We start from the raw sequence: 115,343 nt of genomic DNA on the forward strand, positions 1-115,343 counted from the left end.
AAGACCGCATTACAGAGCCACAGTTGCCGATTTATGCCAGCTTTTATCCAGATAACACGCATCCTGTTGCTGGCATCTATTTTGGCATGGTGAAAACTGCTGATCATGAATTTTCTGGCGTGGGTGAGGATAACTTCGAGACTGAGCAAGCCAAACGTAAACCAACTTTCACACAAAATTTTGTAGATTGGCCGCATTTGTTAAACCATTGGAAAACGTCTATTGAAGAAATTGCACTCGAACTGAGATCTGGCGAGGCTGCTACACGTTTCAATGATGAGGCAGACTTGATGTACTGCGAAGTGACGACTTTACTTAGGTTGCCTGAGCGACAATTACAATTTGAGCGGTTTCAGGGTAATGATACACAAGGTGTCATTGTATGAGTGACAAAGTGAATCACATGGCGTCAGATGCTTTAGCTGATGATGCACAAAACCGTTTACGCGCACTCGACTTAACTTCATTTATTGTAGAAGCACCTGCTGGGGCAGGTAAAACAGAGTTGCTCACCCAGCGATATTTAAAATTATTGCAAACCGTCAAGGCACCAGAAGAGATTATTGCCATTACTTTTACCAATAAAGCCGCGGCAGAAATGCGCTTGCGGATATTGGATAGTTTATTGAGGGCTGCTAGCCAAGATAAGCCTGCTGAGCCACATAAGCAAATTACCTACCAGTTGAGTTTGAAGGCGTTGCAGCAGTCTGAACAACACAATTGGCAATTGATTGAAAACCCCTCTCGCTTACGTATTTTTACCATTGATAGTTTATGTGCGCATTTAGCAAGGCAAATGCCGTTGATGAGCCGCTTTGGCGCACAGCCTGGGGTAACGGTTGATGCTGGTGTTTTGTATGCACAAGCAGCAGAGCAGGCGCTTGCTTTGGTGGATAGCAGTGAGCATAGTGAGTTGGTAAAAACAGCGTTACGCTATGTCGATAATGATGCAAATCAGCTTAAAAATCTGCTAGTTAAAATGCTGGAAAAACGCGACCAATGGCTGCATCACGCGCAGCATGAGGTCGATGCAGAGGCATTGCAGCAAACTTTGCGTTATTTGGTAGAGCAGGAGCTTGAAGCAGCTGCGCTTGCCATGCCATTTAGATTACAGCATTTGTTAATGCCGATCGCACGTTTTGCCGCATCTAACTTGCCATGTGACCATGCCATTGCTTTATTGATAGACTGGGAAACGCCAATCGTACAAAAGCAAGAGGCGCTACCTATGTGGTGCGCTGTGGCAGAGTTGTTATTAACTGCTAAAGGTGAGGCACGTAAAGAGGGCGGCCTTAATGTGAAAGTTGGTTTTCCCGCTACCGATGAAGGCCGCGCCCAGAAGAGCGCATTGGTAGAAATTATCAATGCGATTGAAGATGTTGATGCTCTGCATCGTGTGCGTTCATTACCTAATTTAAGTCATGAAAACACTGGTTGGCAAATCATTACGACGCTTTCTAAGCTGCTGACGCTTGCAGTTGCTGAGTTGTGGTTGGTGTTTCAACGTGCAGGCGAAGTGGATTTTGTTGAAATTGCACAGCGTGCGACCCATGCATTGACTGACCATTTTGGTGAGCCTACAGAATTAGCGCTAAAGCTTGATTATCAAATTCAGCATTTGTTGGTAGATGAGTTTCAAGATACTAGCCCTAGCCAAGTAGCGTTGATTGAACAGCTAACGCTTGGCTGGCAGGCCGATGATGGGCGCACCTTATTTGCGGTAGGTGACCCGATGCAGTCCATCTACCGTTTCCGTAAGGCAAATGTAGGGTTGTTTATCGATGCGTCTGTCAATGGTATAGGCAGTATCTATTTGGAACGCTTACAGCTTTATCGTAATAATCGCTCATGTCCTGAAATTGTAAACTGGATTAACCAGACCTTTGCCCCGATATTTCCACAGCATGATGAAGTGATGCAAGGGGCGATTCATTACCGGCCATTTATCGCGACAAAACAAGCGCTACCAGATGCGGGTGTGGAAGTGCACCCTATCATTAAACAAGCCGATGAAAGCTATGACACAGCTGCGCAACGCGAAGCCGAAGCGGTGATTCGTATTATTCAAAAAGAGCGAACAGCTAATCCTAATCAAAAAATAGCGGTGCTCGTGCGCTCTAAAAAACACTTGGCAAACTTGGTGAGCCAACTGCGCCGCGATTATAAAGAGATTCCTTTTCAGGCGGTAGAGATTGAAGCGCTTGAAGGCCGCCAGATTGTGCAAGACTTATTATCACTGATGCATGCATTGCATCACCGTGCGGACCGTGTGCATTGGCTGGCGATTCTGCGCGCCCCTTGGTGCGGCTTAACCTTGCATGATTTATATGCTTTGGCTGGGCACGACCATCTTCAGACGATTTGGTCACTCATGCAGGATAGTGAGGTGGTTGGTCGCCTCTCTACTGATGGGCAGGCGCGTTTACTTCACTTGCGTGAAGTGTTACTAGAAGCTTATGCAAACCAAGGCCGTATGAATGTAAGCAGATGGATTCGCGGCGTGTGGTTAATGCTAAACGGCCCAGATTGCTTATGGGAGCAGGCTGATGTGGTTGATGTGCAAGCATTTTTTGCTTGTTTAGATAATCTCGACCGTAGTAACCAATTTTCACCAGAGCGCATGCAAAGTGAAATCACTAAATTGTTTGCCGCACCTGATAGCCACGGTGAGCATCTGCAAATGATGACCATCCATAAATCTAAAGGCTTAGAGTTTGATACGGTGATTTTATTAGGGCTAGGGGCATCAACAGGTGGTAATAATAGCGATCAGCCTTTAGTGCTATGGGAAGAAGTTAAAACACCACATAGCCATGAATTGCTTGCTGCGCCGTATATTCCTAAAGGTGCGCGCGATAAAGAGTCGGTCAGCCCTTATGATTATTTGGCATCGCGTGAGAAAGCGCGGGATGCTAATGAATCTGCACGGGTGCTTTACGTGGCAGCAACGCGCGTAGAGCGTAAACTGCATTTGGTCGGTATTGCTAATCAAACTGCGAAGGGTGAGATTAGCCCCACCAAGAATACTTATTTAGATTTATTATGGCCTACGGTTGCCCCGATATTTGAAGCTGATTTGCAATTGGAGTCTGCTCATCAAGAGCAAGAAGACATTACTAGCTTTACACCACAACTGGTCAGGCTTGTTCAGCCTGCTGTGCCGTCAATTCTACAGACGAACAAGGCGACAGCACTATATTCAAAACCTAACACAAAACCCAGTTACCAGAGTAGCCTAGAGGCCGATATTGGTACATTGGCTCACCGATATATGGAGATGATTGCGCAACAGGCGTTATCTCACTGGACTGTAGCTCACATTGAAACACTTAAGCCAGCTATGCAACATTGGTTACGTCAGCAGGGTCATACTGAGCAATTGGCTAACGATGCGGCGGCTACCGTGCAGCGGATACTAATACAAACCCTTAATAGCGCTGATGGACAGTGGGTGTTAAAAACAAGAGCCGATGCTGGGGTTGAGTTAGGTATTACTCGCTGTCATCATGATGTAGTGAAAAGTTATGTGATAGACCGTACGTTTATTGAAGATGGCATTCGTTGGATTATTGATTACAAATCGGTGAGTTTAGAGAGTAATCTGGCCGATAGTGAACTGAAGATCATTGCAGAACAATATCATACTCAGTTAGAGGACTATGCAACGCTATTTGCAGATCAGGCAACCCCTATACAAAAGGCGATTTTATTTTTAAGTTTAGGGAAACTAGTCATCCTCTAAATGACTGTTAATAAATATCAGTGCATTAAACACCGTGTAATAAACAACAGTGCAATTAGGTTGAGCAAAGTTTAGCCAGTGCTAGCGGTGCTGGTACTGTACCAAATCACTGTAACCACGCTCTGTAACCCAAAAATGATGAAGGAGTATTTGCTCATGCTCATTGGTGTGCCTAAAGAAATAAAAGTACAAGAATATCGAGTAGGCCTAGTACCTGAAAACGTACGTGAGCTAGTATCACGAGGTCATGAAGTGTTGGTAGAGACGGGTGCTGGTGTTGGCATTAGTGCAACAGATGAACACTATCTGGCGGCTGGCGCAACCATTGTTCATTCTGCACAAGCGCTATTTAAAACCGCGGAATTGATTGTTAAAGTCAAAGAACCACAAGTTGTGGAGAGGCAGTGGTTACAATCAGGCCAGATGCTATTTACTTATTTGCATTTGGCACCAGACCCGCAACAAGCGATTGACCTCATTGATTCGGGTGCAAGCTGTATTGCTTATGAGACAGTAACGGGTCGCGGTGGTTTGCCACTATTAGCGCCTATGTCTGAGGTGGCGGGTAGGCTTGCTGTGCAGGCAGGAGCGTATTTTCTTGAAAAAGCACATGGTGGTTTAGGCATATTGCTGGGCGGTATACCAGGTGTGGAACCTGCCATGGTTACCGTGATAGGTGGCGGTGTAGTAGGTGTGCATGCAATTGATGTTGCACTGGGTATGGGGGCTAATGTCACCGTGTTAGACCGCAATATAGATGTATTGCATAAGCTTCAAAAGCAGTTTGGTCATCGACTGCATACCGTTAGCTCAACAGCCGATGCGATTGAACAATACTGCGTGATGGCTGATTTAGTGATTGGTGCGGTTTTGATTCCTGGCGCATCTGCTCCTAAGCTGATTACCCGTGAAATAGTGTCGCGTATGAAATCTGGCAGTGTGATTGTCGATGTGGCGATAGATCAGGGCGGGTGCTGTGAAACCGCGCATCCCACCACGCATGATGCCCCGACTTATCTTGTGGATGGCGTGATTCATTACTGCGTCGCAAACATGCCTGGCTCTGTACCCCGCACTTCTACGTATGCGCTCAATAATGCCACACTGCCTTATGTAATTGCGCTGGCGGATAAGGGTTTACAAGCGTTACGAGATGATGAGGATCTGAGAAATGGCTTAAATATTCATCAAGGGAAAGTGACTAATCTACCTGTAGCCACTGCTTTGGGGTTTGCTTTTCATGCGCCAGCAGAAGTATTAGGTATACTGTAAATGCCCGATGGAAAATGTGTTTAATCGCTATGTTTAGTGCATGATTTTTAGCGCTTAACTTAAATAATGCCATTCAATTTTTGAAACTCAATAAGGCTATATTGCACTTTTCAGGTACTATTTGACCTCAACAAATTAAGACATAAAGTACCTAATGCAAAAAGAAGTTAAAGAGCGTTCAAATCTCGCGCTGGTCGCGGCTGTTCAATTGCCTAACGTCAGTGATGCCGAGTTTGAAGCCTCGCTCACCGAGCTACGCGAGCTAGCAAAAACCTTAGGTTACGATGTGGTAAAGACCTTTGTGCAGAAACGTGCAGGGTTTGATATCAAAGCTTATCTCGGTGAAGGTAAGCGTGAAGAGATTCGTGCTTTTGTTAATCATGAATCATATGAAGTTGAGTTTGATAAAGCGCCACCCAATATCAACGATTGGGAAATAGATACTGTACTAGTCGACCATGAAATCTCGCCATCACAAGCGCGTAATCTTGAAAAAGAGGTGGGCTGCGAGGTGATGGACCGCACCATGGTGATTTTGGAGATTTTTCACCGTAATGCCCGTTCTCGCGCAGCACGCGCACAAGTTGAAATCGCACGTTTAGGCTATATGGCGCCACGTCTGCGTGAAGCTGCAAAACTAGCTGGCCCTCAAGGCAGGCAGCGTAGTGGTGAAGGTGGGCGAGGTGCGGGTGAGTCACATACTGAGTTGGATAGACGTAAAATCCGTGATCGCATTGCTGAATTGCAGCAAGATATTCTCGCGATGGAAGCAGAACGTAAAACACAACGTGCGCGCAGGCAAGAGCGTCAGGGCTTGGCGGGTGTTGCACTGGTTGGCTACACCAACGCAGGTAAATCTACTTTAATGCGAGCACTGACAGGTAGTGAAGTACTAGTGGCCAATAAATTATTTGCCACACTCGATACCACTGTGCGTGCGCTTTACCCAGAGAGTATTCCACGTATTCTGGTAAGTGACACAGTTGGCTTTATTAAGAACTTACCGCACGGTCTTGTCGCTTCGTTTAAATCAACGTTAGATGAAGCATTGGATGCGTCGCTATTGCTACATGTGATTGATGCTAGCGACCCTGGATTTGAGCGTCAGCTTGAAGTGACCAATGAGGTGTTGAGCGAGATTGGTGCAGATGAGGTGCCGCGTATTCGTGTGTTCAATAAAATTGACTTTGTGGGAGACGCAACAGCACAGGCTGAGCTAGAAATCACCTTGCAGAGCCGTTATCCTGATTGTGTGGTGATGAGCGCTAGACGGCCTGAAGATGTAGCGATGCTACATAAAAAAATAGTCGAATTTTATCAGCAGGATCAAGTTGAGGCGGAACTGTTCTTACCTTGGGAAGCACAGCAGTTACGTAAAGATATTTATGCGACTTGCCAAGTGTTAGCCGAAACTTCTGACCATGAAGGCGCGTTTTTTAAAGTACGGGGAGAACCCAGTGCCATTAATAAGCTCACTGAAAGCGTTAAGTTAAGCCAAGGTATTAAATCAGTCTAATGAAAAATTTGATTGCGTAGCGTCCAGAAGGCTTTCGAATTGGTCGATAGTCACTGGTTTAGAGTATAAATAGCCTTGTGCAAAGTCACAGCCAGCGCTACGTAACAAATCGCGTTGCTCATTAGTTTCTACGCCCTCAGCAATCACTTTCATGCCAAGTTTGTGTGACATCTCGATAATCGCTTCGCACAATACCATATCACTAGAGTTGGGAGCGATATTAGAGGTGAATGAGCGGTCAATCTTAACGAAATCAATATCGAACTTTCGTAGGTAAGCTAGTGATGAATATCCAGTTCCAAAATCGTCAATCGCGATTTTCATCCCAGCCTCTCTGAATGCATTCAGTTGGTTAATCACAGAATCCCTAGCATCCAGTAACAGACCCTCTGTAATCTCGACAATAAAACTTTCACCAGATAAACCTAGTTGTTTTAACTGTTCTATCCAATTAGTGCAATTATCGTGCACACTTCTAAATTGCACAGGTGATTTATTGACGCTTACTTGCAGATTAGGATAACGTTGTTTCCATTTTGCAGTTTGGCTGGCAACTTCATTAAAAAGCCAATCACCAATATCTACAATTAAACCAGTATCTTCAGCCACTGGAATAAACTCATTGGGGCTGACTAAGCCTCGCGTTGGGTGTTGCCAGCGTATGAGTGCTTCTGCTTTAAAAACAGCACCTGTTGCAAGATCCACAATGGGTTGATAGTACACTCTAAACTGGTTGTCATTTAAAGCACCCCATAAATCGCTGATTAGGCGCATACGTTTTAATGCTTCTTCTTGCATAATCGGTGTGAAATACTGAAAACGGTTCCTTCCTTGCTCCTTAGCTGCATACATGGCTTGGTCTGCATTTTTGAGTAGCAGTTCTACCTCGTCTCCATCTTTAGGATAATTGCTAATGCCAATGCTGGTTGAAACGTGGATGACTTCATCGCCAAGATGAAAGGGTGTAGTCATCTTTTCTAAAATATCTTGAGCAATACGCTCTATATTGATTTGGCTATTGATATCACTCAGAATAATTGTAAACTCATCTCCGCCCATCCGTGCCACAGTATCAGATTCACGTACACAACTTTCTAAGCGTCGCGCAACACCTTTTAACAGCATGTCGCCGATATCGTGCCCAAGTGAATCGTTTACTTCTTTGAACTTATCTAAGTCTAAGAACATGAGCGTCACGCTTTGTCCAGTTCGTTGTGCTTTTTTAATATCTTGTCTTAAGCGGTCAAGAAACAGCACGCGGTTTGGTAGACCGGTTAATTGATCATAGTGTGCTAAATGCGTCACTTGAGCTTCTGATGTTTTGCGGTTTGTAATGTCGGTATGAGTGCCAATCATCCTAATCGGTTTTCCGTCTTCAGACCTAGTGACGACCATGCCACGGCTTAATGTCCATTTCCATGAGCCATCTTTGCAGCGTAGACGGAACTCTGAAACATAGATGTCTTTGTCCCCAGTAAAGTAGTCTTGTACATCACTTACTAATGTGTTCAAGTCGTCTGGATGTACCAATTCTCTACCAGCAGTAGCTGTAGGCGCTATTTCATTTTCAGTGTAGCCATAAATTTCATGCCACCGCGCAGAGCGAAAAACGTGGTCAGAAGGAATATCCCAATCCCACACACCATCGCCAGAACCTTCCAGCGCAAATTTCCAGCGCTCTTCACTTGCTTGTAGTGACTGTTCAACCAGTTTTTGTTGCTGTAGGGTTCTACGGAATAAAGAATATAGGATTACTGCTGTGACCAAAATAAAGGCGACACCTTTATAGGTGTTAAACAGTGAGAGTTCTTCATGATTAGCAATGAGCTTAAATAGCGCTGAGTCAGAAACAAATATCCAAAGCAGGCCTAACGCAAGGTAGATGCCTACGATGCGCAAGACGATTAAATCTAGCTTAGATATTATTTTGTTGAACAGCTGATTCACTACTGAGCCTTTTTAGACATATATACTGCATTGTAGATTGATTTTATATTGTGACAAGGTTTGGTTTTACGCAGTGATATTAAAGTAGTTGCAATGTTTGGTAGCGTACAGATTAAATATTGAGATGTAGATAAATTATGATAAGGATTGGTAGCCTACACACATTGCACTTAAGCGATTGATGATACCAACAGTATTAAAGCTGTGCTTTTAATTTCAATGTGAATCACTACATTTATAGAGAATGCTATCACATTCATCGGAAATAATGATGACGGTTGTCATTTTGGCTAAGTTGTTGATATGTCTTAAATAATATCTAATCTCCAAAAAACCATAGGCAATCACTGAGTAATAGCACTGAGGAGTAGCATATGAAAACCAGAATAGAATTTATGATGCCAAATTTGGAAACATCTATTCAAGTCAGAAGTGCATTGCTTGCTGGGTTGGTCGAGAATAAAGACATTCATTTCTTAGCAAACCAAGAGACTAATTTAGCTGATTTAAATAAGGCAAATGCAGCCGAGGGTAGTAACTTTCTTCATGAGGGTGAAAAAGGAATACTGTATGGCATGGGGTTTGGTTTGTTAGCCGGTTTATATGTCTTGTTTGTGCCAAGTTGGCTGACCTCTTCACCCACTTGGTATAGCCAATCACCTTGGTATATTGTGTTAATGGTCACTATATCGTTAGGTGCTATATTGACTGCGATAGGTGCGGCATTCTTGGGGGTTAATATTTTTAATACAGATCTTAGCAAATATAAAAATAGAATCGCAAAAGGTGAGATATTGATGATTGTGTCAACTGACTTGTATACGATTGCTAAAATTCGTAAGATCGTGAAAGACAGTCTAAAAATGCAGACGCTAATAAAACTAGAAAAAGGCCTAAGCTGAATTAAGCCGTCTTGTAGTTTACTCATGTTGAATTGCAGTGACTATCTCAGCGGGTGTCATGCAGCGATCTTTAAACAAACTCCTTTAGTAAGCTTTTTACAAAGTCTGCACGCAGATTAATTGCTTCAAATTCTACTGAAACTCTGAGCTTATCTGGCCCATTCATGCGGCATCTTCTGTCACGTTGTAAAAGATTAATTAACTTGAGCGGGTCTATATCGGCTTTAGGGTTAAATTGTAGTTGAATCGCTGCATCCGAGGCGTCAATCTTAATGATACCTAATGGCTTTGCGGCAATACGCAGGCGGTGGCAAGCGATTAATGCTTCGCCCTGCTCAGGCAGTAAGCCAAAGCGATCAATCAGCTCTTCTTGCAAGTTATCTAAACTATCGTCGTCGTTGCAGTTAGCCAAGCGTTTATAGATGACCAAACGTTCATGCACGTCTGGACAGTACTCGTTGGTGAGCAGTGCAGGGGTATGTAGATTGATTTCTGTGGTCACGCCTAATGGTGCGTTTAGGTCTGGTTCTTTGCCAGCTTTCAGTTGTTTCACAGCGTGGTTCAACATATCAGCATATAAATTAAAGCCGATTTCTTGCATCTCACCGCTTTGTGAGTCGCCAAGCAATTCACCTGCGCCACGAATCTCTAAGTCGTGCATCGCAAGGTGGAACCCCGCGCCAAGGTCTTCCATCAATTGAATCGCATCTAGGCGTTTTTGTGCCTGTACTGTGATTTTACGGCCAGCTTCCGTGAGCAGGTAGGCGTAGGCTTGATGATGCGAGCGTCCTACACGGCCACGCAGTTGATGCATTTGCGCTAGGCCAAACATATCTGCTTTGTTCATGATGATGGTATTAGCCGTTGGCACATCAATACCAGTTTCGATAATGGTGGTGCAAAGCAATAGATTGTAGCGTTGGTGATAAAAGTCACGCATCACATGCTCTAGCTCACGTTCGCGTAACTGTCCGTGGGCAACGGCAATGCGTGCATCTGGCAGAATACGCTCAAGTTTTTCGCGCATAGAGTGTATGGTATCCACTTCATTATGCAGGAAGTAAACCTGACCGCCACGTTTAAACTCACGGGTCACCGCTTCGCGGATGATGCCTTCTGAATATTCGGTATGGAATGTTTTGATGCTTAGGCGTTTTTGCGGTGGTGTGGCAATCACACTAAACTCACGCAAGCCTTCCATTGCCATGCTTAATGTACGCGGAATAGGGGTTGCTGTCAGTGTCAGTACATCAACCTCTGCACGTAATGCCTTGAGTTGTTCTTTTTGGCGCACGCCAAAACGGTGCTCTTCATCCAGAATCGCTAAACCCAGATTTTTGAACTTGACGTCTTTTTGAATTAAACGATGAGTGCCGATAATAATATCAATTTCACCAGCCTCTAGCCCACGTAAAGCTTCAGCCTGTTCTTTTGCTGTTCTAAAACGTGATATTTCTGCGATTTTAATCGGCCACTCGGCAAAGCGGTCACTGAAGTTATTGAAATGCTGTTCTGCCAGCAGGGTGGTCGGTACGAGCACCGCAACTTGACGGCCACCCATCACGGCAACAAATGCTGCGCGTAGTGCAACTTCGGTTTTACCAAAACCAACATCGCCACATACCAACCTATCCATCGGACGGCCTGATTGCATGTCTTTAATGACGTTTTCAATCGCTTCCAGTTGGTCTGGCGTTTCTTCAAACGGAAAGCCCTCGCTGAATGCTTCGTAATCTTGCAGGCTTAAAGTGAAAGCATGGCCACGTCTTGCAGCACGTTGCGCATAAAGATTCAGTAACTCAGCCGCAGTGTCGCGGATTTGTTTCAGTGCTTTTTTCTTAGCTTTTTCCCAACTGCCACTGCCTAAACGGTGTAATGGGGCGGATTCTGGGGGTCCACCAGAGTAACGTGAGATGATAAATAACTGTGATACTGGCACATATAGCTTATCGTCACCGTAATACTCTAACAGTAAGAACTCAGTTTCACCTTCGCCTAGGTCTAGGTTAATTAAGCCTTTATAACGACCTACGCCATGTTGCTCGTGCACGACAGGGTCGTTGATACGCAACTCAGATAAGTCTTTGAGCATGCCTTCTGTACTGCGGGCTTTTTCTTTCTCTCGACGACGCTGTTGGCGCACGGTGGCAGCATATAATTCTGCCTCAGTAATGATAGCAATCGATTGTGCGTGGTTATCTTTAAAAGCGACACCACTGTGTAGTGCGCTAACACCCAACATCACATGTGCATCACTGGCTTGAAACTCAGCCCAGGTTTCGCAGATGGCAACTTTTAAGCCATGTTCTGCAAATAACTGGCTCATGGTTTCACGACGACCAAGGCTTTCAGCCACAATGAGGATGCGGCCTTTAAATTCAGTGATAAACGTGGTTAATTTATGTATTGGTTGCTCTGCACGGCGCTCAATATCAAGTGCTGGCAACGTGCTAGTGGTTTTTCCGGCTTCCAAAGTACCACTAGTGAGTACCACTCTGGCAAAGGTATGTGTTGCACTGAAAAAATCTTCAGTTTTAATCAGCAGTTTTTCTGGCGGTAGTAATGGACGCTCAGCATCATGGGCCAATGTACGGTAGCGAGATTGTGCCTCTCGCCAAAACTGCTGCGCACTTGAGTCTAGGTCGCCATGCAGGCATAGCAGACTGTCAGTTGCCAAATAATCAAGCAGTGTGGCGGTTTGTTCAAAAAATAGGGGTAAATACCACTCAATACCACCAGAGGCGATACCTTTGCTCACATCTTTATAGATTTTTGCGCGTTGCGGGTCGCCTTCAAATGTTTCGCGAAATTGGCTACGGAACAGCGCAATCCCCGTTTCATCTAGTGGAAACTCACGTGCTGGCAGTAAACGTATTTCTGGCACAGGGTAAAGGCTGCGCTGTGTGTCTACGTCAAAAGTGCGGATGGATTCAATTTCATCGTCAAACAGATCAATCCGGTATGGCAGTGCAGAACCCATCGGGAATAAATCCACTAAACCACCGCGCACACTGAACTCACCGTGAGAGATTACCTGCGTAACATGGTGATAACCCGCTTCTGCACATTGCATACGTAGTGCTTCAATATCTAGTGTCTGCCCTTTTTTGAGCATAAACGTATTGGCACTTAGATAAGCCTTAGGGCTTAAGCGAATGAGCGCTGTTGCCAACGGCACAATGACGACATCACATGCGTTTTGCGCGATATGGTAGAGCGTGGTGAGGCGATCTGAAATTAAGTCTGGATGCGGTGAAAACTGGTCATAAGGTAATGTTTCCCAATCCGGTAGTAAATGCACGGATAAGCTTGGTGCAAAGTAAGGGATTTCCTCTAATAGCCTCTGCGCATCAAATCCGCCCGCAGTGATTATCACTAAGGGTTGATTAGGTTTCTGCGTTTTAGATTGCATGGCCAACATAGCTAGTGCAAAAGCATCTTCGCCACTGTTTTTGAGTGTTAGCCGATTTGCTTGGCCTTTATTAGGGATTGGCAGGGTGTTCTGCGTCATGGGGTTATGATTTTGTTGCGATGAGAAAGGGCAGATTATAACGGCTGTTAGGGAATCTCCGTTATAAATTCTGCGTTATAAATTCTATGTTAATTTAAGCAGTGCCACCTACCGTTAAGCCGTCAATCTTCAAGGTTGGTTGCCCAACACCTACTGGCACACTTTGTCCTTCTTTGCCGCAAGTGCCCACGCCCGAGTCAAGTGACATGTCGTTACCAATCATGGAAACACGTTTCAGTACATCAGGGCCATTGCCAATGAGTGTAGCGCCTTTTACTGGGTAGGTAATTTTACCGTCTTCGATCATATAAGCTTCTGCGGCACTAAATACAAACTTGCCGCTAGTAATATCGACCTGACCACCACCAAAATTAGCCGCATATAAGCCTTTTTTGACAGATTTGATGATTTCTTCAGGCGGTAGCGTGCCATTAAGCATGTAGGTATTGGTCATGCGCGGCATTGGAATATGCGCATAACTTTCGCGGCGTGCATTGCCTGTAAGTGGCATGTTCATCAGGCGTGCATTTAAGGTGTCTTGAATATAACCACGCAAGATACCATCTTCAATCAATACAGTTCTGTTAGTAGGGTTGCCTTCGTCATCCATGCTAAGTGAACCACGACGGTCTGCAATCGTACCATCATCTACAATGGTAATGCCTTTTGCAGCGACTTGCTGCCCAATCATATTGCTAAAGGCAGAACTGCCTTTGCGATTAAAGTCACCTTCTAAACCGTGACCAATTGCCTCATGTAATAAAATGCCAGGCCAGCCAGCCCCTAAAACCACTGTCATGCTACCAGCTGGGGCAGGGCGCGCATCTAAATTAACCAGTGCTTGATGCACTGCTTTTTGTGCGTATTCGTGTAGGACTTCATCCGTGAAATAACTGTAATCAAAACGACCACCACCACCAGCTGAACCTTGCTCGCGACGACCGTTGCTTTCAGCAATGACGTTAATGCCAACGCGGACTAGTGGCCGAATGTCTGCAGCCATTACACCGTCATGACGTGCCACCATGACCACTTCATACTCACCAGCAATCGATGCAGTGACTTGCGTGATACGTGGATCTAGTTTTCTCGCAATTGACTCTAAATGCTCTAAAAGTTTCACTTTTGCATCTGCTGATAGAGAAGCAATCGGATCTTGCGGAAGATATAACTGTGGTGCTTGTGGCTTAATAATTGAGCTGGCCGTTTGTTCATTACCCAAGCTGGAAATCGATTTCGTCGCTTTAGCTGCTTCTACTAATGCTTTTAAATTAATATCATCCGAGTAGGCGAAGGCTGTTTTCTCACCGCTCACTGCACGGACACCAACACCTTGGTCGATTGAGAAATTACCAGATTTCACCTGACCTTCTTCTAGCCCCCAGCTTTCACTGCGGCTATATTGAAAATATAGGTCAGCATAGTCAATTTGATGAGACATCATGTCTGCGAGTACATTTTGTAATTTCGCTACATCTAAGTTTGCTGGTGCAAGCAACGCTTCTGTCGCGGCATCAAAATGCGAACCTTTGATAAGGTTGGAGTGCTGTAGTGATGATTCAGTTTTCATGAGTTCATTTTCAAAAAATATTCGGTAAGCAAAAGTAATGAGTTGAACTGTTTTATAACAAGCGTTTACTTTTAGTAAGCACTTTTTTATCAACACATCTAGGCAAAAAATCTACTCAGCTATTTAATATACACTAGTACACAGCGTACAGCATTCAAGCAGGGCTGCACGTGATTCAGATATTTAGCTAGATGAAATTTGAGTGTAACGTCGCCAGCAATATTCACGCGTCAGTATCGCTAGCGCAACAATCACGCCTAAAATATTGATGCGTACCGTTATCCGACAACCTTAATGGTGCGATGTTTCAATGCAGGCAAACTTTTTCTTAAACTTTCCTGATATTTCGGGTTCATGGTTGCCATGACAACGCCTGAGCCGCGTGGTAAACGATCAAGCACAACACCCCATGGGTCTACAATCATACTGTTGCCGTGTGTTTCACGTCCTGATATGTGGTAACCACCTTGTGCAGGTGCAATCACATAGCTTAGATTTTCTATCGCACGTGCACGAATCAGGCTTTCCCAGTGGGCCTTACCTGTCGTATCGGTAAAAGCAGAAGGTACGACGATGATGTTGACCTCGCCCATTGCCCTGTATAGTTCAGGGAAGCGCAAATCATAGCAAATCGATAAGCCAATTTTACCGAACGGACTGTCGATCACTTTGATTGTGTCGCCAGCTTCAATCGTTTTTTCTTCGGTGTAATGTTCATTGCCAAGCTTTAGACCAAACAGATGAATTTTATCGTAGCGCGCAACTTGCTTACCTTTGTCATCAAACACCAAGCAGCTGTTGCGCACTTTGTTTGGAAAGTTACTGACTAAGGGCACAGAGCCGCCAATTAACCAGACTTTATGTTTTTTTGCAGTTTTGCTTAAAAAATCCTGAATCGGACCTTTACCTTCTTCTTCACGGGCAGCCACTTTGTCAGATTCTTTTAAGCCCATAATGGCAAAGTATTCCGGCAGTACAATCAGCTTTGCGCCTTGGTTTGCTGCAATTTCAATCAGGCGCTCTGCTTCACTTAGATTGGCACTGACATAAGGACCCGATGCCATTTGAATGCCAGCCATTTTAATAATACCTTTAGTGGTATTTTGGCTGCTGAGTTTAGCTTTGGTAGTTGTTACGCGAGAAGTAATGGCCATGTCATATCCAAACAGTTTTTTAAATTCTTTTTATAGCTAATAAGCACTTATTTTTTAATTGATTAGTGGGTTATCCTGATTACTTTTAGGCTCGTTTTCAGGTTTTACCTCTTGAGGATTGTCCCAAGAGCCTATGATTTCATAATCAGTTGATACAATTTTGTTTAAAGGGTCTTTTAGCACTTTTTGGGCTAAAAATGCCACAGCACCAGCTAATGGACCACCAGCCAAAGCGGCAAGCGAAATGCTATCACTAATCCTAGGCGAAACGTTAACAAAAAGATGTTGCGTCTCTTTTTGGAGATTGGTTTCACCTTTAATGCTGACATCAGCCGCAGGACCTGCCATTTTAAAGTTGTCGCTACGCATGATGCCCCGATCAATTTTAACGGTTGCATTGATTTTGTCAAAAGCAAAGCCATTGCTAAACAAATCTTTAAAATCTAATGACAGACGTCTTGGTAAGCTTTGCAGGCTGAGTAAGCCCAGCAGTCTACCTACGCCTGGTTGTACTTGTAAAATCTGGCCTTTACGCACGTCAAACTTCAGCTCGCCACTGAGGCGTGTTGTATCAAATTGATGGGGGCTGCCAGGCCAATGCAGTTGTCCGCTGAGTTTACCTTCGCCATCTTTAATCGTATCGGCATAGCCTAACCTGCTCAGCGTTTTACCTAGATCTTTGATATCCCATCTAATATTAAGATAGGTGTTTGGATTTCTTACCCAGTTATTCCATTGTCCTTCCGCACTAATAGTACCTTCAGGGGTAATGAATTTTATTTTCTGGATATCCCAGTTGTCATTTTCTGGATAAGCAATCACCTCTAAGCTTCCAAGGTTCTTTTTATGAAACTCAAAGTTATCCGCAATAATGTCGAGAGCAGGATAGTCTTGCTCCAGTTTGGTAAATTGTTTTACATTAGTCATGTCTGCAACATCACTAGGCACTGATAGCTGGTCTGGTGCAGTTTCTGGAATGGTGAAGTTGCTTAAACGAGCGATCAACTTGCCATTTTTCTGATCTATCCATTGCAAGTTACCCGTAATCTCTTTACTTTGAATAGTAATTCGCAAATTGTTTGTATTGCTAAGTTCAGTAATATTGACTTGGTTAAGACGTCGATTAAAGATGTCGAGTGCCTTAATCGATAGCGCTACTTTTTGAATGGGGAGTTTAGGCTGTTGTTTTGTAGTGTCTGATAAGTTTTTTACGACATAACGCCATGCATCTGCGTTTAGGTAATCTAAGTTGCCTGTTAAGGAAATGCCTGTTGGCTTGCCTGATTCATTAGAGACTGAAGGCTCAACTTTAATATCACCCCCTAATTGAATGTTGGCATTATTCAACTCAAACTTGCCGTCATTTAATACGCTGGTGATTTTTGCACCAGCTTTATTGCCAATGTTGATAAAAGTGTTGCTCACATTAGGTTCTTGTCTTTTATCAACACGCAGGCTTAGGGCTTGGCTTGCAGATTTATCGAATGGCGCGGGTAGGCGAGAAGTAATACCTGTTAAATCTGAGCGGATGCTAATACTAATGCGTGGTTTCTGAATCAGAATGTCGCCAATCCAATCTGTGCCACCGCTAATGTAGTCGCTCGCTTTTGCTAGCGACTGTTCTTTTAGCATTTGTTTGATACTGCTGTCGCTCAGCTTGCCTCTTGCCAGTATACGTATGGATTTGTCTTTAGCTGTACTTAAGTTAAAGGCAAGTGGAGAACCAAACGCTAATGCTTTAATATTTTTGGCACTTAAGCTATTTTCTGTGAACTCCAGATTACCGTTAATTTGGGTGAGCGTTGGGATATCTTCACTTTCCATTTTTCCGTTAGTAATCTGATATAGCCCTTTATATTTAGAGGCGTCTAAATCTTCTAATGGAATACTTAACCCTAAGCTAAGCTTGCCTGTACCACTTGTTTTGAGATTGTCAGTAAACCCCTCTGTGAGTGTATGTACTGGGCTTTTATTCACAAAAACAATACCTTCGCTGACGGGGCCTTGTAGCTCAGATTGGATGCTCAGGATAGGGTAGTCCGCATCTAATTGAGCGATGGTTGTTTTACTTTTAATGATTTGATTGCCAAATATATGCCCAGTATGCGCATTGAGCTCCATGCGGTTACCCTCAAATAAGAGATCTAGGCCTAATTTCTCGATGACAGGCCAGTCTGTACCATACTCTAAAAGAGCATCACTGACCTTCGCCGTTACCCTGAACAAGCCTTGTTTGGTATCTAGATTATTTTTGCTATCTACAAATGGAAAGTCAGCTAATCGGCCTTTTACGATTAAATTAACATCGTTAGCGGTGCCTTCTAATATTGAGGTGTCCAACCAATTGAGAGTGGTTTCACCCAGCATGGTTGGATAGTAAAACTTGGCATACTTCGCATTGCCATGATTAAATTTACCTTTTAAATCAAGGAATCCACCTTTTTTTCCATCCATCAGATAACTTGCATCAACAGTGCCAGATAAATGCGGACTATTCATCTTTAATGAATTGACATTGATTTCTGTTTGGTGGTCATCAATGTTCCAAGTGACTTTACCCTCAAGCGTATTGAAAGGGATCGGCCAACGTAATATGCCTTTCATTTCTAAATTTGCTTGATGTGTATCTAGTCGTAAAGAGCCTGATTTTTGGTTTGCACTAAGCTCGCCAGATAGGTTGTTAAAGCCAGGGATATTTTCGTATGCAGTTAAATTTAAACGATTAAACTTGGTATTTAATTGGTAGGTTTTTGTGACATTGTTTTGTGCTTCCCATACGATATTCAGGTCTTCTAACTCACCTTGCGGATTTGCCGCATTGATAAATGCCAGAAGCTTTTCAGGAATTGGTAGTTGGGATAAGGTTGTTTGAATGTTAGTCAACCCTAAGCCTGGCATGCTCAGGTTGAAGTTTTGTTCACCTTTAATCGTTTGGCTGTAGTTCGCTGAAAGCGCTTTGATGTTAAAGCCGTTGGCGGTGCTTGCATTAAGCGCATTCACACTTAAAGAATGACCAAACTTGCTTGCAGTGCCTAGTAGCTTACTTTTGTTTAGGTTTTTCCAGGCAATGTTTCCAGATAGCTTGTCTAACATTAATGGTGCAAGATCTGGTTTTGTTTGTAGTTGTATATTTTCTAATGCAACATGACTGTTGATTGATTGTAATTGGTGATTGGAGAAATTAATCGTTACATCTGTACTGCCTGTGCCTGCACTTAAATTGATTGGGTAATCTACCCATGTTTTGTATGCGGCTAGATCAGCATTTTTAAGTTGCAGACGCACTTTACCATCCCAGTCTTGGGTTTTGCTGACGTCGCTTCCATAAAAGCTACCACTGAGCAGAATTGGCTGTATGCTGCCGACTGATGGTGAAGCGCTAGCGCTGAAGCTGTGATTTCTTATGAGGCTTCTCCAAGGTGGGCTTAAAATCTCCAAATTGAGGTTATTTAAACTTAGTTCAGGCGCGTTTCTGAGTTCGTCTAACCAGAGCACTTTAGCATTGGTGATGGCTAGTTTGTTTTGCCTTAACAACCAATTGGCTAAGTCAGGTTTTGATTCTCCGGCGGTACTAATGCCTGCGACAAAAATTTCGCCCTTGGTATTGCGGCGTATGGTGAGCTCTGGGTCATGAATAATGAGCTCGGCTAAATGTGGCTCTAGCAGCGGAACGCTTAGCCATGACACCGCAACCTCAATATTTTTTAACTGTAGCGCTGAGCGATCTTGCGCATCGAATATATCGATATTACTTAACACTAAATGAGGATTAATTCCTTGCCAGTTGGCTTTGATGTCACCAATGACGACTTTTTGATTTGCAGATTTGCTGGCAAAACGGGCAATTTCATCTTTATGTTGGCCAATATTCGGCATTAGCCAGAAATGAATAGTGAGTGCGATAGCAAGCACGATGATCGCTGAAACGCCAGCTACCCATAACATTGCTCGATAAACCCAAAGTAGAGATTTTTTAACCATTGATAATGTGGGTTTTATTTTTAATATATTAGTCCTGCATTTTACTTGAATATTGTGTATATAGATTGATAATCACGGTGCTGCGACTGTAAAACTGCGTAAATTTTCACAAATCTATCCTAAAAGTAAAAGAGTGTTTAAGCGTATGCATAGTAATCATTTAGAATAACAAACTTGTCAGCTTGGTGATAAGTAATAGTTGCGCTTTCATTATGCTAACAATGACTGAGTGAAGCTTATGTAATTCACCAGTTTTGTTCAATTTAATTCATATGGTTATCTCTTGATTCAATTTAAACAACTTACTTTAACGCGCGGCCTTAAAATTTTAATCCAAGGCGCATCCATGCAGTTTCATCCTGGCCATAAAGTTGGCTTAACAGGCGCTAATGGGGCGGGTAAATCTTCTCTTTTTGCCATGTTGCGAGGTGAAGTGCACCCTGAGCAAGGCGATTTGGAAATGCCAGTAAGCTGGGTGGTGGCACACGTTGCACAAGAAACCCCCGCTTTAGCCATGCCTGCTATTGAGTTTGTGCTGGATGGCGATGCAGAATTACGTGAAATTGAAGCAGGATTAGTGGCTGCGGAGGCGAATCATCAAGGTGAACTCATTGCAGAGTTGCACCAGCGTTTAACCGATATTGATGGCTACAGTGCAAAGGCACGAGCGTCTGAGTTATTGAATGGTCTAGGTTTTAGTCAAGTCGCGCTACAGCAGCCTGTCTCAACTTTTTCAGGTGGCTGGCGCGTTCGCTTGAATTTAGCACGTGCTTTGATGTGTCGTTCCGATTTATTACTGCTTGATGAACCAACCAACCATTTAGACTTAGACGCAGTCATTTGGCTTGAAGGCTGGTTGCAGAGTTACCGCGGCACGTTGTTATTAATTTCGCATGATAGAGACTTCCTAGATGCAATTGTGAACCACATTGCGCACATTGAGCAGCAAACATTAACGCTTTATCGCGGTGGTTACTCTGATTTTGAGCGCCAACGTGCTGAAAAACTGGCATTACAGCAAGCCATGTTTGAAAAGCAACAACGCAAAGTTGCCCATTTACAGAGCTATATTGATCGCTTTCGTGTACAGGCTACTAAAGCGCGCCAGGCGCAAAGCAGAATTAAAGCGCTTGAGCGTATGGAGATGATTTCTGCAGCACACGTAGATTCACAATTCGGATTTGAATTTAGAGCGCCAATTGCAGCGCCTGACCCTTTGCTAGTGCTGGATGGCATGAGCGTGGGCTACCAGCACAAACCATTGATTAGCAATATTGAACTAGCCATTAGGCCAGGTGAACGCATTGGATTACTAGGAAAAAATGGCGCAGGTAAAACCACGCTCATTAAATTATTAGCGCATGAGCTTGCACCACTTGGCGGCAAACGGGTAGAAGGCAAAGACCTTAATATTGGCTACTTTGCACAGCATCAGCTTGAGCAACTGCGTCCTGACGACTCGCCGTTGCAACACATGATGAAGCTGGACCCACTCACCCGCGAGCAAGAGCACCTTAATTATTTAGGTGGTTTTGACTTTAAAGGGGAGATGGCTAGGGCTCCTTGTGCTAACTTCTCAGGCGGTGAGAAGTCACGCTTGGCATTGGCTTTATTAATTTGGACTCGGCCTAATTTGTTATTGCTAGATGAGCCAACTAACCATTTAGATTTGGAAATGCGTCATGCGCTGACGCTTGCTTTACAAGACTTTGAAGGTGGCGTTATCTTGGTGTCGCATGATAGAGCCTTGCTGCGAGCCACCTGTGATGAATTTATTTTGGTGGCAGATGGTAAAGCCGTGCAGTTTGATGGCGACTTGGAAGATTATAGCCAATGGCTAAATGAACAGCGTATCAAAGAAAAGCAGCTGAACCAGGCAGTTGCAACAGATGACCCAAATAAAAATGCTAATAAAAATAATCGTGCAGCCAATAAAGCGGAGCGTCAGGCTAGAATTGTAGAGCGCCGCCCGCTGTTAAAAGAGCTTGAGCAAATTGAACGCAATATGGCACAGTGGCAAACGGATAAAAAACTGTGTGACGAGCAGTTGAATGATGCAGACCTTTATACCAGCGCTGATAAGTCGGTACTGCAACAGCTTTTAAAAACACAAGCGACACTGACCACTCAATTGGAAACCGCAGAAGAGCGCTGGTTAACCTTACATGAGATGTTAGAGGCAATCCCTGCATTGGACTAATGAATGACTCAATTAGTAATGAGTTAGTTGCCGGATTAATACCCGTTATATTTAAGATAATTAAGGACTTCAAAAATGGAAATGACGTATTCACAACGTTTAAAGCTTATGCATGCTTTATGTTTAGCGGCAACACATCGTGATGATGAAACCCCTAATACTAATTTAGATGAATATGATGCATTGAATGCAGCTGACTATTTAAGCTGTTATGTCACCTTTAAGGCGATTCAGTCTGCAGACCAATCACCACTGGCTGAGCGTAGTGAAAACTTTGATATGTTGAGCGTTTATCAAGCATTTGCCTTGCTTACTTATGCGTTTTTTACCTCACCATTAGTGCAAGAAGATATCAAACCTGAGTTACAAACCGCACAAATTACCATTGCGAAAACGCTATTTGCAGGCTTGCCAGATGCTGAGTTAATTGAAATCGTAGAGTCTGGCTTAAGTAAATTTCAATTAATTGCGGATGCAGAAGCAGAGCATTGGACCCAGTTTAGAGAGAATGTGGATAAGCTTGTGATTGCACTGCTTGTTGCTAGTACGGACGACGATAGCCCGCATACGATGGAAGAAGTGTTACCAATTTTTGGTCAGTTGTTAAGCCAATTATGTGAGGCGTTTGAAAGTGCTTAGTAAACAGTACGCAATCTCATGGTATTTTAATGCTGGGATTGCGCTAGGTTTTCAGCACTGACTATTTTTCCTTCTAGGGTTTTGTGAATTTGCTCCATTAAGAAACTTGCAGATTCACGCCCCAGTTTGGATTCACGCATTGCCATGTGCCAGCTTGAAATCGTTTGCCTTAAATTATTCTCGTTATCGCAGCTTTCAATTTTGGCTTTAATACCTCGCCCCATAATGCCAAGGTAATCATCAGCAGCCTCGATTAAAATAGCCTTCACTGTCGCCATTTTTGTTGGGCAGATTGGCTCTGTTTTGGTGGGGGTGTCCTGTAAAGAAAGCTGATTATGCAGTGAGCTTGCAAACTCTGGCGGCCTTTGTTGCCCTTGTGGCAATTGAATATAGCCTTCCGTTTCAAGTTTTTTAATGGTGTCTAGTAATAAGTCCTTTTTAAAGAACTTATTCAATTCATCTAAATTACGTACACCATTCACCAGTAGCAAAACCTGACGTTCACGCACACCTAAGGTACGATTGTTATTGGTAAACTCATTAAAACCGAGCGTGGATTTTTCATATACCATGGTCGTTGTCTCATCTGGGCTCAATGATTTTTAACAAAATCTTATCTGAGCGTGATGAAAGCAATACTACTTAATCAATATGAAGTTAACGTGACGGTTTTATGACGAGTGACCTCATGATGACAGCCTAATGAATCCTGTTGAAACTTAAATTCAGTTAGCGAAAACTATTTTAGGGCTAATATGTTAATAGTGTGCATGATAGTTTAAAGCGTTTAAATGATAAGCTTTGTTAGCGCACTAACTATCGTGATGATGTATACCATAGTCTATAGCACCCCAAGCTAAAACCTCATAAAATAAGATGCGACTTGTAAATATTTGATATTCATCAAAATAATAACTTTTGTGAAGTAATGATAAAGCCTTATGCAAACCTCAATCCAGTTAAAAGAAATTTGCACGATTAATCCAATGTGCGTATCGCAAACTGCGATTTTGGCAGATGTGTTAGAAATGATGGCTAATCATCGTATCAGCTCGATAGTGGTGGTTGAGGGTAAACGCCCAGTTGGTATTTTTACGGAACGTGATGCTTTACGTATTATTCCTGAGTTATTGAATACTAAAACCACCTTCATCGGTAGTGTGATGAGCGATGTTCCTGTGGTCGCACCAATGCATTTAGATTTATTTGAGGCATATCACCTTTGCGCACAAGAAAACCTACGCCACTTAATCGTGGTGGACAGCACAGGCGACTTGTACGGCATTGCAACAGATAATGACTTCATGAAGCTGCTGGGCTTTGATGTTCTTTCTGGGCAGGAAGTCGTTGAAAATATCATGCATAAGAATATTCATACCTTAGCCAAGCATGACACACTGCATGATGCAATTACTTTGATGATGAAATCTAACTCAAGCGGAGTGGTGATTACTGAGGCTGATAAGCCAATTGGCATTGTCACTGAGCGAGATTTGGTGAGATTAGGGCGAGATCATGCAAATGGCAATATGGCGTTAGCAGAGGTGATGTCATCCCCTGTTATTTGTGTTAATAGCCAACGTTCAATTTACTTTGCGATAGAACACATGCGTGAGCAAAAAGTGCGCACTTTGGTCGTTGTGAATAATCAAGGCTTGTTAGATGGCCTGATGACTGAGCATGACATAGTGAAGAAAATTGAGAGTCACTACGTACATATGCTTAATAAGATTATTAAAAGGCAGGCGGATGATATTGTCCGTATCCGTAAAGAACTGGATGAGCGACATGTACTATCTGCCGTGTTGCATGAGTCACTTGGGGTAAGTTTGATTATTGCTGACCCTGATAAAAAGGTACGATATTTAAATCCTGCCGCTTCACTGTTATTTGGTATCGCGCATGAGAATATCGATGGTGAACAACTGGAGCTGTTATTTAACAAGGCGAACATGCCCGTTGATCACTTACTGATTGCCTTAGATAAAGTGGAAGCAGGGGAAAGTTATGAGTATGATTTAGCACATCAGATGAAAGACGAAATATTTGAACTACACGTGCGCATGGCACCGATTCAAGATCAAGACAATCACTTATTAGGTTTTGTACAAACCATACAGGATGAAACCGACAAGAAACATTCTGAGCGTAAGTTAAAGCAGGCGGCATCTATTTTTGACAATACAATAGAGGGCATCATCATCACAGATGCTAACGCTAATATTTTGTCAGTAAACCCTGCATTTATGAAAATTACCGGTTATGAGGAAGATGAGGTTCGTGGTAGAAATCCAAAAGTGCTGAGTTCTGGTCGGCAAGATAAAGCTTTTTATGGCCGTATGTGGGATTCACTAAACGCCAGTGGATATTGGCAAGGTGAGTTGTGGAATCGGCGAAAAAGTGGTGAAACTTATGCCGAGTGGCTGACAATTAGTGCTATTTTAGATGCTAAAAAGCAGGTGAAAAATTACATTGCGGTGTTTGCTGATATTACTTCTTCTAAATTAGCACATGACGAATTTGAGTTTTTAGCGCACCATGATCCTTTAACGAAGTTACCAAACCGACTTTTGTTTAATGCGAGGTTGAGTCACTCTTTATCTCGTACAAAGCGCACTGGAGATTTAGTTGCTGTCCTAATGATCGATCTTGATGGATTCAAGTTAATCAACGACCATTATGGACATCAGGCCGGTGATCGTGTGCTTGAAGTAGTGGCTGAACGTTTAATGGCTCATACACGTGGTGAAGATACTGTTGCTCGCTTGGGGGGAGATGAGTTTGTTGTTGTGCTAGAAGATATGACAGACTATCAAGGGGCGATGGATGTCGCCAATAAGTTGATCGCATCTATTTCGCAACCTATTATGCTGATAGAGAGTACAGTATCTGTGACAGCGAGTGTAGGCATTGCATTATCATTTAATGCAGGAGATAACCCAAAAATACTGGTGGCTAGTGCAGATGATGCTTTATATCAAGCTAAGAGTGCCGGTAAAAATACAGCGATTTGTGCGCAACTTCAATCTTAAATAAAAACGCTTATACACTGGTCGCAAATGCATAAATCTTTATTTGGTATGGTCATTAAAAAAACGCGCTTGGATCTTGGACTTACACAGGAAATGTTAGCTTCACTTTCTGGTTTAGAGCGTACTTTTATTTCTATGTTAGAGCGTGGTGTTAAACAGCCCAGCTTAAAAACTGTAAGTAGTATTGCGCATGCATTGCAGTTGAAAAGTTATGAGCTACTACATATGGTTGAACAGCAGATTCATGCGGATAATCCGCAAAATCAACTCAGTACAGACCTTGAAGTAGAGCAGCGCCGTTTAGATGCGCTGGAGTCTGAGCGTGAGAAATCACGTATTGGTGAGATTGTGAACACGATTCCAGTCATCTTTTTTGCCAGAACACCGATGCCAGAATATGCGATGACTTTCGTAAGCAAAAATATTAGCCAGTTATTGGGTTATGACAAAGATAAATTCATGGCCCATAGTGGGTTTTGGCATGCGCATATTCATCAAGATGATCTGCCAAAGGTGATGGAGCGCTTGCAAAATATAAGCGCAAGTGATTTGTTAAGACACGAGTATAGGTTTTTAACTGCTAGTGGGGCATGGTTACTGGTAAGAGAAGAGCTTAAATTAGTGGTGAACGAATCTGGTCTAGCAAAAGAAGTGATAGGGTCAATTGTTGGTGTTAGTCGATATGTTGGCGAGTAGCATGGCGATTTCTCTGTGAAATACTGCTTGTCTAAACTTACTTAGGTTGCACACTAATTGAGTAAGCATCTTAAACAAGCGTCACTTTAATCGAAAATGAAGCATCGCTAGACTCAATAAACAAGCTCAAATCACTTTTGCGGTTTGAGTTTTTTAAGGCATGGGCTAAATGGTAATGAGCGGGCGGTTTATCGCTGGGTTGCGTTGTGTTATGTGCTATTTTAGCTATTACTGATGATCACCGTTTAAGTAATACCAGTTTGCGTGAATACGTTCAAACTGGCTAGTTTCATGAAGTCTTTCAGCTCGGCCACTTAGGTTGTCGGCATGCTTATAACGCGCAACAAACTCAACTACTGCGTGATTCTCATCAATTTTTTTGTACTTTTTTACCTGTAAACCTAACCATTTAAGTGGATCTTGGTTCAAGTTTAGGTCGGCAGGGCGCGTGTCTGGATGCCAAGTCGTAAGTAAATATGCCTCAAGTTTCAATACATATGCACTGTAACGCGAGCGCATCAACGCCTCAGCATTAGGTGCGGCAATACCTAGATGATATTGTTCACAGCAAGCTTGGTATGCGTTGCCACTTCCACATGGACATTCAGACATTTTTTGCTACCAAGTACCAGCAAGGTCAGTAATGGCTTGCTGGGCTATGTGGCTTGATAAGTTATGCAATTTCACGCGTTTCTAAAAATTGAATATCTGGGTATCGCTCTTGTGCCATTTGTAAGTTAACGCGGTTAGGCGCTAGGTACACATAGTCATCTGCGCCATCTAACGCCACGTTAAAGCCGTATTTATCTGCAATGGTTTTTAAGTCCGCATCCGAGCCGCGTAACCAGCGTGCGGTATAGCAATCGTATGGCTCAAACACCATATCTACGCTGTATTCATGCTCTAATCGATGGGCGACTACCTCAAACTGCAACATACCAACTGCACCTAAAATCAAGTCGTTTGAAAGTAGAGGGCGGAACAATTGTGCAGCACCTTCTTCTGCCAATTGTTTTAGGCCAATTTGTAGTTGCTTCATTTTCATCGGGTTTTTAATGCGCGCACGGCGGAAAAATTCAGGCGCAAATGATGGAATACCAGTGAATTTAAGGTTCTCGCCTTCACTAAAGGTATCGCCCAATTTCACTGTGCCATGGTTAGGAATACCGATAATGTCACCCGAGTAGGCCTCATCCATGGTGGTACGGTCTTGCGCCATAAAGGTAATGGCGTTGTTCACGCTTAATGTTTTGCCAGTAGCAACTTGCTTCACCTTCATGCCTCGCTCAAAACGGCCTGAACACACACGCAAGAACGCGATGCGGTCACGGTGTTTTGGGTCCATATTCGCTTGAATTTTAAACACAAAGCCTGAGAACTTACCCTCATTAGCTTCTACGGGGCGGCTTGCCGTGTTGCGAGATTGTGGTGGTGGAGATAAGTCTACCACGGCATCTAGCAGTGATTGCACGCCAAAGTTGTTGATGGCAGAGCCAAAGAACACAGGTGTTTGTTTACCATTTAGATAGCGCTCTTTATTAAACTCATGGGATGCACCACGCACCAGCTCAATATCAATACGCAATTCTTCAGCTTGGCGGCCTAATAACTCATCTACACGTGGGTTATCCAAACCTTTAATGGTTTCTGATGTACCTTTTTCTGCACGTGGATCAAAGAACGAGATTTCATCATTATACAAATGATAAACGCCACGGAAGCCTTTGCCCATGCCGATTGGCCATGTCATTGGCGCACATTCCATCCCCAGCGTGGTTTCAATCTCATCTAGCAACTCAATTGGTGGGCGGCTTTCACGGTCTAGTTTATTAATGAACGTAATAATGGGTGTGTCGCGCATGCGGCACACGTTTAATAGTTTAATAGTTTGTGCTTCTACACCGTTAACAGAGTCAATCACCATCACCGCAGAGTCTACTGCTGTTAATGTACGATATGTATCTTCAGAAAAGTCATCATGGCCTGGGGTATCTAGCAGGTTAATCATGTGTTCGCGGTAAGGGAACTGCATCACAGATGAGGTCACGGAAATGCCGCGTTGTTTCTCAAGTTCCATCCAGTCTGACGTTGCATGACGTGCTGCTTTACGGCCACGTACTTCACCAGCTACCTGAATTGCACCACCAAACCAGAGCAGCTTTTCGGTCAGTGTCGTTTTACCAGCATCGGGGTGGGAAATAATAGCAAAAGTGCGGCGGCGGGAAATTTCGTCTTGAAGCGATGACATGTTTTGATAGATTGGATTTAAAAGCGCTATTTTACCTGAAATATGGCTTAACTCGTAAAAACGGATATTGGCTGAGCAGGCTTTGCTGTCTGCTCATGACACATGCTTTATATTTGTGATGGCTAGCTTAGAACCTACCTTGGCCTTAACGTCTTGATGACGCCTCATTTTTAAGTTCGCGCGACACCAGTTTTGATAATGAGCCAATCTCGTTGGAGAGCAGTATTAATAAATCATCCAGCGTTACAATACCAGTTAGCATGCCATGCTCGTCCACAACTGGCAGCCTTCTGACGCCTTTTGATGTCATGATTTTAATTGTTTCAAATACCCCTGCATTTTCTGTCACTACCGATAAATGCCTGACCATGATGTCACTCACCGTCATGACTTTGCAATCCAACTCGGTTGCCACAACTTCTATGACTAAATCACGGTCTGTCACAATACCTAAAGGTATGGGTTTGCCTTGACTCTCATTGATGACTACAACATCGCCAACATGGTGGCTGCGCATTAACTTAGCCGCTTCAAAAATGGTGGCATCAGCTTTCACTGTGATGACTTCGTGATTACAAATTGCACTGATCGTCATGATACTTTCCTTTTTTATTGGTAAACAATCATGTTATAAATTTGATGAGTTAACTTACTATCTATTCAATGAGATGTTTTCACTAAAAGCACTGGCACATGGCTTTGTTTTACCACCATATCCGCATCACTGCCCATCATGAATCGTGCAAATCCACGTAATCCATGGGTACCCATGACAATCAAATCTGCTGGCCATTCTTCAGCTTGTTTAATAATTAGTTTGGAGACGCGCTCACCAATACTTTCTACGATTGTGCATTCGGTTAATACACCAGATTGACGTGCTTTTTCTTCAGCAGACTCTAGTATTTTTTTACCTTGGCTACGTTGAATATCTGCCAGATACAAAACATTAAGTTCACCATTTGCGTCTAAAATTGGAAAGTAGGTGTCTACTACATGTAAGAATCTAAGTTTTGCGTGTAGTGTTTTAGCTAGATTAATGGCTTCTAACATGCCACAGTTTGAGGTGCTGCTACCGTCTATCGGACAGAGAATTTGTTTGTACATTTTTATTAAACTCCCATCAAAAAATATAAGCCAATTGGACTGCAAACTAATCACGCATTAGTGGCTGTAGTTAACTTCTCCTATTGGTATGCTCGACAGAATACGAGGATGTTTGCGCGAAGTAGGCGTTGGTGTGTCATCAGGATAACCAATAACAATAGGTGCAACTACCGTAAACTCATGAGGAATACCTAACTTAATTTTCGTTTCTGCTAAATTTAAAATAGGAAGTGCACAGCCAATAATGCAGGACCCTAACCCCATTGCACAGGCGGCTAAAATGAGGTTTTCAGTGGCTAGCCAACAGTCAGCCTCAGAGGAGTATATTTTTGTATTACCGCAGATTAAGATGAGTGTCCCTGCATTATAAAAAATATTGAAATTTTGATTTCCAGGTAATTCAAACAGTTTAAATGCTTGCTGATGCTGATGATGCATCATCCTAAGTAGCATAGGTTTTGCTTGGTCTGATAGATTTCTTAGCAATTGCTTATCCTCTATGATCACAAATGCCCAAGGCTCACCATGCATAGCAGTAGGTGCACGTATTGCAGCTTCCAGCAGGCTGGAAATGATCCCTTTTTCTAATGGTTGTGTTGTATAGCTGCGCACAGAGCGCCTAGCTAATATGGCTTCGTAAAGGCTCATTTCCACTTCGAGTAGTGCCATTTTATGCGCTCCCACAATGCTAAAACTGTATATTGATCATCATTGTTAAGGGCACAATAGCAAGAATAAAAATATTAGTTAATCCGCGCGAACACGTATAAGTTAACGAGTAGGGTTCTAATTGAAAGAAATTGATTAGCTAAGAAATGCCTACTGATTTAGCTTGGGAGCCAAGTACTTGAGATCATTTAGCTCATTGCAGTAGCCAGAATAATGGTGATGTTTGCGTTACAACCCAACAACAAGCTTACTCTTTCAAACCACTTTTATGCGCGATACGTGCTAAATCGAGCACGTGGTTTGCGCCAGTTTTATGCATGATGTTAGATTTATGAATTTCTACAGTACGATGGCTAATGCCAAGCTTTCGCGCGATATCTTTATTATGATGTCCTTGTATTGCTAAAAGCATGACATCGTATTCTCGCTCTGTTAGACTGGCGATACATTTTTCAGCTTCTTTACAGCTTGCGCTTTCAGTGAGTGTTTTTTCAGACTCTATCATCGCATTAGTGACAACACTAATGAGTTTTTCACGGCGCACTGGTTTGGTTAAAAAGTCTATCGCACCAGCTTTCATTGCTTTTACGCTGGTTGGAATATTACCGTGACCAGTTAAAAAAATGATAGGTAATGAAATGTTGCGTTTTGCGAGTTCTTCTTGAAGTTGTAAGCCATCCATTTCTGGCATGCGGTAATCGATGATTGCACACCCATAGCATTCTTGTGGGCAAACCGCTAAAAATGCCTGAGCACTCTCAAATGCCATGACAGGAATGTTTTCTTGGGCAATCATTAGTGCTAATGAGTCCCTAATCGCATGCTCATCATCAATAATATATACAGTAGGTGGCGTGGTTTTCATTTTGCAAATGGCAGTGTGAAATGGAAGGTAGCGCCTACTTTGATATCGGGGTCTAGCCATAGTTGGCCACCATTAGCTTCTGCTAATGTGCGGCTGATGGCAAGCCCCATACCGATACCTCTGGGCTTGGTCGTAAAAAAAGGCTCAAAAATACGTTTAGCAATTGCATCACTTAGGCCAGGACCAACGTCTTGCACAGTGACATGTGCCATGCTGATATTTGCGTTAGTACGAACGGTAATACTAATGGCCGAAGATGATATTCCGGCGCCACGCATTGCTTCAACGCCATTTCTTAATAAGTTCACGAGTATCTTAAGCACTTGTGTTTTATTAGCGAGTACAGGTCTGATATTACTTTCTAACTGTAATAGCGGATAAAAGTCGTAGTAACCATAGTTTTTAGCAATCACTAAAGCCTCTTTGACAACTTCGTTGATATCTAAGAGATCTTTGATGAGCTCACCTTTTTGTAGGAAAGCGAGTAACTCATGCAGGCTACCACCTGCGCGCTGTGCTTGAGTGACACATCCTTCCAGTGCTCGTTTCAGGCTGGTTGAGTCAATTTTGTCCTGTTCAAGTGCATGCAGGGCAACCTCACTGTAAGCAGAAATTGCTGTGAGTGGCTGATTAATTTCATGTGCAATCGCTGAAGCTGTCTGTGTCGCCACCTCTTTTGCAAAGAGCATTTCAGTTTCGACATGTTGATCTTGAAGTTTTTTCTCAAGTATTTTTTGTTCAGTAATGTCTCTTGCTACACCTAATAATCTGGTGGCGTGGCCTTCTTTAAAATGCGCTTTGCCTACTGCTGATACCCAATGGATTGAATTGTCCAATTGATTAACGACACGATACTCAACGTTAAACTCACCATCACCTGTTGGGTCTGTAGCTTGGCGCATTGCTGATTCTCTAGTCGCCTTATCTTTTGGGTGAATGATGGAGATTTTAGCATCATGATGATTTATATTTGTGGGGTCAGCTCCCCAGAATGCGAGTAGCTGATCACTCTCGTTGCGCATTTTTAGATTTGCATCAAAGTCAAAAACGTTTAAGCCAGCAGCTTTTTTTGCAAGCCTTAAACGTTCTTCGCTAATGCGTAATGCTTGTTCAACTTCTTGACGTTTATAGACAGTGTAAAAGGTAACTAGTATATAAAGTTGCCCTTCATTGTGAATTGGGCTTAGACCAATATCTACAGCAAGTTCTTTTCCACTTTTCGTGATGACTGACAGTTCGTTACCAGAACCCATCGGTCGTTTTTCTGGATTTTGTATAAAAGCCATTCGATACCGGCGGTGAGGCTCTCTATAGCGATCCGGGATTAATGCTTCAACTTCAAGCCCAACGATTTCTTGGGCTGTATAGCCCAATAATTGCTGAGATGCTGCGTTTGCTTGCGCAACTAGGCCACTGTCGCTAATCAGTAGCATGGCATCAGCAACTGCATCAAACAAAGTCTGAAAGCTTAAGTTTTGCAATGGATAAGCCAAAGAACATCCTTATCAAATAACGAAGTACATGTAAGGCCGCTTGTTAATTAATTATAGATTAAAAATTAATGCATGTGTGCGTGATCCAGTAGCCCATAAAGGCTACGGGTTCGCTCGTATATTAGTGCTTGATTGATTGCAGTATGCCACCTGGGCAAGCAAAAAAATGGAGTAGAGGCCAGCCACTTCCTAGAGACGTAGTGTTTTACGATCTTCCACCTCGACTAGTGGTCGAGCTAGGGGTTCCTCCGGCTGGGCACAAGTATGTGCGGGTAGCAGCTGATATCTTACTAATTGCTGTTGGTACCAGTATCGTGGTTGATGCGATTGAAGATCTCGGCAATATCTAAGCTTTCAATCTTACAGGTAAGTATATAAGGGCTATCCCTTACGTGCTTACCCGAATGTACCTAATCAATCAACAGAGGTAAATTACTATCTCAATGTAGTCGGGCTCAATTTAACAGCCAATACCAACGTGACTGTTTAAGTGGTGCCCCTAATTTTTTAATCTATTGATTGGGAGGTTTCATGATACTTTCAACAGTCAGCACTAAAGATGTTAAGTCAAAAGATTCAATCAAAAAATCAAGTAAGCCCAATGGGGCGGATAACGCTCAGTTAAATAACCCAGAAGCACATGATAAATTGCTCAATATTGCAGTCAGTGCATATAACAAAGCAGAGTCTCGTGGTTTCGAACCAGGGCATGAAATACAAGATTGGTTGGAAGCTGAAGCAGAGGTGATGAAATGAACGCTTCATCAATAGCACATCAAGCTAAAGGCATGCATGCCAGCAATTTATTAAATAATCACCATCATCATGAAAATGCTGGTTTAAATCTTCCAGTGTTAACTATCTATGATAACGGCATGATTCGAAGTTGCAGTAAAGCAGCTATAGAGTTGCTAGGTTGCTCATTAGATAAACTCAGATGGCGTCACATCTCCACATTTCTGCCGCAATTAGCCGACATGGCAATCATACAAAGTGGGCAAATCAACCCTAATCTGCGATTTTTGTCGCGTATAGGTTATAGCTTTGATTTGATTAATATACGTGGTGCACACATCGCATGTGCATTGTTTTTTAGAGAAGTAGAGCATTTTGATCGGCATTACTTAAGAGTAATTTTTCGTCCAGTAGAGCATCAATATTTATCACTTTAATTCAACTAACTTTGGAGGTTGCAATGGATACTGAAAATAAAACAAATGTTCCAGTGACAGATAATAAGTCATTGGCAAAGTCATCATGGTCAGGTATGCACCCAATAGCAGAAATGGAGCGTGCTTTTGATAGAGTTTTTGGTCGAAGGTTTTCATCTTTATGGCATCGAGATGCTAGTCCAATGTTTGATAATTTTTTTGAAGTTGAAAATAGACGTCTACCAAGCCTAGATGTGATTGATCGTGATAACGAAGTATTTGTACGTGCTGAGATACCTGGTATTGATAAGAAAGACCTCAATATCTCACTGACAGATAATTTACTTACTATTAAAGGGCAATCCAGTAGTGAGAAAAAAGAGGAAAAAGGCGATTATTACAGGCATGAAATATCAAGTTCCTCATTTGCCCGTTCTGTCACAATACCAGCGATGGTTGATTCCTCAAAAACGATTGCCAGTCTGAAGGATGGTGTTTTAGAAATTACCTTACCTAAGGCAGAAGCATCAAAACGACGCAATATCGCTATTCAGTAACTATCTTTTTTACATAGTAATTGAATATAAATAAATACCATAGAGGAAGGAGGAAATCTTGGACTTTACTCAATTTGGAAATAAAACCTGCCTCTATCAAACTGCACAACTGGAAGCTGTCATTAGTCATATGGCATGGCAGGCGGCTGGTCTTTTAATAGGTAAAGAGCATATCATGATCGTCGGCATTCTGCGTCGTGGTGCACCACTTGCCGAAATGTTACATACTAAGCTTAAGCAAAATTTTAATTTGACAAATATAAGCTTAATGAATTTACAGATAAAGCGTTATGCCGATGATCTCACGCTACTCCATCCTGAAACTTTGCTAGTAGAAGATAAAAAGTACGACTTGCTTGATCTTACTGGTACAACTGTACTAGTGGTCGATGATGTAATTTTTCGGGGGCATTCAATGTTACGTGCAGTCGAGTATTTAGCAAGAAAACAAGCAGCCGAAATTAGAACAGCGGTACTTGTGGATAGAGGGGCTAATAAGCTACCAGTGCGTATCGACATCTCTGGCGTCAGGCTTGATGTAGCCCCCACTGATATTATCGAATGTAACGTACCGCCTTATGAGCCAGTTTTTAAAATAGATATTCACCAACCAGCAATTAAATAAAATAAGCCAATATCATGTTTTATGACCGTAATGAGGCTGCAATAAAACTAGCAAATAAACTGCTTCCTTACAAGGGACGGCATCCACTTGTACTTGGCATACCACGGGGTGCTGTACCAATGGCAAAAGTCATTGCAGAACAACTTAATGGTGATTGTGATGTTGTATTAGTGCGTAAGTTACGAGCGCCATACTCTCCCGAGTTGGCGATTGGCTCAATTGATGAAAATGGCTGGACTTATATAGCAAGTATCGCTAGTGCAGTAGGTGCTGATGATGCATATATTGCACATGAGAAAAAAATCCAAATGGAGACCATTCAGCAACGCCGTAAACAATACACACCAGTTAATACACCACTAAACCCAACAGGGCGCATCGTCATCGTCGTAGATGATGGATTAGCCACTGGCGCTACCATGATTGCTGCTCTATATAGCCTTCTTAAGAAAGACCCTGCCAAACTAATTTGTGCTGTACCAGTTGCACCAGCAGATACTTTAAATAAGATTAATCGATTAGTGGATCAAGTAGTTTGTCTTGAGGTACCAGAAAACTTTCAATCAGTAGGGCAGTTTTATGAACACTTTCCGCAAGTGGAGGATGCCGAAGTCAAGGCTATTTTACAGAGCAAACACGTGACTGGAAAAACAGACAATTACGATACATACGTGATATAACACACTATAAGTTTTTAGTGGTTAAACAAAATCAAGGAGAACACCATGAAACATCTAAAGCAAATCGTCACAGCTACAACCCTTGCGCTAGGGCTATCCCTCTCGATGGCAGCATTAGCATACACAGACATCCCTGAAGAAATGATCCCCGAAGATTCAGCAGAGCCAGACATGAGCGCAGTCACTCCTGTTACTGTTGGAGAAGTTACCTACTTATCAGGTGGCATTGGCAGGGCAGAGTCTGTCGCCATGCGCCAGAATGCTAAAAATTATCCACTAGAAATCGTCTTCGTAGAGAAAGCTGGCACCTTAGAAGAATACCTCTCAGAAGTAACGCTACAGATTCAAGATGTGAGTAAAAACAATGTGTTAGAAATTGCTACAGAAGGCCCGTACTTTTTAGCCAACCTACCACAAGGCAAATATTTCGTCAGTGCAGAATATAAAGGTGAAGTTAAAACACAGTGGGTTAACGTGAGTAAAAAGAAACACGCAAAATTAGTGTTCTGGTGGCGTACTCAGTAGATACTTATTTTAGACTAAGTATTGTTCTAGAATAAGTTAAGCATTAAGACTTAACTCACCATATCAACCTGCCGTAGAGTTGAATGAAACCACCAGCGCAGTTTGTGGGTTTCATTCAGCTACATTTTATTGAAGTAATTGGCTGAGCGCGCCACAAGTCCTCTTTAATTCAATCTTGTTACTAATTAAATATCATCCTCTTATACGGATTGACTTTTAGGGCAGGGAGTCACAGCGTTGTGTGAGCATGTTTTGTGTCACCAGCGCCAAATGTAAAAGCCAGCAGTGATAATCATCATTAAACACAAAAATATAATGCTTGCCCATCCTGGGCGCAAAAGTAGACTCTTGCGCGGGCACTTAGGGTTGTAGTGAACGATAACCTTTCCAAAAGCGTCTACCTGGACTTGCTTTGGCAATAAATACGCTACATTCTTGAGCATACCAGAGGCCGACATCTTCCAAACCGAGATATCCTGACCCTCGTAATAGTTCCCGTTTACCTGATACTCGTATAGCGCAGCAGGAACAAAGTCTTGGTGATTCGTTTGCAAATCTGGGGTACCCAGTGGACGAATACCAATCTGAAGTAATTGACCCTCTGTGCTTGGCCATGTTCGTACCCGTAGCAAGTGCCACAGAGAACCGATTAGCACGAAGAGCACATAGAGTGTGGCCCAGAAGTGAATTCCTTGAAGCTCCTTACGAAGCACTAACTCGAGCATGCTTTGAAGATATTCAATCATGGTGGATATTCCGTTTTGTGGCGCTAACGTTTTAATTAAAAACAGGTTTTAGGTATCCCGCTTGAATGTTGAATGAGCCATGCGCCGAAGAGTGCGAACTATGATCAATATAAAAGCGATGAGTAAAAAACCAATTGCTGGAAAGCACCATACAAAACCAGCATCTGTGTAGATAATCTGATTTTCCGCATCGTAGTAGCGGCCTAGTTCGTTGAACTCGAAGCGTAGATACTGCTCATACCAAAGCCAAAAGAAAAACGCGGATGCGGCCACCAAAATGATTACGCTGGTTGATATGATGCGCTTCATGCGGCTAACGTTTGAATTAAGGGCTGACTTTAGCGTGTCCCGCTTGAGTTATGGGTTAGAACTTACCAAGTTAATTATCATTTAAAAGAGGTCTCTTAATTAGTTTTTTAAGCAAATAAACAAGCAGTCCAAATAGTCCAATATACCCAAAATAAAATAACAGTCCATGATTATCAGGGTTAAGTACTTCCACTTGTCCAATCAAAGGTAGTGCATCGATGAAGAAAATAATAGTGCAAATTAAGATTGTTGGAGTAAATAATACTTTAGCGAACGTTTTTTGCCATCTACTAGGTCGAAAAATAAAGAACAGTCCAATAATTAAATTGGATAAGATTAAAAGTGGGAGTGCTATAAATAGAGAAGCAAAACCACTAAAGTTTGATGCATATGCTGTGAGTGAAAAGGTAAGCGTTATTAGCAGAGTTAAGAGTTGTGTCATAGTTTCTAACGTTCGAATTAAGATACCGTCTTACCTGTCAAGCATTCTTAACAGCATAATTAGCATCAAAGGGTTTGCCTGACTTCAGCACCCCATAAATAATATGCAGTAACTTACGCATTACCGCGCCAATAATCAGCATATTCGATTTACCTGCTTTCTTCAATCGTTGCGCAAACGCTTTAATGGTTGGGTTATAACGTCTTGCCACAACCGCAGGCATATACAACGCCTTTCTGATGGTGGCGTTGCCTTTCTTGGATAAGCGTGACTTACCTCTCACCGAACTGCCAGACTGATGTACGGTAGGATTCAAACCCACAAATGCAGCCAATGCCTTCGCATCATTAAAGCGATGTACATCTCCCACAAAAGCCAATAAGCGCGAAATGGTCGCGATTCCGATGCCTGGAATGCTGTCCAACAGATTAGATTGATCCTTCAAATCAGGATGCCGGTCGATATGGTCGCGAATCATGCGTTCAACAGCCTTAATCTCAACTTTAATTGTAGCTAACACCGCCTTGATGGAAGGCTGAATCACAGGCGCAGCGGTACCGAAACGATTCTGTTCCTGACGTTCCATTTGTAGCAAAGCTGAAAGTCGCTGTACCAAAGCTTGTAATTCACGTACATGCATAGGTGGCGGCATCCAAGCCGTTGGGTGCATACTGGCACAGAATTGTGCAATGAGTTTTGCATCGGCTTTATCTGTTTTGGCACGATTTAACTGCGCACCACTAAAGCTCTTAATCTGCGCAGGATTCACCACGCTGACTTCAAAGCCTTGGTCATACAAATAAGTGGCCAATTCGTCACCGTAAGTGCCTGTGGCTTCCATACAGGCTTGCAGATGTGTGATGTCTTGCTTAACTAACCAGAGTGATAAGGCTTTAAAACCAACAAGGTTGTTCTCAAATACCCGTGACTTCTTCACTTTGCCATATACAAGCAATGCCACATCAAACTTCGCTTTGGAAATATCAATGCCGAGTATCGGCAATTCAATGAAGGCCATGATTGAGCTCCTTACCAACAAGTGAAATAAACACCCTAAGCGAACAACACATCCCAATTCAGATCAACCTTGTGCATGCAGGATCATGACGTTATGTCAGTCCTAAGATACCGTCCGATCTTGATGAATGTAGGTTGGGAGAAGGCCACTAATCTTAATTACTGGCTCTAAGGCCTTGGGGCGCGCTCAGCATCCCTTCTCCCGGCTCTTCGCGTCAGAGCAATTTAACTCATTTCTGAGTTGTTGGTAAGATACAAGGGGCGCCGTTAGGCGTCCCGCTTGAATGATGGGTTAGGCACGTTATTAAAGGGTGCAATATGCATAAGTGACTTTTGCACCATTATCTTTCTCGCAGACCATCTTTTCTGGGTTTGACTGAGTGTCACATAACATTTCTGCCCATCTTTTGTGGCTTTCACATCCATCAAGGTCTTTGAATCGTGCGGCAACAAAGCAGTTAGATTCGCCAGCGCCACAAATAACAACTTTTACAGGTGTTTCTCCCTCAGCTTCTTTTACACCTTCTGTTTTGTGGCTACTGCAACTGACGAGAAGAGTCATAAGAGAAAGTAGCAAAATTATCTTTTTCATCTTAGTGCCTAACGTAAAGTAGGCATCCTATTTGACGGTTTTAAATGCGTCATTTGTGAATCCTAATAAAATTTTATAAATCAAATATATAATAAAATCATGATGTTAGTATTTTTTAGTGGTGCCTAAAATTAACACCAAAATACGGCGGATTGATGAAGGTATCATCCGCCGTAATTTCATTATTTCACCACTTCTTTTAACTGATCCAAAATGGCTGGATTATCTAATGTAGAAATGTCCGAAGTAATTTCTTCACCTCTTGCTAATGTACGTAACAATCTACGCATAATTTTACCCGAGCGTGTTTTCGGTAAGTTGTCGCCAAAGCGGATTTCATCAGGTTTAGCAATTGGGCCAATTTCTTTACCCACCCATTCGCGTAGCTCTGCCACGATTTTCTTCGCGTCATCACCCTCCGGACGCGCACCTTTTAGCACCACGTAAGCCACGACCGATTCGCCTTTTACATCGTGTGGCTTGCCGACTACGGCGGCTTCAGCAACCAAGTGGTTTGCTACTAACGCAGATTCAATTTCCATAGTGCCTAGGCGGTGGCCAGATACGTTTAATACATCATCGATACGGCCCATGATGGTGAAGTTGCCTGTTTTAGCATCGCGAATTGCGCCATCGCCTGCTAGGTAAATTTTTCCGCCTAAATCCACTGGGTAGTAGCTGGTGATGTAGCGCTCTGGGTCGTTGTAGATAGTACGTATCATAGAAGGCCATGGTTTCTTAATGACTAATAAACCACCAGTGCCCCAAGGTACGTCTTTACCTGTTTCATCTACCACATCAATATCAATACCAGGGAAAGGTAAGGTGCATGAGCCAGGCACTAGTGCAGTAGCGCCTGGTAGTGGTGTAATCACATGGCCGCCTGTTTCTGTTTGCCAGAAAGTATCCGCAATCGGGCAGCGGCTGCCGCCAACCTGTTCAAAATACCACATCCATGCTTCTGGGTTGATTGGCTCACCTACTGAACCTAGCAAGCGCAGGCTAGATAAGTTGTAATTTTTTGGGGCGACTTCTGGCGTGGTTTCAGAAGCTTTAATTAATGAACGGATAGCCGTTGGTGCAGTATAGAAGATAGAAACTTTGTGTTTTTCTATCATTTGCCAAAAACGGCCAGCATTTGGATAAGTTGGAATACCTTCAAAAATGATTTGTGTGGCACCCATGGCAAGTGGACCATATGCAACGTAAGAGTGGCCTGTAATCCAACCCACATCAGCTGTACACCAAAATACATCATTTTCATGAATATCAAAGGTCCAGCGCATGGTGTTCATGGCATGTAGTAAGTAGCCAGCAGAGCTGTGTTGTACCCCCTTTGGTTTACCAGTAGAACCTGAAGTGTAGAGTAAAAATAGCGGATGCTCTGCACTTACCATCACAGGTTCACATGTGTCTGCCACATCGGCAATCAAGTCATGCCACCAAATATTATTGCTGTTCCATGCAATATCTAGCCCAGTTTTTTTCAGTACAACAACATTCTCAATGGCCTCACAGCCGCCCATTGCAATGCCTTCGTCAACTGCTGATTTTAATGGCAACGTTTTACCACCACGGAATTGTCCGTCGGAAGTGATGACAGCTTTAGCGCCAGCATCAATAATGCGCTCGTTTAAGCTTTTAGCAGAAAAACCGCCAAATACGACAGAGTGAATCAGGCCGATGCGTGCGCAAGCTTGCATGGCAACAACAGCCTCAATGCCCATTGGTAAATAGATAATTACGCGGTCACCCACACTAAGGTTGAGCTTTTTTAAGCCATTCGCGAATTGGCAAACTTGATGATACAAGTCTTGATAGGTGACCTCTTTAGTGTTGCCGTCATCACCTTCAAAAATAATAGCGACTTTGTTTGGGATAGTGTTTAAGTGTTTATCTAAGCAGTTGGCAGAAACGTTAAGTTCACCATCTTCAAACCATTTGTAAAATGGTGCGTTTTCTTCATTCAGTGTTTTGGTAAAGGGTTTGCTCCATACCAGTAATTCACGCGCTAGCTTTGCCCAAAAACCTTCATAATCAGCGGCAGCTTCTGCACAGAGCTGATGATAGGCAGCCATGCCGGAGACGTTAGCTTTTTTAACAAAGTCTGCACTAGGCTCAAAAACGCGGTTTTCGTGAAGAACTGATTCGATTGACATGCTTAAAATCCCCTTAAATCTTTGTGACCCGTTTATAATTTGGTTCAAGGATATCTAAATAATAAAAGATAGATAACCATTAAAAGTAAGTTGTTACGTATTTGTAACTACGCCATATTACATGAAAAATCTTATGCTAACACTCGATAATTTATTATCTCTAAACCCCGTCCCTGCTAGCGGTGAGGCGCATGTATTACATGCGCTTGCTTGTAGTCCGTTTGTTGAAAGATTGTTCAGAAAAGATGCGCTATTACTGCAAGATTTGTTACAAAATCTACATCAAGCCTATCTTTTAAGTGAGATGCAAAATTTTTTAGCTTCGCAGCTAATTTCTGATGAAAATAGTTTAAAAAAATCTCTGCGTTTACTGCGTAGCCGAGTGATGGCAAGGATGATAGTAAGAGATTTGAACGGTTTAGCCGACTTGCAAGAAGTGATGACCACCACTTCTCATTTGGCTGAGTGTACGATCAATATGGCGATTAAATGCTTGCATGAGTGGCAGGCCGCAGTTTACGGTCAGCCTGTGGATGCTGATGGTAAACAGCAACAACTGATTGTGATTGGCATGGGTAAGCTCGGTGGTGGTGAGCTTAATGTTTCATCCGATATTGATTTGATTTTTGCATATGAGTCAGATGGAGCAACGCAAGGCGTTAAATCCGTCAGTAATCAGGACTTTTTTGCACGCTTAGCCAAAAAGCTGATTGCTGCGATAGATGAAATTACTGAAGATGGGTTTGTCTTCCGCGTGGATATGCGCTTACGCCCGTTCGGTTCTGAAGGCGCAATCGTGTGTAATTTAGACGCTCTTGAAGATTACTACCAAAACAATGGACGCGAGTGGGAGCGTTACGCCTGGATTAAAGGGCGTGAAGTAACGGGCGGGGATGCCGTATCACGATTATTAAAACCTTTTGTGTTCCGTAAGTATTTGGATTTTGGTGCTTTTGCCAGCATGCGAGATTTAAAAATCCAGATTCAGCGCGATGTGAATACTAAAGGTATGCACGATAACATTAAGCTAGGTCGTGGCGGTATTCGTGAAATTGAGTTTATTGCGCAAGTGTTTCAATTAATTCGTGGCGGGCAAGATGTTAGCTTGCAAATTAAGCCAACCTTATCAGTATTAAATTTATTAAAAAACAAAGGCCTACTGCCAGAAAAAACAGTAATAGAACTAAGTGAAGCATATGTCTTTTTAAGAAACCTAGAGCATCGCTTGATGTATGTCGATGACGTACAAACCCAAGAACTACCGAAGTCGGATGAAGCTAAAGCACGCATCGCAAAAGCGATGAACTATGCAAACTGGGCAACATTTTTACAAAAATTAGATGAATATCGCGCGCAAGTGCAGCGTCATTTTGACGCCACCTTTGATGATGCTGATGCCAGCAAAGATGCACTAGATGCAGAAAAGTCTATTTGGAATGCCTCTATTAGTGAAATCGATTCAATCAAGGTCTTAGACAACATAGGCTTTGCAGAATCCCATGAAACATATCGCCGTTTAAATATTTTGCACCAAAGCAGTCGGTACAAACAATTGCCTGAGTTAAGTCGTCAGCGCTTTGATGCTGTGATGCCACATGTGATTTCACAGGCAGGGCAAATGCAAAACTCTGATATTACCTTAACCAGAGTGACAGATTTGTTAGAAAGTATCTGTAGACGCGCAAGCTATTTAGCACTGTTAGCAGAGCATCCTAATGCCATGCAATTACTAGTTAAGTTGTGTAGCAGTAGCCCGTGGCTCGCTAATTACTTAACAAGCCATCCAATATTGTTAGATGAGCTTTTAGATGTGCGGACATTACATGCTGCCCCTGATTTTGTGGCGATGCGCGCCGAGCTGCTCGAGCGGTTAGCAGAGGTAACTGGTGATGTAGAGCGGCAAATGGATGTAATGCGCCATTTTAAACATGCATATATCTTTCGCTTTGCGGTGCAAGACATTAACGGTGAGTTACAGTTAGAAACGATATCAGACTACCTAAGCGCACTAGCAGATTTAATTTTAAGCGTAGCGTTGGAAATAATCTGGCCAAATGTACGCGGTCGTCATTTAGATGTCCCTAAATTTGCAGTGATTGGTTATGGAAAGCTAGGCGGTAAAGAGTTGGGCTACGCTTCTGATTTGGATATTATCTTTCTTTATGATGATGAATCTCCCGAGGCGAGCGAGGTGTATGCACGCTTTGCACAGCGTATTAATAACTGGTTTAACAGTTTGACTTCAGCAGGCTTGCTGTATGAGACAGATCTGCAGCTTAGGCCAGATGGTAATAGCGGTTTACTGGTAAGTCGCGTAGATGCATTTAGAGATTATCAGTTGAATAAAGCATGGATATGGGAGCATCAAGCGTTGACACGCGCTCGTTTTGTTGCCGGTGATCGCGCCATTGCCCAGACTTTTGATGACATTAGGGTAGAGGTGATGACGCAAGCGCGCGATGCTACCATCCTTAAAGCTGAAGTGTTAGCGATGCGTGAAAAAATGCGAAAAGCGCAGCATACACACGAAGGAATGTTTGATTTAAAACATGGGGTAGGCGGCATTATCGATGTGGAGTTTTTAGTACAGTATTTGGTATTGCTACATGCACCTACGCATCCTGAGCTTACTGTGAATATCGGTAATATCGGGTTGTTGAAGTGTATGTCAACCTTGAACATCATAGATGCAGCGCTGGCCGAAAGTGTTGCCAATGCTTACAGAACGTATCGCCACATGCAGCACATGCTTAAGTTGCAAGGTGCTACGCAGTTGAATATCAAAGCAGAAAGTATTGCAAAAGAAATTTCGCAGGTGAATGCATTATGGCAGCAAGTGTTTGCCTAAAATGAGTTTGGTTAATGAGGATTGTTTAGTGTTGTAAGCTTCAACACATCTTAATTCCAAGCTGGGTGACTACAAACTGTCTGCTTAAAACAGTTCGATTTCGCCTTCTTTTTTATTGTCTTGCAAACGACCATCGGCGACCAATAACTCGTATGAATCTACACGATTACGCCCATGATTTTTTGCATAATAAAGCGCCGTATCCGCTCGGTCTATAATCTGGCTTGAGGTGTCAAACGGTGAAATTTCAGTATAGCCAGCACTTACAGTCACTTTACCAACTTGTGGAAATTCAAAGTTAGCAACTTTTTGTTTAAATCGTTCAAAAATGTTTTGAATATCAGGTGTGCTGTTACATTCAAAAAAGCCAACAAACTCTTCACCACCAAAGCGAAAAAGAGGGTCGTCTTCTCTAAAGCTTTGACGCATCAGCTGTGAAAACATCAATAGCACTTCATCACCGATTAAATGACCAAACTTATCGTTAATTCTTTTAAAGTGGTCTATGTCAAAAATTGCCAGGAAAAAAACTTGGTCAGTTTTATCTTCTTTCCGGTTTGTATTGCTGTGCATTTGAGCCAGAATTTTATTGATTTTGTAATCAAAAGTTTTACGATTTAGTAAACCAGTGAGCGTGTCACACTCGTTTTCATTATTCAGTAAAACAAAGTTCTGATAGATTTCTAATATCATACAAATCGACACGTCTAGATGTTCATCGGAATGGTCGCTATCAATCGCGACCACCGTGTCGATATGTCCCATCGCGCTCCTCAGTGGGTGAAGCTTAATGGTGTGAGTTTCAGACTGATAGGTTTTGCGACTATCTGTTTGTATACATTTAATCACTGCTCGTTTTAACTCTGGAGCTACAACAGTGTTGTTATTGATATTTTCAGCCGTTAATATTGTGACTGTTTGTTTTTTAAAGTCTTTTAGATGATAAATAACGACTGATTTTTTAGCTTCATCATGATCAGAGTTAATGAAGTCAGTGAGTGTTTTGATTAGGGCAACTTGCAGGGACAAATCATCGCGCTCTTTAGTGAGTGTTACTAATTTGCTCAACAATGAATTTATGCAGTAAGTTTGCAAGGATTGGTTAGATTTATATGATTACTTTTGAACTAACATTTAATCATTTTAAATTAATTTAGTTTATTGAAATTTAATCATACTATATAACCCTGATGTTAGGTAGGGTTAGAAAAATGGCTTTAGTCGATTGTTTAAATTAATGGTTTTGGTTAACCCCAACGGGTTAATTTTGCGATTTTTGTTGTTTGAATGCCCTACCTAGACTCCCCATCTAAGCGCTGCCGTATGAACTGGGCTATCCCAGTGCTGTTTGATTTCATCATCTAACAAACATAAGGTAATGGACGCACCAGCCATATCTAAAGCTGTAGTGTAGTTACCAACTAATGAGCGCGTAATGTTAATACCATGGTGATTAAATAACTTAGCAGCGGTATTGTAAATAATATATAGCTCCATCAGTGGCGTGGCGCCAAAACCGTTAATCAGCAATAAAGCCTCACTATTTGGCGAGGGTTTTAACGCATCAAGTATGGCACTGACTACCTCTTGGACAATAGCATCGGCTTCTCGCATCACTTCTCGTTTCCGGCCTGGTTCGCCGTGTATGCCCACGCCCATCTCAATCTCATTGTCTTCAATATCAAAAGTAGGGCGGCCAGCCGCAGGTACCGTACAGCTTGTTAGGGCAATGCCCATGCTTGCAGTGAGGCCGTTTACTTTGTCACCCAATGCCTTACATGCTTGTAGTGTTGCGCCTGTTTCTGCCAAGCTGCCTACGCACTTCTCTACGATGACAGTGCCAGCTACACCACGTCTCCCTGTGGTATACGTGCTATTAATGACAGCGCAGTCGTCACTAGTCAGAACTGTAGCAGATTCAAATGGCAACATTTCTGCCGCCATTTCAAAGTTCATTACGTCGCCTGCATAATTCTTAACAATAAATAAAATACCTTTGTCGGCATGTACTTCCTCCGCTGCCGCCAGCATTTGGTCTGGTGTCGGGGAGGTAAATACATGACCAGGGCAGGCAGCATCCAACATGCCATATCCAATATAGCCTGCGTGTAACGGCTCATGCCCAGAGCCGCCGCCTGATATGATGGCTACTTTCTTAATGGCTTTTTGTTGGCGCGTTAAAAAATTAGGGTCTAGGCTAAGTTTGACCAAATCATGATGTGCACCAGCAAAGCCACTCAGGCTTTCAACTAAAATATCGTCAATTTTATTAATAAACTTTTTCATTACCAGACCTTTTTTAAGCTTGGATGCGTATTTAATTTTGAATTAATAGTACTTGTTTACAAACTGCTTCAATCATCAATTGGCAGCTCTTTGCGCCAGGGTCTATATGCCCGATGGCGCGTTCACCTAAGCCTGCGGCGCGCCCTTTTGTTGCGATAAGTGCTTTTGTAGAGAGCATACCTTGTTCTGCAGTATGCATAAGTGCTGTGCAGATATCTTTTATATTTGTATTAGATGTTGCCAGCGTTGAAAACTGCTGCGCGACAGGAATAAGCACATCCAGCATGGTTTTCTCACCTAATCCAGCTTTTCCGCGTTGTTGAATAGCCTCTACGCCAGCAACAAAAGCAGCGGCATAGCTAGGAACACTATCATCTGCATTTTCTTTGAGTATTTTGCCCATACTCATAAAAAAGCTTGCGAGAAGTGGGCCTGAGGCGCCACCTATTGTACTGAGTAGTTTCATGCCAATTTTATTTAGCGCAGCGTCTGGTGTGAGTGACTCGAGCTCTGCACGAATCTCGACAATGGTATTCGCACCACGTTTCATATTGATGTAATGATCACCGTCACCAATCGCGCGGTCTAGTGATTCCAATTCGGATTCATGGTCTAAAATGGCGTCGCGAATGGATTCTGACGCTGATAATATAAATGATGTTTTCATGAATAACACTATATAGCGAATTGATTAAAGTTGTTAAACTCTACACATGTCATCAAGTGATTTCAACTCATGAGCTTACGTTTCCGTCTAAATTTACTGATTACCTTATTGTCACTTGCATTTATATTGGTGGTAGGTTCTATATTAGTGACAGATACCCGTATTTCAATCCGCGAGCGGGTAGAAGCTGCTAGTCGAGTTACCGTCCAGTTGTTAGATACTGTCATTATTAGTTCAGCATTAAATCCAGAAATGGGGCCTACGCATGTTGTTTTGCAGGGCTTTTTAGCTTCTTTGGGTTATGTGCGCAGTAGCCATATTACACTTTACGATTATCAAGGGTACGAGCTGTATAGCTCGCCAGAGTCAACTTTCAAATCTGATGTTAATCCACCGGAGTGGTTCGTCAAACTGGTGAAGCCAAAAGTTGAAAGAGTTGAGCGTAGAATCCGATATGGCACCTTGGTTGTAGAGTCAAGCGCTGCAGGATCTATTCGTGAAGCTTGGGCAGGATTTAATCAATTAATGTTGGTTGGGCTTGCATTTTTTATCATACTGAATACTTTAGTTTACTTATTGCTAAGCCATTCATTAAAGCCAATCGGTAGGATTTTAGGCGCAATCAATCGTATGGAACAGGGGGATTTAACTACCCGCTTACCTGAATTTCCTCTACCTGAGTTTGATACAATTGGACATAGCCTTAACCGTATGGCGGAGTCTTTGACTGCAGAACGTTTGTTAGAAGAGAATCGTCAACTCACGCATTTGATTCAAAAGCATATAGAAGAAGAACGTCGTAGCTTGGCGCGTGAGCTTCACGATGAGCTTGGTCAGTATGTGACCGCGATTAAAACCTTTGCTGTTGCCATCGCGAATAAAGCAAAAGCAAATAGTACAGGCACTGGGATGACAGACATTGCATCAAGTGCACAGGTGATTGTTTCTGCAGCTAACCAAATCTATGACGGCATGCATAATATCGTCCGGCAATTACGCCCTGGCTCCCTTGATAATTTGGGGTTAGCTGAAACTTTGAAAGATTTAGTCAGCACTTATCAGGTGCAACATCCAACACTAAATATTCAACTTTACTTGTCAGAAAACTTGCAATCAGGAAACTTGCATAGCTTGGGTGAAACTATCAGCATTAATCTATATCGAATAGTGCAGGAGTCGTTAAATAACGCATTAAAATATGCGCAGGCAACGACAATAGAGATAAGACTCATTAAGATTTCTAATGGTGAGCTGCAGTTAAGTATCAAAGATAATGGTATCGGTATGAATATTGATGCGGTTGATCAGAGCCGGCACTTTGGTTTGCTTGGGATGCGTGAGCGAGTGCAGGCGTTACACGGTAGTTTTACCATAGAGTCTGCACCCGGCCAAGGTACCTCTATCTGTATCAATGTGCCAGATAGTCCTTTGGGTTAATGTAATTTTTGTGCCCGATAACGGGAGAAGGTAAGTCAATGAGCCAGATTAATGTGATGTTAGTAGATGATCACGCAGTGGTACGTATGGGATTCAAAATGTTACTTGAGTCTGACGCAGATATTAAAGTGGTGGCAGAAGCCGAAAGTGGTGAGTTGGCGATTCAGCGCTATGTTGAACATAAGCCCAATGTTGTTGTGATGGACATTACAATGCCTGGTATAGGCGGCTTGGAAGCGATAGAGCGCATTTTGGCTAAAGATAATACTGCAAAAATATTAGTATTATCCGCACATGAAGACTCAGTTCACCCTAAGCGAGTGCTAAATGCAGGTGCGATGGGTTATCTAACTAAACGCAGTGCAGCAGAAGAGCTGATTAAAGCGATACGTACTGTTGCCAGTGGAAAAAAATACCTAGAGGCAAGTGTTGCCCAGCAAATGGCCATTCAGCAGTTGTCTGGTGATCAAAATCCTGTGGATGTTCTGTCCCCTCGAGAGTTTGAAGTATTTATGGCATTAGCTAAAGGTAAAACGACCAATGAGATTGCAGAAACTTTATTTTTAAGTCCGCGGACAGTAGGCACACATTTGTACAATATCAAGCAAAAGCTGAATGCTAACAACTCCGCAGAAATTGCACTGATTGCGATGCGTAGCGGCTTACTCGACGCCTAATATTACTAATATTGAAGTTGCTTAATATTTCCCAATCACCATTAGTCAAAGTGACGTGAGGGCATAAGTTGTTTCTTACGTCATTTTCTATCATGGCATTGATAGAGTGAAGCGTTAATTCTAACGTGTTGTACGTATGCTGATAATGCCACTCAAAATAATCAAGCCGATGGCAATCCATGCATCCAAGCTCAAATGTTCCTGCCACCAAATCACGCCAATGATACTTGCCAGTAAAATAGTGACATAGGCAAGGCTTGCCACTACTAGGGTATCCCCAGTGCGGTAAGCACGTGTGAGCGCAAGCTGTGCAATTGTGGCAGATACACCTAAGCCTATTAGTATGGGCAAATCTAGCCAGACCAATGCATGGAAGTGGTCAAACAGCATCCATGCGCCAGCGCAGACCGAAGAAACCAGCGTAAAGTAAAATACAGTACGCCAGTCAGGCTCGTTAGCCTGCCCTAGTTGTTTGACATGCACATAAGCCAGTGCTGCACCTATGCCTGATAGCAAGCCCAAAAAACCAGCTAGCCATTGCGATTGATTGATAGTGGGCTTCAATAATAAGCTCACCCCAACAAAGCCAATCGCCAATGCAATGAGTAATGTCTTTTTTGGTTTTTCATGCAAGAAGAAAGGCATGAATATCGCTAAAAACAAAGGGGATGTGTAATTGAGCGTGATGGCTGTTGCTAATGGTAAATGTGCGATGGCGTAGAAGAATAGAATCAGTGCGGTGAAACCAACGCCAGCTCGCGACATTTGTTTGTACATCACTGGTGAGGCTAGTGGTAGTTTCTTATAAAAAATGAACAAGCCGATAAACACTAACCCAAACAATGAACGATAAAATACGAGTTCCGCACTACTGAACTTTTGGGCGCCCAGTTTAACAAGTGCGCCCATGATAGCAAACCCCAAAGCGGCTACCAGCATCCATAGGCTACCTAAATTAGGTAGGGCGTAGCCAGATTTTTTCATATGCAATGATTCATAGACGGCGCTCAACTTACATCAAGCTTAAGCAGATGGAATATGCTGTTGCATTTGCTGGCGGTACCATTGATGAAAATGCTCCATACCAGTTTCCATCGGGTGTTGGTATGGGCCGCGCTCATCAATACCTTGTGCAAATAGGGCGTGGCGACCATCATGCATGCGTTGGCAAATGTCATTGTCTTCTACCGCGGTTTCCTCATAGGCGGCTTGTTGTGCGGCAACATATTCGCGTTCAAATAAACCAATATCTTCTGGATAGTAAAATTCAACCACATTAGTACATGCGTTAACGCCTCGCGGAATAATGTGCGATACAACTAATACGTTCGGATACCATTCAATCATCAGGAATGGGTAATACACCATCCAGATTGCGCCATATTTGGGTGTTTTATCTGAATGGTATTTTGCTACCTGTTCTTGCCAAGCTTGGTAAGTTGGTGAGCCAGCTTTGTTAAGTGACTGTTTGAAACCCACAGTTTGTACGCTGTAATTGGCAGCAAACTCCCAGTTTAGCTGTTCACAATTAACAAACTGATTGAGTCCAGGGTGAAACGGGCCAACATGGTAGTCTTCTAAGTACACTTCAATAAAAGTTTTCCAGTTGAAGTTATACTCTTCAACCGCCACACGGTCTAACATGTAGCCTGTAAAATCAAAGTCTTGTTTGCACCCTAAGTTTGCAAGGTCTTTTGCGATATCTCGTTTGGTATCAAACAGTAAACCCTGCCAGTTTTGTAAAGTTTTTTTATCAAGATTCAGGCAGGGATTTTGCTCAAAGTGAGGTGCGCCTAAGAGTTTTCCTTCAAGGTCATAGGTCCAGCGATGTAGAGGACAGACTATGTTTTTTGTTTGTCCTCTGCCTTTTAGCATGAGTGCTTGACGGTGCCTGCACACATTACTAATGGCATTAATGCCGTCTTGTTGGTGTACCAAGCTTTTTGCTTGTCCCATCCAGTCTAGTACGTGGTAGTCGCCGACATTCGGTGCCATTAACTCGTGCCCAAGGTAATGTGGTGCATGCGAAAATAGATGCTGTTGTTCAATAGCATAAATTTTTTCATCCACATACCAGGCGACTGGAAGTTGAGGGCTTGTGTCTTGTTGGGAAACCAAAGTTAAAGATGCCATATGAAAATATGATTGGCAGTTAAAATTTCAGGGATGGCGATTTTTGCCTAAATTGCTATTTTTATCAAGTCATTATTATATAATTATCTATAAGTTTTGTGCTGTAAAACTTGCCAATAGTGAGGTTTTCAGCTACTCTCGTGAGAGTTTCTTTACCCTCAGTAAAAATATAATCGTCACTGTTTTTTAATTAATAAACCAAACATGTTGTCGCGATTCTTCATTCATTGATGAATTGCGGGATTTTTATTTTTTTTGGGTTTCCTGCGATCAAGTTAACGTGGGTTTAGCCTTGCTTAATCATTTGTATTTGAGTAAATAATAATGTCAGACCATTTAATGAACACCTATATGCGTCAGCCAGTTACCTTTGTAAAAGGTGAAGGCGTGTGGCTATGGGATAACCAGAACAATCAATATCTTGATGCACTATCAGGCGTTGCAGTCAACGGCTTAGGTCATGCACACCCCAGATTGGTAGATACAATTGCCAAACAGGCTGCCAAGTTAATTCATGTTTCCAATATCTACAATATTGCTGAGCAAGAGGCATTGGCAGATAAGCTGTGTGAAGTGTCAGGCATGGATAAAGTGTTTTTTTGCAACTCAGGCTGCGAGGCCAATGAGGCTGCCATTAAATTAGCGCGCCTTTACGGACACAATAAAGGTATTAATACGCCAGAAATTATTGTCATGGATCAATCGTTTCATGGCCGTACATTAGCAACGCTTTCTGCAACAGGTAATCGCAAAGTTCAGGCTGGATTTGATCCATTAGTGAGCGGCTTTATACGGGTACCTTATGATGATGTGGAAGCTGTTAGGCAAGTGGCGCTACATCACCCTAATGTTGTTGCTATATTGGTTGAGCCTGTACAAGGCGAGGGTGGTATCAATATTCCTAAAGATGCCGGTGCATATTTAGAACAACTGCGTCAGATTTGTGACGCTAATGGTTGGTTGTTGATGCTGGACGAAGTGCAGACAGGCATTGGGCGAACAGGTACTTGGTTTGCTTTTCAGCATACTGCTATTAAACCTGATGTCATGAGTCTTGCCAAAGGTTTAGGTTCAGGCGTGCCGATTGGTGCTTGTGTAGCAAGTGGTAAGGCTGCAGATGTATTTACCTATGGTAAGCATGGCTCAACCTTTGGTGGCAATCCTCTAGCGACCGCTGCTGGGCTTGCGACCTTAAATATTATAGAAGAAGAACATTTACGTGAAAATGCTGAAAAAGTTGGCAATTTGATACGTGAAGGATTTATTGCTGAGTTTAAAGGTACCCAAGGTGTTGTAACGGTGCGTAACGCTGGATTAATGATTGGCATTGAGTTAGACCGCCCATGTGCCGAGTTAGTAAAAATGGCCTTAGAGTCAAAATTGCTGATTAACGTAACAGCTGAAAAGGTGATTCGTTTGCTGCCTCCACTAGTCATGAATGAAGCTGAAGCAAAAGAGTTAGTACAACGTTTGTCTGTGTTAATAAAAACATTTTTATCACAATAAATCATTTATAACATAACTAAACTGTAGTCAGTTTTAATAAAACTTGAACTACCAACTATGATGGCAATAAAACATTTTTTACAATTTAATGATTTAAATCGTGACGAGCTTGAGTATGTCTTTGAGCGTACACGTTGGATCAAAAGCCAATTTAAGGATTACCAACAGTACTGGCCATTGCAAGATCGCACATTAGTGATGATTTTTGAAAAAGCTAGTACACGTACACGCTTGTCATTTGAGGCTGGTATGCAGCAACTTGGAGGCTCTGCGATTTACTTAAATACCAGAGACTCTCAGTTAGGCCGCGGTGAGCCAGTAGAAGATGCTGCACAAGTGATTTCTCGTATGAGTGATTTAGTGATGATTCGTACTTTCGAGCAAGAAATCATCGAGCGCTTTGCTGCAAATTCTCGCGTTCCTGTGATTAATGGCTTAACGAATGAATACCATCCATGCCAGATTCTTGCAGATATTTTTACTTATATCGAGCATCGTGGGTCCATTAAAGGTAAAACGGTCGCTTGGATTGGTGACAGTAATAATATGTGTCACACCTGGTTACAGGCAGCGGAGTTATTAGATTTCAATGTACATGTTTCTACGCCACCAGGTTATGAAGTAGAGCCAGAGCGTGCCAATTTGTACGGTACAGATCATTTTGAAGTATTTGCTGACCCGATGGATGCGGCGCGCGGTGCTGACTTGGTGACTACTGACGTATGGACAAGTATGGGTTTTGAAGCGGAAAACGAAGAGCGTATGCGCGACTTTGCCGACTGGCAAGTAGATAGCGACATGATGCGCGTTGCAGCTAAAGATGCCTTATTCATGCATTGCTTGCCAGCACATCGTGGTGAGGAAGTCTCTGCAGAGGTAATTGATGGTGTACAAAGTGTGGTGTGGGATGAAGCTGAAAATAGGTTACATACCCAAAAAGCATTGATGGAATATTTGTTATTAGGAAAAGTTTAATTAGCAACTGACAACTTGAGTTGAAGTTGATGTTTGTGAATATCGGCATTTAACCTAGGTTAGTAGTGAATTGCTAAATATCTATAGATAGAAAGAGATCATGAGTAAAGTAAATAAAGTAGTGTTGGCCTATTCAGGTGGTTTAGATACTTCAGTTATTTTGAAATGGCTGCAAGATGAATACAAATGCGAAGTGGTGACTTACACAGCCGATTTGGGTCAGGGCGAAGAGTTAGAGCCTGCGCGTGCAAAAGCAAAAGCTGCTGGTGTAAAAGAGATTTTTATTGATGACGTGCGAGAAGAGTTTGTACGTGACTTTGTGTTCCCAATGTTCCGCGCTAATACTGTGTACGAGGGTGAGTATTTGTTAGGCACTTCTATTGCCCGTCCGCTGATTGCTAAGCGTTTAATTGAAGTGGCGCGCGATACTAATGCCGATGCAATTTCACATGGTGCCACCGGTAAAGGTAATGACCAAGTGCGCTTTGAACTTGGTGCTTATGCGTTAAACCCAAATATTCAAATCATTGCACCATGGCGTGAGTGGGATTTACTCAGCCGTGAAAAATTAATGGCTTATGCGGAAAAGCACGGCATCCCGGTGGATATGAAGCATAAGCAGGGTGGTAGTCCATACAGTATGGATGCAAACTTATTGCATATTTCTTACGAAGGTCGTCATTTAGAGAACCCGGCTGCAGAAGCTGAAGATTCTATGTGGCGCTGGAGTGTTAGTCCAGAAAAGGCACCTGACGCCGCTGAGTATTTAGATATTGAATACGTAAACGGTGACCCAGTGAGCTTAAATGGCGAGCCGATGAAAGCGCACGACTTGCTCGCGCATCTAAATAAAATTGGCGGTAAGCACGGAGTAGGCCGTTTAGACCTAGTTGAAAACCGCTATGTAGGCATGAAGTCACGTGGTTGCTATGAAACGCCAGGCGGTACTATTTTGCTTAAAGCGCACCGTGCAATTGAGTCCATAACCTTAGACCGTGAAGTCGCTCACTTAAAAGATGATTTGATGCCACGTTACGCTAGCATGATTTACAACGGATACTGGTGGAGTCCAGAGCGTCTTGCATTGCAAACGCTAATTGATCATACACAACACACTGTGAATGGCTGGGTGCGCGTGAAGCTATACAAAGGCAACGTGATTGTGACTGGCCGTGATAGTAAAACTAACTCATTATTCGACCCTAACATCGCAACTTTTGAAGATGACAAAGGTGCATATGACCAAAAAGATGCAGGCGGCTTTATTAAGCTTAATGCGTTGAGAATGCGTATTGCAGCTAATCTAAGGGATAAAAAATAAGCGATTGATCAAATCTTGAAAAGTATTTTTGTTTAAAATACTCGAACTGAAAAGCACCTGGTGACTACTAGGTGCTTTTTTATTATAAGCTTGTAGAGTTGAGTCACCTCGTGGATGAGGGTGGTTAGTTTAATCAACAATGAGGCGACCATTCAGTGCTTGTAAGGGACGATTGTTTTGTGGCGTTATTTCAGCTATCGCTTCTATTTGCGCTTTGGTTGCTGTGATTGGTGTTTTAATTAAAATCCAGCGTATACCTTCAGTACAAGGTGGTGTGGTGAGTGAGCCGCTAAACCGATAGTAGTCTTGATTACTTGGCATCATTTCACTCGCAAGCACTCTTGATTTTAGTGTGGCCGGTTTGTCACTCTCGGTTGGTAATTGTTTTAAGATTTTTTCTAATGCAGGGTTAGCTTTTCCCTCTCTGAAAAGAACGGCAACAATTGCAGTGTTGCCTTTGGTGTCAGTATGAAGAAATTGCGCTTCGAGAGGAAAGGACTTTCCTTTGATGCTGTGTTCGCTAGGTGTGTGAAAGTTGATCTGTTTCAACTTAAAGGTCATATTGTCTATCGCTACAATATTGCCATCCCTAAAGTTTAGCTGTACAGAGTGATTAGTTTTCAAAATATCTTTCACTGGGAACTTCTGTAGCAACTTTAAAGGCTTTAAATTTGCATCTAAGCTTTCTTCTATATCAATAGGTGATTGACTGCTGCCAGCATCACACATTGAAAATTCGCTACTTAATTTTCCCCAGTTACTTGGGCCTTCTTTTCCCTCGTAATTCCAAGTAACAGGCTTTTTGATGCCTTCATTTTTTTTATTGATAGGTTTTGCTGTATTTTTATCAGCTGGCTTAACTTCTGTCGGTTTGCTATCTACTGGTTTATCTTCTGTAGGAGCAGCCTTAGTACTAGCATTGGTTTCAGTTTTCGTGTCTGCTGAAGGAGTCTTTGGGGGCGTCGGTGTTGCCGCTTTTGTACCTGAACTTTTATTTGCCGAGCATACATACTGCATTGCACGATCAAAATCAGATTCTGGCACTGGTTCGATAAATTTAGCGTCTTTAACATTATCAATCGCAGCGGAGTTCACAAGTTCAGTATTTAAGTACTGGAATACCTGTGTAGCTGCAGATTTTTGTGCCGGGCAATCAAAATACCACAGTAGTTTTGAAAGATTATATTGTGTATCCGGCGACTCTAAATTTTTCTGAATAGTTTTGTATTCAATTTTTACCCAGGCACGCTTTAGTTTATCTTTCTCTAAGATAGATTGTTTATCTATCATTAATTTTGATGTGCTGTTCTCATTAAGCTTCGCCCAATTGGCGGCCGAGCTTGTACCTATACTTATAAAAAAACAAATGAGTGATAAGGTGAAATAAGTGACCGCTTTTTGCATATTACATTCCGACTTTATTATTGAAACTTATCGTTAATTAACTTTATAGCTTAAAATTTTGTACTCAATTAGTTTTGATTAACTGGTATTAAATTCATATATATTCAGTTAACGGCTGAATTACGCATTTGTTTAATAAATATTACACATCTTTGCCATGGAGGTTTTTGGCACAAATTTTTTGTATTAAATTGATGCTGTCTGCATCAATATTTAACTCTATTAAAGGTACTCGGCGCTGTGATGTTCTATAATCATCATTAATTGATGAATAATGTGAAATTTGATTGATGACAACAGAAGTAGCAGCTAAACGTTCTACCGTAGAAATTTATGCAGATGGTGCATGTAAAGGTAACCCTGGCCCTGGTGGGTGGGGTGCTTGGATTAGTTACGATGGGCATGAGAAAGAACTGTGTGGCGGTGAGTTGCTGACAACAAACAATCGCATGGAGCTTACTGCAGTGATCCGTGCTTTAGAGGCATTAAAGCGAGCTTGTCATGCAAAAGTGTTTACTGATTCTGTGTATGTGCAGAAAGGTATTTCTGAATGGATCATTGGCTGGAAAGCGCGTAACTGGCGCACAGCAGATAAAAAGCCAGTGAAGAACGATGATTTATGGCGCATTCTGGATGTGCTGGCACAGCAACATACGGTTGAGTGGGTGTGGGTCAAAGGACACGCTGGTAACGTAGGAAATGAGCGTGCTGATATGCTCGCTAACAAGGGGGTAGAGCAAATTTTGCAAAAGGGAGTTAGTGCGCCATGAGGCAGATTTTCTTAGATACTGAAACCACAGGTTTGTATCATGCTCAAGGGCATCGTGTGATTGAGATTGCAGCCGTCGAGGTTGTCAATAGACGTTTAACCAAGCATCATTTTCATTATTATTTAAATCCAGACCGTGAAATTGACCAAGGTGCACAAGAGGTGCACGGTATTTCACTTGAGTTCTTGCAAGATAAACCACGTTTTGCAGACATAGCGAATGAGCTGATTGCATTTATTGCGGATGCTGAGCTGATCATGCATAACGCGCCATTTGATGTTGGTTTCTTGAATTGTGAGTTAGGTCTAATAGGGCAGAAAAAGGTTGAATCGATTACTGCCAAAATTACCGATACCCTTAAAATTGCAAAAGAGATGCGGCCTGGTCAGCGTAACAATCTAGATGCGTTGTGTAAGCATTTTGGTATTGATAACTCTAGGCGAACTTTGCATGGCGCGTTACTCGATGCCGAGCTGTTGGCTGATGTATATATGGCGATGACGCGCGGCCAAGAGAGCTTGATGATTGGATTAGATCAGCCTAGCCAAAGCGTTGCTGAAATGAGTGCGATAAGTCATGCGCCACTCATAATCAAGCATGCGACTACTGATGAACTTGCTGATCATGAGGCATATTTGGCTGGTCTTGCAAAATCAGGTAACTGCGTTTGGAATAGTTGAGGTCTAGCTTAATTAAGTAGGGCTAAGAATGAGTAAATTTAAGAAAGTAATAAATGATGAATAACACAATTCTTGTGACTGGCGGAGCTGGTTTCATAGGCTCGAATTTTGTATTGGCGTGGGTAAAACAAGGTTTAGGTCATGTGGTTAATCTAGATAAATTGACCTATGCAGGTAATCTGGAAAACCTGGTTTCTTTGGAACATAACCCTCATCATCTATTTGTGCATGGTGATATTGGTGATCAGCATTTAGTCGCAAATTTGTTAGCCGAACATAAACCATGTGCGGTAGTGAATTTTGCGGCTGAGAGTCATGTAGATCGCTCAATACATGGACCGGAAGACTTTATTCAAACGAATATTGTAGGAACATTTCACTTGCTTGAAGCGGTTCGTGCTTATTGGGGTACCTTAAATACTGCTGATAAAGCAGGCTTTCGTTTCTTGCATGTGTCCACCGATGAGGTTTATGGTTCATTAGGTAAAGATGATGCTGCGTTTACAGAAACTACACCGTATGCGCCCAATAGCCCTTACTCAGCCTCAAAGGCATCATCTGATCATTTAGTGCGTTCGTATCATCATACTTATGGCCTGCCTACATTAACGACAAATTGCTCTAATAACTACGGGCCTTACCATTTTCCTGAGAAGTTAATTCCACTGGTTATTCATAATGCCTTAGCCGGCAAACCGTTACCAGTTTATGGCAACGGTTTGCAAGTGCGCGATTGGCTTTATGTTGAAGACCACTGTGCAGCCATTAGGCGTGTACTAGAGGCAGGTAAAGTTGGTGAGGTTTACAACGTTGGTGGCTGGAATGAAAAAACCAATATTGATATCGTAAGAACGCTATGCCGCATGCTTGATGCTAAAAAACCGCGTGCGGATGGACAGTCTTATGCAGATCTTATTACATACGTGACTGATCGTCCCGGACATGATCTGCGTTATGCGATTGATGCGACAAAAATTGCTACTGAACTTGGTTGGAAACCTGCGGAAACTTTTGAAACTGGCATAGAGAAAACTGTGAACTGGTATTTGGCACATCAAGACTGGGTGAACAACATTACTAGTGGTGATTATAGAAACTGGATTCAAACACACTATTCAGAACGTGGTGAGGAAATGGCATGAAAGGTATTATTTTAGCGGGCGGTTCTGGTACACGGTTGCATCCAGTCACACAGGTTGTCTCGAAACAGTTATTACCTGTTTATGATAAGCCGATGATTTATTATCCTTTAACGACGCTAATGCTAGCGGGCATTCGTGATATTTTGGTGATCTCTACCCCAGAAGACACGCCACGCTTTCAGCAGTTGCTTGGTGATGGTAGTCAATGGGGCATTTCAATCAAATTTGCGGTACAACCATCACCAGATGGTTTGGCACAAGCGTTTATCATTGGTAAATCGTTTATTGGCAATGATAGCTGCGCGCTAGTGCTTGGCGATAATATTTTCTACGGACATGAGTTAGCTGTTAAAACGCAGGCTGCTGCAGCCATCAAGAGTGGTGCTACTGTTTTTGCATACCCTGTCAGTGATCCTGAGCGCTATGGTGTGGTGGAATTTAATGCGCAAGGGCAAGCGGTTAGTTTAGAGGAAAAGCCAGCTGTACCTAAGTCTAGATATGCTGTTACCGGCTTGTACTTCTATGATAACGACGTGATTAGTATTGCTGAACAATTGAAACCATCACCAAGAGGTGAGTTGGAAATTACTGACGTGAATAGAGCGTACCTAGAACGTGGTGATTTACAGGTAGAGGTGATGGGGCGTGGCATTGCATGGCTTGATACCGGGACGCATGAGTCGCTGCTGGAAGCTTCATTGTTCATTGAAACCATAGAAAAACGTCAGGGTTTAAAAGTGGCAAGTCCTGAAGAGGTAGCTTATAGAATGCAATATATCGATGCTGCAGCGCTAGATCAGTTAGCTAATCGTTATATTAAGAACGCATATGGCCAATATTTAAAAATGCTACTGACTGAACAGGTGTATTAAATGCAAGCGATTCAAACTGCAATTCCAGATGTGTTGATATTGGAGCCTAAAGTATTTGGTGATGATAGAGGGTTTTTCTTCGAAAGTTTTAACCAACGTACGTTCGAGCAGTTAACTGGCGTTAAAACACAATTCGTGCAGGATAATCATTCAAAGTCTGCCGCTAATGTGCTGCGTGGCTTACATTACCAAATTCAGCAGCCACAGGGTAAGTTAGTGCGCGTTGTTGCAGGCGAAGTATTTGATGTTGCTGTGGACTTACGCAAACAATCTAAAACTTTTGGTCAATGGGTAGGTGCTGTTTTATCTGCTGAAAACAAACGTCAAATGTGGGTGCCTGAGGGTTTTGCACACGGATTTTTAGTGTTGAAAGATAATACTGAGTTCTTATATAAAACGACGGATTATTACGCACCTCAACATGAGCGCTGTATTAGGTGGGATGATCCATCACTTGCTATTAAATGGCCCATGTCTGCTTTGATAGGCCATTTTAGCCCTGCGTTGTCTGCTAAGGATCAGTTAGGCTTAAGTTTGGCTGATGCCGATGTGTTTGAATAAAAACTGTTATTTGCAAAGTATTGAATGTACAAGAAAATATTATTAACTGGTATCAGTGGTCAAGTTGGGCATGCGTTGCAGCAAGCGTTTTCTGAGCGTCATACCTTATTTGGCGAATTAGTCTGCCTTGATAGAAACCAGTTAGACTTGTCTGATCAGCAAGCAATACGCGATGTAGTGCAGGCTATTAAGCCTGATTTGATTATCAACCCAGCAGCCTATACCGCTGTAGATAAAGCCGAAACGGAGCCTGGGCTTGCTTATGCGATTAACGCAGTAGCACCTGGCGTGCTAGCTGAAGAAGGGGCCAAACTTGGTGCTAGGCTCATTCATTTTTCAACAGATTATGTCTATGCAGGCAATAAGGTTGGTCTCTACGTTGAGGATGATGCTACCGCACCTTTGAGTGTTTATGGGAAATCTAAACTGGCTGGAGAAGAAGCTATTCGTTCAGTCGGATTGCCACACCTTATTTTTAGAACCTCATGGGTGTATGGTGCCTACGGTAAGAACTTTCTCAATACGATTCTGCGCTTAGCTAAAGAGCGTGACCAACTGAGTATCGTGGGCGATCAGGCTGGTGCGCCAACCAGTAGCCATAGTATTGCTGATACGATTGTTCAGGTGCTGGGTCAATGGCATGGGGATGTGTCTGGTGTATATCACCTTGTGAATGCAGGTTTTACCACTTGGCATGGGTTTGCTACTGCAATCGTAGAAGAATACTCGCATTTGCGGTCAGTAAAGGGCTGGCAGCCGCTTAAAGTACAGGTAGAAAACATTCAGGCAATTACCACAGCAGAGTATCCAACCCCGGCTGTGCGCCCGGCTAATTCATGTTTAGATTGTCATCGATTGCATAGAGACTTCTCAGTCACTATTCCTAACTGGCGTGATGCGCTAATCGCTGAACTTAAAGCAATGCCAAGCAATTAAGTCAGACAGTTAAGCCTTAATTAGCCTAATGCGTCTGCCCAGCTGTTTGGTGTTTCGTATAAACGCACTTTTTCTAACTTCAGATGATTACCATATGTGTCCTGATAACGTGCTTTTAGAATTCTAAAAGCTTCTGCGGCCATATTTTCAGCAGTAGGGACAGTTGGAAATACAACTGTTTTATGATTTTTAAGTGTGTTTAAGAAGTTTAAAACTTCTGTATCGTGTTGGTATACTAAAAATGCATGATCCCAAACGTTAACAACAGCATCTTTTGCAATTGCCTTTACATCTGAAAAATCCATCACCATCCCGTTATCAGAAGTATTTTCTGCAGTGATAATATCGCCAGACAGTGTAATTTCGATAGCATATCGATGACCATGCAAGTTTTTACACTGACTCTTGTGATTGGGAATACGATGGCCTGCGTCAAATTCTAGGCGAGTAGTAATATGCATATTGGATTATCATTAAATAGAGATTTTAATAGTACGCTCAGCCATGCTAAACGTAATAAACAAACACTATTATACCCTCACTCTTTACTGTTGTTGGTTCAGAGATTGATTGCCTATTATTTGAGCTGAATATTGGTAAAGCTGACTAATTAAGAGGTACTTGTTGGCTTTCAAAGTTTGGAAGCCATACGTTGAAATCATCTAGTGACATTGATTTTGAGTAGTAATAGCCCTGGATTTTGTCACATTGCATTTCACTCAGTATATTAAGGCAATTCAAATTTTCAACCCCTTCTGCCACCACGGTTTTACCTAAACTGTGGGCCAATTGAATAATAGAGAGCACTATTTCTCTATCTTGGCTGGATTGTTCGATTTGTTTCACAAAGGATTGGTCGATTTTAACTAAGCTAATCGGCATGTTACGTAATCGCGTCATAGATGAATAGCCAGTCCCAAAGTCATCTAACGCAAATGAACAGCCAAGTTCAGAAATTCTATGAATGACCGACATTGCTTTCTTTTCGTCTAGTAGTAAATCACTTTCTGTTATTTCAATCACAAGAGACTTTGCTGGAATGTCCCATAATGCAATGGATTGTGAAATGAGTTCTGGGAGGTCAGCATCCAATAAGTCTGGAGAAGATAAGTTGACTGTTAGTGAAAAGCTCTTTTGATGTGTCGTGACAATTTCTGCGATACGCTGACATGCCGTATTAATTAGCCAGCGGATGAAAATTTTGCCAAATCCTTTTTTGTAGATCGTATCGATGAGACGCATCGGTGAAACACCAACCCATTCAGGGTGATGCCAGCGCAACAACAGTTCAGCACTGATACAGCTTGCAATTTTAAGATCATGATGAGGCAAACTTACAATTGGTTGTAAGTAAACTTCTAACTCGTTATTCTGTAAGGCTTCAATTATCGCTTCTTCAAGTGAGTGTGTGCTGGAAAACACACTAGTAATGTGCTGGTCATACATTTCAATTTGATAATGATTAATCATTGCATGATGCAATGCTAGTTTTGCACACTCATACAGTGAGTGTGTTTTTGAAGTGTGTTTGAACGTCGTCACTCCACCAAAGTATGGTTTAACGATGAGGCTATTATTGACTAATGGCAATGATGACTCAAATGCGTGAATGAGCTCTGATGCAATTAAACTCAACTGTGCAGGGAAGTGCAAATTCTCAATCAGAATTCCGAACTCGTTCGGCCCTATGTAAAACAGCCTAGTATCTTGGCTCAGATGTTGTTGAATTAAATCGACAGCCGCCAATGAGAGTTTTGATTGGTCAGCGTTTATCTTTCTCTCTTTTTCAGAATTAATATTCAGATTTAGTAAAAGTAAACCTAGGCTTATGTGCTCAGCTTCTGCTTTTTTAATGAGCGTTAGCATTACGTTGTGGTTTGGTAATCTTGTCGTTACATCAAAGCTCTTTGAGTAGTCGCGCTGATATTGATCAAACTGGTTGGTAGCAATCGCGAGTAGATGCACTAGTACAAGGTGAAATTTATCGTCACAGACTGGAGTAGTCGAATCTGTGTTGATTTCAGACTGCAGCTTAATACATTGGCTGAGCACCAATGCGTCTTGAAGTTGTGCGCCAGTTTTATAATCTTGCAGCCAACTATGTAGTAACTCATCAATATATTGGTTGAGTTGCGACCAATTTAATTGCTGAGGCCATTGTTGTAAAACATTTAGGAATCTATTTGGCGTATTGTTGGCATTAAAGTGATCTTTAGCAATCTGTTCTAGTGTGATTGCTTCGTAATGATAAGGGCCAGAAAGGTCAGTAGGGCCTAATCGGTAACCCTTCATGATGGTCAGTAAATAGTTGGGTGAAATGTCTAGTGTAAATTCTTGATCTATTATGCTGTAGATTTCTTCTTGGTTTTTCATATTGAATCGTTGGTAGTTTAGCTAAAGTAGTTGTTAATATTGAGACCATAGCTATCAGGCGGTAATCCCCTGACAATTTTGTAAGGCTCTCCGCTTGGCGTTAATGGTAGGTTGATTAAGTTTAGTGTTGGTGGATATTCGTTTTTTGTTTTATCTGGGTTGAGTAAAACCATGACCTTGGGTAGTAGGCGACGAACGCTGTTCTGTTGAATGACCACACCAACCTCGCCAGAGTTTAGCTCAACTAAAGAGCTGACAGGATACATGCCTAAGAATTGTACTAATTGATCAATCAAGTGGCCATCAAACTTGGTGTCTCGCAGTGCATGTATTTTTTCTAGCGCAAACTGGTTATAAACACTTTTTGCATAGGCTTTGTTGCTAGTAAGCGCACAGTAAGTGTCGATAAGTCCTGACATTTGCCCCGTTAGGCTAATTTGTTTACCTTTAAGCTGATACGGATAGCCACTGCCATCAATCCGCTCATGATGTTGTGACACTGTAATCATGGTCGTGCTAGAAATATTATTAGTCACTTCTAGCAGTGCTAAAGCATGGTCTACATGTTTTTTAAACACCTCATATTCTTCCGCAGTGATTTTTTCCTTTTTTTGTAGCAGGTCTTTAGGGATTTTAACTTTCCCTATGTCTTGTAATAAACCAGCTAAACCTAAATCTTTAATTTGTTTCTTTGGCATTGCCATAAAGTTTGCGAGTGCCATCAATGTAATCGAAACATTGAGCGCGTGATTATAAGAGTAATCATCAGTTTGCTTTAAACGAGCCAGCCATACTAATGCATCTGAATTACGCTCAATACTATCTACCATATCATTCAGCGCCTCATCTACTTTACTTAGATCTACCAGCTGGTTTTCTGCCATCGCATTGAAGAACGCTTGAGTAGCTAATTGTGTTTTTTCATAAACAGGGTAGATGGTGGCAATTTCTTCTTCTACGGGATATTTTTCTTCAATCGCCATCTGTTGCAAATAATCGGCTTTGTTTGCATCTGAGATTTCTCTACCTTGTGTTACTGATGACTCAGTTTGACGACTTTTCTTTTTCCATGACTGACGCCAGCCTTTTAAACCAAGTACAAAGTTTGATAAATCAGTCTTAATTTGTTTAGACAAAGATAAACCTGTTGGTGCGCTCTCTGTATTAATTGCTGCTTCTTGGCTTAAGTAGCTTAAGTTGAAATTTGCATTGTTCTGGTTAGATGTTTGTTGGGTAGTCTGATTGAAGTCTTGAATTTCTCTGATGATATTAAAGAAGGAGCGCTGTTCTTTATTGCCGTCTATCTTTTTATCCCCTGCATGTACTCCATGGCTGGTAGTGTTTAACACCATAGACTGATGGATCGGTGCCGACGCATTGTGTTTAATAGCGACTGATTTTTTAGGGGGAGCCAAATAGTGCTGACCAAGCGAAACGGTGCGGTCAATATAGACAAACTCACATAAAGCCGCAATCGTGGCAATTTGTGACTCGTCTTCAATTAACACGCCTTCCAGTAGAAACGGTGTGCCAAGCCATGGTCGATCAAGCTCACAGACAAACATACCCAACCCTAAAGAGGATACGGGAATTTGTTCTTTACGAATATCAATCAATTGGTTTGATCCTTGATGCTGTTGCACCTCATTGATGTTAGTCTCATTTTACATTCTCTAAACTCACGGTATAGAGATTTTGTTGTGTAATCCTGACTATTTATTACTTTATCTTTGGATAATTTTCCCACTCATTATTTCGTTAGAAATTTGCATGCTTTACGTCTGCAAAATTTACGTAAATACTTCATTTATGCCAACATGAGTGAAGTGATATGAGCACTAGCGGCTTTGGCTAGTGCTGGAAGGTGGTACCCACCTTCCAGTAAGGAAACGATTCTGCCTTGTGCATGTTGTTTCGCTACTTGCTTAATAAATTCTGTCATCCATATATAGTCCTGATCGATTAAGTTCATCCCAGCAAGCGGATCATCAACGTGTGCATCAAACCCTGCAGATACATAAATGATTTCAGGTTTAAATTGGTTAAGGGCGGGCAGAAATTCATGACTGAATGCTTGCTGATATTTTTTCCCATCTGCATTGGCTGCTAATGGTACGTTAATCATGGTCTTGGTTCGGCTATCAAATCCACGATGTGGATAAAACGGATGTTGAAACGTGGAGCAAAGCATCACCTGTGGGTTATATTTAAAGATATCTTCAGTTCCGTCTCCATGATGTACATCAAAATCAATAATTGCAACACGTTTAACTTTGTATTGCGTTAAGGCATGGGCAACGCCAACAGCAACATGATTGAAGATACAAAAGCCCGCACTGTTTGCGCGTCCAGCATGATGGCCTGGTGGCCTGGTACAGCAAAAAGCATTGGCGGCCTTTCCCTGCATCACCAGATCTGTCGCTAATATTGCGGCACCACTAGCATGCAGTGTCGCAGATAAGCTCATAGGCCCCATCGCCGTGTCTGGATCTAACCTTACTAATCCAGCTTTTGGCGATAGTGCGCGAATACGCGCGATGTAATCAGTGCTATGAACTTTCGCCAATTGAGCATCTGTCGCCACTGGTGATTCGTAGATGGCTAAATGATTATAAACATCTTGTTTAATGAGATAGTTTTTAATTGCTGTGATGCGTGCAGGCGATTCCGGATGATTACCATCCATAATGTGTAATAAAGTGTCAGGGTGAGTAATGAATGCCGTTGTCATACCATACCTGTGATGAATTAATGTGCTGAGTGAGTAATCTCAGTACGTAACATTTTATAAATTGCCAATCTTTCTGCCGATATTGTATTCTGGGCTAGTGCCTCTGTGATTGCACAGTCAGGCTCTTGTAGGTGCTTACAGTTATTAAATCTGCATTTTCCAAGTAATGGTCTGAATTCGATAAATGCGTGCTCAAGTTCATCTGTGCTCAAATGATGCAATCCAAACTCTTGTAAACCTGGAGAGTCAATTAGCCGGCTATTCTCATCAAGATGGTAAAGGTGAGCAGCAGTCGTTGTATGCTTGCCGCTGTCTAGCACTTGGCTTACCTCTTGAGTCCGTACTGCTTCATTAGGTAACAATGCGTTAATCATGGTTGATTTCCCCATGCCAGATTGACCCACCAAAATACTGACTTCATTCTGCAAATACGGTCTAAGACTTGATATATCTTCTTTTGCTGATAAGGGTAGTACTTGATAGCCTAATTTAGTATATAGCGCCAGTTTTTGTAACGCATCGTGGTTATCGGCTAAATCGCACTTGTTGAGAACGATCAGCGCTTTAATCCCTGCTGCTTCTGCTGCAATTAAACAGCGATTGAGCAATGCCTCGTAGAAACTAGGCTGTGTCGCCAATACAATAATAATCTGTGTGACGTTTGCTGCAAGCATTTTGCTTTTAAATGCATTGCTCCGAAACAGTAAAGTTTTGCGTGGCAGAGTGGATTCGACAACCCCCTCATGCTTATCAGTAAGTTTGAGGGTGACCAAATCACCACAAGCGAGATCAGTCTTTTTACCACGGGTAACACAGCTGATTCGTTGCTTGGTGTCAATGAGTTCTACTTGATAGCGTTTGCCATAAGCGGCAACGACGGTGCCTTGCAAGCTTGTTTCATCTTGCGCATTTTTAGAGATACTCACGTGCTCACTATTCTGTAAATTTATAGTATTGTTGATTAAGATATTTTGCAACGTTAAGCTCTTCATCTTCAAACCACTTCAAGCCCAACATCGTATTGCAATTACGAACTTGTGTAGCTAAAGCCTTGGAATTCTTTACTTTACGTAGCTCACGTGTATATATGCCAGAGCCATCACCACCATAACTAGATGCGTGGCAGCGGATGCAATGCTGATTAACCAGTATTTTTCCAGCTGAAGCGTCTGCATCTTGAAAAGGTTCAGCAGAAGCACTACTAGTGATGAGCAGCAATACTATATATCGCAATAACTTCATCTGGATTACCTTTTCAATAATGATGCTAACTAGTATACGCCGCTAATTTCGAAATTCTAATACTTGCTGGTGGGTGAGAGTCATAAAAAGCAGAATGCAATGGGTCAGGCGTTAATGTAGACGCGTTGTCTCGATATAACTTCACTAAGGCTTCAATTAAATATTGAGCATTAGCATGCTTAGCAGCGTAGCTGTCAGCTTCAAATTCATTTTTGCGTGAGTAGCTTGCCATGATTGGTCTTAATATGAACAAGAATACAGGTGAAACCAATAAAAATAAAACCAATGCCATATAGTTGCTCATTTGGCTTACACCTAGGCCTGAATAAAACCAAGGCTGATTCATCAACCAACCAAGCAATGCTAAACCTAGGAAGCTCACAAAAAACATCATTGCAATACGTTTAATCACATGGTGATGTTTGAAGTGTCCCAGTTCATGAGCGAGTACAGCTTCAATTTCATCTGGGTTAAGTCTATCAAGCAGAGTATCAAAGAACACGACACGCTTTGACGCACCAAAGCCAGTAAAGTATGCGTTACCGTGGCTACTGCGTGCTGAGCCATCCATTACAAACAAACCTTGCGATTTAAAGCCACATTTAGTTAGTAATATTTCAATTCTTTGTTTCAAGTTTTGATCTTCAAGTGGTGTGAACTTGTTGAAGAACGGTGCGATAAAAGTTGGGTAAATTGCAAGCATCAAAAGATTAAATACACTCCAGATTACCCAAAGGTACAACCACCAGTACTGACCAGCACCTTGCATTAACCAAAGCGCTGCAAAAAGAATTGGTGCACCTAAAATGATGCCGACTACACTTTGTTTAATGAGGTCACTAAAAAACATTGCGGGTGTCATTTTGTTGAAGCCAAACTTCTCATCTACAACAAAGGTCTTGTAATATTCAAATGGTAAGTCGATTACACTACTTACAAGCATAGCGCTCACAATGACGAGTGCGCCGCGTGCAATTTCATGGTCAATGATGAGGTTACGCCATACTTCATCAATCCACTGTAAGCCACCACCGATTGTTAACACAGCCAACAATATAGCCTGCATAGAAGCTTCTATGAGCGCTAGTTTTGTTTTGTCGGTGGTGTAATCTGCCGCTTTTTGGTGTGCTTCAAGCGCGATGTTCTCGCTGAATGCGTTAGGCACTTGATTGCGATGCGACTGCACGTGTGCAATATGTCTATTTCCAAGCCATATGCGCACTAATGTGGTTGCAACCAGCAATGTAATGAAAGTGATTGTGAGTGTTTGAGCCATTTTATCGTTCGTTTAAAATTGAATTAAGTTAATATATCTATTGTGAAGCATTTTAGATATGATGGTTCACCAAGTTTACTTAATAATACTCATTTTAATGGAAATCATGATGACAGCTTCAGACAATACGACAAATCAGAATAATTTAATTTGGCTTGATATGGAAATGAGCGGTTTGCTCCCAGATTCTGACCGTATTTTGGAGCTGGCGGCAGTGGTAACCGATGCGGATTTGAATGTAATCGCTGAGTCCCCAGTATTCGTTGTACATCAGACTGATGCAGTATTAGATGGTATGGATGCATGGAACAAAGGCGCACATGGTCGTTCCGGCTTGATAGATAAAGTAAAAGCCTCTACATTATCTGAAGCAGAAGCTTCAGCGCAGATGATTGAGTTTCTGAAAGCACATGTTCCTGCTAATAAGTCACCGATGTGCGGTAACTCTATCTGTCAGGATCGGCGTTTCATGGCGAGATACATGCCAGAGTTAGAGAGCTTCTTTCATTATCGTAATTTAGATGTGAGTGTTTTTAAAGAGCTTGCACGCAGATGGAAGCCGGAGATTTATTCCGGTTTTAAAAAAGCTAGTCGCCATGAAGCGTTGGCGGACATTTATGAGTCAATCGATGAGCTTAAGTATTACCGCGAACATTTTATTGTGAAGTAATTACCGCAAGGCAATATAAAAAAGAGGGCGCCTATCAAGGCGCCCAAAGGGGAGAAAATCGGCTTAGGAGATATATGTAAGCTTGATTTTATATAAGCATCAAGCATGCCAACTTTCATCCCCTGCTTTTTGATGTGGTTTTAAATGAGTGATTGATACAAAGCCAGATATTCCTGTGCGCTTTTATCCCAACTCAGATTTTGTGACATTCCATTTTTTTGTAACTGCTTCCAAGTTTTAGGTGAGTTCATGAACATATCCAATGCTCGGTGAACGCTAGCAATTAAACCATCTGCACTTGCCTCAACCATGACAAATCCATTAGCAGTGTTATTTGCCAAGTGCGCCGTATTAGCATCGATAATCGAGTCTGCAAGGCCGCCTGTAGCATTAACGATAGGTGGTGTGCCGTAAGCTAATCCATATAGCTGATTCAAGCCGCAGGGCTCAAAACGTGAAGGCATAATAAACATATCGCAACCAGCCATAATCTGGTGAGATAAAGGTTCGTTATAACCTATTGTAGCGCTGACGCGATTTGGATTGTTCGCTGCAACTTTTAAGAAGGCTGATTCCAACTCAGTTTCACCACCACCTAGCAATGCAAACTGGCAACCTTGATCAATTAAACTCTGCAGGTGTGGGAGTAGCATGTCTAAGCCTTTTTGATGTGTAAGGCGACTAACTACGCCCAATAATGGTGCGCCTGCATCAGTATCGAGCCCAAGTTTTTGCTGCAACGCTTTTTTAACCTGTTTTTTACCAGCTAGTTTTGTTGCACTATAGTTCTTGATTAAATATGGGTCTGTTTCTGGATTCCACTCATCAGTCTCTATGCCATTTAGTATCCCTTTAATTTCATCTCCTCTTTTACTGAGTAGTCCCTCTAATCCAAAACCAAAGGCGGTTGTCTGTATTTCTTGTGCGTAGCGTGGGCTAACGGTTGAAATCCCATCAGCATAGAATATTCCAGCTTTCAAAAATGATAATTGGTTGTGATATTCAAATCCCTCGATACTGAACCCTGCGCTAGGTAAACCTAAGCTCGTCACCCAATGAGGAGGGTAGCAGCCTTGAAATGCCATGTTATGCAAACTAATAATAGATTTAGCCTGAGCATGTTCTGTGAGCTTCATGTATGCGGGAGTGAGTCCTGTTTGCCAGTCGTTGCAATGAACAATATCAGGTTTCCAGTCGGCCATTGGAGATTGGTTGCTTGCTAAAATAGCCGCAACTTTTGACAATACGCCAAAACGGATTGGATTGTCCTGCCATTCCAGTCCTTGTGTATCTGCATAAGGGCCACCATCTCGCTCATAAATATTAGGGGCCTTAATCACCATTACTTTGACTTGCGTTTCTGCAATCGTGCCACTTTGTAATTCTGCCTGACCAATATGAGGCAGGTGGTCTATGTGTGCCACTGTTTTTAGGTCTTGCAATGAGTTCAATACAGCTGGGTAGCCGGGAATCAGTATGCGAATATCAACCCCCAAGCCTTGTAGGGCGTTGGGTAAAGAGCCGCTAACATCCGCTAATCCACCTGTTTTTATCAGTGGAAAAACCTCGGAGCTCACAAATAACACTTTCATTGCCATGATTTTCTCGCTAAAGTTCTTATGTTTATTCTAGTATTGGCTATATTTATTAGAAGATTTTACTATACGACCATACTAATCTGGGTTTAAGAATATGAATTCCGCAATAAATTTTACAAATACAGTTGCTGTAGGTTTAGGCGCCGCGTTAGGCGCATGGAGTCGATGGGGCCTAGGGATTGCGTTTAATGCAATATTGCCAAATTTGCCACTTGGAACACTGATCGCTAACTTAAGCGGTGGCTTGTTAATGGGCGTTGCGATGGGTTTAATTGGCCTAGGTAGTTTAGATCACCCAAGCTTGCGGTTATTTGTTACGACAGGTTTTCTTGGAGGGCTCACAACATTCTCTGCTTTTACTGGGGAAAGCTTATCATTGTTGCATAGACACGAGTACCACCTGGCCACTTTCCATGCGTTTACTCATATGTTCGGCGCATTGTTGATGGCGGCATTAGGCGTTGCTGCTGTGCAGTATGTTAAACATTAATCGTATGATATTGAATTTTCTGTTGAAAGCTTAGTCACAGCATCATCTACTTTATTGATATCCTAAGTGAGTAAAATGCGTTTATTAACAAGAGCTTCAAAAGTAAGCTTATCAGCGTTACTTTCAATGATTATTTTATCGGTGGCTAATATGGCAAATGCGGCTTGTCCTGATTTATACAATCATCAATTTTCAACCTTACAAGGTGAGAAAGTTAACCTTTGCGATTATCAAAACAAACCAATTTTAGTTGTTAACACGGCAAGCAGGTGTGGTTTTACGCCACAGTTTGAAGCGCTGGAGGGGTTGTATAGTCAGTACAAGGATCGTGGTCTCTTAGTGATTGGTTTTCCTTCGAATGACTTCAAGCAAGAGCTAAGTGATGATAAGCAGATTGGTGACTTTTGTAAGTTAACTTATTCAGTTAAATTTCCGATGATTACAAAATCCTCTGTCACTGGAAAAACGGCAAACCCGTTTTATAGGCAATTAATTGCAAAAACTGGTCAGTCGCCAAGTTGGAATTTCTTTAAATACGTTATTTTGCCAGGGGGCAATGATGTTTATGCCTTTAGTAGTGATGTGAAACCTAATGCAGCAGAAATTATGAGTAAAATTAAGCCTAGTTTGAAATAGTGATGGCTTAAGCGTCAATACAATAAAAAAAGGTGCGATAAGCACCTTTTTTTATTGTATTCAAGAGGATGGCTAGCTATTTGCTAATCGCAGGGTGTCTCATTTTTTCCAGAATAATTGCAGAAAGTTCTTCAACAGAACGACTCGTGGAGTCAGCCCAAGTGATTCCTGCTGTACGCATTAAGTTTTCAGCAGTTGCAATCTCTTGACGACAGTTTTCTAATGAAGCATAAAAGCTTCCAGCCCTGCGTTCATTCCGTACTGCATGAAGCCGTTCTGCTTTGATAGTTAAACCAAAAATCTTACCTAAGTGTTTATGTAATACTGCAGGTAAAGTGCCGCGCTCGAAGTCTTCAGGGATCAGCGGATAGTTGGCTGCCTTAACCCCAAACTGCATGGCAAGGTAAACGCTAGTCGGTGTTTTTCCGCAACGTGATACACCAACGAGTATCACTTCGGCTTCTTCCAAACCATTATTGGTCATGCCATCGTCATGATTAAGCGTAAAGTTAATTGCTTCCATGCGCTCATTGTAGCTACTGCCCATAACGCTATGGGCAATACCAGCACCGGTAAGTGGTTTTTGATCCAACTCTAAGCCGAGAGGGTCAATAAATGTATTAAACAAGTCAATAAAGTAGGCATTACATTGCTTTAATGAGTTACGTAAAGCAATGTCGCCTAAGGTCATAATCACCACTGGACGACCGCCATCTTCTTCTGTCGCTAGTGCAATCGCCTCTTGCGCAAGCCTTATCTTCTCAAGCGTGTTGGTAAACGGGAGTCGCACTTGCTTAAAGTGAGTGCTAGGAAAGTGTTCTAGCAGCTTACCTAGAGCGCCTGCCGTAATACCTGTGCCGTCCGAAATGAAGAACGCGGTACGATTGATCATGACAGTTTATCCATATTGACTAGCTTTTGTTTTTGGTCAGAAGCTGCCAAGTTGCCACGACTGTATCAGGGTTAAGTGAAATAGACTTAATGCCTTCATCTACTAACCATTCCGCAAAGTCAGGATGATCTGAAGGCCCTTGACCACAAATGCCCACATATTTACCTAAGCGGTTGCAAGTACTAATGGCCATTTTCAATAATACTTTTACCGCATCGTTACGCTCATCAAAGCCATCTGCAAGGATGCCTGAGTCACGATCCATCCCTAACGTTAGCTGTGTTAGGTCATTAGAACCAATTGAGAAGCCGTCGAAGTAAGCTAGGAACTGCTCTGCAAGTAGCGCGTTAGACGGAATCTCACACATCATAATCAGGCGTAAACCATTTTCACCACGTTTAAGACCATTTGCAGCCATGATTTCAGTCACTGCTTTTGCTTCAGCAATGGTACGAACGAAAGGAATCATTAACTCAACATTGGTTAAACCCATTTCATCACGTACTTTTTTCATGGCAACACATTCCATTGCAAAGCACTCTTTAAAGTCTTCTGCCATGTAACGTGCTGCGCCACGGAAACCGATCATTGGATTTTCTTCATCTGGCTCGTAGATCTCGCCACCTACTAATTTTTTGTATTCGTTAGATTTAAAATCTGAAGTACGCACAATAACTGGTTTTGGATAGAACGCAGCTGCAATAGTAGCTACGCCTTCCGCTACTTTGTCGATATAGAATTGTTTAGGTGAAGCATAGCCGCGTGAGCGATTTTTAATCGTGGTTTGAATCGCGCTTGGCATTGCATCCATGTTCAAAATCGCTTTTGGATGGATACCTACCATGTTGTTAATCACAAATTCTAAACGAGCTAAGCCTACGCCATCATTTGGTGTTTTAGCAAAGCTGAATGCCATATCTGGGTTGCCAACGTTCATCATAATCTTACATGGCGCTGGTTTAAGAGCAGCAGCAGCTTGCGTGCTTACGTCATATTCGATCTCGCCGTGGTACACAAATCCTGATTCACCTTCAGCACATGATACAGTAACGATTTCACCTTCACGTAATACATCCGTAGCGTTAACAGCACCAACAATTGCAGGTATACCTAATTCACGCGCGATAATCGCCGCATGACAGGTACGACCACCACGATTAGTGACTAAAGCACTTGCGCGTTTCATCACTGGTTCCCAGTTAGGATCTGTCATGTCAGCAACTAATACGTCACCTGGTTGCACTAAGTGCATATCTGCTGGGTCAAGCACGATACGTACAGGGCCCACGCCTACTTTTTGCGTAACAGCACGACCTACCACTAGTGGTTTCTCGCTATGTTTGTTAAGTTTGAATGTCTCTGTCACGTTGTTCACTGCTTCTTGTGACTTTACGGTTTCAGGACGTGCTTGCAAGATATAGAGCTTATTGTCTACACCATTTTTACCCCATTCGATATCCATTGGACAACCGTAATGTTGTTCAATGGTCATTGCATAACGTGCTAGCTCTAACACGTCTTCATTTGATAATGAGTAACGGTCGCTATCAGCTGGATCCACGTCGATGGTATGTGTACTTTTGCCAGCACGAGTTGCATCACTGAATACCATTTTAATCAATTTAGAACCCATGGTGCGGCGTACAATTGATGGTTTACCTTGCGCCAACGTTGGTTTGTGTACGTAGAACTCATCAGGGTTTACTGCACCTTGTACGACAGTTTCGCCTAGGCCGTAAGATGATGTGATAAACACAACATCTTTAAAGCCAGACTCTGTGTCAATCGTAAACATGACGCCTGCACAGCCAATATCGCTACGCACCATCTGTTGAACACCAGCTGAAAGTGCAACGTCAGCATGTACAAAGCCTTTGTGTACACGGTATGAAATCGCACGGTCGTTATATAAAGAAGCAAATACTTCTTTAATAGCGTGCAAGATGTTATCTAAGCCTTGAATATTTAAGAACGACTCTTGCTGGCCCGCAAAAGATGCATCTGGTAAATCTTCTGCTGTTGCTGATGAACGAACAGCAAACGTAGCGCCGTTGCCTGATTTGGCAGTCAAGATTTCATAGTTTTCAGCAATTGCTTTTTCTAAAGCTGCTGGAAATGGTGCTGCCATAATCCACTCACGTACTTGCTTGCCGCAAATTGCTAACGCTTGTGTGTCATCGACGTTTAATTTATCAAGTTCAGCATTGATTTTGGCATCCAAGCCATTTTGCGCTAAAAACTCACGATATGCATCTGCTGTAGTCGCAAAGCCAGTAGGGACTCTTACACCTTTTGCAGTTAGCTGAGAAATCATTTCGCCTAATGATGCATTCTTACCGCCGACTGAAGGTACGTCTACGTTGCGTAAATTTTCAAATGGAATAACGTGGGCTGACATGATAGTTCCTTAGATGTTTCTAACAAATGATTAATTTTCTAACTTTAAACTCGCGCTTCATTTAAGACTTAAATTCATTCCGTTGAAGAGCCTTTTGAACCGAAGGGAGATGAAATGCGTTAGATTATTTTAGTAATCCCTTATTTTGCCTAATTATGTTGGGGTTGTCACCTGAAAAACTACACATTGAATAAATTCTTTGATTTTTAAATATGCTTTAACCCTAAATATTTGGGGCATCATGTTGAGAATTATGAAAATTGCTTAGGCTAAGCTAAAATATGAATGGAAACTAAATAATCATCATTAATACATTCATTATGCAATCTTACAGAGTACAAAACGGCCTAGCTAATGGCTGTCTCACTAAATCTAACTTTAGTAGGCATTATCAATGACCGCAAGTATTGAGGTGTCAACCAGTGCTCGTTTGCATATGGGGTTTTTTGATTTGCATGGTGGCTTGGGTCGAAAGTTCGGTAGTATTGGCTTGAGTCTAGCTGAGCCAAACTTGGTGCTAAGTGCAAAGCCATCAAAGGTATTGAATGTATCTGGCACAGACTCGGTACCTGAGTCTGTGATTTTAAGGGTTACTGCAGTTGCGCAACAAATTTTAAGTGCGATGGGTATTGCAGAGGCCGTTGAAGTTAATGTTAGTCAATCTGTGCCTGAGCACTCAGGTTTAGGCTCTGGAACTCAAATGGCACTAGCTACTGGTGCTGCGATTAGTTATTTGTATCAGCTTAACTTAAGTACGGTGCAGATTGCTACGATGACAGGACGAGGTAGACGCTCTGGGGTTGGTATTTCTGCATTTGATTATGGTGGTTTGTTGATAGATGGTGGTCGTGCGCTATCTTCAACCCATTCAACGCCACCGCCGATGCTGGCAAGATATGATTTTCCCGAAGAGTGGGCTATATTACTAGTTTTCGATACAACTGAGCCTGGTATTCATGGTGAGCAGGAGAGGGCGGCGTTTAATGAGTTGCCCGCATTTTCAGAAAGTTTGGCAGCACATTTGTGTCGACATGTATTAATGCAGGCTATGCCAGCATTAGTGGAGCGAGATTTATCAGCCTTCGGGCAAAGTATTCAGGTGTTGCAGCAGCATGTAGGAGATTACTTTCTGCCTGTTCAAGGTGGACGCTACGCAAGTCATTTGGTAAGTGCTGTGCTCGAGCGCCTAGAAACAATGGGGGCGCAGTGTTTTGGACAGAGCTCTTGGGGGCCAACAGGCTTTGCTATATTTGCCAATCGACATGAAGCAGATATGCATTTGCAACAGCTGAAAATAAGTTTTACCGACCATGCGCTTTCATGGAAAATTTGCAGTGCATGCAATCATGGTGCAAAATTCAATAAATTCGACATAACCGTATAATTTTTAAATTGGTTAGGTTAAAAAATTAATACAAACACACAACCTTTAAGGAAAGTAACAATGGAAAAAGCCAGCATTTTGCATGTATTCACAGCCGCCAAGAACGCTAGCCCGTTTGATGTCAACATGGCTTTTGACGCCGGTTTTGATAAAGTTGTACCGTATACGAATGTTGAACTCTCTGAGGTAACAGGTCTAACACAAGATGCAATTTTCTCACGAGGTCTCTCTGGCGTGAAACGTGAAGGCATTTTTATCGGTGGTCGAGATATCGACTTAGCGATGGATATGTTGAGTGCTGCCAAGAAGGCAATGTTCGCACCTTTCGCCTGTTCTGTGTTTGCTGACCCATCAGGTGCTTTTACTACAGCAGCTGCGATGATTGCAAAAGTAGAAGCCCATCTTAAAGAAAACTTTGGTGAGAGCTTGAGCGGTAAAACATTAAGCGTGTTTGGTTCTACAGGCCCAGTTGGAAGTTGTGCATCAATTATTGCAGCGCAGCAAGGTGCTAATGTGCAGATGGTTGCGCATAGTTCAGTAGCTTCGGTTGAGCCTAAGGCTGCCGCTTGGAACGAAAAATACCAAGTGAGTATGAAAGTGGTGGACGGTACAACAGAGGCTAAAAAAGAAGAGATTCTTGCTCAGTCTGATATCGTGATTTGCTCAGCTGCTGCTGGAGTACAAGTGATTAGCAAAGAGCAGTTGGCACTTGCAAAAAATCTAAAAGTTGTTGCTGATGTGAATGCTGTTGCGCCACTTGGTGTGCAAGGTGTTAATGTAAGTGACGACGGTGTTAAGATCGAAGGTACTAATATTTACGGTATCGGTGCAATTGCTGTCGGTCAGTTGAAGTACAACACACAGCATCAATTGCTTAAACAAATGATGCCAACAGATCAGCCATTTGAAAAACCTAAGTATTTGGAATTTGCTGCGGCGTTTAAATTGGCGCGTGAGTTATTAAAAATTCACTCTTAATTGTTGCCCTATCAGCGCGGCCCTTTGTTGAGGCGGCAGTCAACGCTGGATATAATGTTGTTGCTATTGATGCATTTTCCGATGAGCAGACTGTTGCCTTGGCAGAAAAAGCGCTGACTGTTCGTTGTGATGAGCTAGGATTTATCGCTGATGATTTACTGCAAACGCTCCATCGCCTAGATAAAGAAGGGATGGAGCTACGCCAGTTTATTGGCTTGGCATATGGGAGTGGGTTTGAAGCGCAGCCTCATTTGCTGCAAAAAATTGCTGAGTTAATTCCTGTAATAGGCAACACTTCAGTCAGTTTAGCGGCAGTGAAAAATGCCAGTATTTTTTTTGCTACCATGCAAAAATTGAATATCAAGCACCCTAGAACTTTTGATCAATTACCAGCGAATGTTGATCTAAGCTTGTATGTACAAAAGTTCTCTGGTGGTTGCGGTGGTGTACATATCAAACCTGCACAGTCGATACAAAATCATTTATCAGAGAATCACTACTTCCAAAATGTAATGGAAGGGTTACCTGTTTCATTGTTGTTTATCACTAATGGTAATGAAGTCGAGGTTGTAGGATTTAATGAGCAGTGGTTGAGCGTTAATGCACAGACTCCATTTCGCTACGGTGGCGCAGTAAGTCATGCTGATTTGTCTGTGAGTGTAAAGCAGCAATTGTTAAGTGCAGCACAGCAGCTCACAGTTGCATTTGGCTTGGTTGGTCTGAATAGTCTGGATGCTATAGTACAAAGCGCCAGTCAAAAAGTGAAAAGTGCGGAAGAAAAATGTCTGGAAGTACAAAGTGCAGAGCATGTGTATGTGTTGGAAGTCAACCCCAGATTAAGTGCTACTGTTGATTTGTATGCAAATGAAGAAAAGGCGTTATTTTATCGTCATGTTGAGGCTTGTTTATCCAAACAATTGATAGGAGCCATCGGGTATAAGTCACAAGAGATAGTATCAAGTATCTCTAAGGCACATGCTGTTGTATATGCAGATATTGATGTAACCTTAATGCTTGGAATAGATTGGCCTAGTTGGGTGACAGATACACCTATCCAATTGGATAGGCCATTAAAAATAATGGCTGGTGCTCCAATTTGCAGTGTGATTGCGTATGCTGATAGTGCAGATGCAGCAAAAAAAGAAGTGCTGACTAGAGTGCAGCAGATTAAAAATTTATTACAATCTTCTCATTAAAAAACCTTGCTTCCATGAGGCAAGTGAGTAGTGCAAAGGAAAAAAATGCAAAATACCACTTCACCACAAACGTTGGCAAGTCAACCTAGTGTTAATCAGCTTAGTGCTCCTTTAGTAAAAAGACTAATAGAGCAGGCGGATACTTTACATGTTGGGGTCTCTAAACACGCCTCTGGCTGTACGATCATCGATGCAGGTATCCAGTTTCCTGGTTGTGCCGAGGCTGGTCGTTTAATTGCTGAAATCTGTATGGGTGGCTTAGGTGTGGTCAGCCTGCAGGCTGACGACCGTTTCGCAGATTGGCATGATGCAATTGCAGTGACTTCAACACAGCCAGTGTTTGCTTGCTTGGCCAGTCAATATGCTGGTTGGGCATTAAGTCATGAGAAATTCTTTTCATTAGGGTCTGGTCCTGCACGTGCACTGGCGCAACGCGAAGATTTGTTTAAAGAGCTTGAATATGTAGATAGTGGTGCCAGCACTTGTATCGTTTTAGAAACAGATAAAGTGCCACCTATTGAAGTTGTTGAGAAAATTTTACGTGATACTAAAATGTCACCAGAGCAGCTAACTATCATCTTAACGCCAACAACAAGTGTTGCTGGCGTAGTGCAAATTGTTGGTCGAGTGCTAGAGGTGGCGTTGCACAAAGCACATACTTTACATTTTCCGCTTGAAAACATTGTAAGTGGAACGGGTTTGGCTGTGTTGCCACCAGTAGCAAATGATTTTATGACCGGTATGGGTCGTACTAATGATGCCATTTTATTTGGCGGCTTTGTGAGCCTGCAAGTGAAAGGTGATGATGCCGCAGCCGCTAAATTAGCGCAAAATTTGCCAAGTAGTGCGTCTAAAGACTACGGTAAAACATTTGCTGAGGTATTTAAATTTTACGACATGGATTTTTATAAAATTGATCCAATGTTATTTAGCCCAGCTAAAGTGGCTGTGACTAACATTGATACAGGTAATGTGTTCGAAGCTGGTCAATTAAATGCAGATTTGATTAATTTATCATTTCGTTAAGAATCTTGAATTAAGCCCTGCCTTTAAGCCCTGAGTTAGTTTAATTTTTAATCAATTGTTCATTTGAAAATACCTATTTTTACCGATGATGCTGGTTGGCAGGGCAACCAGCTAAAGCTTGCATTTGCAAAACGGGGTGTCGAAACCACGTTCGTATCTCTGCAAGATTGCGTAATTAATTTAGCGCAACAGCGTCCACATATCGAGATTCCACCTTTTGATACTAATCCGCCAGCTGCATTTGTGCGCGGAGTGGCTGGTGGTACTTTACCTCAGGTCATTACTCGTTTAAATGTGTTGCATATGCTTACGATGCAAGGCGTTCGTGTTTACAACCAAGTACGCGCAATTGAACGTACTGTTGATAAAGCGATGACGAGTTTTTTGTTGCGAGAACATGATGTGATGACACCTGCTACTTGGGCTTGCGAATCTAGATCGCAAGCAGAGATGGTGCGGGAACAAGCTCAGAAAAATCATCAACAGCTAGTATTAAAACCGCTTTTTGGATCTCAGGGTCAAGGTGTGCGTCAACTAAGTGCTGATGAACCTTTACCTGTGCCGATGCAGCAGTATGTAGATGGTATTTATTACTTTCAGGAGTTTATTGAAACGGCAGATACCCCACACGACTATCGCGTATTTGTGGTGGCTGGCAAAGTAATTTCAACCATGCGAAGGCTCGGTAGTGGTTTTGTCAATAATGTCGCTGCTGGTGGGCGCTGTGAGGCTGTGCAAGCTAATCATGCAATGATAGAAATTGCCTTGAAAGCAGCTGAAGCAGTTGATATAGATTATTGCGGTGTTGACGTTATTCAGGCTGTCACTGGTGAGTATTTTGTGCTGGAAGTGAATAGTATTCCTGCTTGGCGAGGTCTTCAGAGCGTTACCGATTTTAATATTGCTGAAGCACTGGTCGATGATTTTTTGCGAAAAATTGATTGAATGTCTTGAGCGATGACAGGTATAACTAAGAAGACAGATACAATTCGTAGGTTAACGCAAGATCAATTAGCGCTAGCCTATAAAAACGCATGCATGGGGGAGTTGCAGGCGTTAAAGCCAGGTAACGTGCATGCATTTTCAGATGGGCATGGTATGACGATTCAGGACTTTATTCAAAGTGCTGATGTAACCGCAGACCCTATTGCTAGAGTAGGACTCTCTGTCGGTGAGCGTGTATTTTACTCAGTAGAGGCCACAAAAAATGCGGTTGGGCAAAATACTAACTTAGGGATGCTTTTGTTATGCGCGCCACTAATGCAAGCTGCATTGAGTTTGTCAGAGGGCCAGTCTTTATGGAGTCAATTGAATCGAACATTGGATCAGTTAAGCATAAGTGATGCCATTCTAGTTGCTAAAGCCATTGTTCTGGCTAATCCAGGTGGTTTGGGAGTGTCTAATCGGCATGATGTGCATGAGGCACCACAAGTTAATTTGCTTGAAATGATGCGTTCAGCGCAAGATAAAGACCGTATTGCTTGGCAATATGCTAATACATTCCAAGATGTAGTCAGTTTTGGTGTTAATTTATATGCGGATGCTTTGCTTAAATGGGAAAATTCTGCGTGGGCAACAACTGGATTATATTTGGGATTTTTATCTCAGTATGCCGACACCCACGTACAACGCAAGCATGGCGCAGAGATTGCGAATACCCTCATGCAAGAGGCCAGAGAGCTTGAGTCTGACTATTGGGGTGCACACAATCCTAAATTAATGCAGAAACGCTTGCTTGAATGGGATGCGTCACTTAAAGCAAGAAAAATTAATCCAGGAACAAGTGCTGATTTGACGGTAGCAACTCTGTTGGCAAGTCACTTGGTGTTGATGACATAAACATTATTATTGCGGTGCATTACGTTCAATCTAGCTATTGATTGGTATCGCTTCAAAATATACGTTTTAAGTATGATTAAGTGCTTCAGATATTCAGAGTATCTAGGCAATGGGCGTTAACAATTTGGAATAAAAAATATAAATGAAAATAGCGCTGTTGGAAGATGACCTAGCATTTGCCGAAATATTGATTGAGTGGCTACAGGAGGCTAACTTTGAGGTCGATCATTTTAAAACCGGCATAGATTTTTTGCGCAGATTTCCACATGAGCAATATGATTTATGTATATTCGACTGGGCGTTGCCAGATATGGAGGGGCCCGATGTGATGGTTAGCATTAAGCTTAGAGCCAATAAGTTACCTCCAATTATCTTTTTTACAGGTAGATCTGAGGAGCAAGATATTGTTCGCGTGATTGAGGCAGGGGCCGACGATTATGTTGTTAAACCAGCCAGTCGACCTTTGCTGATGGCGCGCATTAATGCGCTGCTTAGACGTACATCGAATCAGCTTTTGGATGAGACTAGTTACGAGTTTGATGCATTGAAATTTGATGTGAAGTTAAGAGTTGTAACACTTGCTGGGGAAGAGGTTAAGCTAACAGATAAAGAGTTTGATTTGGCATTATATTTCTTGAAGAATGAAGGCGCTTTGTTATCAAGAGTGCATTTGATGAACGTGGTGTGGGGTACCAGTTCTGATGTGGAGACACGTAAAGTTGATGTGCATATTAGTCATCTACGATCAAAACTAAAGCTTATGCCAGAATATGGCTGGAAGCTAACATCAATATATCAGCAGGGCTATCGGTTAGAACGCAATTGCTAGTGAATTGCAATTATCAGCGGCAATTAGTTTACAAAATTTAACATGTTTGCGCTGCTTGTGTAGCGCAATTTTAACGATGTTCATGGTATTTTGTTCACCACTTCCCGTTTGAAAATTAACTTGCATGATGACAAAAAAAATAGAATATTTCTCTTGTAGGATATTTACATTATCCCAGCACTTCTATGAGCTAGAACTGCAGCAATCTAATCGTATCGCTGTTGTAAGTCACTAATGCAAATGAATGACAGGCTCTTTACAGCAATTGCACTTGCCTTAATCGCCTGCGTGGTGGGGATTAGTGAGGTGTTGGTCCGATTTGATCATTTATATTATGATTTAGGACGGCACTTTAGTTTCAAGCGCGCACCAGATAATATCGTCATTGTTGCAATCGATGAGAGAAGTATAGAAGCGATTGGGAGCTGGCCTTGGTCTAGAAGGTTCCATACTGAGCTTATTAATCATTTAATTAACGAAAAACCAAAAGCAATTGGATTCGGTATCACTTTCTCCGATCCAGAGCGTGATGCTACGGAAGTCGACTATGCTTTTGCCGAAGCAATTCAACGAGCAGGAAATATTGTACTACCTGTTTTGCTTGAGGCGCCTTATGTAGGGGCTTCTGTCAAGCAAATCTTCCCAACTCCATTGTTGGCTTCAGCAGTAGCAGGCTTAGGCCGTTTACATGTTTCGTTAGATGCTGATGGCGTAGCCCGTAATCTTTATTTGTGGGAGGGCTTGTCAGTAGGTGGCTCACCCGCACTAGGGTTGCCGCACTTTTCACAGGCCATATTGCAAGTGGCTAATTTATTGCCTGCTAATATGAATATTATTCCACCTACTATTCATTTAGCTAAGCCCAGTGTTAACCCTAGTAGTGGCTATGAAGCGCAACGCTTGATTTCTAACTCGCCGCGTAAAATTAATTTCTTCGGAGCACGTGGGCACTTTCATCAAATTTCTTATGTTGATGTGCTGGCTAATAAATATTCATCAGGATTTTTTAAAGATAAAGTTGCATTGATCGGTGTCACAGCACAGGGGGTAGGAGATGTATTACTCACGCCTGTTTCAAGCGATTCGGAACCAATGTCAATGATTGAATTTCAAGCGAATGCGATAGCCACGATGCAAAGCTCATCATTGGTGGTGGATGCGCCAAAGTGGATTGTCAGTTTGTTGTGTGCATTATTAGCGATATTACCGCTGTTATGGCTGTCTAGACTTCCTCCGTTGAAGTCTGTGTTATTGATTACAATATACTTGATTGTGATTATCTTGCTTTCACTCTCTATCGTTCACTGGTGGGGTATTTGGGTTCCTACGTCGGGAGCCTTAATCGCGATATTGTTGGCATATCCAATCTGGAGTTGGCGCAAGCTTAATTCAGCACAATTATCTTTAGATCGAGAGTTACAAAGATTACGTGATGAGTTATCAGCCTTAGGTATGGTGACTGAAGATAATGTGGATGGGGGTAATGTAGATCCTTTAGAGTCGAGAATCCTGAAGGTGAATCTGACCGCACAGCACTTACGCAATTTGCACAAAAGTAGAAATGATACTCTAGCGTTTATTTCACATGATATCCGGGCGCCTCTTGGCGCAGCAATGATGTTGCTAGATAAATTTGAGGCTAACAAATACTCCGAACGGATGAGTAAAATGCTCATCCGTGCGCATAGTATGGCGGAAGGGTTTTTACAGGCGTCACGTGCTGAAATGGCAAATGTGAATAGATTTCACGAGTTAGATATTGTTAGTCTGACGCAACAGGCGATTGATGATGTATATGAAATATCGATGGCTAAGCAGCTCAAGATACTCATAGACTTTCCTGAAGAATGTGTATGGGTGAGAGGTGACTTTGGTTTGCTCTTGAGAGCAATTTCTAATATTTTATTGAATGCTGTTAAATACTCACCAGAACGAAGTGAGATAAACGTAATCTTAAGAAGTGATACGCAATCGATTGTTTTGAAAGTGATCGATCAGGGACCTGGAATACCTGCAAAGAAAATCACAAAAGTATTTAGGCGATTTAGTCGCGCAGAAGGTGAGCATCAGGCACAGGAGGGTAGTGGTCTAGGCTTGTATTTTGTGAATGTGACCATCAAAAAGCATCGGGGTAGTGTTGCTGTTCACAGTGAAGAGGGGGCTGGAGCAACTTTCATCATTTCACTACCTATAGAGCGCCGTAAAAGTGATAGTCCAGTTGAGAGCGATCGAAGAAAGCATCATGTATCGCCATTTAATGACACCATATAGTTTTTAACATCACCACTTTTAAGATATAATCTTGCACTTGATTTTGTATAAGACTGTTGTATTCAGATAATTTTACGGAGGCATGTAATGGCTACTTTATTAGACCAATTAAAAACTATGACCACTATCGTGGCAGATACTGGTGATGTTGAAGCGATCAAGGCAGTTAAGCCTGTTGATGCAACAACAAACCCATCATTAGTGCTAAAAGCAAGCCAATTGCCACAATACGCACCTTTAATTGAAGCTGCTATTGCATACGCAAAAGCACAAGGCGGCACTAAGGCTGAACAAATTGACAATGCTGCTGACAAATTAGCAGTATTGATCGGTACAGAAATCACTAAAGAAGTGCCAGGTCGCATTTCAACAGAAGTTGATGCACGTTTGTCTTTCAATTTAGATGCAATGGTGGCTAAAGGCCGTAAATTGATCAAACTTTACGAAGATGCAGGCATCAGCAAAGATCGCGTGTTAATCAAATTAGCATCAACATGGGAAGGCATTAAAGCTGGCGAAATCTTAGAAAAAGAAGGCATCCAATGTAACTTAACATTGTTGTTCGGTTTTGGCCAAGCGCGTGCTTGTGCTGAAGCTGGTGTATTCTTGATTTCACCATTCGTAGGCCGTATCTTAGACTGGTACAAAGCTAAAAACCCAACAACAGAGTACACACAAGAAACAGATCCAGGTGTGGTTTCAGTACGTGCTATCTACCAATACTACAAAGAGCATGGCTACAAAACAGTGGTAATGGGTGCTTCATTCCGTAACACTGGCGAGCTGATTGCTTTGGCTGGTTGCGATCGTTTGACTGTTTCACCAAACTTGCTGCAAGACCTAGCAGCTACTGAAGGTACATTGACTCAAGTGTTGAAAGATACTGGCGCGACTAAAACACCACCAGCAAAAATGACAGAAGCTGAGTTCCGTTTTGAATTGAACCAAGATCCTATGGCAACAGAAAAACTTGCTGAAGGTATTCGTGGTTTTGTAGTTGACCAAAACAAACTTGAAGCAGCATTAAGCGAAAAACTTTAATACTTTGGTATTAATTTTGTAATTAAAGCGTAATCATGTCGCTTTAGAATTGACATAATTCGGCTGGGCATTTAACATAAGTGTCCAGTTTTTTATGAGGCCGAATTTAGGCACTTAAATTCGAACTAGTGAAAGTCGAAACACAGTCAACCTTAGTTGAGTATCTCGTAGTAAATTGCGAATGTTAGTTAAGTGTGATGTGGGACGAGTTTCGCAAAATAGCAATAAATTGTAATTCTTAAAATTATTAAACGGAGAAACACCATGGCTTTAACCCAAATGGCATTAGATTCATTAGATTTCGACGCAACAGTTGCATTAGCAACTACAGTTGCTCCACACGTGGACATTCTTGAAATCGGTACACCATGCATCAAGCACAACGGTATCAAATTGCTTGAAACATTACGTGCTAAATTCCCAAACAACAAAATCTTAGTTGACTTGAAAACAGCTGACGCTGGTTTCTACGAAGCTGAGCCATTCTACAAAGCTGGTGCTGACATCGTTACTGTATTGGGTATCTCTGATATGGGTACAATCAAAGGTGTAATTGATGCTGCTAACAAATACGGCAAAAAAGCACAAATTGACTTGATCAACGTTGCTGACAAAGCTGCAGTTACTAAAGCTGCTGCTGCTGCTGGCGCACACATCATTGGCGTGCACACTGGTTTAGACCAACAAGCTGCTGGTCAAACACCATTTGCTGACTTAGCATTGGTTGCTGCTTTGAACCTAGGCGTTGAAATCTCAGTTGCTGGTGGCGTTAAAGCTGCTACAGCTAAACAAGTTAAAGATGCTGGCGCAACAATCATCGTTGCTGGTGCTGCAATCTACGGCGCTGCTGATCCTGCTGCTGCTGCTGCTGAAATCACAGCTATCGTTCACGGTTAATTTAACCTATTTTCAATAAGTTTTTTATTGAAATGAACGATTAAAAAATCCTGACTCAGTAATGGGTCGGGATTTTTTTTGATATTTTATGTGTTCATTAAAATCATTGATTCGATAAGGAAATATCATGAGTAGTAGTCAAAAATTAATTTTAGACAAGTTAACGAGTATCTTGGCTGAAACAGACAATTCTAAATCAGCTGAGCTTTTAAAGTTAGTTGAAGGTGCAGGCCGTACATTTATCGGTGGTGCTGGCCGCTCATTGTTAGTATCACGTTTCTTTGCAATGCGCTTAGTACACGCTGGTTACAACGTAAGCATGATCGGTGAAGTGGTAACACCAGCGATTAAAGCGGGTGATTTGCTGATTTTGGTTTCAGGTTCTGGTGGTACAGAAACTTTATTGCCATTTGTTAAAAAGGCAAAATCAGTAGGTGCTAAATTAGTGGTGATTTCTATGAAGAAAGCTTCACCTATGGCTGATGCAGCTGATTTAACGATTCAAATCGGTAATGACAGTAGCTTCCCATTGACGAATGGTATGCCAATGGGTTCACAGTTTGAACTTTCAACACTTATTTTCTTAGAAGCTACGATTGCTGATTTGATTTTTGCAAAAGGTTTGACTGAAGAAGGTATGCGCGCTATTCATGCCAACTTGGAATAGTTGCAAGCTGAACGAATCTAGCTGTCAAACAGTTTAGTTGTAAAAAAGCCCGACCAGTCGGGCTTTTTTATTGTCGAAGTGAAGATAATTGTTCGTGCGATAATCGCTTATCGTGTAATGCGGTGGCAATGAGTGCGCCATGAATACCTATAGATTGTAAAGTATACAAATCTTCGATTCCACGAACTCCTCCCGCTGCATACAACTTGAAGGTGCTGGCGTTCTGTTTTATTTTGGTGAGTAATTGTATATCTGTACCTTGATTAGTACCCACATGCGCAAGTGACATGATGATGACCTCTGGCGGCCAGTATCTTGTGTTCTCTAACAGCGCTAATGGCCCTTGGTAGCCGTTCGGCATAAAATCAAGCGATAGAATGTGTTGAGTGTTACCTAACGGATATGAGGTTTTATATTGCTCAATGCTTGAATAGTTTTCACTGCCCAGAATGAGTTTTACATTGAGTGATGACCATAATGTAAATTCTGCCATATTACTGATACCGGCATCCACCCAAATAGTTAGACTGGGGTAATGATGCACAATTGACTCAATGACGTTAAAGTTGTTGCTTTGTGAGGCCGCATTAGGGTTGCTTAGCTTCTGTATCGCATTCAGATCTGCGATATATAGTTGCTCGAAAGGGTGGAGCATTAGTAATGCATTAACAATATCTAGCGGATTGCTCGACGGTGTAAGTTGTGAGGCAATTGCCTGGTAATGTTGACGATCACCTTTCTTTGCATGAACGACTACGTTGTTCAATAAGTCAATGACTGGAATTATCTGCATCAGTATCTCAAGAAGAGTAATAGTTAGTATATTTTTTCAGCATTTTTATCATTAGTCACTTTGTTTAACTTGAATGTTAGCCTACACTTTCAGTGGTTATAAATAGCTGTGCCTAAGTTGCATTATCTCAGCTTGTGAGTATCTTGGCTTGAGACTTGTGTCTAGCGTTATTGGTCTACAGTATATTTTACGCAAGCGATTTGCCATATGATGTAATTAAAGAGGAATTTTGATCATCGAATCACTTAAAAAAATATTAGTTTGTGAGTTTATTACTAGCGGAGGTTTGAGTGCAGAGGCTCTGCCAGAGTCATTGGTGAATGAGGGATCGCTAATGCGGGATGCTTTGTTAAACCATCTAGCTGAGATGAGTCAATTTGAAATCGTGACCCTACATGATGCTAGGCTTGCGCCATCTCCGCTGGCAAATCATAGCATTGAAGTAGGCAATGGACAGTTTCATCATGTGTTTTCTGAAGCACTAGCAACCGTCGAGTTGGTGTGGTTAATTGCACCAGAAACCAACGGCGTTTTGCTTGAACTAAGTGAATTGTGCTATGCGAGACATGAAAAAGGCACGCTATTTTTGGGTTGCGGTTTTGACTCTATGCTAATTGGCACCAGTAAAACTTTATGTTGTGAAGCATTGCAGCAAGCGAATATTTATACTTTGCCTGTCTATGCAGGTGAAGACCTCATGCAAGAAAAATATCAAGTTCCAAACGCGCAAGATATCAACCAGTGGGTAGCTAAGCCAGAGGACGGTGCTGGTTGTGAGGGGATTCGGCTATTTGCTTCATTAGATGATTTAAAAGTTTGGATTGCTCAGGATGAGCGATATCTCAGCTATTTAGCTCAGCCCTATCAAGCTGGGGTGGCTGCCAGCTTTTCTATGTTGTGCCGTAATGGGAAGGCTTGGTTGCTCAGTTGTAATGAGCAACATATCGAGCATGATGGTTGCCATTTCAAATTAACAGGCATTACGATTAATGGTATGTCCAACTATTGGCAACGTTTTGAAACCATCGCGAGGAAAATTGCTAAGATGTTGCCAGATGCACTTGGCTATATTGGTGTGGATGTGATTATAGACACCGACAATGAAAGTAAAATTTATGTGGTGGAAATTAACCCCCGCTTGACCACAAGCTATGTAGGGTTAGAACAAGCGTTAGATTATAATCCTGCTAAGTTGATTTTGGATTGTGTATTAAATGATAAGTTCTTTGTGCCGAATCTAGCTAAAAAGCAGGTTGATATTAAACTATGAGTCAAAAACGTATGATTGGTTGGGATGTAGGTGGCGCGCATCTCAAGGCAGTGTTAATCAATGATCAAGGACAGGTTCTAGATGCAAAGCAAGTTTATTGCCCTTTGTGGAAAGGGTTAGGGGAGTTAGAGTCTGCAATAGATTGTGTTTTGTTAGAGATGCATGCCGATTCTCATGCCGTGACCATGACAGGTGAGCTTGCTGATATATTTCCAGACCGCAACACAGGTGTTTTACAAATTTCGCAGACAATGCAGCGTAAACTTAGTATGGCTAAGCATGAAGTAGTGATTGAGTTTTTTGCTGGTGATAAAGGATTTGTTGGTATCGATACAGTAAAACAAGTGACGAGCGATATTGCATCGATGAATTGGTTGGCGAGCGTTCATTTCTTGGCTAAAAAAGTCCCTCAGGCGATTTTTATTGACATCGGCAGTACAACGACCGATATTGCCTTGGTCTGTGATGGTAGGTCTCAGGTGCAAGGACTCACGGATGCGACACGCATGCAGTTTGATGAGTTGGTTTATACTGGAGTAGTACGTACGCCATTGATGGCTTTAGCCCAAAAAATTCCATTTTCTGGGCGATTGGTGAATATCGCGGCGGAGCATTTTGCTACTACAGGCGATGTTTACACATTAACAGGCGATTTAAGTCTTAGTGACAATATGGCAGATACCGCAGATGGTGCGGATAAGAGTGTTGCATCCAGTGCACGTCGTATTGCAAGAATGATAGGATGGGATGCAGAAGAGGTACCTTTAAGCGCTTGGATAAAACTTGCTAATGCGTTTAAACATGCGCAGCTTAACCTTGTGCGGCAAGCCGTATTAACAAAGTTGTCATCTGAGCAATATAGCAATGCTAGCCTACAATTGATTGGTGCAGGTGCTGGGGAGTTTTTAACAGAGTCACTAGCTCAGCAATTAGGCATCCAATATCGTTCAGTAAGTGATTTTATTTCTGCAGAAAGTATATTGATTAAAAATATGGCAAAGGTTTGTTTTCCAGCATTTGCAGTCGCTTCACTAGGGTTATCTAGATGAGTTTTTTACAGTATCAATTGCAATATCAGGCTGATAGTGCGCATTATTTTGCACGTATCGCACATATGCCATGGGCGATGTTCTTAGATAGTGGCCAGTTACAAAATCCTTTGACGGGTAGGGCTGGTAGCCAATATGGTCATTATGACATTTTAGTGGCGAAGCCATTTATGACATTCTCCACTAATGCGCAGCATACAGAAGTGGTGAAGCATAATCAAAAATACATATCCGTTGAAGATCCATTTAAGCTTGTGAACGAGGCTTTAGCAACGCTACGAGCAACTAAATCTAAGTGGCCATTTACAGGTGGTGCGGTTGGTTATTTTGGCTATGATTTAGCCAGACGGCTAGAAAAGTTAGAAAGTACTTCTGCAGATGATAGGCTGGTTCCACAGATGCAGATTGGTATATATGATTGGGCTGTCGTAGTGGACCATCGTAACAAGACTGCATATTTAGTTTCAAACGGGTTTGATTTTCAAACCCATGACGAGTGGTTGTCACTGTGTGCATTATTTGATTCAACGAATGACTTAGTCGCTGTGCAACCAGCCCAATTTGAAGTGACCTCTGCTGTACATTCAAATATGGATAAAAGTGCCTATGCCGCCTCGTTTAATGCGATTCAAACCTATATACACGAGGGCGATTGCTATCAAGTGAATCTAGCACAGCGATTCTCAGCTACTGCGCGAGGTAATGCATGGACGTTTTATCAGAAGTTGAGAGTGGTTAGCCCTGCACCTTTTATGGCATATATGAATTTTGGTGATATGCATGTGATTTCCGGCTCTCCAGAGCGATTTCTACAAGTAGTCGATGGACATGTGGAAACGCGGCCAATTAAAGGCACTAGACCGCGTGCTGATGATGCCCAGCTGGATGCACAATATGCAAAAGAGTTGCAGGAAAGTCTGAAGGACCGAGCAGAAAATCTGATGATTGTAGATTTGCTACGCAATGACATCAGTAAAAACTGTGTGACTGGTTCGGTCAAAGCAAATAAGCTTTTTCAGTTGCAGAGTTTTGCCAACGTGCATCATTTGGTGAGTATTGTCACGGGTGAGTTGCAGGCAGATAAAACAGCAATCGATTTGTTGCGCGGTTGCTTCCCCGGGGGCTCTATTACTGGTGCTCCAAAGTTGCGATCTATGCAAATTATTGAAGAGCTAGAACCACATCGACGTGGTGTTTATTGCGGTGCTATTGGCTATATTGGGTTTGATGGCAATATGGATACGAATATAGCTATACGCACGGCTGTCTATTTGGCAAACAAAAACGGTGATGGTGAAATTAGTTTTTATGCTGGTGGTGGTATTGTTGCAGACTCAGAAGTGGAGAAAGAGTACGTGGAAACTTGGGATAAAGCCTCTAGTATGTTGAAAGTAATGGCGTGTTTTAGTCACAAGGCCGATTAACGGTAAGCCCTAGTTTTAAATCAAGGGGTCGTTTATGTGGGTTGTTAAATTAGGTGGTAGTTTGTTGGGTTCTCCCGAGCTACCACGTTGGCTAGATATGCTGGTTAAAATCAGTGATGGCAAAGTGATTATTGTGCCGGGTGGTAGTGTGTTTGCTGATGCAGTGCGTGAGGCACAGCATCGTACTGGCGTAGATGACACGATTGCACATCACTTAGCTTTATTAGCGATGGATCAGTTTGGATTACTGTTGACAGGAATGAACAGTCAACTGGTCACAGCAAGTAGCGAATTAGAGATTGCTGAACGTGGCTGGCAGCATCGTGCGATTGTCTGGCTACCTAGTAAAATGGTGTTAGCTGATGATGCTATTTCTAAAAATTGGCAAGTGACGTCTGATAGTTTAAGTGCTTGGTTAGCAAGGAAAATTGGTTCAGATCGGTTGTTCTTGGTGAAGTCTAAGCCATTGAGTGCTTATGCCAATTCAACATCGGTGTTATTACAAACCTTAGTCAACGATACTTTGGTTGATGAGGCATTTGGTGATTATTGCCTAGCCCAACACTTCCAAACTTACTTAGTACATAAATCAAATTATGATGCAGTTGAACCAATACTCAGTAAGCGTCGTATGGATGATCAGAATGTTGCTACAGAAAATATATTACTTATCAATCATTAAGTTCGTCATTTAAAAGAAAGATTCATGATGTCTTCTTATCCAGTACTTTCTGAGCAAGAAATTGAGACTAGATTATCCACAGAACTACCGCATTGGTATTTAGAAAGTGGTTGGATAAGACGTAAATATAAAACCAGTGGCTGGAAGGCTACATTAATGGTGGTGAATACTGTTGGACATTTGGCAGAAGCGGCATGGCATCATCCAGACTTAGCTGTTTCATATGCGTTTGTGATTGTGAAGTTATGCACTCATGATGCTAAAGGCATTACCGAAAAAGACTTTGAGTTGGCTAAGAAAATTGAAGCGGTCATTGCGTGGCAGCCAGCCAAAGAGGGCGGTGCTTTGACTGGCACACCTAATGAAGATGCTAGATTTAAATATATTAAATATGAAGATAAGTAGTATTTAATCCTGTTGATTACGTTCAAACTTTCCGAAATGTAGCATTATTGTTGGTAGTATCAGCAAATTGAGTATCGTGGATGTAACTAATCCACCCACAATAATTGTGGCCATTGGCCCTTCAATTTCTCGTCCTGGCTGCCCGCTACCAACAGCTAATGGTAAAAGACCAATAGCAGTGACTAATGCGGTCATTAAAATGGAAGGCAAGCGCTCAGAAGCACCACGGATGCAGGTTTCTAATCCCCATACACAGTTTTCTTTATCCACTAGGTGCTGAAAGTGTGACACCATCATAATTGAGTTGCGTAGAGTAATGCCAAATAACGTAACAAAGCCGACTAGCGAGCCTAGTGAAATCCACCCACCTGTAAACATGACGGCCAATACACCACCAATCAGTGCGAAAGGTAAATTGATAAAGGTAAGTAGTAAGTTTCGTAATCGCCCAAATGCGATGTATAGCATTAAAAACACACTAACTCCAGCTAACGCAGATTGTAAAATCAGCCTTTCCCTTGATTTGGCGTTAGCCTCAGCAGCGCCAGTGAATTCCAAGTAAGTGCCTTGAGATAGCGTCAGTTCTGTATTTAATCTACTTTTAAGTTCACTAGTAAATGAATCAATATCTCGACCAATTACATTTGCAGTGACCGTTTGAATGCGCTTAGCGCCAGCATGCAGTATTTTAGAGCGCCCATTTTCTTGCACAATTTCTGCAACATCACGTAATCTGAATAGTTTACCTTCGGCATTAAAAAGTGGGAGATTGCCGGCCTCTTGTACATCATCTTTTGCTTCTAAATCTAATACGACGCTTACACCAATGACTCGATTACCTTCATACACTTGTGTAATTGGCACACCCTCATAGGCTGCACGAATGTTATCTAAAACATCGGTAGGATATAAGCCAAGCTGTGCCATTTTCTCGGGACGTAAACGTACAACAAGCTGTGGAGTGCCCGGTGGTGACTGTACAGTAACGTCTGCAGCACCTTGAATATCATTTAAAATTTTTGCAATATTATTGGCGTCACTGTCGAGCGTATCGAGATTTTGACCATACACATTGATTACCGTAGATGCAGCGTAACCAGAGATTGTTTCTTCGATACGTTCCGTTAAGAAAGTGTTAATTGCAAAGTTGACGCCCACAAAACCAGTTTCTGCAGTGCCGTCACCATCACGATCAATCTCTTCACCAGAAAGCTCTTCTCTAATTTCAGACAGGATGCGACGTTGCTCCTTCCCTGAAATAGCGCCAATCTCAATTTCAAACTCGCTATAATGAGTACCAAAAGTATCGGCGCCGTTAGGGGCGCGACCTACCCATTGAGTGACGGACTTTACCCCCTCAATCTTACGAATGATTGCTGATACTTTTTTACCAATACGTAACGACTCCTGTTCAGAAGTGCCCGGGACGGCGGTCATATGCATGATGTAATGGCCTTCATGCAGTGCAGGTATGAATTGACTTTTAAATAAGGGTAGAGTGCCCAAGCCTATCGCGATTAAAACGAAGCTCGTGACGATAATCATTTTGTAATGCGCATCAATCTTTACCAGCGCTTTTACATATATTTTTTTGATTGCATGAATCAGTGGCGGATCTTTGTCATCTAGCGAGGCATTGCCTAACATCATGTAGCATAAAGCAGGTGTGAGCGTCAGTGCTACAAAAAGAGATGCCATGATTGCTGCAATATAAGCGACACCAAGGGGGGCGAAAAGCTTCCCCGCGACCCCGCCTAATGTGAGTAATGGTAAAAAAACTAATGCGACAATAAAGGTTGCATAGACCACAGAGTTGCGAACTTCCATTGATGCATTGAATACAACTTGATAAGTGGGTAAGGGATGGTCAAGTAGGCGATTCTCACGTAGTCGTCTAAAAATATTTTCAGTGTCAATAATTGCATCATCTACTACTTCGCCAAGTGCAATCGCTAGGCCGCCTAAGACCATAATGTTTAAGCCGATATTAAAATAGCTCATGACAACAATTGCCGTTAATAGTGACAATGGAATTGCCGTTGCTGAGATAAATGCAGTGCGTACATTAAATAAGAATAAAAACAGTATCGTAATCACCAATACTGAGCCAATTAAAATGTCGGTGCGTACACCATCTACTGCTACTTCAATAAAGTTAGCTGGTCTGAATAACCCTTTGTGTAGCGTAATGTGTTCGGCGACTAAGTTGGGTTCAAGTTCCTTTAGCGCACGTTCAATGTCTCGTGTAACCCCATGCGTATTCGCGCCCAGCTGACCTTGAACTGAAAGGTATACACCAGTTTCTTCATTAATGGCCGCCGCACTTATGGATGGCGCTGCGCCATCCACTACCTTACCAATGTCACCAAGCCTGATGGTTTGCCCATTTTTGTAGAGCAAGGTTACAAGTGCCAGTTTTTCTGGTGTCGTCGATTGTCCTTCAGTATTAATGACAATCCGCTGGTTTTTATTCTCAATATAGCCACTGCCACGCACGCCAGTTGCTTTTCTAACAGCATCTTCTACTTGTAATAATGAGATGCCGTAGCGAATCATTTTTTCAGGGTCAACTTGTACTTGTAGCTGTCTAACTTTGCCACCAAATACATTCACATCAGCTACGCCAGGAATCGCTAGTAAATGGGGCACTATTGTCCAGTCCACCATCGTGCGAATTTCTGTCAGGTTGCGTGTTTTTGATGTGAGTCCAAAGCCAAGTACTGTGCTGGCTGATGAGGTCAGAGGAGTGATGTTAGGCGTAATGCCTTGAGGTAGTTTGTTATTTAAGGTTGAAATCCGCTCTGCAATGACTTGACGATTGCGATAAATATCAGTGGTTTCATCAAAGATAATAGTGACGATAGACAAGCCCGGGATAGATTGAGAACGCATGCTTTCAATCCCGACAGTCCCTGCTACGCTGTTTTCAATAGGTTGCGTGACCAAACTCTCAACTAGCTCTGCAGACAAACCTGGGGACTCAGTCTGAATCACAATCTGCGTAGGTGCAAACTCAGGAAATACATCAAGATTGCTGCGTGTGAGGCTGAACAACCCATACACGATAATCAGCGTGGCTAAACCAATAATTACCCCGCTAAAACGGATTGAGAAGCGAACTAGGGCTTGCATCATAATGCTAAAGTCTCATGCCTTGCTTGGAAGCAATATAAATGATGATGGCTCTGAACTGAGCTTGTTGCGCACATTGCTAATCCCTTGTAATCAGTGCCATTGCTAAGTGGCTGTATTATTTTTTATTTGAGCTAATGTTAGTATCTTAGCTTAATCATCATTCTCGTTCATGATTTGTGATTTAAACTCTTCTGATAGGAGTAATTGAGCACCACTGATGACAACCTCATCGTTGGCTTTGAGATGGCCCTGATAGAACCAGCCATCATCTACTTCTATGTTGGTATGGATAGGTTTGCGGCTAAATTGATCAGCCCCTGTTTTCTGGTATACCCAAGGTTTTCCGGCATACCAGATGATTGCATTATTAGGCACAATTACACCGTTACTCTTTTTACTTGATGTCGCAGTCGTCGCGTTGATTTGCATACCAGCACGTAACTCATTGGTAACAGCGTGATAAAAATAAGTTTTTCCTTGAATAGTCGAATTGGTGAGAGGTGCTGGTGAAACATACTGGGCACTCATGGTATGTGATGGCGCAGCTGTAGGCGCGATCATAATACTGCTATTTTGTTTTGGTTCAGCTGCATCAAAGGGTAGGGTTGTTTGAATTAATACCCTTTTATTTGAAATCAGCGCTTGCAATAAATTACTTGTTTTTGGGTTGATCGCATGCTGTGCTAAGGTGTCCCCCCATAATTGACGAATGCTATCTGAAATGTTTTTAGCATTAGATTCTGCCGCTGTGATTTTTGTCTCGTCAGATTTGGTATTGGCTGCTGCGCCAGCAAGTGCTTTGTCAGATACATTTTTGTTATCCTGATTCAAAGCTTTAAGACGTTCAAATTCACTCTTATCATGGCTGAGCGTCGCTTTTAAGACATCAATTTCAGATTTCACTGCCAAGTAACGATTACGTAATTCAATCAGGCTGTCGATACTCACAACATTACCGTAAGTACTGATACTTGCTTGATGAGAGCTCGCTTTGAGCGGTGATGTCAATATATCACTTTGTTTTTGTGCTGCAGGGCTGATGCTAATGATGGTTGCACCATCTTTGTTAGCAACACGGTTAATTGTTTCAATTTCCTCTTCAGATTGCTCTGACATTGCTTCAAACTCATCTTTACCATAAAAGGCTAGAAGCCAAAACAATACGACGATTAAAAAAGCTTGCAAGCCAATAATTATGGCAAGTTTTCGATTCATTCAGTATGTCTCCATCGTACAGCCAAATTTAATATCAGAACCAGTCAATCGGTGTTTGCTGCATTCAATGTACTAGATTGAATTCCTTGTTCATTGAGTGGTTGTTGTAAGGTGTTTTCGAGATTACTAATCGCAGAATGCATCTGAAAGCTAGCATTCACTAAGTTTTTTTCTGACAACAACTCTTCAAGTTTGGCCATCGTTAACTCCAACCTATCGATTTCACCAGCACTAAAAAGGTTTTGCATGCGATTGGTATTCTCTTGTTGTAATGCATACAGCCTTTTATTGTCAGCCAGTGATTGTTGCGTTTGCATCAACTTAGCGCGTGCAGAATGTGCCTCGTTAATGACGCTACTTTGTAATGACTCAAACTGTGCAGCCTCTACCTCACGAAGTTGATTAGCTTCAGCGATTGCAAATTTATTTTTATTAATAATCGTCATCAAGCTAGACAGACCTAGTGACCATACCTTATTTCCAAACTCATAAGTATAGGAAGGGCTAATCGTAATATTAGGATATTGTTTTGCAATTTCTAATTTCAGTTTGCTTTCTGCCATTGCATATCGCTCAAGTGCAATTCTTAGGTCTAAACGATTCAATAAAGCTTTTGATTGAACATCTGTCGCTAAATTTTTCTGTGCTATTCTCATGACGGCATCGATAGAAGGGCTATCAGCAAGTGTCATTTGGGTTACATAACTTAATGGTAATCCTAAGTTATTTGCGAGTTTTGTTGTCAACATAACTTTATTTTGTTGTTGCGTATTTAACTCTGCTTTTGTTACTTGGAGTAAAAGTTTTGAATGGCTTAATTCTATTTTAGAAGCAAGCCCTAAGTCGTGACGCTTTTGATACAGATCGACAATTTCTTGCCGATAAGCTAGTTCTTTTGCAAAAACGTTCAGTTGAGCTTGATTATGTAACAGCTCATAATAGGTAGTTGCTACCTGCGTACGCAAATTCCAGGCCGTTTGTGCGATTTGCAATTTAGCCGATTCAGATAAGTGCTCTGCATTTTCAATGCGAATGTTGCGTTTGTTCGCAGTTTCAATTGGTATATCAATGCTCAAGCTATAAGTATACGGACTGATATCTTCGTTCGCATTGTTTCCTTTACCATAGTTTCCGCTCACACTTGGCAAGGGTCTTGCGCCTGCACTTGATTGTGAAGTTTGAGCTAAGCGCCATTGCGCCCTTGCTACATCTAAACTGGGGTGAAAATATAGTGAACAATAAGTAAGCTCATCTAGGCCCCAATGCGTAATTGGAAAAAAATCGGGGTGATAATTGTTATAAGCTAAATATTGCTTAAACTCATCGCTGTCCGGACGTTTATTCTCAAACTTTTGAATAACTGCTTGCTGGTCAATTGGCTTAGCGATGTAGTCTATAAACCCACATGAAGACAATGTTAACGGTAAACATACAAACCACAGGTTTGTATGTAGACTATGAAATCTAACTTTGCTAAATATAAATGGCATGCGCTAATTGAGTTAGTCGAGCTTTAAATCTAACTTACAATTTCTGCATGTACTGCATCCAATGCATCTTGTAGCGTTTCTTCACTTAAACTATTTATAGATGTCGCCAGAATGTCTGCTGCTTCAACCGTAGAAATAGGCAAGTTATGGCTATCCATTTCAGCAATAAGCCCAGCCGCAACGCCAGCAATCTTTAATAAAGCTTGTCGCTCGCGCATCAAGAGTTCTAGCTCAGTACGTAGCATGTTGATTTCGTTTTGATTGATTGTGTTTGGCATATTGATTAACTTTTATTGATAGAATGAGTATAGTGCTAAGCACATTTTCGCACAATCACCGCTTGCTCTGCTAGTTATTCAATATTAAAAGTAACAGTCTAAAAATAAAACATCATATTTTTGTGATTTTCTCTTTTCGGAATGACATAAGTTCGCTACAATAGCGACCTTGTTGAACGACGGCTGTTTTGTTAAGTCGTAAACTACCTGCGAGAGTGGCGGAATTGGTAGACGCACTGGATTTAGGTTCCAGCGCCGTAAGGCGTGAGAGTTCGAGTCTCTCCTTTCGCACCAAAAAGCATTAAAATCAATCCTGTTGATTTTAATGCTTTTTTTTTTGCTAATTTTTTAATGTACTTTGAGTGGCATGTTCAGGCAAGTAGGCTTGTTTGCTAAATTCATGAGCATTAAGAAATGCTCATGTCCACATAGTGAGAGCGAAAAGAATGCTGGGTGTTCTACCTGCAACAATTTAGTTTATGCGTGTTGATTGACGTGGCCTAATTTACTTTATTAGCTGAGGGATAAGCCGTTATATGGTAGTGAGATTTCAACACAAAATCCCTGAGGTGTGATGTTTTTCGCAATCACCTGCCCACTATGAGCCTCAATCACTTGTTTGGTAATCGCCAATCCAACACCGTGACCAACTGTCTGGCTACCATAACTACCCCTAACAAACGGTTTGAATATATCTTCTAACTCGAGCGCATCGACTCCAGCACCTTGATCTGTTACCGTAATTTGAATTTTCTGATTGTCGTTATGTTTGCTGCAATCGATATTAATCACACTATTATCAGGACCATATTTAATCGCGTTGCGAACTACATTCTCAATCGCGCGGTACAGTAAATCAGGCTGCCCTTGTAATAGGTAGTTTTGATCTAGAGACATCTTTAATTTCATGTTCTTTGATTCAGCTTCAAATTGCGCATCTTCAATAATGTTATGCATCAGTTGCTTTAATTCAAGCGTTTCTTTTTTAACTTGAACAGCACCAGATTCTAATCTGGATAATGTTAACAACTCACCGACTAATCCATCCATACGATTAGCCTCTAACGTGATGCGGTTAAGAAACGCTTCAATTTTATGTGGGCTTTGCCTCACTAGGCCAAGCGCCATTTGTATTCTTGCAAGTGGTGAGCGCAACTCATGAGAAATGTGATGGAGTAGTTTAGTTTGGCTTTGCAAGAGACTTTCAAGGCGAGACGCCATTGCGTCAAAGTCGTGCCCTAAATCAGAAAGCTCATCGCGGCGACCACCCATTTCACTCGCCACGCGTACGTCCAGTTTGCCGTTGGATGCTTGCTCGAATGCTGTACGTAGAATGTTAATCGGCTTAGAAAAATACCATGCCAATAAAGCTGCAAATATAAAACTTACAACAATGCCACCTAATAATGGCATTAATGGGAATCTTCCAACCGCTTTGCGTGATCCACCTTTATATTGCTTCAATTCTGATGGGCGCTGTGCAAGTCGGTTATTGCGGCCATCATCTGGTACAAATAATATAAATGATTGACCATTGCTTAGTTTAATCTGCTTGGCATGACGCTGATCGTCTTCAGCTAATAATCTTGCGGCATCAAAGCTTGTTTTTGTATAGCTACGTTGTAGCAGCTCTTTACCATTCGTATCAATAGCGAGTAGTTGTAAAACGGGGCGCTGTTGCCAATATTTTAGTAAGTTTTGCAGGCTTTTTATGCCCCCAAATTGCAATGTGGATGCAGCCGCCTCTACCAATGAGCGTGCTGAAGGTGATGTTTCTACACCTGTGCTTTGTAATGCCTCGTGGCGGTGTTGCAACCAAATCGCAACGCTAACTCCAATAACCGCAGTGAGTTGCGCAACAAGGAGAAACATGAAAAACTTCCAGAATAATCTACTCATGATTGTTTAGCTGGCTGTGCTTTAATTAACTGGTAACCCATGCGATAAACTGTTTGAATACAATCTCTCCCATCATGAAGCGTACCAATTTTTTGTCTGATACTGCTCATATGAACGTCAATGCTACGGTCAAATCTTGCGAGAGCTTTACCCATTCCTTGTTGTGACAACTCTTTTTTGCTGACTACTTGGCCAGCGTTTTTAGCTAGCACTTCTAGTAGATTGTATTCGGTGCTTGTCAGGTTTACGGTGTTACCTTTCAGTTCAACTCGACGTTGCTCTGGCCAAATAGTGAGATCACCGATAGTCAGTTCGTTTTCAATATTTGCACTGCCCTGATTGGGTTGTGTTCTACGTAATATTGCCCGAATGCGCGCAGTGAGCTCTCTAGGTGTGCAAGGTTTTGGTACGTAGTCGTCAGCACCCAACTCTAAGCCAAAAAAACGATCAGCCTCATCACCTCTTGCAGTCAGCATGATGATAGGGATGTGACTTGATTTGCGGATGATGCCGAGCGTTTCAATTCCATTCATTTTAGGCATCATCACATCAAGCACCGCAAGGTTAAATTGATTGCTAAGAGCGAGTTGTGCGCCTGTGATGCCATCGTTTGCAGTGGTCACGTCAAAACCCTCCATGCATAAAAACTCTTTAAGCATTGCAGTGAGCTCAACATCATCATCAATTAATAATATTTTGTTTATCATGACATATTGGAGTGGTTGTTTAATATGCACATCATAGCGATGAGTTTCTAGTAGCAACAGTAGAGTGTTAGTGTATTTACTTAACTTTACGTTTGCTTAACCTGTATTAACAAGCGGTGGTGGCAAAATGAAATTGTCATTTGGTTACATGTTTTTTAACCATGATATATAAATATTACCCACTAGGAGGCTATATATGAAAATCACCACCCCTTTGTTAGCGCTAGCGTTAGCAGCAATTACTATTCCATTATCTTCTTACGCAGAGTCAGATAAACACGATCGCTGCCATCAACGTGCGCATGCTTCACATGGCTTCGGCAAGCATTTTCATGAACGACTTGGCTCAATAGGCGTTCCTTCACATTTGGCTGCATTAAGCTTATCAGAAACTCAGCAGGATAAAGTGTTTGAATTGATGCATTCGCAGGCGCCTAAAGCGAGGCAAGCAGAGAAGCAGCGACAACAGTTACATGTTGACTTAAATAAGCTTTCTAACTCTGGTAGTTATGATGAAGCTAAAGCTAAACAAATTTCAGATAAGCTAGCAACCATTGAAAAAGAGCACGTGCTAAATCGATCTGCTACAAACCATCAGATCTATCAAATTTTAACACCAGAGCAACGTAAGCGGTTGGATGAAATCAAGACTAACCATGAAGAAGGTTTTAGTAAAAGTCGGTTTGAAAAAGGTCAACACCATACTAAAAAATTAGAGCGTACATTGTAACTTTAATGAACTTTTGATCTGCCTCACGCTGAACAAGTAAACGATTCACGTTCTATCATTTACAAATAAAGCGTGAGCAATCTTGGCGTAGAAGCTAGATTGCTAATCTTGAATGTGGCTTTTATGACGCACAGAAACGATCTGCATACGAATTTTGGATGACAGGTAAGAGATGTTGTATTTAGCCTAATTACCTAAGAATATCTTAAATTTACAAACAGAAAACATGTTTGAAGCATAACGCCTACATAATCTTATTTGTTAGGGACGTAAAATTATGATGAACACCTAGTGTTCCTGACTTTATATATGTTTTTTATCTTCTTATTTCATCTAGACTTGATGAGTTTTCTTGTGTAACATCCACAGTCTTTCAACCTTAATTGTTTAGTGATGTTTTGAGGTTTTCAAGTAATTTACTTGGATTTGTTAAAACGTTCATCGGCAATAGGTTACAGACGTTAAAGACTAGCTTTACATTGTGACGCCATTAGGCGTTATAGATAGCGACCACTTTTTCGCCACCCCTTTACTTTATCAATAGCATGATTGTAAATGGTGCTCATAATGGGCGCTCTTTTATGGTGTGCAGTTAAGAATTAGGAATGACAGCATGGCTCTGAATGTTGAAACCCTCAGCAACCTTGAACGTAGAATTTCAATTAGCGTTCCTTTGCAACCGCTAGAGGCGCAAATTAAACAAAGATTAAATCAAGTTGCACGTACTGCAAAATTTTCTGGTTTTAGACCAGGTAAAGCTCCTATGGGCTTGGTTAACCAACATTACGGCAATCAAGTGCGTGATGAAGTTTACTCAGCAGCTGTAGAAAAAAGCTTTGGTGAAGCTGTCGATGAAGCAAAATTACGTGTTGCTGGCTTCCCTAATATCCAACATAAGCCATTTGATGCTGCATCAGAAACTTTAGAATACACTGCTACTTTTGAAGTGTTCCCAGAAGTTGTAGTTGGTGACTTGTCAAAAGTTAAAATCGAACGCCCAGTGCTTGAAGTTGGCGAAGCCGATGTTAAAAAGACATTAGATGTTTTAGTAAAACAACGCGTAAAGTTCGAGCCAGTTAAGCGTGCAGCTAAAAAAGGCGACCGCGTTAATGTAACGTTAAAAGCCTTTATCGATGGTGAAGAGGTTGAGTCTACAGGTGACAATGGTATTGATTTGGTACTAGGTGAAGCTGGACGTATGGCCACATTTGACGATGAATTAATCGGCGGTAAAACAGGCGCTACTAAAAAATTCGATATTACGTACCCAGAAGACCACAACCCTGCCCAATTAGCAGGTAAAGCAGTTGGTTATGAAGTAACCTTTGTTTCAGTGTCTCAGCCAGTATTGCCGGAAATTGACGCAGACTTTGCAAAAAGCTTAGGCGTTGAAGATGGTGATGTTGAAAAAATGAAAGCTGAAGTTGCCGAGAGCTTGAAACAAGAAGTGGCTAAACGCGTTAGTGCAAAATTGAAAGAGCAAGTGTTCCAAGCTTTAGTTGAGTCTGCTGATTTTGAAGTTCCACGCATTTTGTTGGAAACTGAGATTAATCGCATGATGCAAACAACAGAGCAGAATCTGAAACAACGTGGTGCCGATTTAGCCAATATTAAGTTGGAGCCTGCAATGTTTGAAGATCAGGCAAAACGCAGTACTAAATTGCGCCTACTATTAGGTGAGTTGATTAATACTAATGGTTTGCATGCAAATGCAGATCAAGTACGTGCAATGGTTGATGTGTTCTCACAAAGCTTTGAACGTCCAGCTGATGTAGTAACTTGGTACTATGCTGACCACAAGCGCTTAGATGAGCCTGCTGCATTAGCAACTGAAGAGAACGCAGTGAGCTGGGTGTTGTCTCAAGCTAAAGTAACTGATAAAAAAGTTAAATTTGATGATTTAATGGGAAACGCGTAAATGAATAACCACTTGCAACCTCAAGCTCAGTCTGAATTGATCACCGGATTGGGTTATATCCCGATGGTGATTGAGCAAAGTGGTCGCGGTGAGCGCTCATTTGATATCTACTCGCGCTTGTTAAAAGAGCGCGTGATTTTTCTGGTCGGCCCTGTTAATGACATGTCTGCAAACCTAGTGGTTGCTCAGTTGTTGTTTCTAGAGGCAGAGAATCCAGATAAAGATATCTCGCTCTACATTAACTCACCAGGTGGATCAGTGACAGCTGGTATGTCTATTTATGACACGATGCAGTTCATTAAGCCAGATGTCAGTACTTTGTGTATCGGCCAAGCTGCAAGTATGGGTGCTTTTTTATTAGCGGCTGGTGCGAAAGACAAGCGTTATAGCTTACCCAACTCTCGCATTATGATTCATCAGCCATCTGGCGGTTTCCAAGGTCAGTCATCTGATATTGAGATTCATGCGAAAGAGATTCTTTACTTACGTGCGAAACTAAACGATATCTTGGCGCACCACTCTGGTAGAACAGCAGAAGAAATTGACCGTGACACAGAGCGCGATAACTTTATGAGTGCAGAGCAATCTGTTGCTTATGGACTAATTGATAAGGTAATTGGCAGCCGCAACGAGGCTGCTTAAGCAATTTTGATGATAGTTGGGTTTGTACTTAGTGACAGACTCTTGATGAATAGATTCAGATTGCAAAACTAAGTTAGGGAATAACTAATGGCGACGAAAGCCGACGACGATAAATTACTTTATTGCTCATTTTGTGGCAAAAGCCAACATGAAGTAAAGAAACTGATAGCAGGCCCATCTGTATTCATTTGTAATGAATGCGTAGACTTGTGCAATGACATCATTAAAGAAGAGATTCAGAACTCGGACGGCTTGAAGTCAACTGACACTAGCCTGCCTACACCACAAGAAATTTGTAAAATATTAGACCAGTATGTGATTGGTCAGACACAAGCGAAGAAAAACTTAGCGGTCGCTGTGTATAACCATTACAAACGTCTTGGTCACAATAATTTATCTAATGGCGGTCAAAAAGATGAAGTGGAGATTGCAAAAAGCAATATTCTATTAATAGGCCCTACAGGTTCAGGTAAAACATTATTGGCACAAACATTAGCAAGATTGTTAGATGTACCTTTTGTGATGGCCGATGCAACGACGCTGACTGAAGCAGGCTACGTAGGTGAAGATGTTGAAAACATCATGCAGAAGCTATTGCAAAAATGTGATTACGACACCGAAAAAGCACAACGTGGCATTGTTTATATCGATGAAGTTGACAAAATTTCTCGTAAATCAGATAACCCATCTATTACACGTGATGTATCAGGTGAGGGCGTACAGCAAGCTTTGCTTAAACTGATTGAAGGTACTGTGGCTTCAATTCCACCACAAGGTGGGCGTAAGCATCCTAACCAAGAATTTGTTCAGTTAGACACAACAAACATTCTGTTTATTTGTGGCGGTGCGTTTGATGGTTTAGAAAAAGTGATTCGCCTGCGCTCTGAAAAAGGTGGTATTGGCTTTGGTGCTGAAGTGAAAAGTAAATCAGATATCCGTGAAGTCGGCGCGGTATTGCGTGATGTAGAGCCTGAAGATCTCATTAAATTTGGTTTGATTCCTGAGTTTATTGGCCGTCTGCCTGTTGTTGCTACATTAGAGTCTCTTGATGAAGCCGCTTTGATGACGATTTTAACGGAACCAAAAAATGCACTGACTAAGCAATATATCAAATTGTTTAAAATGGAAGGTGTCGATCTGGAGTTCAGAGAGTCAGCCTTGCTATTGATTGCAAAAAAAGCGTTAGAGCGTAAAACTGGTGCGCGTGGTTTGCGCTCAATTATGGAGCATTCATTGCTTGAGGTCATGTACGAATTACCATCATTAAAGAACTTGAGTAAAGTTGTGATTGATGAAGGGGTGATTCGAGGTGATACACCACCGCTGTTAATTTATGCGGATAAGCCAGCCGACGAGGCTTCAGCTTAACAAAAAAGCCAGCACTTAAATTGCTGGCTTTTTTGTTTTTGAGGTGTGTGTATTTAACAAGTGACAAGTGACAAGTGACAAGTGACAAGTGACAAGTGACAAGTGACAAGTGACAAGTGACAAGTGACAAGTGACAAGTGACAAGTGACAAGTGACAAGTGACAAGTGACAAGTGACAAGTGACAAGTGACAAGTGACAAGTGACAAGTGACAAGTGACAAGTGACAAGTGACAAGTGACAAGTGACAAGTTGCATGTGCGTGAATATGTTCATTAAACACGTTACGACGATGGATGAACTCAGTATTGTCATTAAGCTAGCTATATTGCCGTCATGTTTTACTTAATTTTGATGTCTTGTCTTAAATTTCTTTAAACTTTTTACAATTACTTGTTAAATTTAGTGTTAAATACTAATTAATACTTGAACTGTTGATAGTTATCCCCATCAATCAATATATAAGCGTTTTTTGGCTTAACTCTTAGCTTAATTTTGGAAGTCTACTCATGGCACAATCATTACCTTCATACAATCCAGATAGCGGTTTATTACCGCTACTACCTTTGCGTGATGTCGTTGTATATCCGCATTTGGTGATCCCTCTTTTTGTTGGGCGCACAAAGTCTGTTAAAGCCCTTGAGATTGCATCAGAAGGCAATAAACAAATTTTATTGGTTGCACAAAAGTCGGCGAATAAAGATGATCCAGAAGCAAGCGATCTGCATGAGGTCGGCACGGTCGCTACCGTGTTGCAAATGCTTAAGTTGCCTGATGGTACGGTTAAAGTGCTCGTTGAAGGTGTGCAACGTGCGCGTGTCAGTGAGTTTACTGAGACTGATGAGTGTTTTGCTGCACGTGCAGAGTTGATTGCTGAGTCTGTGAGTGATGTTGAAATACAGGCGTTAATGCGCACGGTATTTGCTCAATTTGATCAGTACGTTAAGTTGAATAAAAAGATTCCTCCAGAAATTCTTACATCGCTTGCTAGCATTGATGAAGCGAGCAGACTAGCTGACACCATTGCAGCGCATCTAACATTGAAGCTTGAAGAAAAGCAAAAAATCCTAGAAATGATTGATGTTGCCGAGCGTTTGGAGCATTTGCTCCGTTTAATGGAAGGCGAAATAGACATTCTACAAGTAGAAAAACGTATTCGTGGGCGCGTGAAACGTCAAATGGAAAAAACACAACGCGAATACTATTTGAATGAGCAAGTAAAAGCGATTCAAAAAGAGCTAGGCGAACAAGATGAAAATGCCGAGATGGATGAGCTGGAAAAGCGCATCGAAGAAGCACGTATGCCAAAAGAGGCGCTTGCAAAAGTATCCAGTGAACTTAAAAAGCTAAAACTCATGTCTCCTATGTCAGCAGAGGCTTCTGTGGTGCGCAACTATATAGATACGCTCATCAACTTGCCGTGGAAGAAAAAAACTAAAATTAGTAAAGATCTAGTAAAGGCAGAAGCTGTATTAGACGATGATCATTTTGGTTTAGAGAAAGTAAAAGAGCGAATTGTTGAATATCTCGCTGTACAACAACGTGTAGATAAGATTAAGGCGCCGATTTTATGCTTGGTTGGACCTCCTGGTGTTGGTAAAACTTCATTGGGTCAAAGTATCGCAAAAGCGGTGAACAGAAAATTCATTCGTATGGCGCTAGGCGGTGTGCGTGATGAATCAGAGATTCGTGGTCACCGACGTACTTACATTGGCTCAATGCCAGGTAAAATTTTGCAGAGCATGACTAAGGTGGGGGTTAAAAATCCATTGTTCCTGCTTGATGAAGTTGATAAGTTAGGCCAAGACTTTAGGGGCGATCCTTCTTCTGCATTGTTAGAAGTACTTGATCCTGAACAAAACCACACGTTTGCTGACCACTATATTGAAGTTGAGTATGACTTGTCTGATGTGATGTTTGTGGCAACAGCGAACTCAATGAATATTCCTGCGCCATTATTAGATCGTATGGAAATCATTAATTTATCTGGTTATACAGAAGATGAAAAAGTGAATATCGCGATGCGTTATTTATTGCCTAAGCAACTTAAATCTCATGGCCTGAAAGACCTAGAGGTACATATCTCTGAACCAGCGATTCGTGATGTTGTACGTTTTTATACACGTGAAGCTGGTGTGCGTAGATTAGAACAAGAAGTTGCTAAAATTTGCCGTAAAGTAGTAAAAGAATTACTCACTACTAAAGCGAAGCAAGGTGCTAAAGCACCTAAAAAAATCAACGTCACACCAAAAAACCTTGATAAGTATCTTGGCGTTCAACGATATGACTTTGGCGTAGCTGCAAAAGAAAATCAAGTTGGTCAAGTGACTGGTTTGGCTTGGACATCTGTAGGCGGCGAGTTGTTGACCATTGAGGCTGTACTGTTGCCTGGTAAAGGTAAAACTACCACTACAGGTAAGCTTGGTGATGTAATGAAAGAGTCTACTCAAGCGGCGATGAGTGTGGTGCGTAGCAGGGCTGAGCGTTTAGGTATTGCAACTAACTTTTATGAAGAGCATGACATTCATATTCACTTTCCTGAAGGTGCAACCCCTAAAGATGGCCCAAGTGCTGGCATTGCGATTACAACAGCCTTGGTGTCAATCTTAACTGGGATTCCTGTGCGTGCAGATGTAGCAATGACAGGTGAAATCACACTACGTGGAGAAGTATTACCGATAGGTGGCTTAAAAGAGAAGTTATTGGCTGCACATCGTGGAGGCATTAAAACCGTACTAATACCGCAGCAGAATGTGAAGGATCTAGCAGATATTCCAGAGAATATTAAAAATCATCTAGATATACACCCAGTTCAATGGATTGATGACGTTTTAGCGCTAGCGTTGGCTACAAAACCTGTCCCTTTACCAGAAAGTGTAGATGCTAATGATAACGTCACGAAAGAGGTTCAACCTGCTGATAAATCTAAAGAAAATCCAGATGCAGCAATAGAAACGACAAAGCATTAAAAAATAAGTGTGCTATTAACCGCATAAAAGCTTGACATAGCCTTTGTTGGCTTGATATAAAGTTGATACGGGTGATTCGTCACCCAGACAGTTTGCCGAAGTTTTTATTTAATAAACCTTGAGAGGGGATTACACGTGAATAAATCAGAACTAATTGACGAGATTGCTAGTGCCGCAGGTATTTCAAAAGCTGCTGCTGGTCGCGCGCTAGATGCAACAACTGCTGCAATTACAAAAGCAATAAAAAAAGGTGATCTAGTAACATTGATTGGCTTTGGTACCTTTTATGTAGGTAAACGTGAAGCTCGCAATGGCCGTAATCCACGAACAGGCGAGACAATTAAAATTCAAGCTGCAAATTCTCCTAAATTTAGGGCTGGTAAAGCGCTTAAAGATGCTGTAAACTAGCGTCTTCGTTGGTGATGCAGGGTGCTTAGCTCAGTTGGTAGAGCGTCGCCCTTACAAGGCGAATGTCAGCGGTTCGACCCCGTTAGCACCCACCAAAAAACCAACGATGATGTAATGTGACTAAGCCGTTTCTAATTTTATAAATTGAGAGTGCTGGTAGTTCAAGCACTCTTTATTTTGTAAAAAATTTGCAATATTTAAATGATTGTAATAATTGGAAGCGCAAGTTTTTAGCGTGTTGTTGTATCAATAATATGCTGAAGTTTATGGAGTGGTAGTTCAGTTGGTTAGAATACCGGCCTGTCACGCCGGGGGTCGCGGGTTCGAGTCCCGTCCACTCCGCCAAATAAAAAAAGCGAGTCTTCTGACTCGCTTTTTTTATTTCTATTCACGCCTATTTGTTTAATAAGATGCTGAAATCAGCTTTTAGTCTTATGAACTTGTGTTCCTAATCTTTTGTCATCATTCAGTCGGCTAATGTTTCAAGTATAACTTGTGATATATTAATGGCCTTCCGTGCGCAATTGATTTTTTGATCAATTGTGACCTTTTACTTTTTTAATGATTTTAGTGCATATTTTAAGAAGAGAACTTTATGTTAGATAGTATCCGCTCTGTAGCTAAAGGCTGGGTTGGTAAAGCGATATTGGCTTTAATTACGATTCCTTTTGCTTTATTTGGAATTGACTCTTATTTGAGTGACGCAGGTAATAATGTAGCGATAGCAAAAGTTGATGGTAGCGAGATAACTGTGCAGGCTTATTCAAATGCAATGCAGAATTTACGTACTCGCATGCAAAATGAGGGTAAAGTTGACCAAGCACAATTGGATAGTCCTGAAGTGAAGGCAATGGTGCTAGACCAATTAATTAATGAGCAGTTGCTAGAAAAAGAAATCCAACAAGCAAACTATAAGATTAGTGATGCCCATTTAGCGACCTATATTACAGCGATGCCATCATTCCAGAAAGACGGTAAATTCTCACAAGAGTTATATGACGAGCTGTTGCAACAAAATAGATATACACCGAAAAAATTTGAAGCAGAAATTCGTGCTACTTTATTATCACAACAAGCGCAAGATGGTATTGCTAAGCTAGGTTTTATTTCAACAGCACGCGCAGACAAAACGTTAAAGCTTTTAAATCAAAAACGTTTAGTCACAGTATCTGAGCTTAAAACTAAAGATTTTCTTGATCAAGTTAAAGTAGATCCAGCAGAAGTTAAGGCTTATTACGAAAAGCATAAAGATAAGTTACGTGACCCTGAGCAAGTTAAGATTGAGTTCTTACTGTTATCAGCCAGTAGCTTAGTGCCAGGTATTAAAGTCGATGATGCTGATGTGAAGCGTTACTATGATGAGAATGCAGCTAAATTCCAAGGGAATGAACAAAGGCGTGCTAGCCATATTTTGATTGGTTTTGGTGTCAATGCTACACCAGAGCAAAAACAAGAAGCAAAAGATAAGGCACAGACTTTATTAGCAACAATCAAAAAGAACCCTAAATCTTTTGAAGAGTTAGCTATTAAAAACTCTCAAGATCCAGGCTCTGCAACTAAGGGTGGTGATTTAGGTAGTTTTGGCCGTGGCGCAATGGTTAAACCATTTGAAGAAGCTGCATTTAGTATGAAGGTGAATGAAGTTAGTGATTTGGTTGAGTCTGAGTTCGGTTATCATATTATTAAATTAACAGAAATTTCAGGTCAGAGTTCTGATTTTGAAAGTTTGAAGCCTCAAATTAAAGGTGAGTTGATTTTCCAAAAGGCTCAAGCTGAGTTCGTTGAAAAAGCAGAAAGTTTTAGTAATTCTGTTTATGAGCAGTCTGATAGTTTGGCACCAACTGCTAAGGCATTTGGTGGGCAGGTGCAACTTTCTGGATGGATGTCACGTGAAGATGCGGCTAAGTTCTTTAAGAGCGATAAAATTGTTGGCTTAATCTTCTCTCAAGAGTCTTTAAAAGAACGTCGTAATACAGAGGCTGTTGAAGTGTCGCCTAATAATTTGGTATCTGCACGTGTGCTTGAATATAAACCATCTGCTGCAAAAACGTTTGATGCTGTAAAAGCAGGTATTGAAGATTTGCTTAAGCTTGAGGCTGCTGCCAAATTGGCAGTGTCTAAAGGTGAAGAGGCGTTAAAAACTTTACGTGCAGGCGGCTCTGTTGACACGCTGAATTGGATTCCAGAAGTGATGGTGGATCGTAAAAATGCGCAAGGGTTGACACAACTGGCGATGACACAAGTGTTTAAAACTGATGTCACTAAATTACCAGCTTACTCTGGATTAGCAGATAGTAAACTGGGTTATATGCTTGTGAAAGTGGTTGAGGTTGATACATCAAGCATTGCTGATCCTGAATCTGTGAACACGGCTAAAGCTGAGCTTAATCAAGTATTATCAGATGAGTATTTAGCAGCGTACAAACAGTCTTTACGTGAAAAAGTGAAGGTCACTGTGAATCAACGTTTGTTGTTAGAGAATACTAATAACTAATATGAACTTACTGACTCCACTCCATAGAGTCAGTAACCTATAAGCTGTAAATAACAAAAAAGGCACCTAGGTGCCTTTTTTGTTATTGAGCGATATGTTCTGCGCTCATTTAATCAATGACGCCAGCGGCAGTGATGTTCATGCCACCGTCTACGTAAGTGATTTCACCAGTAATACCAGAAGCGAGGTCACTACATAGGAAAGCAGAAGCGTTGCCTACTTCTTCAATGGTAACGTTTCTGCGTAATGCAGCATGCTTCTCGTTAAAGCCAATCATTTTATCAAAGTCTGCAATACCTGACGCTGCAAGCGTTTTAATCGGGCCTGCAGACACAGCGTTAACGCGGATGCCACGTGGACCTAAACTTTGTGCTAAATAGCGTACATTCGCTTCTAAACTCGCTTTAGCTAAGCCCATGACGTTGTAGTTTGGCATAGTGCGCTCTGCGCCTAGGTAGCTAAGTGTTAATAGGCTGCCTTTACGGCCTTCCATCATCGGGTAAGCGGCTTTAGCGAGTGCTGAAAAGCTATATGAGCTAATGTCGTGTGCAATACGGAAATACTCACGGTCAATTGCCTCAAGATAGTCACCAGCAAGTGCCACTTTTGGTACAAAGGCAACAGAGTGTACTAATGAATCTAAACCGTCCCAATGTTTTGCTAGCGCAGGGAATAGTGCATCTATTTGCGCATCTTCTGCAACGTCACACGGCAACACGATTTTTGAATCAAAATCTGCGGCTAAGTCTGCAACGCGCTTTTCATGTTTATCAACTTGATAAGTGAAAGCGAGTTCTGCGCCTTCTCGTTTCATTGCAGCAGCAATGCCGTAAGCGATTGAGCGGTTGCTTAATAAGCCCGCGATGAGTACTTTTTTACCAGCTAAGAATCCCATAGTTATTTCCTATTTTACTTGTCATTAGAGGAGGGGGTGGTTTAGCACAGGCTAAACTCGATAGTTGCGAGATGACTAAGATTGAATTGATGTGTGGAAATTAATGGTTGGTTCCACTACGTGGGTCTAATGCATCACGCAAACCCTCACCAAGCAGATTATAACCTAACACGGTAATTAAAATCGCTAATCCTGGAAACAAGGATAGCCACCAAGCGAATTGAATGTACTCTTTACCGTCAGTCAATATATTGCCCCATGAGGCCTGTGGTGCTTGTACACCTAGACCCAGAAAGCTTAATCCAGACTCCATCAGTACTGCACCAGCAACGCCGAGTACTGCGCTGACAATGATGGGGGTTAAACTGTTTGGTAATAGGTGTGTGAAGATTAGCCTACTGTTCTTCGCCCCTAGTGTGCGTGAAGCCATGACGAACTCACGCTCACTCAAACTTAAAAATTCTGCACGGACTAACCTTGTCACGCCCATCCAAGAGGTGAGGCCGATGACAATCATGATGTTGATGATAGATGGTGTTAAAAATGCGATAACGGCTAAGATCAAAAAGAAGCTAGGGATAGAAAGCATCACGTCAACGATACGCATAATCAGTGTATCTACCCAGCCACGATAAAAACCAGCCAGTGCACCAAGCAAAATGCCAATCGCAGTAGAGATGCCAACTGCTACTAGCCCCACCAAGAGAGAAATGCGGCCACCGTAAAGCATACGGCTGAGTACATCTCGACCCAGGCCGTCCGTGCCCATCCAGTGTTGCATAGAGGGCTCAAGCAAAATGGCTTTGACATCGATGTAGTTAGGGTCGTATGGTGCGACGATAGGTGCGAGCATTGATAATAGAAACACGCAGACGATAATGATGAAACCGACCAATGAAAGTGGATTGGATAATGCTTTTTTAAAGAGGGTTGTTTGCGTGTTCATCTTTAATAAACCTTAAATACGGTTACGTCTTAGCTACGCCACGACGTACACGTGGATCAGCCCATGCGTAGGCTACATCCGCAAGTAAGTTACCAACTAGTGTTAATGCTGAACCTATCGTCAGTATGCCCATGACTACTGGGAAGTCTCGCATGAGTACCGCATCGTAAAATAACTTACCCATACCTGGAATCGCGAAAATAGTCTCTGCAATGACAGAGCCGCCAATAAGACCCGGGATGGAGAGCCCAATAATGGTGATAAGAGGCAGTAGTGCGTTACGTAAAGCATGTGTGTAAACCACTTTGTGCTCACCTAAGCCTTTAGCTCGAGCTGTGGTGATGTAATCTTGCTGTAGTACATCTAACATGCCATTTTTTACAAATAAAGTGATACCTGCAAGTCCCGTAATGGATGGGATGACAACAGGTAAGAATAAATGGCTGAAAGTGTCTTTAATTTTGTCCCAAGTATCTAATGACTCGTAGTTTAGACTATGCATACCTGAGATTGGAAACCAGTTGTTGACTACACCTAGCCAGTACATTAGTAGCAGGGATAGCCAAAACCCTGGAATTGAAAAGCCAATGAAGTTAAACAGGGTAATTGATCTATCTTGCCAGCCTTGATAT

General features: G+C 42.0%; 98 protein-coding genes and 3 tRNA genes (2 of these 101 only partly in view). 57 read left to right on the forward strand and 44 right to left on the reverse strand.

What is annotated here, in order from left to right; translation table 11 throughout:
• From A391_RS13755 to hflX, 4 genes are all read left to right on the forward strand, one after another.
• On the forward strand, positions 1 to 386 hold the final stretch of the coding sequence (locus A391_RS13755) for a PD-(D/E)XK nuclease family protein (RefSeq protein ID WP_019898048.1). Its footprint begins 2,326 nt before the window's first position; the window shows 386 of its 2,712 coding nt (coding positions 2,327-2,712); its start codon lies off the left edge, out of view; it ends in the stop codon at positions 384 to 386.
• On the forward strand, positions 383 to 3,742 hold the full coding sequence (locus A391_RS0105890) for a UvrD-helicase domain-containing protein (RefSeq protein ID WP_019898052.1): 3,360 nt from the start codon (positions 383 to 385) through the stop codon (positions 3,740 to 3,742). The genes A391_RS13755 and A391_RS0105890 overlap by 4 nt, the downstream gene beginning before the upstream one ends.
• Positions 3,743 to 3,898: 156 nt before the next feature.
• Entirely contained in the window at positions 3,899 to 5,014 is a 1,116-nt protein-coding gene (ald, locus tag A391_RS0105895) for an alanine dehydrogenase (RefSeq protein ID WP_019898053.1), read from the forward strand.
• 154 nt (positions 5,015 to 5,168) lie between these two features.
• Positions 5,169 to 6,530: a GTPase HflX gene (gene hflX / locus A391_RS0105900; RefSeq protein WP_019898054.1), complete on the forward strand. Its 1,362-nt coding sequence runs from the start codon at positions 5,169 to 5,171 to the stop codon at positions 6,528 to 6,530.
• Here hflX and A391_RS0105905 read toward each other — a convergent pair.
• On the reverse strand, positions 6,522 to 8,477 hold the full coding sequence (locus tag A391_RS0105905; RefSeq protein ID WP_019898055.1) for a putative bifunctional diguanylate cyclase/phosphodiesterase: 1,956 nt from the start codon (positions 8,475 to 8,477) through the stop codon (positions 6,522 to 6,524). The two genes, hflX and A391_RS0105905, sit on opposite strands and share 9 nt — an antisense overlap.
• Positions 8,478 to 8,851: 374 nt before the next feature.
• Here A391_RS0105905 and A391_RS13760 point away from each other — a divergent pair, with 374 nt between their 5' ends.
• Entirely contained in the window at positions 8,852 to 9,379 is a 528-nt protein-coding gene (locus tag A391_RS13760; RefSeq protein ID WP_019898057.1) for a hypothetical protein, read from the forward strand.
• Between the two features lie 70 nt (positions 9,380 to 9,449).
• Here the strand turns inward: A391_RS13760 and mfd are convergent, their stop codons facing one another.
• The 4 genes from mfd to A391_RS0105930 all read right to left on the reverse strand — a co-directional run bounded on the left by mfd (position 9,450) and on the right by A391_RS0105930 (position 19,595).
• Positions 9,450 to 12,890: a transcription-repair coupling factor gene (gene mfd / locus A391_RS0105915; RefSeq protein WP_019898059.1), complete on the reverse strand. Its 3,441-nt coding sequence runs from the start codon at positions 12,888 to 12,890 to the stop codon at positions 9,450 to 9,452.
• 94 nt (positions 12,891 to 12,984) lie between these two features.
• A complete protein-coding gene (tldD, locus tag A391_RS0105920; RefSeq protein WP_029144024.1) occupies positions 12,985 to 14,460 on the reverse strand; it encodes a metalloprotease TldD in 1,476 nt (491 codons plus the stop codon).
• A 278-nt stretch (positions 14,461 to 14,738) separates the two neighbouring features.
• Entirely contained in the window at positions 14,739 to 15,614 is an 876-nt protein-coding gene (locus A391_RS0105925) for a carbon-nitrogen hydrolase family protein (protein ID WP_019898062.1), read from the reverse strand.
• 54 nt (positions 15,615 to 15,668) lie between these two features.
• The gene (locus tag A391_RS0105930; RefSeq protein WP_019898064.1) at positions 15,669 to 19,595 is read right to left on the reverse strand and encodes a YhdP family protein; all 3,927 of its coding nucleotides are present in this window, start codon (positions 19,593 to 19,595) and stop codon (positions 15,669 to 15,671) included.
• 283 nt (positions 19,596 to 19,878) lie between these two features.
• Here A391_RS0105930 and A391_RS0105935 point away from each other — a divergent pair, with 283 nt between their 5' ends.
• Together A391_RS0105935 and A391_RS0105940 are read left to right on the forward strand one after the other, a co-directional pair.
• Entirely contained in the window at positions 19,879 to 21,795 is a 1,917-nt protein-coding gene (locus A391_RS0105935) for an ATP-binding cassette domain-containing protein (RefSeq protein WP_019898066.1), read from the forward strand.
• 75 nt (positions 21,796 to 21,870) lie between these two features.
• Positions 21,871 to 22,434: a hypothetical protein gene (locus A391_RS0105940; RefSeq protein ID WP_019898068.1), complete on the forward strand. Its 564-nt coding sequence runs from the start codon at positions 21,871 to 21,873 to the stop codon at positions 22,432 to 22,434.
• Positions 22,435 to 22,460: 26 nt separating this feature from the next.
• Here the strand turns inward: A391_RS0105940 and A391_RS0105945 are convergent, their stop codons facing one another.
• Positions 22,461 to 23,006, reverse strand: coding sequence for a hypothetical protein (locus A391_RS0105945; protein ID WP_036316687.1), 546 nt, complete (start codon positions 23,004 to 23,006; stop codon positions 22,461 to 22,463).
• Positions 23,007 to 23,375: 369 nt separating this feature from the next.
• Between A391_RS0105945 and A391_RS14135 the strand changes: the two genes are divergently transcribed.
• Together A391_RS14135 and A391_RS0105955 are read left to right on the forward strand one after the other, a co-directional pair.
• On the forward strand, positions 23,376 to 25,466 hold the full coding sequence (locus A391_RS14135) for a diguanylate cyclase domain-containing protein (RefSeq protein ID WP_019898072.1): 2,091 nt from the start codon (positions 23,376 to 23,378) through the stop codon (positions 25,464 to 25,466).
• Positions 25,467 to 25,493: 27 nt separating this feature from the next.
• Positions 25,494 to 26,162, forward strand: coding sequence for a PAS domain-containing protein (locus A391_RS0105955; protein WP_019898074.1), 669 nt, complete (start codon positions 25,494 to 25,496; stop codon positions 26,160 to 26,162).
• Positions 26,163 to 26,390: 228 nt separating this feature from the next.
• Here A391_RS0105955 and A391_RS0105960 read toward each other — a convergent pair whose 3' ends face one another.
• The 7 genes from A391_RS0105960 to A391_RS0105990 all read right to left on the reverse strand — a co-directional run bounded on the left by A391_RS0105960 (position 26,391) and on the right by A391_RS0105990 (position 32,544).
• Positions 26,391 to 26,774 carry a YchJ family protein gene (locus tag A391_RS0105960; RefSeq protein WP_019898076.1) on the reverse strand — a complete coding sequence of 128 codons (384 nt, stop codon included), beginning with the start codon at positions 26,772 to 26,774 and terminating at the stop codon, positions 26,391 to 26,393.
• Between the two features lie 61 nt (positions 26,775 to 26,835).
• On the reverse strand, positions 26,836 to 28,410 hold the full coding sequence (locus tag A391_RS0105965) for a peptide chain release factor 3 (protein ID WP_019898077.1): 1,575 nt from the start codon (positions 28,408 to 28,410) through the stop codon (positions 26,836 to 26,838).
• Positions 28,411 to 28,555: 145 nt separating this feature from the next.
• Positions 28,556 to 29,005, reverse strand: coding sequence for a CBS domain-containing protein (locus A391_RS0105970; protein ID WP_019898078.1), 450 nt, complete (start codon positions 29,003 to 29,005; stop codon positions 28,556 to 28,558).
• A 65-nt stretch (positions 29,006 to 29,070) separates the two neighbouring features.
• A complete protein-coding gene (locus A391_RS0105975; protein ID WP_029144026.1) occupies positions 29,071 to 29,517 on the reverse strand; it encodes a universal stress protein in 447 nt (148 codons plus the stop codon).
• A 57-nt stretch (positions 29,518 to 29,574) separates the two neighbouring features.
• Entirely contained in the window at positions 29,575 to 30,186 is a 612-nt protein-coding gene (locus tag A391_RS0105980) for a nitroreductase family protein (RefSeq protein ID WP_019898080.1), read from the reverse strand.
• A gap of 247 nt (positions 30,187 to 30,433) precedes the next feature.
• Entirely contained in the window at positions 30,434 to 31,051 is a 618-nt protein-coding gene (locus A391_RS0105985) for a response regulator transcription factor (protein ID WP_019898081.1), read from the reverse strand.
• Positions 31,048 to 32,544, reverse strand: coding sequence for a PAS domain-containing sensor histidine kinase (locus A391_RS0105990; RefSeq protein ID WP_019898083.1), 1,497 nt, complete (start codon positions 32,542 to 32,544; stop codon positions 31,048 to 31,050). The genes A391_RS0105985 and A391_RS0105990 overlap by 4 nt, the downstream gene beginning before the upstream one ends.
• A 143-nt stretch (positions 32,545 to 32,687) precedes the next feature.
• Between A391_RS0105990 and A391_RS0105995 the strand changes: the two genes are divergently transcribed.
• The 7 genes from A391_RS0105995 (at position 32,688) to A391_RS0106025 (ending at position 36,082) form a co-directional block, all read left to right on the forward strand.
• Positions 32,688 to 32,894: a hypothetical protein gene (locus tag A391_RS0105995; RefSeq protein WP_019898085.1), complete on the forward strand. Its 207-nt coding sequence runs from the start codon at positions 32,688 to 32,690 to the stop codon at positions 32,892 to 32,894.
• A gap of 181 nt (positions 32,895 to 33,075) precedes the next feature.
• Positions 33,076 to 33,300 (forward strand): DUF2934 domain-containing protein, encoded by a 225-nt coding sequence (locus A391_RS13765; RefSeq protein ID WP_019898086.1) that lies wholly within the window; start codon positions 33,076 to 33,078, stop codon positions 33,298 to 33,300.
• The gene (locus tag A391_RS0106005; protein WP_019898088.1) at positions 33,297 to 33,716 is read left to right on the forward strand and encodes a hypothetical protein; all 420 of its coding nucleotides are present in this window, start codon (positions 33,297 to 33,299) and stop codon (positions 33,714 to 33,716) included. Before A391_RS13765 ends, A391_RS0106005 begins: the two co-directional genes overlap by 4 nt.
• Positions 33,717 to 33,739: 23 nt before the next feature.
• Entirely contained in the window at positions 33,740 to 34,252 is a 513-nt protein-coding gene (locus tag A391_RS0106010) for an Hsp20/alpha crystallin family protein (RefSeq protein WP_019898090.1), read from the forward strand.
• 58 nt (positions 34,253 to 34,310) lie between these two features.
• Positions 34,311 to 34,877, forward strand: coding sequence for a bifunctional pyr operon transcriptional regulator/uracil phosphoribosyltransferase PyrR (locus A391_RS0106015; RefSeq protein ID WP_019898091.1), 567 nt, complete (start codon positions 34,311 to 34,313; stop codon positions 34,875 to 34,877).
• A gap of 14 nt (positions 34,878 to 34,891) precedes the next feature.
• Positions 34,892 to 35,557, forward strand: a complete 666-nt coding sequence (locus tag A391_RS0106020) for a phosphoribosyltransferase (protein ID WP_019898092.1) — start codon at positions 34,892 to 34,894, stop codon at positions 35,555 to 35,557.
• A 45-nt stretch (positions 35,558 to 35,602) separates the two neighbouring features.
• Positions 35,603 to 36,082 carry a hypothetical protein gene (locus tag A391_RS0106025; RefSeq protein WP_019898093.1) on the forward strand — a complete coding sequence of 160 codons (480 nt, stop codon included), beginning with the start codon at positions 35,603 to 35,605 and terminating at the stop codon, positions 36,080 to 36,082.
• A 257-nt stretch (positions 36,083 to 36,339) separates the two neighbouring features.
• On the opposite strand, the gene A391_RS0106030 is transcribed toward A391_RS0106025, so the two are convergent.
• From A391_RS0106030 to acs, 5 genes are all read right to left on the reverse strand, one after another.
• Positions 36,340 to 36,738, reverse strand: a complete 399-nt coding sequence (locus A391_RS0106030) for a DUF3592 domain-containing protein (protein WP_157261329.1) — start codon at positions 36,736 to 36,738, stop codon at positions 36,340 to 36,342.
• A 138-nt stretch (positions 36,739 to 36,876) separates the two neighbouring features.
• Positions 36,877 to 37,137, reverse strand: a complete 261-nt coding sequence (locus tag A391_RS0106035) for a hypothetical protein (RefSeq protein WP_019898095.1) — start codon at positions 37,135 to 37,137, stop codon at positions 36,877 to 36,879.
• 479 nt (positions 37,138 to 37,616) lie between these two features.
• Positions 37,617 to 38,597, reverse strand: coding sequence for an IS110 family transposase (locus tag A391_RS0106045; protein WP_019898097.1), 981 nt, complete (start codon positions 38,595 to 38,597; stop codon positions 37,617 to 37,619).
• 303 nt (positions 38,598 to 38,900) lie between these two features.
• On the reverse strand, positions 38,901 to 39,188 hold the full coding sequence (locus A391_RS0106050; protein WP_019898098.1) for a hypothetical protein: 288 nt from the start codon (positions 39,186 to 39,188) through the stop codon (positions 38,901 to 38,903).
• 182 nt (positions 39,189 to 39,370) lie between these two features.
• The gene (gene acs, locus A391_RS0106055) at positions 39,371 to 41,347 is read right to left on the reverse strand and encodes an acetate--CoA ligase (protein ID WP_019898102.1); all 1,977 of its coding nucleotides are present in this window, start codon (positions 41,345 to 41,347) and stop codon (positions 39,371 to 39,373) included.
• 133 nt (positions 41,348 to 41,480) lie between these two features.
• Here acs and glnE point away from each other — a divergent pair, with 133 nt between their 5' ends.
• A complete protein-coding gene (glnE, locus tag A391_RS0106060) occupies positions 41,481 to 44,195 on the forward strand; it encodes a bifunctional [glutamate--ammonia ligase]-adenylyl-L-tyrosine phosphorylase/[glutamate--ammonia-ligase] adenylyltransferase (RefSeq protein ID WP_029144028.1) in 2,715 nt (904 codons plus the stop codon).
• A gap of 84 nt (positions 44,196 to 44,279) precedes the next feature.
• On the opposite strand, the gene A391_RS0106065 is transcribed toward glnE, so the two are convergent.
• The 3 genes from A391_RS0106065 to dhaL form a co-directional block, all read right to left on the reverse strand.
• Positions 44,280 to 45,263, reverse strand: a complete 984-nt coding sequence (locus A391_RS0106065; RefSeq protein ID WP_157261330.1) for a GGDEF domain-containing protein — start codon at positions 45,261 to 45,263, stop codon at positions 44,280 to 44,282.
• 228 nt (positions 45,264 to 45,491) lie between these two features.
• On the reverse strand, positions 45,492 to 46,481 hold the full coding sequence (gene dhaK / locus A391_RS0106070; RefSeq protein ID WP_019898105.1) for a dihydroxyacetone kinase subunit DhaK: 990 nt from the start codon (positions 46,479 to 46,481) through the stop codon (positions 45,492 to 45,494).
• Positions 46,482 to 46,512: 31 nt separating this feature from the next.
• Positions 46,513 to 47,148: a dihydroxyacetone kinase subunit DhaL gene (gene dhaL, locus A391_RS0106075; RefSeq protein WP_019898107.1), complete on the reverse strand. Its 636-nt coding sequence runs from the start codon at positions 47,146 to 47,148 to the stop codon at positions 46,513 to 46,515.
• 69 nt (positions 47,149 to 47,217) lie between these two features.
• Here dhaL and A391_RS0106080 point away from each other — a divergent pair, with 69 nt between their 5' ends.
• Together A391_RS0106080 and A391_RS0106085 are read left to right on the forward strand one after the other, a co-directional pair.
• Positions 47,218 to 48,585 (forward strand): ATP-binding protein, encoded by a 1,368-nt coding sequence (locus A391_RS0106080; RefSeq protein WP_019898108.1) that lies wholly within the window; start codon positions 47,218 to 47,220, stop codon positions 48,583 to 48,585.
• Positions 48,586 to 48,623: 38 nt separating this feature from the next.
• Positions 48,624 to 49,262, forward strand: coding sequence for a response regulator (locus tag A391_RS0106085; RefSeq protein WP_019898110.1), 639 nt, complete (start codon positions 48,624 to 48,626; stop codon positions 49,260 to 49,262).
• 120 nt (positions 49,263 to 49,382) lie between these two features.
• Here the strand turns inward: A391_RS0106085 and A391_RS0106090 are convergent, their stop codons facing one another.
• Positions 49,383 to 50,246 carry a DMT family transporter gene (locus tag A391_RS0106090; RefSeq protein ID WP_019898111.1) on the reverse strand — a complete coding sequence of 288 codons (864 nt, stop codon included), beginning with the start codon at positions 50,244 to 50,246 and terminating at the stop codon, positions 49,383 to 49,385.
• 39 nt (positions 50,247 to 50,285) lie between these two features.
• Positions 50,286 to 51,395: an aromatic ring-hydroxylating oxygenase subunit alpha gene (locus tag A391_RS0106095; RefSeq protein ID WP_019898113.1), complete on the reverse strand. Its 1,110-nt coding sequence runs from the start codon at positions 51,393 to 51,395 to the stop codon at positions 50,286 to 50,288.
• Between the two features lie 324 nt (positions 51,396 to 51,719).
• Between A391_RS0106095 and A391_RS0106100 the strand changes: the two genes are divergently transcribed.
• From A391_RS0106100 to A391_RS0106110, 3 genes are all read left to right on the forward strand, one after another.
• On the forward strand, positions 51,720 to 52,901 hold the full coding sequence (locus tag A391_RS0106100; RefSeq protein ID WP_019898116.1) for an aspartate aminotransferase family protein: 1,182 nt from the start codon (positions 51,720 to 51,722) through the stop codon (positions 52,899 to 52,901).
• A gap of 60 nt (positions 52,902 to 52,961) precedes the next feature.
• On the forward strand, positions 52,962 to 53,876 hold the full coding sequence (gene argF, locus A391_RS0106105) for an ornithine carbamoyltransferase (protein WP_029144029.1): 915 nt from the start codon (positions 52,962 to 52,964) through the stop codon (positions 53,874 to 53,876).
• A gap of 100 nt (positions 53,877 to 53,976) precedes the next feature.
• Positions 53,977 to 55,197, forward strand: coding sequence for an argininosuccinate synthase (locus tag A391_RS0106110; RefSeq protein ID WP_019898118.1), 1,221 nt, complete (start codon positions 53,977 to 53,979; stop codon positions 55,195 to 55,197).
• A gap of 129 nt (positions 55,198 to 55,326) precedes the next feature.
• On the opposite strand, the gene A391_RS0106115 is transcribed toward A391_RS0106110, so the two are convergent.
• Positions 55,327 to 56,601 carry a surface-adhesin E family protein gene (locus A391_RS0106115; RefSeq protein ID WP_019898121.1) on the reverse strand — a complete coding sequence of 425 codons (1,275 nt, stop codon included), beginning with the start codon at positions 56,599 to 56,601 and terminating at the stop codon, positions 55,327 to 55,329.
• A gap of 290 nt (positions 56,602 to 56,891) precedes the next feature.
• On the opposite strand from A391_RS0106115, the gene rnhA reads away from it, so the two are divergent.
• The 6 genes from rnhA to rfbD are packed head-to-tail and all read left to right on the forward strand — an operon-like array spanning position 56,892 to position 61,562.
• Entirely contained in the window at positions 56,892 to 57,371 is a 480-nt protein-coding gene (rnhA, locus tag A391_RS0106120) for a ribonuclease HI (protein WP_019898123.1), read from the forward strand.
• Positions 57,368 to 58,051, forward strand: a complete 684-nt coding sequence (gene dnaQ, locus A391_RS0106125; protein WP_019898125.1) for a DNA polymerase III subunit epsilon — start codon at positions 57,368 to 57,370, stop codon at positions 58,049 to 58,051. Before rnhA ends, dnaQ begins: the two co-directional genes overlap by 4 nt.
• Before the next feature lie 56 nt (positions 58,052 to 58,107).
• Entirely contained in the window at positions 58,108 to 59,193 is a 1,086-nt protein-coding gene (gene rfbB / locus A391_RS0106130; protein WP_029144030.1) for a dTDP-glucose 4,6-dehydratase, read from the forward strand.
• Complete coding sequence (gene rfbA / locus A391_RS0106135) at positions 59,190 to 60,065, forward strand: glucose-1-phosphate thymidylyltransferase RfbA (RefSeq protein WP_019898128.1); 876 nt, start codon at positions 59,190 to 59,192, stop codon at positions 60,063 to 60,065. Before rfbB ends, rfbA begins: the two co-directional genes overlap by 4 nt.
• Positions 60,066 to 60,626 carry a dTDP-4-dehydrorhamnose 3,5-epimerase gene (gene rfbC / locus A391_RS0106140; RefSeq protein WP_019898129.1) on the forward strand — a complete coding sequence of 187 codons (561 nt, stop codon included), beginning with the start codon at positions 60,066 to 60,068 and terminating at the stop codon, positions 60,624 to 60,626.
• Between the two features lie 24 nt (positions 60,627 to 60,650).
• Positions 60,651 to 61,562 carry a dTDP-4-dehydrorhamnose reductase gene (rfbD, locus tag A391_RS0106145; protein WP_019898130.1) on the forward strand — a complete coding sequence of 304 codons (912 nt, stop codon included), beginning with the start codon at positions 60,651 to 60,653 and terminating at the stop codon, positions 61,560 to 61,562.
• A gap of 20 nt (positions 61,563 to 61,582) precedes the next feature.
• On the opposite strand, the gene queD is transcribed toward rfbD, so the two are convergent.
• From queD to A391_RS0106185, 7 genes are all read right to left on the reverse strand, one after another.
• A complete protein-coding gene (gene queD, locus A391_RS0106150; protein ID WP_019898131.1) occupies positions 61,583 to 62,023 on the reverse strand; it encodes a 6-carboxytetrahydropterin synthase QueD in 441 nt (146 codons plus the stop codon).
• 145 nt (positions 62,024 to 62,168) lie between these two features.
• A complete protein-coding gene (locus A391_RS0106160) occupies positions 62,169 to 63,935 on the reverse strand; it encodes a GGDEF domain-containing phosphodiesterase (RefSeq protein ID WP_019898134.1) in 1,767 nt (588 codons plus the stop codon).
• Positions 63,936 to 63,952: 17 nt separating this feature from the next.
• Entirely contained in the window at positions 63,953 to 65,551 is a 1,599-nt protein-coding gene (locus A391_RS0106165; protein WP_029144031.1) for an HD-GYP domain-containing protein, read from the reverse strand.
• 191 nt (positions 65,552 to 65,742) lie between these two features.
• Positions 65,743 to 66,666 carry a histone deacetylase family protein gene (locus tag A391_RS0106170; RefSeq protein ID WP_019898136.1) on the reverse strand — a complete coding sequence of 308 codons (924 nt, stop codon included), beginning with the start codon at positions 66,664 to 66,666 and terminating at the stop codon, positions 65,743 to 65,745.
• A 17-nt stretch (positions 66,667 to 66,683) separates the two neighbouring features.
• Positions 66,684 to 67,658, reverse strand: a complete 975-nt coding sequence (gene rsgA / locus A391_RS0106175; protein ID WP_019898137.1) for a ribosome small subunit-dependent GTPase A — start codon at positions 67,656 to 67,658, stop codon at positions 66,684 to 66,686.
• Positions 67,600 to 67,908: a cytochrome c gene (locus tag A391_RS0106180; RefSeq protein ID WP_019898138.1), complete on the reverse strand. Its 309-nt coding sequence runs from the start codon at positions 67,906 to 67,908 to the stop codon at positions 67,600 to 67,602. Before A391_RS0106180 ends, rsgA begins: the two co-directional genes overlap by 59 nt.
• A 25-nt stretch (positions 67,909 to 67,933) precedes the next feature.
• The gene (locus A391_RS0106185) at positions 67,934 to 69,184 is read right to left on the reverse strand and encodes a M48 family metallopeptidase (RefSeq protein ID WP_019898139.1); all 1,251 of its coding nucleotides are present in this window, start codon (positions 69,182 to 69,184) and stop codon (positions 67,934 to 67,936) included.
• Positions 69,185 to 69,293: 109 nt separating this feature from the next.
• Between A391_RS0106185 and orn the strand changes: the two genes are divergently transcribed.
• On the forward strand, positions 69,294 to 69,854 hold the full coding sequence (gene orn, locus A391_RS0106190; RefSeq protein WP_019898140.1) for an oligoribonuclease: 561 nt from the start codon (positions 69,294 to 69,296) through the stop codon (positions 69,852 to 69,854).
• Between the two features lie 140 nt (positions 69,855 to 69,994).
• Here the strand turns inward: orn and glgA are convergent, their stop codons facing one another.
• A complete protein-coding gene (gene glgA / locus A391_RS0106195) occupies positions 69,995 to 71,452 on the reverse strand; it encodes a glycogen synthase GlgA (protein WP_019898142.1) in 1,458 nt (485 codons plus the stop codon).
• 94 nt (positions 71,453 to 71,546) lie between these two features.
• On the opposite strand from glgA, the gene A391_RS0106200 reads away from it, so the two are divergent.
• Both A391_RS0106200 and A391_RS0106205 read left to right on the forward strand, forming a co-directional pair.
• On the forward strand, positions 71,547 to 71,942 hold the full coding sequence (locus tag A391_RS0106200; protein WP_019898143.1) for a fluoride efflux transporter CrcB: 396 nt from the start codon (positions 71,547 to 71,549) through the stop codon (positions 71,940 to 71,942).
• A 126-nt stretch (positions 71,943 to 72,068) separates the two neighbouring features.
• Positions 72,069 to 72,578, forward strand: coding sequence for a glutathione peroxidase (locus A391_RS0106205; protein WP_036317084.1), 510 nt, complete (start codon positions 72,069 to 72,071; stop codon positions 72,576 to 72,578).
• Between the two features lie 76 nt (positions 72,579 to 72,654).
• On the opposite strand, the gene A391_RS0106210 is transcribed toward A391_RS0106205, so the two are convergent.
• Together A391_RS0106210 and ppsA are read right to left on the reverse strand one after the other, a co-directional pair.
• Positions 72,655 to 73,470, reverse strand: a complete 816-nt coding sequence (locus tag A391_RS0106210) for a pyruvate, water dikinase regulatory protein (protein ID WP_019898147.1) — start codon at positions 73,468 to 73,470, stop codon at positions 72,655 to 72,657.
• A 19-nt stretch (positions 73,471 to 73,489) separates the two neighbouring features.
• Positions 73,490 to 75,868, reverse strand: coding sequence for a phosphoenolpyruvate synthase (ppsA, locus tag A391_RS0106215; RefSeq protein ID WP_019898148.1), 2,379 nt, complete (start codon positions 75,866 to 75,868; stop codon positions 73,490 to 73,492).
• A gap of 394 nt (positions 75,869 to 76,262) precedes the next feature.
• Here ppsA and A391_RS0106220 point away from each other — a divergent pair, with 394 nt between their 5' ends.
• The 11 genes from A391_RS0106220 (at position 76,263) to hxlB (ending at position 87,996) form a co-directional block, all read left to right on the forward strand.
• On the forward strand, positions 76,263 to 77,252 hold the full coding sequence (locus A391_RS0106220) for a beta-ribofuranosylaminobenzene 5'-phosphate synthase family protein (RefSeq protein WP_019898150.1): 990 nt from the start codon (positions 76,263 to 76,265) through the stop codon (positions 77,250 to 77,252).
• 60 nt (positions 77,253 to 77,312) lie between these two features.
• Entirely contained in the window at positions 77,313 to 78,230 is a 918-nt protein-coding gene (locus A391_RS0106225) for an NAD(P)-dependent methylenetetrahydromethanopterin dehydrogenase (protein WP_019898152.1), read from the forward strand.
• A gap of 98 nt (positions 78,231 to 78,328) precedes the next feature.
• On the forward strand, positions 78,329 to 79,426 hold the full coding sequence (locus A391_RS0106230; protein ID WP_019898153.1) for an ATP-grasp domain-containing protein: 1,098 nt from the start codon (positions 78,329 to 78,331) through the stop codon (positions 79,424 to 79,426).
• A gap of 45 nt (positions 79,427 to 79,471) precedes the next feature.
• Positions 79,472 to 80,452 (forward strand): methenyltetrahydromethanopterin cyclohydrolase, encoded by a 981-nt coding sequence (gene mch / locus A391_RS0106235; RefSeq protein WP_019898154.1) that lies wholly within the window; start codon positions 79,472 to 79,474, stop codon positions 80,450 to 80,452.
• Positions 80,453 to 80,515: 63 nt separating this feature from the next.
• The gene (locus tag A391_RS0106240; protein ID WP_019898155.1) at positions 80,516 to 81,397 is read left to right on the forward strand and encodes an ATP-grasp domain-containing protein; all 882 of its coding nucleotides are present in this window, start codon (positions 80,516 to 80,518) and stop codon (positions 81,395 to 81,397) included.
• A gap of 12 nt (positions 81,398 to 81,409) precedes the next feature.
• Positions 81,410 to 82,291, forward strand: a complete 882-nt coding sequence (locus A391_RS0106245) for a triphosphoribosyl-dephospho-CoA synthase (RefSeq protein WP_019898156.1) — start codon at positions 81,410 to 81,412, stop codon at positions 82,289 to 82,291.
• A gap of 142 nt (positions 82,292 to 82,433) precedes the next feature.
• Positions 82,434 to 83,120, forward strand: a complete 687-nt coding sequence (locus tag A391_RS0106250; protein WP_019898157.1) for a response regulator transcription factor — start codon at positions 82,434 to 82,436, stop codon at positions 83,118 to 83,120.
• Positions 83,121 to 83,360: 240 nt separating this feature from the next.
• Positions 83,361 to 85,391, forward strand: coding sequence for a CHASE2 and HATPase_c domain-containing protein (locus A391_RS0106260; protein WP_232416147.1), 2,031 nt, complete (start codon positions 83,361 to 83,363; stop codon positions 85,389 to 85,391).
• An 87-nt stretch (positions 85,392 to 85,478) separates the two neighbouring features.
• Positions 85,479 to 86,432: a transaldolase gene (gene tal, locus A391_RS0106265; RefSeq protein ID WP_019898161.1), complete on the forward strand. Its 954-nt coding sequence runs from the start codon at positions 85,479 to 85,481 to the stop codon at positions 86,430 to 86,432.
• A gap of 264 nt (positions 86,433 to 86,696) precedes the next feature.
• Positions 86,697 to 87,329 (forward strand): 3-hexulose-6-phosphate synthase, encoded by a 633-nt coding sequence (gene hxlA, locus A391_RS0106270; protein WP_019898163.1) that lies wholly within the window; start codon positions 86,697 to 86,699, stop codon positions 87,327 to 87,329.
• A 127-nt stretch (positions 87,330 to 87,456) separates the two neighbouring features.
• On the forward strand, positions 87,457 to 87,996 hold the full coding sequence (hxlB, locus tag A391_RS0106275; RefSeq protein ID WP_019898165.1) for a 6-phospho-3-hexuloisomerase: 540 nt from the start codon (positions 87,457 to 87,459) through the stop codon (positions 87,994 to 87,996).
• A gap of 67 nt (positions 87,997 to 88,063) precedes the next feature.
• Here the strand turns inward: hxlB and A391_RS0106280 are convergent, their stop codons facing one another.
• Entirely contained in the window at positions 88,064 to 88,789 is a 726-nt protein-coding gene (locus tag A391_RS0106280) for a HisA/HisF-related TIM barrel protein (protein WP_019898167.1), read from the reverse strand.
• A 229-nt stretch (positions 88,790 to 89,018) separates the two neighbouring features.
• Here A391_RS0106280 and A391_RS0106285 point away from each other — a divergent pair, with 229 nt between their 5' ends.
• The 5 genes from A391_RS0106285 to A391_RS0106305 are packed head-to-tail and all read left to right on the forward strand — an operon-like array spanning position 89,019 to position 93,619.
• On the forward strand, positions 89,019 to 90,059 hold the full coding sequence (locus A391_RS0106285) for an ATP-grasp domain-containing protein (RefSeq protein ID WP_019898168.1): 1,041 nt from the start codon (positions 89,019 to 89,021) through the stop codon (positions 90,057 to 90,059).
• Positions 90,056 to 91,108 (forward strand): hydantoinase/oxoprolinase family protein, encoded by a 1,053-nt coding sequence (locus tag A391_RS0106290; RefSeq protein ID WP_019898170.1) that lies wholly within the window; start codon positions 90,056 to 90,058, stop codon positions 91,106 to 91,108. The genes A391_RS0106285 and A391_RS0106290 overlap by 4 nt, the downstream gene beginning before the upstream one ends.
• Positions 91,105 to 92,532 carry an aminodeoxychorismate synthase component I gene (gene pabB / locus A391_RS0106295; protein WP_019898172.1) on the forward strand — a complete coding sequence of 476 codons (1,428 nt, stop codon included), beginning with the start codon at positions 91,105 to 91,107 and terminating at the stop codon, positions 92,530 to 92,532. Before A391_RS0106290 ends, pabB begins: the two co-directional genes overlap by 4 nt.
• 34 nt (positions 92,533 to 92,566) lie before the next feature.
• Positions 92,567 to 93,214, forward strand: a complete 648-nt coding sequence (locus A391_RS0106300) for a uridylate kinase (protein ID WP_019898174.1) — start codon at positions 92,567 to 92,569, stop codon at positions 93,212 to 93,214.
• A 24-nt stretch (positions 93,215 to 93,238) separates the two neighbouring features.
• Positions 93,239 to 93,619, forward strand: a complete 381-nt coding sequence (locus A391_RS0106305) for a 4a-hydroxytetrahydrobiopterin dehydratase (protein ID WP_019898176.1) — start codon at positions 93,239 to 93,241, stop codon at positions 93,617 to 93,619.
• Between the two features lie 3 nt (positions 93,620 to 93,622).
• On the opposite strand, the gene A391_RS0106310 is transcribed toward A391_RS0106305, so the two are convergent.
• The 4 genes from A391_RS0106310 to A391_RS0106325 form a co-directional block, all read right to left on the reverse strand.
• A complete protein-coding gene (locus A391_RS0106310) occupies positions 93,623 to 96,754 on the reverse strand; it encodes an efflux RND transporter permease subunit (RefSeq protein ID WP_019898177.1) in 3,132 nt (1,043 codons plus the stop codon).
• A gap of 150 nt (positions 96,755 to 96,904) precedes the next feature.
• The gene (locus tag A391_RS0106315) at positions 96,905 to 97,969 is read right to left on the reverse strand and encodes a hypothetical protein (protein ID WP_019898178.1); all 1,065 of its coding nucleotides are present in this window, start codon (positions 97,967 to 97,969) and stop codon (positions 96,905 to 96,907) included.
• 44 nt (positions 97,970 to 98,013) lie between these two features.
• Positions 98,014 to 99,459, reverse strand: coding sequence for a TolC family protein (locus A391_RS0106320; protein ID WP_019898179.1), 1,446 nt, complete (start codon positions 99,457 to 99,459; stop codon positions 98,014 to 98,016).
• Between the two features lie 29 nt (positions 99,460 to 99,488).
• Positions 99,489 to 99,737 carry a hypothetical protein gene (locus tag A391_RS0106325; RefSeq protein WP_019898180.1) on the reverse strand — a complete coding sequence of 83 codons (249 nt, stop codon included), beginning with the start codon at positions 99,735 to 99,737 and terminating at the stop codon, positions 99,489 to 99,491.
• A 209-nt stretch (positions 99,738 to 99,946) separates the two neighbouring features.
• On the opposite strand from A391_RS0106325, the gene A391_RS0106330 reads away from it, so the two are divergent.
• Positions 99,947 to 100,031 (forward strand) — tRNA-Leu (locus A391_RS0106330).
• 219 nt (positions 100,032 to 100,250) lie between these two features.
• Here the strand turns inward: A391_RS0106330 and A391_RS0106335 are convergent.
• Both A391_RS0106335 and A391_RS0106340 read right to left on the reverse strand, forming a co-directional pair.
• Positions 100,251 to 101,636, reverse strand: a complete 1,386-nt coding sequence (locus A391_RS0106335; protein ID WP_019898181.1) for a sensor histidine kinase — start codon at positions 101,634 to 101,636, stop codon at positions 100,251 to 100,253.
• Positions 101,633 to 102,340, reverse strand: coding sequence for a response regulator transcription factor (locus A391_RS0106340; protein ID WP_029144034.1), 708 nt, complete (start codon positions 102,338 to 102,340; stop codon positions 101,633 to 101,635). The genes A391_RS0106335 and A391_RS0106340 overlap by 4 nt, the downstream gene beginning before the upstream one ends.
• Positions 102,341 to 102,539: 199 nt before the next feature.
• Between A391_RS0106340 and A391_RS0106345 the strand changes: the two genes are divergently transcribed.
• The 9 genes from A391_RS0106345 to A391_RS0106385 all read left to right on the forward strand — a co-directional run bounded on the left by A391_RS0106345 (position 102,540) and on the right by A391_RS0106385 (position 112,870).
• Positions 102,540 to 103,073 (forward strand): Spy/CpxP family protein refolding chaperone, encoded by a 534-nt coding sequence (locus A391_RS0106345; protein ID WP_019898183.1) that lies wholly within the window; start codon positions 102,540 to 102,542, stop codon positions 103,071 to 103,073.
• A gap of 613 nt (positions 103,074 to 103,686) precedes the next feature.
• The gene (tig, locus tag A391_RS0106350) at positions 103,687 to 104,991 is read left to right on the forward strand and encodes a trigger factor (RefSeq protein WP_019898184.1); all 1,305 of its coding nucleotides are present in this window, start codon (positions 103,687 to 103,689) and stop codon (positions 104,989 to 104,991) included.
• Entirely contained in the window at positions 104,992 to 105,633 is a 642-nt protein-coding gene (gene clpP, locus A391_RS0106355; protein ID WP_019898185.1) for an ATP-dependent Clp endopeptidase proteolytic subunit ClpP, read from the forward strand.
• Between the two features lie 87 nt (positions 105,634 to 105,720).
• Positions 105,721 to 107,001 (forward strand): ATP-dependent Clp protease ATP-binding subunit ClpX, encoded by a 1,281-nt coding sequence (clpX, locus tag A391_RS0106360; RefSeq protein ID WP_019898186.1) that lies wholly within the window; start codon positions 105,721 to 105,723, stop codon positions 106,999 to 107,001.
• 507 nt (positions 107,002 to 107,508) lie between these two features.
• On the forward strand, positions 107,509 to 109,968 hold the full coding sequence (gene lon, locus A391_RS0106365) for an endopeptidase La (RefSeq protein WP_019898187.1): 2,460 nt from the start codon (positions 107,509 to 107,511) through the stop codon (positions 109,966 to 109,968).
• A gap of 135 nt (positions 109,969 to 110,103) precedes the next feature.
• Positions 110,104 to 110,376, forward strand: a complete 273-nt coding sequence (locus A391_RS0106370) for an HU family DNA-binding protein (RefSeq protein ID WP_015832259.1) — start codon at positions 110,104 to 110,106, stop codon at positions 110,374 to 110,376.
• A 19-nt stretch (positions 110,377 to 110,395) separates the two neighbouring features.
• Positions 110,396 to 110,471: transfer RNA gene (locus A391_RS0106375), tRNA-Val, on the forward strand.
• Positions 110,472 to 110,644: 173 nt separating this feature from the next.
• Positions 110,645 to 110,721: transfer RNA gene (locus A391_RS0106380), tRNA-Asp, on the forward strand.
• 250 nt (positions 110,722 to 110,971) lie between these two features.
• Entirely contained in the window at positions 110,972 to 112,870 is a 1,899-nt protein-coding gene (locus tag A391_RS0106385; RefSeq protein WP_019898189.1) for a SurA N-terminal domain-containing protein, read from the forward strand.
• A 109-nt stretch (positions 112,871 to 112,979) separates the two neighbouring features.
• On the opposite strand, the gene A391_RS0106390 is transcribed toward A391_RS0106385, so the two are convergent.
• From A391_RS0106390 to A391_RS0106400, 3 genes are all read right to left on the reverse strand, one after another.
• The gene (locus tag A391_RS0106390) at positions 112,980 to 113,765 is read right to left on the reverse strand and encodes an enoyl-ACP reductase FabI (protein WP_019898192.1); all 786 of its coding nucleotides are present in this window, start codon (positions 113,763 to 113,765) and stop codon (positions 112,980 to 112,982) included.
• Between the two features lie 100 nt (positions 113,766 to 113,865).
• On the reverse strand, positions 113,866 to 114,711 hold the full coding sequence (locus A391_RS0106395; RefSeq protein ID WP_019898194.1) for an ABC transporter permease: 846 nt from the start codon (positions 114,709 to 114,711) through the stop codon (positions 113,866 to 113,868).
• Between the two features lie 22 nt (positions 114,712 to 114,733).
• Positions 114,734 to 115,343, reverse strand: partial view of an ABC transporter permease gene (locus A391_RS0106400; RefSeq protein ID WP_019898195.1) — the 3' portion only. 413 nt of this gene lie beyond the right edge of the window; the window shows 610 of its 1,023 coding nt (coding positions 414-1,023); its start codon lies off the right edge, out of view — the gene reads right to left on this strand; its stop codon occupies positions 114,734 to 114,736.

This window comes from Methylotenera mobilis 13 (assembly GCF_000384255.1).
Taxonomy (GTDB): Bacteria; Pseudomonadota; Gammaproteobacteria; order Burkholderiales; family Methylophilaceae; genus Methylotenera; species Methylotenera mobilis_B.

Bases quoted from the DNA above. Each gene is read 5' to 3' on its own strand.
- A391_RS0105890 (WP_019898052.1), top strand. From the start codon at position 383: ATGAGTGACAAAGTGAATCACATGGCGTCAGATGCTTTAGCTGATGAT.
- ald (WP_019898053.1), top strand. From the start codon at position 3,899: ATGCTCATTGGTGTGCCTAAAGAAATAAAAGTACAAGAATATCGAGTA.
- hflX (WP_019898054.1), top strand. From the start codon at position 5,169: ATGCAAAAAGAAGTTAAAGAGCGTTCAAATCTCGCGCTGGTCGCGGCT.
- A391_RS13760 (WP_019898057.1), top strand. From the start codon at position 8,852: ATGAAAACCAGAATAGAATTTATGATGCCAAATTTGGAAACATCTATT.
- mfd (WP_019898059.1), bottom strand. From the start codon at position 12,890: ATGACGCAGAACACCCTGCCAATCCCTAATAAAGGCCAAGCAAATCGG.
- tldD (WP_029144024.1), bottom strand. From the start codon at position 14,460: ATGAAAACTGAATCATCACTACAGCACTCCAACCTTATCAAAGGTTCG.
- A391_RS0105925 (WP_019898062.1), bottom strand. From the start codon at position 15,614: ATGGCCATTACTTCTCGCGTAACAACTACCAAAGCTAAACTCAGCAGC.
- A391_RS0105930 (WP_019898064.1), bottom strand. From the start codon at position 19,595: ATGGTTAAAAAATCTCTACTTTGGGTTTATCGAGCAATGTTATGGGTA.
- A391_RS0105940 (WP_019898068.1), top strand. From the start codon at position 21,871: ATGGAAATGACGTATTCACAACGTTTAAAGCTTATGCATGCTTTATGT.
- A391_RS0105945 (WP_036316687.1), bottom strand. From the start codon at position 23,006: ATGGTATATGAAAAATCCACGCTCGGTTTTAATGAGTTTACCAATAAC.
- A391_RS14135 (WP_019898072.1), top strand. From the start codon at position 23,376: ATGCAAACCTCAATCCAGTTAAAAGAAATTTGCACGATTAATCCAATG.
- A391_RS0105955 (WP_019898074.1), top strand. From the start codon at position 25,494: ATGCATAAATCTTTATTTGGTATGGTCATTAAAAAAACGCGCTTGGAT.
- A391_RS0105960 (WP_019898076.1), bottom strand. From the start codon at position 26,774: ATGTCTGAATGTCCATGTGGAAGTGGCAACGCATACCAAGCTTGCTGT.
- A391_RS0105965 (WP_019898077.1), bottom strand. From the start codon at position 28,410: ATGTCATCGCTTCAAGACGAAATTTCCCGCCGCCGCACTTTTGCTATT.
- A391_RS0105970 (WP_019898078.1), bottom strand. From the start codon at position 29,005: ATGACGATCAGTGCAATTTGTAATCACGAAGTCATCACAGTGAAAGCT.
- A391_RS0105975 (WP_029144026.1), bottom strand. From the start codon at position 29,517: ATGTACAAACAAATTCTCTGTCCGATAGACGGTAGCAGCACCTCAAAC.
- A391_RS0105980 (WP_019898080.1), bottom strand. From the start codon at position 30,186: ATGGCACTACTCGAAGTGGAAATGAGCCTTTACGAAGCCATATTAGCT.
- A391_RS0105985 (WP_019898081.1), bottom strand. From the start codon at position 31,051: ATGAAAACCACGCCACCTACTGTATATATTATTGATGATGAGCATGCG.
- A391_RS0105995 (WP_019898085.1), top strand. From the start codon at position 32,688: ATGCCACCTGGGCAAGCAAAAAAATGGAGTAGAGGCCAGCCACTTCCT.
- A391_RS13765 (WP_019898086.1), top strand. From the start codon at position 33,076: ATGATACTTTCAACAGTCAGCACTAAAGATGTTAAGTCAAAAGATTCA.
- A391_RS0106005 (WP_019898088.1), top strand. From the start codon at position 33,297: ATGAACGCTTCATCAATAGCACATCAAGCTAAAGGCATGCATGCCAGC.
- A391_RS0106010 (WP_019898090.1), top strand. From the start codon at position 33,740: ATGGATACTGAAAATAAAACAAATGTTCCAGTGACAGATAATAAGTCA.
- A391_RS0106020 (WP_019898092.1), top strand. From the start codon at position 34,892: ATGTTTTATGACCGTAATGAGGCTGCAATAAAACTAGCAAATAAACTG.
- A391_RS0106025 (WP_019898093.1), top strand. From the start codon at position 35,603: ATGAAACATCTAAAGCAAATCGTCACAGCTACAACCCTTGCGCTAGGG.
- A391_RS0106035 (WP_019898095.1), bottom strand. From the start codon at position 37,137: ATGAAGCGCATCATATCAACCAGCGTAATCATTTTGGTGGCCGCATCC.
- A391_RS0106045 (WP_019898097.1), bottom strand. From the start codon at position 38,597: ATGGCCTTCATTGAATTGCCGATACTCGGCATTGATATTTCCAAAGCG.
- A391_RS0106050 (WP_019898098.1), bottom strand. From the start codon at position 39,188: ATGAAAAAGATAATTTTGCTACTTTCTCTTATGACTCTTCTCGTCAGT.
- acs (WP_019898102.1), bottom strand. From the start codon at position 41,347: ATGTCAATCGAATCAGTTCTTCACGAAAACCGCGTTTTTGAGCCTAGT.
- glnE (WP_029144028.1), top strand. From the start codon at position 41,481: ATGCTAACACTCGATAATTTATTATCTCTAAACCCCGTCCCTGCTAGC.
- dhaK (WP_019898105.1), bottom strand. From the start codon at position 46,481: ATGAAAAAGTTTATTAATAAAATTGACGATATTTTAGTTGAAAGCCTG.
- dhaL (WP_019898107.1), bottom strand. From the start codon at position 47,148: ATGAAAACATCATTTATATTATCAGCGTCAGAATCCATTCGCGACGCC.
- A391_RS0106080 (WP_019898108.1), top strand. From the start codon at position 47,218: ATGAGCTTACGTTTCCGTCTAAATTTACTGATTACCTTATTGTCACTT.
- A391_RS0106085 (WP_019898110.1), top strand. From the start codon at position 48,624: ATGAGCCAGATTAATGTGATGTTAGTAGATGATCACGCAGTGGTACGT.
- A391_RS0106090 (WP_019898111.1), bottom strand. From the start codon at position 50,246: ATGAAAAAATCTGGCTACGCCCTACCTAATTTAGGTAGCCTATGGATG.
- A391_RS0106095 (WP_019898113.1), bottom strand. From the start codon at position 51,395: ATGGCATCTTTAACTTTGGTTTCCCAACAAGACACAAGCCCTCAACTT.
- A391_RS0106100 (WP_019898116.1), top strand. From the start codon at position 51,720: ATGTCAGACCATTTAATGAACACCTATATGCGTCAGCCAGTTACCTTT.
- argF (WP_029144029.1), top strand. From the start codon at position 52,962: ATGGCAATAAAACATTTTTTACAATTTAATGATTTAAATCGTGACGAG.
- A391_RS0106110 (WP_019898118.1), top strand. From the start codon at position 53,977: ATGAGTAAAGTAAATAAAGTAGTGTTGGCCTATTCAGGTGGTTTAGAT.
- A391_RS0106115 (WP_019898121.1), bottom strand. From the start codon at position 56,601: ATGCAAAAAGCGGTCACTTATTTCACCTTATCACTCATTTGTTTTTTT.
- rnhA (WP_019898123.1), top strand. From the start codon at position 56,892: ATGACAACAGAAGTAGCAGCTAAACGTTCTACCGTAGAAATTTATGCA.
- dnaQ (WP_019898125.1), top strand. From the start codon at position 57,368: ATGAGGCAGATTTTCTTAGATACTGAAACCACAGGTTTGTATCATGCT.
- rfbB (WP_029144030.1), top strand. From the start codon at position 58,108: ATGAATAACACAATTCTTGTGACTGGCGGAGCTGGTTTCATAGGCTCG.
- rfbA (WP_019898128.1), top strand. From the start codon at position 59,190: ATGAAAGGTATTATTTTAGCGGGCGGTTCTGGTACACGGTTGCATCCA.
- rfbC (WP_019898129.1), top strand. From the start codon at position 60,066: ATGCAAGCGATTCAAACTGCAATTCCAGATGTGTTGATATTGGAGCCT.
- rfbD (WP_019898130.1), top strand. From the start codon at position 60,651: ATGTACAAGAAAATATTATTAACTGGTATCAGTGGTCAAGTTGGGCAT.
- queD (WP_019898131.1), bottom strand. From the start codon at position 62,023: ATGCATATTACTACTCGCCTAGAATTTGACGCAGGCCATCGTATTCCC.
- A391_RS0106160 (WP_019898134.1), bottom strand. From the start codon at position 63,935: ATGAAAAACCAAGAAGAAATCTACAGCATAATAGATCAAGAATTTACA.
- A391_RS0106170 (WP_019898136.1), bottom strand. From the start codon at position 66,666: ATGACAACGGCATTCATTACTCACCCTGACACTTTATTACACATTATG.
- rsgA (WP_019898137.1), bottom strand. From the start codon at position 67,658: ATGAAGAGCTTAACGTTGCAAAATATCTTAATCAACAATACTATAAAT.
- A391_RS0106180 (WP_019898138.1), bottom strand. From the start codon at position 67,908: ATGAAGTTATTGCGATATATAGTATTGCTGCTCATCACTAGTAGTGCT.
- A391_RS0106185 (WP_019898139.1), bottom strand. From the start codon at position 69,184: ATGGCTCAAACACTCACAATCACTTTCATTACATTGCTGGTTGCAACC.
- orn (WP_019898140.1), top strand. From the start codon at position 69,294: ATGACAGCTTCAGACAATACGACAAATCAGAATAATTTAATTTGGCTT.
- glgA (WP_019898142.1), bottom strand. From the start codon at position 71,452: ATGGCAATGAAAGTGTTATTTGTGAGCTCCGAGGTTTTTCCACTGATA.
- A391_RS0106200 (WP_019898143.1), top strand. From the start codon at position 71,547: ATGAATTCCGCAATAAATTTTACAAATACAGTTGCTGTAGGTTTAGGC.
- A391_RS0106205 (WP_036317084.1), top strand. From the start codon at position 72,069: ATGATTATTTTATCGGTGGCTAATATGGCAAATGCGGCTTGTCCTGAT.
- A391_RS0106210 (WP_019898147.1), bottom strand. From the start codon at position 73,470: ATGATCAATCGTACCGCGTTCTTCATTTCGGACGGCACAGGTATTACG.
- ppsA (WP_019898148.1), bottom strand. From the start codon at position 75,868: ATGTCAGCCCACGTTATTCCATTTGAAAATTTACGCAACGTAGACGTA.
- A391_RS0106220 (WP_019898150.1), top strand. From the start codon at position 76,263: ATGACCGCAAGTATTGAGGTGTCAACCAGTGCTCGTTTGCATATGGGG.
- A391_RS0106225 (WP_019898152.1), top strand. From the start codon at position 77,313: ATGGAAAAAGCCAGCATTTTGCATGTATTCACAGCCGCCAAGAACGCT.
- mch (WP_019898154.1), top strand. From the start codon at position 79,472: ATGCAAAATACCACTTCACCACAAACGTTGGCAAGTCAACCTAGTGTT.
- A391_RS0106245 (WP_019898156.1), top strand. From the start codon at position 81,410: ATGACAGGTATAACTAAGAAGACAGATACAATTCGTAGGTTAACGCAA.
- A391_RS0106250 (WP_019898157.1), top strand. From the start codon at position 82,434: ATGAAAATAGCGCTGTTGGAAGATGACCTAGCATTTGCCGAAATATTG.
- A391_RS0106260 (WP_232416147.1), top strand. From the start codon at position 83,361: ATGAATGACAGGCTCTTTACAGCAATTGCACTTGCCTTAATCGCCTGC.
- tal (WP_019898161.1), top strand. From the start codon at position 85,479: ATGGCTACTTTATTAGACCAATTAAAAACTATGACCACTATCGTGGCA.
- hxlA (WP_019898163.1), top strand. From the start codon at position 86,697: ATGGCTTTAACCCAAATGGCATTAGATTCATTAGATTTCGACGCAACA.
- hxlB (WP_019898165.1), top strand. From the start codon at position 87,457: ATGAGTAGTAGTCAAAAATTAATTTTAGACAAGTTAACGAGTATCTTG.
- A391_RS0106280 (WP_019898167.1), bottom strand. From the start codon at position 88,789: ATGCAGATAATTCCAGTCATTGACTTATTGAACAACGTAGTCGTTCAT.
- A391_RS0106290 (WP_019898170.1), top strand. From the start codon at position 90,056: ATGAGTCAAAAACGTATGATTGGTTGGGATGTAGGTGGCGCGCATCTC.
- pabB (WP_019898172.1), top strand. From the start codon at position 91,105: ATGAGTTTTTTACAGTATCAATTGCAATATCAGGCTGATAGTGCGCAT.
- A391_RS0106300 (WP_019898174.1), top strand. From the start codon at position 92,567: ATGTGGGTTGTTAAATTAGGTGGTAGTTTGTTGGGTTCTCCCGAGCTA.
- A391_RS0106305 (WP_019898176.1), top strand. From the start codon at position 93,239: ATGATGTCTTCTTATCCAGTACTTTCTGAGCAAGAAATTGAGACTAGA.
- A391_RS0106310 (WP_019898177.1), bottom strand. From the start codon at position 96,754: ATGATGCAAGCCCTAGTTCGCTTCTCAATCCGTTTTAGCGGGGTAATT.
- A391_RS0106315 (WP_019898178.1), bottom strand. From the start codon at position 97,969: ATGAATCGAAAACTTGCCATAATTATTGGCTTGCAAGCTTTTTTAATC.
- A391_RS0106320 (WP_019898179.1), bottom strand. From the start codon at position 99,459: ATGCCATTTATATTTAGCAAAGTTAGATTTCATAGTCTACATACAAAC.
- A391_RS0106325 (WP_019898180.1), bottom strand. From the start codon at position 99,737: ATGCCAAACACAATCAATCAAAACGAAATCAACATGCTACGTACTGAG.
- A391_RS0106335 (WP_019898181.1), bottom strand. From the start codon at position 101,636: ATGAGTAGATTATTCTGGAAGTTTTTCATGTTTCTCCTTGTTGCGCAA.
- A391_RS0106345 (WP_019898183.1), top strand. From the start codon at position 102,540: ATGAAAATCACCACCCCTTTGTTAGCGCTAGCGTTAGCAGCAATTACT.
- tig (WP_019898184.1), top strand. From the start codon at position 103,687: ATGGCTCTGAATGTTGAAACCCTCAGCAACCTTGAACGTAGAATTTCA.
- clpP (WP_019898185.1), top strand. From the start codon at position 104,992: ATGAATAACCACTTGCAACCTCAAGCTCAGTCTGAATTGATCACCGGA.
- clpX (WP_019898186.1), top strand. From the start codon at position 105,721: ATGGCGACGAAAGCCGACGACGATAAATTACTTTATTGCTCATTTTGT.
- lon (WP_019898187.1), top strand. From the start codon at position 107,509: ATGGCACAATCATTACCTTCATACAATCCAGATAGCGGTTTATTACCG.
- A391_RS0106385 (WP_019898189.1), top strand. From the start codon at position 110,972: ATGTTAGATAGTATCCGCTCTGTAGCTAAAGGCTGGGTTGGTAAAGCG.
- A391_RS0106390 (WP_019898192.1), bottom strand. From the start codon at position 113,765: ATGGGATTCTTAGCTGGTAAAAAAGTACTCATCGCGGGCTTATTAAGC.
- A391_RS0106395 (WP_019898194.1), bottom strand. From the start codon at position 114,711: ATGAACACGCAAACAACCCTCTTTAAAAAAGCATTATCCAATCCACTT.